Origin of the sequence: Pseudomonas sp. GM17 (assembly GCF_000282175.2) — a bacterium.
Lineage (GTDB): Bacteria > Pseudomonadota > Gammaproteobacteria > Pseudomonadales > Pseudomonadaceae > Aquipseudomonas > Aquipseudomonas chlororaphis.
In genome coordinates this window covers 2,919,261-3,029,658 of sequence record NZ_CP124732.1, presented here as the reverse complement: position 1 = coordinate 3,029,658, position 110,398 = coordinate 2,919,261, and the positions used below count along the sequence as shown (strand labels likewise).

Annotated in this window: 121 protein-coding genes, 1 tRNA gene and 2 pseudogenes (1 of these 124 running past the window's edge); 49 read left to right on the top strand and 75 right to left on the bottom strand. The window is 60.0% G+C overall.

Going from position 1 to position 110,398, the window contains the following annotated elements:
- Window positions 1-85: 85 nt before the first annotated feature.
- Window positions 86-436 (bottom strand): hypothetical protein, encoded by a 351-nt coding sequence (locus PMI20_RS13855; RefSeq protein WP_007921736.1) that lies wholly within the window; start codon window positions 434-436, stop codon window positions 86-88.
- Window positions 437-612: 176 nt separating this feature from the next.
- Between PMI20_RS13855 and PMI20_RS13850 the strand changes: the two genes are divergently transcribed.
- The 5 genes from PMI20_RS13850 (at window position 613) to ada (ending at window position 3,766) form a co-directional block, all read left to right on the top strand.
- Window positions 613-915, top strand: a complete 303-nt coding sequence (locus PMI20_RS13850; protein ID WP_007921735.1) for a DUF1883 domain-containing protein — start codon at window positions 613-615, stop codon at window positions 913-915.
- A gap of 34 nt (window positions 916-949) precedes the next feature.
- Complete coding sequence (locus tag PMI20_RS13845) at window positions 950-1,120, top strand: hypothetical protein (RefSeq protein WP_007921734.1); 171 nt, start codon at window positions 950-952, stop codon at window positions 1,118-1,120.
- Between the two features lie 110 nt (window positions 1,121-1,230).
- The gene (locus PMI20_RS13840; RefSeq protein ID WP_007921733.1) at window positions 1,231-1,947 is read left to right on the top strand and encodes a 2OG-Fe(II) oxygenase; all 717 of its coding nucleotides are present in this window, start codon (window positions 1,231-1,233) and stop codon (window positions 1,945-1,947) included.
- A complete protein-coding gene (gene alkB, locus PMI20_RS13835) occupies window positions 1,937-2,605 on the top strand; it encodes a DNA oxidative demethylase AlkB (protein ID WP_007921732.1) in 669 nt (222 codons plus the stop codon). The genes PMI20_RS13840 and alkB overlap by 11 nt, the downstream gene beginning before the upstream one ends.
- Window positions 2,606-2,692: 87 nt before the next feature.
- Window positions 2,693-3,766 carry a bifunctional DNA-binding transcriptional regulator/O6-methylguanine-DNA methyltransferase Ada gene (gene ada, locus PMI20_RS13830; RefSeq protein WP_007921730.1) on the top strand — a complete coding sequence of 358 codons (1,074 nt, stop codon included), beginning with the start codon at window positions 2,693-2,695 and terminating at the stop codon, window positions 3,764-3,766.
- Here ada and PMI20_RS13825 read toward each other — a convergent pair.
- Both PMI20_RS13825 and acuI read right to left on the bottom strand, forming a co-directional pair.
- Window positions 3,730-4,218 (bottom strand): GyrI-like domain-containing protein, encoded by a 489-nt coding sequence (locus PMI20_RS13825; protein ID WP_007921729.1) that lies wholly within the window; start codon window positions 4,216-4,218, stop codon window positions 3,730-3,732. The two genes, ada and PMI20_RS13825, sit on opposite strands and share 37 nt — an antisense overlap.
- A gap of 49 nt (window positions 4,219-4,267) precedes the next feature.
- Complete coding sequence (acuI, locus tag PMI20_RS13820) at window positions 4,268-5,251, bottom strand: acrylyl-CoA reductase (NADPH) (protein ID WP_007921728.1); 984 nt, start codon at window positions 5,249-5,251, stop codon at window positions 4,268-4,270.
- A gap of 271 nt (window positions 5,252-5,522) precedes the next feature.
- Between acuI and PMI20_RS13815 the strand changes: the two genes are divergently transcribed.
- The 7 genes from PMI20_RS13815 to PMI20_RS13785 all read left to right on the top strand — a co-directional run bounded on the left by PMI20_RS13815 (window position 5,523) and on the right by PMI20_RS13785 (window position 12,545).
- Window positions 5,523-6,587, top strand: a complete 1,065-nt coding sequence (locus PMI20_RS13815) for an NAD(P)H-dependent flavin oxidoreductase (RefSeq protein WP_007921727.1) — start codon at window positions 5,523-5,525, stop codon at window positions 6,585-6,587.
- 194 nt (window positions 6,588-6,781) lie between these two features.
- On the top strand, window positions 6,782-7,549 hold the full coding sequence (gene modA, locus PMI20_RS13810) for a molybdate ABC transporter substrate-binding protein (protein ID WP_007921726.1): 768 nt from the start codon (window positions 6,782-6,784) through the stop codon (window positions 7,547-7,549).
- Window positions 7,550-8,230 (top strand): molybdate ABC transporter permease subunit, encoded by a 681-nt coding sequence (gene modB, locus PMI20_RS13805; RefSeq protein WP_007921725.1) that lies wholly within the window; start codon window positions 7,550-7,552, stop codon window positions 8,228-8,230.
- 3 nt (window positions 8,231-8,233) lie between these two features.
- Window positions 8,234-9,322, top strand: coding sequence for a molybdenum ABC transporter ATP-binding protein (gene modC, locus PMI20_RS13800; protein WP_007921715.1), 1,089 nt, complete (start codon window positions 8,234-8,236; stop codon window positions 9,320-9,322).
- A gap of 87 nt (window positions 9,323-9,409) precedes the next feature.
- Window positions 9,410-10,438, top strand: coding sequence for a DNA topoisomerase IB (locus PMI20_RS13795; RefSeq protein ID WP_007921713.1), 1,029 nt, complete (start codon window positions 9,410-9,412; stop codon window positions 10,436-10,438).
- A 186-nt stretch (window positions 10,439-10,624) separates the two neighbouring features.
- Window positions 10,625-12,265 carry an ABC-F family ATP-binding cassette domain-containing protein gene (locus tag PMI20_RS13790; RefSeq protein WP_007921711.1) on the top strand — a complete coding sequence of 547 codons (1,641 nt, stop codon included), beginning with the start codon at window positions 10,625-10,627 and terminating at the stop codon, window positions 12,263-12,265.
- 70 nt (window positions 12,266-12,335) lie between these two features.
- Entirely contained in the window at window positions 12,336-12,545 is a 210-nt protein-coding gene (locus tag PMI20_RS13785; RefSeq protein ID WP_007921709.1) for a hypothetical protein, read from the top strand.
- 243 nt (window positions 12,546-12,788) lie between these two features.
- Here PMI20_RS13785 and PMI20_RS13780 read toward each other — a convergent pair whose 3' ends face one another.
- Window positions 12,789-13,109, bottom strand: coding sequence for a YbjQ family protein (locus PMI20_RS13780; protein ID WP_007921708.1), 321 nt, complete (start codon window positions 13,107-13,109; stop codon window positions 12,789-12,791).
- 210 nt (window positions 13,110-13,319) lie between these two features.
- Between PMI20_RS13780 and PMI20_RS13775 the strand changes: the two genes are divergently transcribed.
- Entirely contained in the window at window positions 13,320-13,646 is a 327-nt protein-coding gene (locus PMI20_RS13775; protein ID WP_007921706.1) for an isochorismate lyase, read from the top strand.
- A 63-nt stretch (window positions 13,647-13,709) separates the two neighbouring features.
- Here PMI20_RS13775 and PMI20_RS13770 read toward each other — a convergent pair whose 3' ends face one another.
- Together PMI20_RS13770 and PMI20_RS13765 are read right to left on the bottom strand one after the other, a co-directional pair.
- Window positions 13,710-13,910, bottom strand: a complete 201-nt coding sequence (locus tag PMI20_RS13770; RefSeq protein ID WP_007921704.1) for a hypothetical protein — start codon at window positions 13,908-13,910, stop codon at window positions 13,710-13,712.
- A 114-nt stretch (window positions 13,911-14,024) separates the two neighbouring features.
- Entirely contained in the window at window positions 14,025-14,228 is a 204-nt protein-coding gene (locus PMI20_RS13765; RefSeq protein WP_007921703.1) for a DUF6021 family protein, read from the bottom strand.
- 405 nt (window positions 14,229-14,633) lie between these two features.
- Between PMI20_RS13765 and osmE the strand changes: the two genes are divergently transcribed.
- A complete protein-coding gene (gene osmE / locus PMI20_RS13760; protein WP_007921702.1) occupies window positions 14,634-14,993 on the top strand; it encodes an osmotically-inducible lipoprotein OsmE in 360 nt (119 codons plus the stop codon).
- A gap of 479 nt (window positions 14,994-15,472) precedes the next feature.
- Here osmE and PMI20_RS13755 read toward each other — a convergent pair whose 3' ends face one another.
- Window positions 15,473-15,985: a fimbrial protein gene (locus tag PMI20_RS13755; RefSeq protein WP_007921701.1), complete on the bottom strand. Its 513-nt coding sequence runs from the start codon at window positions 15,983-15,985 to the stop codon at window positions 15,473-15,475.
- A gap of 415 nt (window positions 15,986-16,400) precedes the next feature.
- Complete coding sequence (locus PMI20_RS13750; RefSeq protein WP_007921700.1) at window positions 16,401-16,844, bottom strand: anti-virulence regulator CigR family protein; 444 nt, start codon at window positions 16,842-16,844, stop codon at window positions 16,401-16,403.
- 115 nt (window positions 16,845-16,959) lie between these two features.
- On the opposite strand from PMI20_RS13750, the gene PMI20_RS13745 reads away from it, so the two are divergent.
- A complete protein-coding gene (locus PMI20_RS13745; protein ID WP_007921699.1) occupies window positions 16,960-17,421 on the top strand; it encodes a hypothetical protein in 462 nt (153 codons plus the stop codon).
- A gap of 487 nt (window positions 17,422-17,908) precedes the next feature.
- Here PMI20_RS13745 and PMI20_RS13740 read toward each other — a convergent pair whose 3' ends face one another.
- On the bottom strand, window positions 17,909-18,316 hold the full coding sequence (locus tag PMI20_RS13740) for a hypothetical protein (RefSeq protein ID WP_007921697.1): 408 nt from the start codon (window positions 18,314-18,316) through the stop codon (window positions 17,909-17,911).
- Window positions 18,317-18,654: 338 nt separating this feature from the next.
- Here PMI20_RS13740 and PMI20_RS13735 point away from each other — a divergent pair, with 338 nt between their 5' ends.
- Both PMI20_RS13735 and PMI20_RS13730 read left to right on the top strand, forming a co-directional pair.
- The gene (locus PMI20_RS13735) at window positions 18,655-18,984 is read left to right on the top strand and encodes a hypothetical protein (RefSeq protein WP_007921696.1); all 330 of its coding nucleotides are present in this window, start codon (window positions 18,655-18,657) and stop codon (window positions 18,982-18,984) included.
- Between the two features lie 170 nt (window positions 18,985-19,154).
- Complete coding sequence (locus tag PMI20_RS13730) at window positions 19,155-19,583, top strand: N-acetyltransferase (protein ID WP_037033824.1); 429 nt, start codon at window positions 19,155-19,157, stop codon at window positions 19,581-19,583.
- Between the two features lie 104 nt (window positions 19,584-19,687).
- Here PMI20_RS13730 and PMI20_RS13725 read toward each other — a convergent pair whose 3' ends face one another.
- Window positions 19,688-20,074, bottom strand: coding sequence for a YfeK family protein (locus tag PMI20_RS13725; protein ID WP_007921694.1), 387 nt, complete (start codon window positions 20,072-20,074; stop codon window positions 19,688-19,690).
- Window positions 20,075-20,143: 69 nt separating this feature from the next.
- A complete protein-coding gene (locus PMI20_RS13720) occupies window positions 20,144-20,341 on the bottom strand; it encodes a hypothetical protein (RefSeq protein WP_177323776.1) in 198 nt (65 codons plus the stop codon).
- A 324-nt stretch (window positions 20,342-20,665) separates the two neighbouring features.
- Between PMI20_RS13720 and PMI20_RS13715 the strand changes: the two genes are divergently transcribed.
- Window positions 20,666-21,058 carry a hypothetical protein gene (locus tag PMI20_RS13715; RefSeq protein ID WP_037033833.1) on the top strand — a complete coding sequence of 131 codons (393 nt, stop codon included), beginning with the start codon at window positions 20,666-20,668 and terminating at the stop codon, window positions 21,056-21,058.
- A gap of 51 nt (window positions 21,059-21,109) precedes the next feature.
- Here the strand turns inward: PMI20_RS13715 and PMI20_RS13710 are convergent.
- From PMI20_RS13710 to PMI20_RS13695, 4 genes and pseudogenes are all read right to left on the bottom strand, one after another.
- Window positions 21,110-21,271: pseudogene (locus PMI20_RS13710) on the bottom strand (DUF1993 family protein); the annotation flags it as partial.
- Window positions 21,272-21,450: 179 nt separating this feature from the next.
- Window positions 21,451-21,600, bottom strand: coding sequence for a hypothetical protein (locus PMI20_RS13705; protein WP_007921689.1), 150 nt, complete (start codon window positions 21,598-21,600; stop codon window positions 21,451-21,453).
- Between the two features lie 189 nt (window positions 21,601-21,789).
- Entirely contained in the window at window positions 21,790-22,026 is a 237-nt protein-coding gene (locus PMI20_RS13700) for a YceK/YidQ family lipoprotein (RefSeq protein WP_007921679.1), read from the bottom strand.
- 215 nt (window positions 22,027-22,241) lie between these two features.
- Window positions 22,242-22,328 (bottom strand) — tRNA-Leu (locus PMI20_RS13695).
- Between the two features lie 1,124 nt (window positions 22,329-23,452).
- Between PMI20_RS13695 and PMI20_RS13690 the strand changes: the two genes are divergently transcribed.
- From PMI20_RS13690 to PMI20_RS13660, 7 genes are all read left to right on the top strand, one after another.
- Window positions 23,453-24,175, top strand: a complete 723-nt coding sequence (locus PMI20_RS13690; protein ID WP_007921676.1) for a fimbrial biogenesis chaperone — start codon at window positions 23,453-23,455, stop codon at window positions 24,173-24,175.
- Window positions 24,176-24,378: 203 nt separating this feature from the next.
- On the top strand, window positions 24,379-25,311 hold the full coding sequence (locus PMI20_RS13685) for a fimbrial protein (protein WP_007921674.1): 933 nt from the start codon (window positions 24,379-24,381) through the stop codon (window positions 25,309-25,311).
- A gap of 1,482 nt (window positions 25,312-26,793) precedes the next feature.
- Entirely contained in the window at window positions 26,794-27,525 is a 732-nt protein-coding gene (locus PMI20_RS13680) for a type II toxin-antitoxin system MqsA family antitoxin (protein WP_007921672.1), read from the top strand.
- Entirely contained in the window at window positions 27,522-28,031 is a 510-nt protein-coding gene (locus PMI20_RS13675; RefSeq protein WP_157173132.1) for a hypothetical protein, read from the top strand. Before PMI20_RS13680 ends, PMI20_RS13675 begins: the two co-directional genes overlap by 4 nt.
- A gap of 420 nt (window positions 28,032-28,451) precedes the next feature.
- On the top strand, window positions 28,452-30,167 hold the full coding sequence (locus PMI20_RS13670; RefSeq protein ID WP_007921667.1) for a hypothetical protein: 1,716 nt from the start codon (window positions 28,452-28,454) through the stop codon (window positions 30,165-30,167).
- A gap of 539 nt (window positions 30,168-30,706) precedes the next feature.
- Window positions 30,707-31,765 carry a DUF262 domain-containing protein gene (locus PMI20_RS13665; protein WP_007921666.1) on the top strand — a complete coding sequence of 353 codons (1,059 nt, stop codon included), beginning with the start codon at window positions 30,707-30,709 and terminating at the stop codon, window positions 31,763-31,765.
- Entirely contained in the window at window positions 31,765-32,688 is a 924-nt protein-coding gene (locus tag PMI20_RS13660; RefSeq protein WP_007921665.1) for a HEPN domain-containing protein, read from the top strand. Before PMI20_RS13665 ends, PMI20_RS13660 begins: the two co-directional genes overlap by 1 nt.
- A 79-nt stretch (window positions 32,689-32,767) precedes the next feature.
- Here the strand turns inward: PMI20_RS13660 and PMI20_RS13655 are convergent.
- From PMI20_RS13655 to PMI20_RS13515, 29 genes and pseudogenes are all read right to left on the bottom strand, one after another.
- A pseudogene (locus PMI20_RS13655) lies at window positions 32,768-32,935 on the bottom strand (DUF4113 domain-containing protein); the annotation flags it as partial.
- Between the two features lie 35 nt (window positions 32,936-32,970).
- On the bottom strand, window positions 32,971-33,513 hold the full coding sequence (locus PMI20_RS13650) for a lysis system spanin subunit (protein WP_037033818.1): 543 nt from the start codon (window positions 33,511-33,513) through the stop codon (window positions 32,971-32,973).
- Window positions 33,513-34,064 carry a glycoside hydrolase family 19 protein gene (locus PMI20_RS13645; RefSeq protein WP_284173047.1) on the bottom strand — a complete coding sequence of 184 codons (552 nt, stop codon included), beginning with the start codon at window positions 34,062-34,064 and terminating at the stop codon, window positions 33,513-33,515. Before PMI20_RS13645 ends, PMI20_RS13650 begins: the two co-directional genes overlap by 1 nt.
- 23 nt (window positions 34,065-34,087) lie before the next feature.
- On the bottom strand, window positions 34,088-35,140 hold the full coding sequence (locus PMI20_RS13640) for a phage late control D family protein (RefSeq protein ID WP_284173045.1): 1,053 nt from the start codon (window positions 35,138-35,140) through the stop codon (window positions 34,088-34,090).
- A gap of 56 nt (window positions 35,141-35,196) precedes the next feature.
- Window positions 35,197-35,403 carry a tail protein X gene (locus tag PMI20_RS13635; protein ID WP_007923313.1) on the bottom strand — a complete coding sequence of 69 codons (207 nt, stop codon included), beginning with the start codon at window positions 35,401-35,403 and terminating at the stop codon, window positions 35,197-35,199.
- A complete protein-coding gene (locus PMI20_RS13630; protein ID WP_007928031.1) occupies window positions 35,378-36,223 on the bottom strand; it encodes a phage tail protein in 846 nt (281 codons plus the stop codon). The genes PMI20_RS13635 and PMI20_RS13630 overlap by 26 nt, the downstream gene beginning before the upstream one ends.
- A gap of 9 nt (window positions 36,224-36,232) precedes the next feature.
- Window positions 36,233-38,836, bottom strand: coding sequence for a phage tail tape measure protein (locus PMI20_RS13625; RefSeq protein ID WP_007928030.1), 2,604 nt, complete (start codon window positions 38,834-38,836; stop codon window positions 36,233-36,235).
- A gap of 131 nt (window positions 38,837-38,967) precedes the next feature.
- Window positions 38,968-39,264 (bottom strand): phage tail assembly protein, encoded by a 297-nt coding sequence (locus PMI20_RS13620; RefSeq protein ID WP_007928028.1) that lies wholly within the window; start codon window positions 39,262-39,264, stop codon window positions 38,968-38,970.
- 25 nt (window positions 39,265-39,289) lie between these two features.
- Window positions 39,290-39,799 carry a phage major tail tube protein gene (locus tag PMI20_RS13615; protein WP_007928026.1) on the bottom strand — a complete coding sequence of 170 codons (510 nt, stop codon included), beginning with the start codon at window positions 39,797-39,799 and terminating at the stop codon, window positions 39,290-39,292.
- 12 nt (window positions 39,800-39,811) lie between these two features.
- Window positions 39,812-40,981, bottom strand: a complete 1,170-nt coding sequence (locus tag PMI20_RS13610; RefSeq protein WP_007928024.1) for a phage tail sheath subtilisin-like domain-containing protein — start codon at window positions 40,979-40,981, stop codon at window positions 39,812-39,814.
- Window positions 40,982-41,079: 98 nt separating this feature from the next.
- The gene (locus PMI20_RS13605) at window positions 41,080-41,499 is read right to left on the bottom strand and encodes a phage tail assembly chaperone (RefSeq protein WP_284173040.1); all 420 of its coding nucleotides are present in this window, start codon (window positions 41,497-41,499) and stop codon (window positions 41,080-41,082) included.
- A 14-nt stretch (window positions 41,500-41,513) separates the two neighbouring features.
- On the bottom strand, window positions 41,514-43,085 hold the full coding sequence (locus tag PMI20_RS13600; RefSeq protein ID WP_284173038.1) for a phage tail protein: 1,572 nt from the start codon (window positions 43,083-43,085) through the stop codon (window positions 41,514-41,516).
- Window positions 43,082-43,687, bottom strand: coding sequence for a phage tail protein I (locus tag PMI20_RS13595; RefSeq protein ID WP_007927020.1), 606 nt, complete (start codon window positions 43,685-43,687; stop codon window positions 43,082-43,084). The genes PMI20_RS13600 and PMI20_RS13595 overlap by 4 nt, the downstream gene beginning before the upstream one ends.
- Window position 43,688: 1 nt before the next feature.
- Entirely contained in the window at window positions 43,689-44,570 is an 882-nt protein-coding gene (locus PMI20_RS13590) for a baseplate assembly protein (protein ID WP_007927019.1), read from the bottom strand.
- Window positions 44,567-44,893: a GPW/gp25 family protein gene (locus tag PMI20_RS13585; RefSeq protein ID WP_007927018.1), complete on the bottom strand. Its 327-nt coding sequence runs from the start codon at window positions 44,891-44,893 to the stop codon at window positions 44,567-44,569. Before PMI20_RS13585 ends, PMI20_RS13590 begins: the two co-directional genes overlap by 4 nt.
- A 2-nt stretch (window positions 44,894-44,895) precedes the next feature.
- Window positions 44,896-45,111, bottom strand: a complete 216-nt coding sequence (locus PMI20_RS13580; RefSeq protein WP_007927017.1) for a hypothetical protein — start codon at window positions 45,109-45,111, stop codon at window positions 44,896-44,898.
- Window positions 45,112-45,154: 43 nt separating this feature from the next.
- Window positions 45,155-45,736, bottom strand: a complete 582-nt coding sequence (locus PMI20_RS13575) for a phage baseplate assembly protein V (protein WP_007927016.1) — start codon at window positions 45,734-45,736, stop codon at window positions 45,155-45,157.
- A complete protein-coding gene (locus tag PMI20_RS13570) occupies window positions 45,733-46,266 on the bottom strand; it encodes a hypothetical protein (RefSeq protein WP_007927013.1) in 534 nt (177 codons plus the stop codon). The genes PMI20_RS13575 and PMI20_RS13570 overlap by 4 nt, the downstream gene beginning before the upstream one ends.
- Entirely contained in the window at window positions 46,259-46,921 is a 663-nt protein-coding gene (locus PMI20_RS13565) for a hypothetical protein (RefSeq protein WP_007927011.1), read from the bottom strand. The genes PMI20_RS13570 and PMI20_RS13565 overlap by 8 nt, the downstream gene beginning before the upstream one ends.
- Window positions 46,918-47,247 (bottom strand): head-tail joining protein, encoded by a 330-nt coding sequence (locus PMI20_RS13560; protein WP_007927010.1) that lies wholly within the window; start codon window positions 47,245-47,247, stop codon window positions 46,918-46,920. Before PMI20_RS13560 ends, PMI20_RS13565 begins: the two co-directional genes overlap by 4 nt.
- Window positions 47,240-47,419, bottom strand: a complete 180-nt coding sequence (locus tag PMI20_RS13555; RefSeq protein ID WP_007927009.1) for a hypothetical protein — start codon at window positions 47,417-47,419, stop codon at window positions 47,240-47,242. Before PMI20_RS13555 ends, PMI20_RS13560 begins: the two co-directional genes overlap by 8 nt.
- A gap of 1 nt (window position 47,420) precedes the next feature.
- On the bottom strand, window positions 47,421-48,452 hold the full coding sequence (locus PMI20_RS13550; RefSeq protein ID WP_007927008.1) for a major capsid protein: 1,032 nt from the start codon (window positions 48,450-48,452) through the stop codon (window positions 47,421-47,423).
- A gap of 11 nt (window positions 48,453-48,463) precedes the next feature.
- Window positions 48,464-48,811: a head decoration protein gene (locus PMI20_RS13545; RefSeq protein ID WP_007927007.1), complete on the bottom strand. Its 348-nt coding sequence runs from the start codon at window positions 48,809-48,811 to the stop codon at window positions 48,464-48,466.
- An 11-nt stretch (window positions 48,812-48,822) separates the two neighbouring features.
- Window positions 48,823-50,043 (bottom strand): S49 family peptidase, encoded by a 1,221-nt coding sequence (locus PMI20_RS13540; protein WP_007927006.1) that lies wholly within the window; start codon window positions 50,041-50,043, stop codon window positions 48,823-48,825.
- A gap of 2 nt (window positions 50,044-50,045) precedes the next feature.
- A complete protein-coding gene (locus PMI20_RS13535; RefSeq protein ID WP_007927004.1) occupies window positions 50,046-51,653 on the bottom strand; it encodes a phage portal protein in 1,608 nt (535 codons plus the stop codon).
- Window positions 51,654-51,655: 2 nt separating this feature from the next.
- Window positions 51,656-51,871, bottom strand: coding sequence for a hypothetical protein (locus PMI20_RS13530; RefSeq protein WP_007927002.1), 216 nt, complete (start codon window positions 51,869-51,871; stop codon window positions 51,656-51,658).
- Window positions 51,872-51,883: 12 nt separating this feature from the next.
- Window positions 51,884-53,809: a phage terminase large subunit family protein gene (locus tag PMI20_RS13525; RefSeq protein WP_007927000.1), complete on the bottom strand. Its 1,926-nt coding sequence runs from the start codon at window positions 53,807-53,809 to the stop codon at window positions 51,884-51,886.
- A gap of 4 nt (window positions 53,810-53,813) precedes the next feature.
- Window positions 53,814-54,335 carry a DUF1441 family protein gene (locus PMI20_RS13520; protein ID WP_007926998.1) on the bottom strand — a complete coding sequence of 174 codons (522 nt, stop codon included), beginning with the start codon at window positions 54,333-54,335 and terminating at the stop codon, window positions 53,814-53,816.
- Between the two features lie 137 nt (window positions 54,336-54,472).
- Complete coding sequence (locus PMI20_RS13515; RefSeq protein WP_007926996.1) at window positions 54,473-54,820, bottom strand: phage holin family protein; 348 nt, start codon at window positions 54,818-54,820, stop codon at window positions 54,473-54,475.
- A 92-nt stretch (window positions 54,821-54,912) separates the two neighbouring features.
- On the opposite strand from PMI20_RS13515, the gene PMI20_RS13510 reads away from it, so the two are divergent.
- Window positions 54,913-55,290 carry a hypothetical protein gene (locus PMI20_RS13510; RefSeq protein ID WP_007926993.1) on the top strand — a complete coding sequence of 126 codons (378 nt, stop codon included), beginning with the start codon at window positions 54,913-54,915 and terminating at the stop codon, window positions 55,288-55,290.
- 519 nt (window positions 55,291-55,809) lie between these two features.
- On the opposite strand, the gene PMI20_RS13505 is transcribed toward PMI20_RS13510, so the two are convergent.
- Genes PMI20_RS13505 through PMI20_RS13490 form a run of 4 tightly spaced genes read right to left on the bottom strand, consistent with a single transcriptional unit; the run spans window position 55,810 to window position 59,109 of the window.
- The gene (locus tag PMI20_RS13505; protein ID WP_007926991.1) at window positions 55,810-56,172 is read right to left on the bottom strand and encodes a PA0613 family protein; all 363 of its coding nucleotides are present in this window, start codon (window positions 56,170-56,172) and stop codon (window positions 55,810-55,812) included.
- Window positions 56,165-58,381 carry a VapE domain-containing protein gene (locus tag PMI20_RS13500; protein ID WP_007926990.1) on the bottom strand — a complete coding sequence of 739 codons (2,217 nt, stop codon included), beginning with the start codon at window positions 58,379-58,381 and terminating at the stop codon, window positions 56,165-56,167. The genes PMI20_RS13505 and PMI20_RS13500 overlap by 8 nt, the downstream gene beginning before the upstream one ends.
- Window positions 58,371-58,598, bottom strand: coding sequence for a TraR/DksA family transcriptional regulator (locus PMI20_RS13495; protein ID WP_037034904.1), 228 nt, complete (start codon window positions 58,596-58,598; stop codon window positions 58,371-58,373). The genes PMI20_RS13500 and PMI20_RS13495 overlap by 11 nt, the downstream gene beginning before the upstream one ends.
- The gene (locus PMI20_RS13490) at window positions 58,591-59,109 is read right to left on the bottom strand and encodes a phage regulatory CII family protein (RefSeq protein ID WP_007926988.1); all 519 of its coding nucleotides are present in this window, start codon (window positions 59,107-59,109) and stop codon (window positions 58,591-58,593) included. Before PMI20_RS13490 ends, PMI20_RS13495 begins: the two co-directional genes overlap by 8 nt.
- A 669-nt stretch (window positions 59,110-59,778) precedes the next feature.
- Between PMI20_RS13490 and PMI20_RS13480 the strand changes: the two genes are divergently transcribed.
- A complete protein-coding gene (locus tag PMI20_RS13480) occupies window positions 59,779-60,495 on the top strand; it encodes a LexA family protein (RefSeq protein WP_007926987.1) in 717 nt (238 codons plus the stop codon).
- 2 nt (window positions 60,496-60,497) lie between these two features.
- On the opposite strand, the gene PMI20_RS13475 is transcribed toward PMI20_RS13480, so the two are convergent.
- On the bottom strand, window positions 60,498-61,199 hold the full coding sequence (locus PMI20_RS13475; RefSeq protein WP_007926986.1) for a hypothetical protein: 702 nt from the start codon (window positions 61,197-61,199) through the stop codon (window positions 60,498-60,500).
- A 382-nt stretch (window positions 61,200-61,581) separates the two neighbouring features.
- Between PMI20_RS13475 and PMI20_RS13470 the strand changes: the two genes are divergently transcribed.
- From PMI20_RS13470 to PMI20_RS13445, 6 genes are all read left to right on the top strand, one after another.
- Window positions 61,582-62,172, top strand: coding sequence for a hypothetical protein (locus tag PMI20_RS13470; protein WP_007926984.1), 591 nt, complete (start codon window positions 61,582-61,584; stop codon window positions 62,170-62,172).
- Window positions 62,173-62,181: 9 nt separating this feature from the next.
- Complete coding sequence (locus tag PMI20_RS13465) at window positions 62,182-62,466, top strand: phage antirepressor KilAC domain-containing protein (RefSeq protein ID WP_007926983.1); 285 nt, start codon at window positions 62,182-62,184, stop codon at window positions 62,464-62,466.
- A gap of 158 nt (window positions 62,467-62,624) precedes the next feature.
- A complete protein-coding gene (locus tag PMI20_RS13460) occupies window positions 62,625-62,942 on the top strand; it encodes a pyocin activator PrtN family protein (protein ID WP_007926982.1) in 318 nt (105 codons plus the stop codon).
- 53 nt (window positions 62,943-62,995) lie between these two features.
- Window positions 62,996-63,403 carry a hypothetical protein gene (locus PMI20_RS13455; RefSeq protein WP_007926980.1) on the top strand — a complete coding sequence of 136 codons (408 nt, stop codon included), beginning with the start codon at window positions 62,996-62,998 and terminating at the stop codon, window positions 63,401-63,403.
- Window positions 63,400-63,828, top strand: coding sequence for a hypothetical protein (locus PMI20_RS13450; RefSeq protein ID WP_238543433.1), 429 nt, complete (start codon window positions 63,400-63,402; stop codon window positions 63,826-63,828). Before PMI20_RS13455 ends, PMI20_RS13450 begins: the two co-directional genes overlap by 4 nt.
- On the top strand, window positions 63,828-64,097 hold the full coding sequence (locus PMI20_RS13445; protein ID WP_007926978.1) for a pyocin activator PrtN family protein: 270 nt from the start codon (window positions 63,828-63,830) through the stop codon (window positions 64,095-64,097). The genes PMI20_RS13450 and PMI20_RS13445 overlap by 1 nt, the downstream gene beginning before the upstream one ends.
- Before the next feature lie 36 nt (window positions 64,098-64,133).
- Here PMI20_RS13445 and PMI20_RS13440 read toward each other — a convergent pair whose 3' ends face one another.
- Window positions 64,134-65,483 carry a hypothetical protein gene (locus PMI20_RS13440; RefSeq protein ID WP_037034900.1) on the bottom strand — a complete coding sequence of 450 codons (1,350 nt, stop codon included), beginning with the start codon at window positions 65,481-65,483 and terminating at the stop codon, window positions 64,134-64,136.
- Between the two features lie 2 nt (window positions 65,484-65,485).
- A complete protein-coding gene (locus PMI20_RS13435; RefSeq protein ID WP_007926975.1) occupies window positions 65,486-66,589 on the bottom strand; it encodes a site-specific integrase in 1,104 nt (367 codons plus the stop codon).
- Between the two features lie 102 nt (window positions 66,590-66,691).
- On the opposite strand from PMI20_RS13435, the gene dusA reads away from it, so the two are divergent.
- Both dusA and tal read left to right on the top strand, forming a co-directional pair.
- Entirely contained in the window at window positions 66,692-67,711 is a 1,020-nt protein-coding gene (gene dusA, locus PMI20_RS13430; protein WP_007926973.1) for a tRNA dihydrouridine(20/20a) synthase DusA, read from the top strand.
- A 189-nt stretch (window positions 67,712-67,900) separates the two neighbouring features.
- Window positions 67,901-68,827: a transaldolase gene (gene tal / locus PMI20_RS13425; RefSeq protein WP_007926971.1), complete on the top strand. Its 927-nt coding sequence runs from the start codon at window positions 67,901-67,903 to the stop codon at window positions 68,825-68,827.
- Between the two features lie 74 nt (window positions 68,828-68,901).
- Here the strand turns inward: tal and rssC are convergent, their stop codons facing one another.
- Together rssC and rssB are read right to left on the bottom strand one after the other, a co-directional pair.
- Window positions 68,902-69,384 carry an anti-sigma factor antagonist RssC gene (gene rssC, locus PMI20_RS13420; RefSeq protein WP_007926970.1) on the bottom strand — a complete coding sequence of 161 codons (483 nt, stop codon included), beginning with the start codon at window positions 69,382-69,384 and terminating at the stop codon, window positions 68,902-68,904.
- On the bottom strand, window positions 69,384-70,565 hold the full coding sequence (gene rssB / locus PMI20_RS13415) for a two-component system response regulator RssB (RefSeq protein ID WP_007926968.1): 1,182 nt from the start codon (window positions 70,563-70,565) through the stop codon (window positions 69,384-69,386). Before rssB ends, rssC begins: the two co-directional genes overlap by 1 nt.
- 277 nt (window positions 70,566-70,842) lie before the next feature.
- Between rssB and PMI20_RS13410 the strand changes: the two genes are divergently transcribed.
- Entirely contained in the window at window positions 70,843-71,142 is a 300-nt protein-coding gene (locus PMI20_RS13410; RefSeq protein ID WP_007926967.1) for a PilZ domain-containing protein, read from the top strand.
- Window positions 71,143-71,199: 57 nt separating this feature from the next.
- Here the strand turns inward: PMI20_RS13410 and PMI20_RS13405 are convergent, their stop codons facing one another.
- Window positions 71,200-71,883: an MlaA family lipoprotein gene (locus tag PMI20_RS13405; protein WP_007926966.1), complete on the bottom strand. Its 684-nt coding sequence runs from the start codon at window positions 71,881-71,883 to the stop codon at window positions 71,200-71,202.
- Window positions 71,884-72,084: 201 nt separating this feature from the next.
- Between PMI20_RS13405 and pcrP the strand changes: the two genes are divergently transcribed.
- Both pcrP and PMI20_RS13395 read left to right on the top strand, forming a co-directional pair.
- The gene (pcrP, locus tag PMI20_RS13400; protein WP_007926965.1) at window positions 72,085-72,702 is read left to right on the top strand and encodes an HAD superfamily inactivated hydrolase PcrP; all 618 of its coding nucleotides are present in this window, start codon (window positions 72,085-72,087) and stop codon (window positions 72,700-72,702) included.
- A 113-nt stretch (window positions 72,703-72,815) separates the two neighbouring features.
- Complete coding sequence (locus PMI20_RS13395) at window positions 72,816-73,079, top strand: DUF4404 family protein (protein ID WP_007926964.1); 264 nt, start codon at window positions 72,816-72,818, stop codon at window positions 73,077-73,079.
- Window positions 73,080-73,124: 45 nt separating this feature from the next.
- On the opposite strand, the gene queF is transcribed toward PMI20_RS13395, so the two are convergent.
- Window positions 73,125-73,955: an NADPH-dependent 7-cyano-7-deazaguanine reductase QueF gene (gene queF / locus PMI20_RS13390; protein ID WP_007926963.1), complete on the bottom strand. Its 831-nt coding sequence runs from the start codon at window positions 73,953-73,955 to the stop codon at window positions 73,125-73,127.
- A gap of 68 nt (window positions 73,956-74,023) precedes the next feature.
- Window positions 74,024-74,578, bottom strand: a complete 555-nt coding sequence (gene copI / locus PMI20_RS13385) for a copper-resistant cuproprotein CopI (protein ID WP_007926962.1) — start codon at window positions 74,576-74,578, stop codon at window positions 74,024-74,026.
- Between the two features lie 155 nt (window positions 74,579-74,733).
- Here copI and PMI20_RS13380 point away from each other — a divergent pair, with 155 nt between their 5' ends.
- Both PMI20_RS13380 and PMI20_RS13375 read left to right on the top strand, forming a co-directional pair.
- The gene (locus tag PMI20_RS13380; protein WP_007926961.1) at window positions 74,734-75,414 is read left to right on the top strand and encodes a heavy metal response regulator transcription factor; all 681 of its coding nucleotides are present in this window, start codon (window positions 74,734-74,736) and stop codon (window positions 75,412-75,414) included.
- Entirely contained in the window at window positions 75,414-76,775 is a 1,362-nt protein-coding gene (locus PMI20_RS13375) for a heavy metal sensor histidine kinase (RefSeq protein WP_007926959.1), read from the top strand. The genes PMI20_RS13380 and PMI20_RS13375 overlap by 1 nt, the downstream gene beginning before the upstream one ends.
- Before the next feature lie 57 nt (window positions 76,776-76,832).
- On the opposite strand, the gene PMI20_RS13370 is transcribed toward PMI20_RS13375, so the two are convergent.
- From PMI20_RS13370 to PMI20_RS13360, 3 genes are all read right to left on the bottom strand, one after another.
- Window positions 76,833-78,077: a lipoprotein-releasing ABC transporter permease subunit gene (locus PMI20_RS13370; protein ID WP_007926957.1), complete on the bottom strand. Its 1,245-nt coding sequence runs from the start codon at window positions 78,075-78,077 to the stop codon at window positions 76,833-76,835.
- A 64-nt stretch (window positions 78,078-78,141) separates the two neighbouring features.
- The gene (gene lolD / locus PMI20_RS13365; protein WP_177323796.1) at window positions 78,142-78,825 is read right to left on the bottom strand and encodes a lipoprotein-releasing ABC transporter ATP-binding protein LolD; all 684 of its coding nucleotides are present in this window, start codon (window positions 78,823-78,825) and stop codon (window positions 78,142-78,144) included.
- 7 nt (window positions 78,826-78,832) lie between these two features.
- Window positions 78,833-80,083, bottom strand: a complete 1,251-nt coding sequence (locus PMI20_RS13360) for a lipoprotein-releasing ABC transporter permease subunit (RefSeq protein ID WP_007926943.1) — start codon at window positions 80,081-80,083, stop codon at window positions 78,833-78,835.
- A 94-nt stretch (window positions 80,084-80,177) separates the two neighbouring features.
- Here PMI20_RS13360 and PMI20_RS13355 point away from each other — a divergent pair, with 94 nt between their 5' ends.
- Together PMI20_RS13355 and PMI20_RS13350 are read left to right on the top strand one after the other, a co-directional pair.
- The gene (locus tag PMI20_RS13355) at window positions 80,178-80,765 is read left to right on the top strand and encodes a PilZ domain-containing protein (protein ID WP_007926941.1); all 588 of its coding nucleotides are present in this window, start codon (window positions 80,178-80,180) and stop codon (window positions 80,763-80,765) included.
- A gap of 61 nt (window positions 80,766-80,826) precedes the next feature.
- Window positions 80,827-81,549 (top strand): glycerophosphodiester phosphodiesterase, encoded by a 723-nt coding sequence (locus tag PMI20_RS13350; RefSeq protein ID WP_007926940.1) that lies wholly within the window; start codon window positions 80,827-80,829, stop codon window positions 81,547-81,549.
- A gap of 42 nt (window positions 81,550-81,591) precedes the next feature.
- Here PMI20_RS13350 and sthA read toward each other — a convergent pair whose 3' ends face one another.
- On the bottom strand, window positions 81,592-82,986 hold the full coding sequence (gene sthA, locus PMI20_RS13345) for a Si-specific NAD(P)(+) transhydrogenase (protein WP_007926939.1): 1,395 nt from the start codon (window positions 82,984-82,986) through the stop codon (window positions 81,592-81,594).
- A 201-nt stretch (window positions 82,987-83,187) separates the two neighbouring features.
- Window positions 83,188-84,165 (bottom strand): FAD:protein FMN transferase, encoded by a 978-nt coding sequence (locus PMI20_RS13340; RefSeq protein ID WP_007926938.1) that lies wholly within the window; start codon window positions 84,163-84,165, stop codon window positions 83,188-83,190.
- A 373-nt stretch (window positions 84,166-84,538) separates the two neighbouring features.
- Between PMI20_RS13340 and PMI20_RS13335 the strand changes: the two genes are divergently transcribed.
- Entirely contained in the window at window positions 84,539-85,837 is a 1,299-nt protein-coding gene (locus PMI20_RS13335) for an MFS transporter (RefSeq protein WP_092418195.1), read from the top strand.
- Between the two features lie 185 nt (window positions 85,838-86,022).
- Here PMI20_RS13335 and PMI20_RS13330 read toward each other — a convergent pair whose 3' ends face one another.
- Window positions 86,023-87,486, bottom strand: a complete 1,464-nt coding sequence (locus PMI20_RS13330) for a glyceraldehyde-3-phosphate dehydrogenase (protein ID WP_007921292.1) — start codon at window positions 87,484-87,486, stop codon at window positions 86,023-86,025.
- A 350-nt stretch (window positions 87,487-87,836) separates the two neighbouring features.
- Here PMI20_RS13330 and mfd point away from each other — a divergent pair, with 350 nt between their 5' ends.
- The 3 genes from mfd to PMI20_RS13315 are packed head-to-tail and all read left to right on the top strand — an operon-like array spanning window position 87,837 to window position 94,565.
- The gene (mfd, locus tag PMI20_RS13325; protein ID WP_007921294.1) at window positions 87,837-91,286 is read left to right on the top strand and encodes a transcription-repair coupling factor; all 3,450 of its coding nucleotides are present in this window, start codon (window positions 87,837-87,839) and stop codon (window positions 91,284-91,286) included.
- Window positions 91,287-91,296: 10 nt separating this feature from the next.
- Window positions 91,297-91,860 carry a CsiV family protein gene (locus tag PMI20_RS13320; protein ID WP_007921296.1) on the top strand — a complete coding sequence of 188 codons (564 nt, stop codon included), beginning with the start codon at window positions 91,297-91,299 and terminating at the stop codon, window positions 91,858-91,860.
- A gap of 11 nt (window positions 91,861-91,871) precedes the next feature.
- On the top strand, window positions 91,872-94,565 hold the full coding sequence (locus PMI20_RS13315; protein WP_007921297.1) for a DEAD/DEAH box helicase: 2,694 nt from the start codon (window positions 91,872-91,874) through the stop codon (window positions 94,563-94,565).
- Between the two features lie 105 nt (window positions 94,566-94,670).
- Here the strand turns inward: PMI20_RS13315 and PMI20_RS13310 are convergent, their stop codons facing one another.
- From PMI20_RS13310 to PMI20_RS13300, 3 genes are all read right to left on the bottom strand, one after another.
- Window positions 94,671-95,414, bottom strand: coding sequence for an S-methyl-5'-thioinosine phosphorylase (locus PMI20_RS13310; RefSeq protein WP_007921298.1), 744 nt, complete (start codon window positions 95,412-95,414; stop codon window positions 94,671-94,673).
- 11 nt (window positions 95,415-95,425) lie between these two features.
- Complete coding sequence (gene nagZ, locus PMI20_RS13305) at window positions 95,426-96,424, bottom strand: beta-N-acetylhexosaminidase (protein ID WP_177323773.1); 999 nt, start codon at window positions 96,422-96,424, stop codon at window positions 95,426-95,428.
- Between the two features lie 204 nt (window positions 96,425-96,628).
- A complete protein-coding gene (locus tag PMI20_RS13300) occupies window positions 96,629-97,336 on the bottom strand; it encodes a TetR/AcrR family transcriptional regulator (protein WP_007921300.1) in 708 nt (235 codons plus the stop codon).
- 252 nt (window positions 97,337-97,588) lie between these two features.
- Here PMI20_RS13300 and lexA point away from each other — a divergent pair, with 252 nt between their 5' ends.
- Window positions 97,589-98,197, top strand: coding sequence for a transcriptional repressor LexA (gene lexA, locus PMI20_RS13295; RefSeq protein WP_007921301.1), 609 nt, complete (start codon window positions 97,589-97,591; stop codon window positions 98,195-98,197).
- A 10-nt stretch (window positions 98,198-98,207) separates the two neighbouring features.
- Window positions 98,208-98,681, top strand: a complete 474-nt coding sequence (gene sulA, locus PMI20_RS13290) for an SOS-induced cell division inhibitor SulA (RefSeq protein ID WP_007921302.1) — start codon at window positions 98,208-98,210, stop codon at window positions 98,679-98,681.
- Window positions 98,682-98,785: 104 nt separating this feature from the next.
- On the opposite strand, the gene PMI20_RS13285 is transcribed toward sulA, so the two are convergent.
- From PMI20_RS13285 to PMI20_RS13245, 9 genes are all read right to left on the bottom strand, one after another.
- Window positions 98,786-99,019, bottom strand: coding sequence for a hypothetical protein (locus tag PMI20_RS13285; protein ID WP_009042980.1), 234 nt, complete (start codon window positions 99,017-99,019; stop codon window positions 98,786-98,788).
- Between the two features lie 110 nt (window positions 99,020-99,129).
- Complete coding sequence (locus tag PMI20_RS13280) at window positions 99,130-99,684, bottom strand: LemA family protein (protein WP_007921304.1); 555 nt, start codon at window positions 99,682-99,684, stop codon at window positions 99,130-99,132.
- The gene (locus PMI20_RS13275) at window positions 99,685-100,719 is read right to left on the bottom strand and encodes a hypothetical protein (protein ID WP_007921305.1); all 1,035 of its coding nucleotides are present in this window, start codon (window positions 100,717-100,719) and stop codon (window positions 99,685-99,687) included. It abuts the gene before it with no gap.
- 51 nt (window positions 100,720-100,770) lie between these two features.
- On the bottom strand, window positions 100,771-101,295 hold the full coding sequence (locus PMI20_RS13270; protein WP_007921306.1) for a DUF6586 family protein: 525 nt from the start codon (window positions 101,293-101,295) through the stop codon (window positions 100,771-100,773).
- A gap of 142 nt (window positions 101,296-101,437) precedes the next feature.
- Complete coding sequence (gene topA, locus PMI20_RS13265; protein WP_007921310.1) at window positions 101,438-104,050, bottom strand: type I DNA topoisomerase; 2,613 nt, start codon at window positions 104,048-104,050, stop codon at window positions 101,438-101,440.
- Between the two features lie 114 nt (window positions 104,051-104,164).
- Window positions 104,165-104,401, bottom strand: coding sequence for a DUF1653 domain-containing protein (locus tag PMI20_RS13260; protein ID WP_007921312.1), 237 nt, complete (start codon window positions 104,399-104,401; stop codon window positions 104,165-104,167).
- A gap of 89 nt (window positions 104,402-104,490) precedes the next feature.
- Window positions 104,491-105,666, bottom strand: a complete 1,176-nt coding sequence (gene fadA / locus PMI20_RS13255) for an acetyl-CoA C-acyltransferase FadA (protein WP_007921313.1) — start codon at window positions 105,664-105,666, stop codon at window positions 104,491-104,493.
- 29 nt (window positions 105,667-105,695) lie between these two features.
- Window positions 105,696-107,843, bottom strand: coding sequence for a fatty acid oxidation complex subunit alpha FadB (gene fadB / locus PMI20_RS13250; RefSeq protein ID WP_007921314.1), 2,148 nt, complete (start codon window positions 107,841-107,843; stop codon window positions 105,696-105,698).
- Window positions 107,844-108,410: 567 nt separating this feature from the next.
- Complete coding sequence (locus PMI20_RS13245) at window positions 108,411-108,848, bottom strand: hypothetical protein (RefSeq protein WP_007921316.1); 438 nt, start codon at window positions 108,846-108,848, stop codon at window positions 108,411-108,413.
- 104 nt (window positions 108,849-108,952) lie between these two features.
- Between PMI20_RS13245 and PMI20_RS13240 the strand changes: the two genes are divergently transcribed.
- Window positions 108,953-109,390: a universal stress protein gene (locus tag PMI20_RS13240; RefSeq protein ID WP_007921319.1), complete on the top strand. Its 438-nt coding sequence runs from the start codon at window positions 108,953-108,955 to the stop codon at window positions 109,388-109,390.
- Between the two features lie 84 nt (window positions 109,391-109,474).
- On the opposite strand, the gene PMI20_RS13235 is transcribed toward PMI20_RS13240, so the two are convergent.
- Window positions 109,475-110,398, bottom strand: partial view of an ATP-binding cassette domain-containing protein gene (locus tag PMI20_RS13235; protein ID WP_007921321.1) — the final stretch only. Its footprint extends 996 nt past the window's final position; only the last 924 of its 1,920 coding nucleotides appear in the window; its start codon lies beyond the right edge, outside the window — the gene reads right to left on this strand; the stop codon is at window positions 109,475-109,477.

Sequence of the window (110,398 nt, the reverse complement as noted above, 5' to 3'; positions counted from 1 at the left end):
GCCTGCCTTGCCACCGGGCACAAAAAAACCCGCCCTCGCCACGGAAATCCGGGCCAGGGCGGGCTGTTGAAAAATCGCTTGGCTATTAGCCGGAAATGCAGTCCTCCGCCGCCTTGCGGATATCGCCCGGACGCATGGGCACATTGGACATGCTTTCATGCAGCTTGATGCTGCTACCGCCGGAACGCTCCTCGATATCGAATACCGCGCTCGGGCCCGACGAGACTTTCTGCGGAACGATAATGCGCATGCCGTCCTTATGCGGTTCGACCTGCAACTGGCCACGGCTGTCAGCCAGTTTGTCGCTGACGCACTTGGCGTACTCCTGCGGCTTTTTCCCTGAAATCACGTTCAGGGTGGGCAATGTCTGGTTAATATCCGAGACCGTCGCACAGCCACTGATCGCCAAGGCCAGAATCAACACACCCCACTTCATACATTTCCTCCAATAAAGACCGTCCGACCGCAGAAATGGCATTTTTCTCCGGATCAGTCAGATTTATCCTAAATAATCGGCAAATAACTGTTTTAAATTGTCAAAGCCGCCTGCCGCGGCCTGATAAACTGCGCCATCGTTTTGATTTTGTAGCAAAAGCCCTTCTGGAGGCGCCCATGAAATTTATCCACCAGCGCGAGCACCTCAACGAAGACGATATCGTCGTCATCGAATGCTCCCAGGTCTGCAACATCCGCCTGATGAACGACGCCAACTTCCGAAGCTTCAAGAACGGCGGACGTCACACCTATCATGGCGGTGCGTTCGACAAGTTCCCGGCCAAGATCACCGCGCCGAGCACCGGCTTCTGGAATATCACCATCGACACCGTCAACCGCCGGCCCATCAGCGTTACCCGCAAGCCGAACCTGACCCACTCGATCAAGATCATCCGCCGGTCCAGCTCGAAACTGCGCTGAACCCCGCCCCAGCCCGCGACCAACAGGTATCACCGTGGCCCAAACGACCAAGTACGTCATCAAATACAAACTCAACGGCGAGCGCCGTTTCGAGTTCGCCCAGCTGGAAAGCGGCACTCAGGAAGAAGCCAAGGCCGCGCTGGAAGCCCTGCATGGCCAGACCGACGACGTCATCAGCGATGTCAGCGTGAGCAAGGCGCTGTAAGTCCCTGCTCCTAGAACCTGTGACGAATTCGAGCGCAAGCAGCGGAGTGTGAGCGGCCCGCGCACTTCCCAGAATGGCGGGCCTCAGCCTCTACTCCGGGAACCGCCAGCATGTCCGCCCCCTCCCTCGAACAACGTCTCGCCTGCCTCGACTGGGCCTCGATCGAGCAGCAGCTCGACCAGGACGGCAGCGCGGTGATCGGCAACCTGCTCAGCGCCGAGCAATGTCATGAGCTCGGCAGTCTGTATCCCCACAGCGAGTTGTTTCGTTCGCGGGTGGTCATGGCCAGGCACGGTTTCGGCCGCGGCGAATACCAGTATTTCGCCTACCCCTTGCCGCAACGGGTCGCCGAATTGCGCGGCCAGTTCTATCCGCGCCTGGCGCCGCTGGCCAATCGCTGGAACCAGCTGATGAATATCCCCGTGCAATATCCGCCCCGGCATGAAGATTTTCTCCAGCGCTGCCACGCCGCCGGTCAGCAGCGGCCGACGCCCTTGTTGCTGCAATATGGCCCACAGGATTACAACTGCCTGCACCAGGACTTGTATGGCGACAACGTATTCCCCTTGCAGGTCGCGATCCTCCTGTCCCGTCCCGGGATCGATTTCACTGGCGGTGAATTCGTCATCACCGAACAGCGCCCGCGCATGCAGTCACGGCCGCAGGTCATCGGTCTGAAGCAGGGTGATGCGCTGATCTTCGCCGTGCATCATCGTCCGGTAGCCGGCGTGCGCGGCCATTACCGGGTGACGTTGCGCCATGGCGTCAGCCGCCTGCACAGCGGTCGCCGCCATACGCTAGGAGTGATCTTCCACGATGCCCAGTAATTTCACCGGCGAGCTGTTCGGCGAACCCGAGCTGCAACAGGCCCCGCGCACCGAACAGGTCGGCCCGCAGTCCTTTGTGCTTCACGGCTTCGCCCTGCCCTGGGTCGAGCGCCTGCTGCCGGCCCTGCGTGGCGTGCTGCGCGCCGCGCCGTTCCGGCAGATGGTCACGCCGGGCGGTTTCACCATGTCGGTGGGCCTGAGCAGTTGTGGCCAGCTGGGCTGGACCACTGACCGCAGTGGCTACCGTTACACCGCCATCGATCCGCAGAGCGGCCAGCCCTGGCCGGCGATGCCCGAGGTGTTGCGCGAACTGGCCCGGGCCGCCGCGACCCAGGCCGGTTTTGCCGGGTTCGAACCGGACGCCTGCCTGATCAATCACTATGTGCCCGGCGCCCGCATGTCCCTGCACCAGGACAAGGACGAACGCGATTACGATGCACCGATCGTCTCCGTCTCCCTGGGCTTACCGGCGGTGTTTCAGCTGGGTGGCGAGCGCCGCAGCGAGCGCCCGTTGCGGGTGCCGCTGCTGCATGGCGATGTGGTGGTCTGGGGCGGTGTCGACCGCCTGCGTTATCACGGCGTGCTGCCACTCAAGGAAGGCACGCACCCGCTGCTGGGCCCACGACGCATCAACCTGACTTTTCGCCGGGCCGGTTGATCCCGCGAGAATTCAAGCGCAAGACTCGGAGTGCCAGGCGCCCTGCCCTTGGTTAATCTGAGCGACATCCGCCACCGAGTAGAGCCCATGACCATGGTCCAGCCCAAGCCCACCACCGCCAGCGATCCACGCTGGCTCGCCGTCCTGGCCCGTGATGCGAGCGCCGATGGCCAGTTCGTCTATGGGGTGAAAACCACCGGGGTCTACTGCCGCCCCAGCAGCCTGTCGCGCCTGCCACGGCCGGAGAATGTCGAATTCTTCGACACCGCGGAGCAAGCCGAAGCCGCCGGTTACCGGCCGAGCAAACGCAGCGCCAGCGACCAGACCCAGGTGGCCGCGCACCATGCCAGCCTGGTGGCCGCCGCGTGCCGGCAGATCGAGTCGGCCGAAACGCTGCCCAGCCTGAAACAGCTGGCCGAGCAAGCCGGCATGAGCAGCTTCCACTTTCACCGGGTGTTCAAGGCCGCCACCGGGCTGACCCCGAAAGGCTACGCCAGCGCCCACCGTTCGCGGCGGGTGCGGCGCCAACTGGAGCACGGCCACTCGGTGACCGACGCGCTGTACGACGCCGGCTTCAATTCCAACAGCCGCTTCTACGAAACCGCCGACCAGTTGCTCGGCATGAAACCCAGCGACTACCGCGCCGGCGGCCTGAACGCCGATATCCGCTTCGCCGTCGGCCAGTGCTCCCTGGGCGCGATCCTGGTCGCCCAGAGCAACCGCGGGGTCTGCGCGATCCTGCTGGGCGACGACCCCAATGCCCTGGTGCAAGACCTGCAGGACAAATTCCCGCGGGCCAACCTGATCGGCGCCGACCAGGGTTTCGAGCAACTGGTGGCCAAGGTGGTGGGGTTTATCGAAGCACCGGCGCTTGGCCTGGACCTGCCGCTGGACCTGCAAGGCACGGCGTTCCAGGAGCGGGTGTGGCTGGCTCTCAAGGAGATTCCGCCGGGCAGCACCGCCAGCTACGCCGAGATCGCCCAGCGCATCGGCGCGCCGAAGTCCTTTCGCGCCGTGGCCCAGGCCTGTGGGGCCAACAGCCTGGCGGTGGCGATCCCTTGCCACCGGGTGGTGCGCAGCGACGGTAACTTGTCCGGCTACCGCTGGGGCGTGGAGCGCAAGCGTCAGTTGCTCGAACGCGAGAACTCGTCCGAGGCCTGAATGCCGATGTACACCGACACCGATTCCGGCCCGGTGTACACCTCGAAGTCCGTGGCGAAGCGCCGGCGGACCTGCGGGTTGTCCTCGAAGTAAGCCCAGACCAGGCCCCAGGTCTGGATCACCACGTCCGGCATCGGCCCCTTGGCGGAGAACGCCAGGTACTCGCCGCCCTGCACCTGCACCAACGGATAGTCGGCATTGCCTTCGCCCACCGCTACGCCGGCGGTGACATCGAAGTGCCCCGAGGCATCGGACTCGTAGTTGGAGTACAGGCCATAGATGAACGAATCCGACTGCCGGTGACCGATGCTGTCGAACAAGCCTTCGACAAAAAACCGTTCCCACATCGGCCCGATCCGCGCGCTGTCCGCTTGTTGCTCGTCGGCATTGCAGGTGCGTACCTGCAAGCCCGAGACACAGAAAGGCTGAACCTCTCGCAGTTTGACATCCATGCTGGATACTCCTTTGTGGCGTTTATCTGGGTGACCGGCGCGCACGGTATCAGCGATTCACATCCACCACCACGCGCCCGCGCAGCTCGCCGGCCAACAGGCGCGACGCGGCGGCGATGGCTTCACTGAGGCCGATCTCATGGCTGATCAACGGCAGCAGGGCCGGGTCCAGATCGCGGGTCAGGCGCTGCCAGGCCTCGATCCGCCGGGCCTTGGGCTGGGTCACGCTGTTGATCCCGGCCAGGGTCACGCCCCGCAGGATGAAGGGCGCCACCGACGCCGGGAAGTCCATGCCCTGGGCCAGCCCGCAGGCGGCCACGGTGCCGTTGGCCTTGGTGCTGGCGCAGGCATTGGCCAGGGTATGGCTGCCCACCGAGTCGATCACCGCCGCCCAACGCTCCTTGGCCAACGGCTTGCCCGGCGCGGACAGGCTGGCGCGGTCGATGACCTCGCTGGCGCCCAGGCGCCTGAGGTAGTCCTGCTCGGCAATGCGCCCCGTGGACGCCACCACCCGATAACCCAGCCGGGCCAGCAAGGCTATGGCAAAGCTGCCGAGCCCGCCATTGGCCCCGGTGACCAGCACCTCGCCCTGGTCCGGGGTCAGGCCGTGGCGCTCCAGCGCCAGGATACTGAGCATCGCCGTGTACCCGGCGGTGCCGATGGCCATGGCCTCGGCCGCGCTGAACGCCTGGGGCAAGGGAATCAGCCAGTCGCCGTCCAGCCGTGCCTTCTGCGCCAGGCCGCCCCAATGTCCTTCGCCCACGCCCCAACCGTTGAGCAACACCGAGTCGCCGGGCTGATAGTCCGGGTGGCTGCTGGACTCGACAATGCCTGCCAGATCGATCCCCGGCACCATGGGAAACTTGCGCACCACCGGGCTGCTGCCGGTGATGGCCAGGCCGTCCTTGAAGTTCAGGGTGCTGTAGGCCACCCGCACCGTCACGTTGCCCTCGGGCAGCTGCTCTTCGCCAATATCACGCAGCGCCGCGCGATAACCGACGTCGTCTTTCTCGATCAAGATACCCTTGAACATCACTGCCTCCCACCAGGCCCATGGCCGGGCCGTGAACTTGAGTTTCAGGTTACAAAGTCGCCACCTTCCCAGCCCGGGCGCAAAAAATCCACGCTCTTTTCGTCGTAGGACGCTCGCGCCCTGTCCTGTCTGTAGGAGCGAGGCTTGCCCGCGATAGCGTTATCACTGGCAACCCGGGTAGCGGCCAAAGTCGACTGGCCTTGATCGCCTGTCACCTGATACAAACCCCGGGTGCCGTCCTTCTTTTTTTGACGTCGGAGAATCATTCAACATGAGCCAATGGCCTGACACCCGTATTCTCGACCTGCTGGGCATCGAGCTGCCGATCATCCAGGCGCCGATGGCCGGCGCGACCACTACCGCCATGGTGATCGCCGCCGCCCAGGCGGGAGGCCTGGGTTCCCTGCCCTGCGCCATGCTGACGGCCGAGCAGATCCGCCAGGATGTCCAGAGCATCCGCCAGGCGACCCGCGCGCCGCTGAACCTGAATTTCTTCTGCCACCAGAACCCGACACCCGACCCGGAACGGGAAACCCGCTGGAAAAATACCCTGGAACCCTACTACCGCGAGCTCGGCGTCGATTTCGATGCGCCGACCCCGGTCAGCAGCCGCGCGCCCTTCGACACCGTCAGTTGCGAACTGGTGGAAGAACTGCGCCCGGAAATCGTCAGCTTCCACTTCGGCCTGCCGGAGCCGGCCCTGCTCGCGCGGGTCAAGGCCACCGGGGCGAAGATCCTGTCGTCGGCCAGCACTGTCGATGAAGCCGTCTGGCTGGAACAGCACGGCTGCGATGCGATCATCGCCATGGGCTACGAGGCCGGCGGCCATCGGGCGATCTTCCTCAGCGAAGACCTCAACAGCCAGGTCGGCACCATGGCCCTGGTGCCGCAGATCGTCGATGCGGTGCGGGTGCCGGTGATCGCCGCCGGCGGGATCGGCGACGCCCGCGGCATAGTCGCGGCCTTTGCCCTCGGTGCCTCGGCGGTGCAACTGGGCACCGCCTACCTGTTCACCCCGGAAGCCAAGGTCAGTGCCGCCCACCACAAGGCCCTGCGTACCGCCAAGGAGAGCGAAACCGCCCTGACCAACCTGTTCACCGGGCGCCCGGCGCGGGGCATTCTCAACCGGGTGATGCGCGACATCGGCCCGATCAGCCCCCTGGCGCCGGCCTTCCCCCTCGCCGGTGGCGCGCTGATGCCGCTGCGCGCCAAGGACGACGCCGACTTCGCCAGCCTCTGGTCCGGCCAGGCATTGCGCCTCGGGGTCGAACTACCGACCGCGGAACTGACCCGCACCCTGGCCGCCCAGGCCCTGGCCAAGCTGACCGGCCGCTAAACCCGGCACGCCGCGACTGCGGTCGCGGCGTTTTGCGCAAAACCTCCATTTGCCCTCAAGGCCGCGCGACCTTTGCAGTTCCGTTCGCTGGCGATTCGCTATATATTTCCGTATACAGCGTTTCACCCACCCCCGGTGCCGTCCATTTCCAATACCGCCAACCGCTCAACGTCCCTTCGCCAATGGAGCTGTTCATGAACCGTCGTCTCTCAGGTTTTGCCCCGACCTGCCTTGCCGCCTTGCTCGCCGCCTGCGCTTTGGGCCCGGCCCAGGCCGCTGAAGTGCAGGTGGCGGTCGCCGCCAACTTCACCGCGCCAATCCAGGCCATCGCCGCCGACTTCGAGAAAGACACCGGGCACAAGCTGGTGGCCGCCTATGGCGCTACCGGGCAGTTCTATACCCAGATCAAGAACGGTGCGCCGTTCGAAGTGTTCCTCGCCGCCGACGACAGCACCCCGGAAAAACTCGACAGCGAAGGCGCCACCGTCAAAGGCTCGCGCTTCACCTACGCCATCGGCACCCTGGCGCTGTGGTCGGCCAAGGCTGGCTACGTCGACAGCCAGGGCCAGGTGCTCAAGGCCAACCAGTACCAGCACCTGTCCATCGCCAACCCGAAAGCCGCGCCTTACGGCCTGGCCGCCACCCAGGTATTGGCCAGGCTGGGCCTGAGCGAGCAGGTCAAGGGCAAGCTCGTCGAAGGCCAGAACATCACCCAGGCCTATCAGTTCGTCTCCACCGGCAACGCCGAACTGGGCTTTGTCGCCTTGTCGCAGATCTACAAAGACGGCAAAGTCAGCAGCGGCTCGGCCTGGATAGTCCCGGCCGAGATGCACGACCCGATCAAACAAGACGCGGTGATCCTCGACAAAGGCAAGGACAACCCGGCGGCCAAGGCCCTGGTTGACTACCTCAAGGGACCGAAAGCCGCTGCCATCATCCAGTCCTACGGTTACCAACGCTAAATGCCGCTATCGAGTGCCGACTTTTCCGCCATCTGGCTGACCCTGCAACTGGCGTCGCTGACAACCCTGATCCTGCTGATCGTCGGTACGCCGATTGCGTTATGGCTGTCGCGCACGCGCTCGTGGCTGCGGGGGCCGATCGGCGCCATCGTCGCCCTGCCCCTGGTCCTGCCGCCGACGGTGATCGGCTTTTACCTGCTGCTCGCCCTCGGCCCCAACGGCTCCATCGGCCAGCTCACCCAGGCCCTCGGCCTGGGCACCCTGACCTTCAGTTTCAGCGGCCTGGTGATCGGCTCGGTGATCTATTCCATGCCCTTTGTCGTGCAGCCGCTGCAGAACGCCTTTACCGCGATCGGCAGCCGTCCGCTGGAAGTGGCGGCGACCTTGCGCGCCAATCCCTGGGACACCTTCTTCAGCGTGATCCTGCCGCTGGCCAGGCCCGGCTTCATCACCGCGGCCATTCTCGGGTTCGCCCACACCGTCGGCGAGTTCGGCGTGGTGCTGATGATCGGCGGCAATATTCCCGAGAAGACCCGGGTGGTCTCGGTGCAGATCTACGACCACGTCGAAGCCCTGGAATACGCCCAGGCCCACTGGCTGGCCGGTGCCATGCTGGTGTTCTCGTTCCTGGTGTTGCTGGCGCTGTACGCCAGCCGCAAACCCCGCGCTGGCTGGAGTTGAGTCGTGAGTGCATCGATCCATGTGCGCCTCAAGCGCACCTATAAAGATTTCAGCCTCGACCTCGACCTGCAGCTGCCAGGCCGTGGCGTCACCGCGCTGTACGGGCACTCCGGCTCCGGCAAGACCACCTGCCTGCGTTGCATCGCCGGCCTGGAACAGGCCGAACAGGGCCTGGTGCGGATCAACGACGAAGTCTGGCAGGACAGCCAGCGCCAACTGTTCGTGGCGCCGCACAAGCGCTCCCTGGGTTATGTGTTCCAGGAAGCCAGCCTGTTCGCCCACCTGTCAGTGCAGGCCAACCTGGAGTTCGGCCTCAAACGCATCCCACGCGCGCAGCGTCGTGTGGACATGGCCCAGGCCAGCGAGTTGCTGGGCATCGGCCACCTGCTGCGGCGCCACCCGCACAACCTGTCCGGCGGCGAACGCCAGCGTGTCGGCATTGCCCGCGCGCTGCTCACCAGCCCGCGGCTGCTGCTGATGGACGAACCCTTGGCGGCCCTCGACAGCAAACGCAAAGGCGAGATCCTGCCGTACCTCGAACGCCTGCATGACGAGCTGGAAATCCCGGTGCTGTACGTCAGTCACTCGCAGGATGAAGTGGCGCGCCTGGCCGACCATATCGTCCTGCTGGAGAACGGCCGCGCCCTGGCCAGCGGGCCGATCGGCGAAACCCTGGCCCGTCTCGACCTACCCCTGGCCCTGGGCGACGACGCCGGGGTAGTGATCGAAGGCCAGGTCAGCCACTACGACGCCGGTTACCAGTTGCTCGCCCTGCAACTGCCCGGCAGCCAGCTGCGGGTGCGGGTCGCCCATGCGCCGATGGCCATCGGCAAGCACTTGCGCTTCAAGGTCCAGGCGCGGGACGTCAGCCTCAGCCTGCAAGCGGGCGAGCACAGCAGCATCCTCAACCGCCTGCCGGTGACGGTCAGCGGCGAAATCCCCGCCGACAACACCGCGCATGTCCTGGTGCGCCTGGATGTCGCCGGCAACCCGCTGCTGGCACGGATCACCCGCTATTCCCGCGACCAGCTGGAGCTGCACCCGGGCCAGCAACTCTGGGCCCAGATCAAGGCGGTGGCCGTGCTCGCCTGAGTCCCCGGCAAATGGGTTGGCACCCCTGTGCCGCGCCGCGGTCAATCGCCAGACAGGCCTGATCGATTGATTGCCAAGGATTCCGCCATGCCCGACAGCCCACTGCACCAAGACCTGCCAACGGACCTGCATTACGTCGACGACACGCAGCCGGGGATCAGCCGCAAGAAAGTGCGCGGCACGTTCGTCTATTTCGACCCGCAAGGCCAGCGTATCCGGGCGCCCGACGAGATCCAGCGGATCAACGCCCTGGCCGTGCCGCCGGCCTATACCCAGGTGTGGATCTGCGCCGACCCGCGCGGTCACCTGCAAGCCACCGGCCGCGACGCTCGCGGGCGCAAGCAGTACCGTTACCACCCGCGCTGGCGGGAAGTGCGCGACGCCGACAAGTACTCGCGCCTGCTGGAATTCGGCAGCGCCCTGCCGCGCCTGCGCCAGCGACTGGAAGCCCTGCTGGCCACGCCCGGCTTCAGCCGCGACAAGGTCATGGCCACGGTCATCAGCCTGCTCGACGCCACGCTGATTCGTGTCGGCAACAGCCAGTACGCCCGCGACAACCGCTCCTACGGCCTGACCACCCTGCGCAACCGGCACGTGGCAATCAAAGGCAGCTCGATCCTCTTCCAGTTCCGCGGCAAGAGCGGCATCGAACACCAGATCAGCGTCAAGGACCCGCGCCTGGCGCGGATCCTCAAGCGCTGCCTGGAGCTGCCCGGACAGAACCTGTTCCAGTACCTCGACGAGAACGGCGAGCGCCACAGCGTCAGCTCCTCCAACGTCAACGCCTACCTGCAGGAGCTGACCGGTGCCGATTTCACGGCCAAGGACTACCGCACCTGGGCCGGCAGCACCCTGGCCCTGGCGGTGCTGCGCGAGCTGCGCTGGGAACCCGAAGCCGATGCGAAAAAGCACATCGTCGAGATGGTCAAGGACGTCGCCCGGCAACTGGGCAATACCCCCGCCGTGTGCCGCAAGTGCTACATCCATCCAGCGCTGCTCGAGGGCTTCGTGCAGGGGCATCTGGCCGCCCTGCCGAGGCCGCGCAAACGCAAAGGGCTGCGGGCCGAGGAAGTCGGCCTGAGGATGTTTCTCGAGCGCCTGACGCAGCAGGCCTGAGGCTTTTCGCAATAGCCGCCCGGGTACCGCCGGGTTGTCATCCGGGACGCTGGCGCGTTAGGCTAGCCGCCCTTCCCCGTCACCGGACGATTGCCGACGTGAACAACTAAGCCTTCCAGAAATGTATTCGCGACAAGCCGCCTTGCAGCGCTTGTTGGCCTTTTTCGACATTTTCCGGAGGTGCTGATGACTCACGTCACACGGCTGCCTGCGCTGGTTTCCCTGAACCAGCTGACCTTCCAGTTCGCCCATGGCGAAACCCTGTTCGATTCGCTCGACCTGACATTCGATGCCTTGCCCACCGGCATAGTCGGGCGCAATGGCACCGGCAAGAGCGTGCTCGCGCGCCTGATCGCCGGCGAACTTTCACCGTCCTCGGGCAGCGTCACGCGCTTCGCCCGCGTGGCCTATGTGGCCCAGGAGCATCTGGCGCAGGAGGGCCAGAGCGTCGCCCAGGTCGCCGGTATCGCTGAGGCCCTGGCCGCCCTCGGGCGCCTCGCCGCGGGCCAGGCCTCGATGGCCGACCTGGCGCAGGCAGATGAGCGCTGGGACCTTGGCGAACGCCTGCGCCGCCTGCTGGACGAGGCCGGTCTCGGCACGGTGGGCCCCGACGATCCGGCCGCCAGTCTCAGCGGTGGGCAACGCGCGCGTATCGCGGTGATCGGCGCCCTGCTCAGCGATGCCCAACTGCTGATACTCGACGAACCGAGCAACCACCTCGACGAGCCCGGTCGCCAGTGGCTGCTGACGCAGCTTCAACAGTGGCGCGGCGGACTGCTGCTGATCAGCCATGACCGCCAGTTGTTGGCGCAGATGCAGCGCATCGTCGAACTCACGCCCCAGGGCGCGCGAATCTACGGCGGCAACTACGCGGCGTTCCGCGCCCAACGCGAAGCCGAGCACGGCGCAGCGCGGGCTGCCCTGGAACACGCCCGAACCGAACGCAGTCGCGAACAAAAGCGCCTGCAGCGCGAGCACGACACTATCCAGCGCCACGCCGCCGGCGCCCGACGTTATGCCGACACTGCCAACATAGCCAGCTTTGAACGGATGAAGATAAAGGGCGCCGCCCGGGACATCATGGGCCATGTACGCAACCGCCAGCAGGGCCACAAGGACAGTCTCGATCAGCAGGTCCGCGACGCCTACGCGCGGCTGGTACCGCGGACGCCAACCCTGGTGACGCTGCCCGGCACCGCGGTGCCCCAGGGACAACAGGTGTTCTGCCTGACCCGAGCACAACTGCCCTGGCTGCCGCCCGAGGCCGCTGCCAGCTACCTCGACCTGACCGTCACCGGGCCCGTGCGCATCGCAGTCAGCGGGCCCAACGGCTGCGGAAAGTCCACGCTGCTGAAGATGCTCGCCGGCGAGATCCAGCCCTTGAGCGGCCAATGCGAAGTGCGGGTGGCCAGCGCCTGCCTTGACCAGCGCCTGTCGCTGCTCGATCCCGAGCGTTCGATCCTCGACCACCTGGGAGCCCTCGACCGGCCACTGCAGGAAGGCCTGCTGCGCAGCCGCCTGGCCTTGCTGCAACTCGACGCCCAGCGCGTGACCCAGCCCTGTGGCCGGCTCAGCGGCGGCGAACGGCTCAAAGCCGCGCTGGCGATTGCCCTGTGGCGCGACACACCGGCCAAGCTGCTGCTTCTGGACGAGCCGACCAACCACCTGGACCTGGAATCGGTGGAAGCCTTCGAAAGCGCCCTGCGCGATTTCCCCGGCGCGATGCTGGTGGTGTCCCACGACCGCGAGTTCCTCGCCGCCATGGCGCCCAGCCACCGGCTGCAATGGACGCCAGCCGGCTGGAGACTGGACGAGGAAAACCAATGAACAGGCTTTTGCACGAATTTCAAAGTTGCTTCTATAGTTGCTCTGAGCAGCTATCAACCAGGGAAGCGCCATGGAAGACATTTTTGTCGTAAAGCGCTGCAACAAGATCATCATCCAGGGTCGACGCGCCGGGGAAGCCGCCCACGGCGCGCCGATCGCCGCCCACTGGTACCGCATCGCCGACACCCGCACCGATGGTTTCATCGGCGATGGCTACGACCTGCAAGAGGACGCCGTGCGCGAGTGCCGCCGGCTCAATGCCGCCAGCCGCCGCGCCTGAAACCATGGACAACCGGGAGCTGCGGCCACTCGCCGGCAATGATGAAATTTCTTTCACTGTGAACCCGCCAAGGCTTCGCTAAAGTGGCTCACGCTTATTGAAGACTCCCGACTGGCCCACCGCTCCCCCGGTGGGTCTTTTTTATGGGCGATCGCCAAGGGCCGGGCAGCGGCTTGGCGGAGCATGCCAGGCATAAAAAAGCCCCGCACACGGGCGGGGCTGCGCGATGCGGGTAGCCGTCGCTTACTTGAGCCTGACAGCGGTGCCGGTGACAAACACCACCACCATGCCGCCACGGCCGCTGGGCATGCTGATCTCATAGTCCAGGCCGAGCACCGCATCCGCGCGCAGATCGCGGGCGCGCTCCTTGATCTCGTCGGTCGCCTGCACCCGGGCTTCTTTCAGCGCCCGCTCCAGGGTCTGGGAACGCCCACCGAAAAAATCGCGCATCCCGGCGAAGACATCCCGCACGACGTTGATCCCCTGCACGGACTCGGCGCTTACGATATCCAGGTACTCGGCGATCTCTCGCCCCGCGATCGCGTGGGTGGTAGTGATAATCACGGCATTCTCCTTTGACCGGCGCGACCCTGCCCTGAACCCGGGCGGGGTCGCAAAAAAACGCGATGGTAACAGACCCTCCGCGGGTGGCCATGGAGAGCATGCCGGACGCGGTTGCCGCAGCGGCCTGCAAGGCGATGCCAAGGGCGAGCCTGTCCGTGATTAAATCCGCCAGCGGATAACCGCCGATCCTTTCCCACCTGGAGTATTCACATGGATGTCATTCAGTCGCGAGCCCCCGAACAATGCGCAGGCATGGAGGATATCCGCCGCGAGATCGATCGCCTCGACCAGGCTGTCATCAAGCTGCTGGGCGAACGTTTCCGGTACGTCTTGGCCGCGTCGAAATTCAAGACCTCGGAAACTGCCGTACGCGCCCCCGAGCGCTTTCGCGCCATGCTCCTGCAACGCCGGGAATGGGCCCAGGCCGAGGGTCTGAGCGCCGACGCCATCGAAAAGCTCTACAGCGACCTGGTGCAACACTTCATCGCAGAGGAGCTCAAGGGCTGGAAATCCGCCCAGGCCCAGTCGCCGGCCTGAGGGCAAAAGAAAACCCGACAGCCAGGGAACAAGCCAGGCTGCCGGGCAGGGTCGTGGATGGGGTTATCGGGTATTGGCCCCTCGCGCAGCCTTCTTGGCCTTCGCCTTGTAGGCCGGCAAGGCTGCCGCGTAGGCCAGGGCCTCCTCCCGGGTGCCAAAGGAGCCAAGACGGTCGCCCTTGGTGCAGACCCGCCAGGGGCCGCTGTTGACGCTGACCACGTCATAGCCGTTCATGTGCATCTTGTTCAGCATTGGAACGCTCATAATCGCCTCCCTTTCGGTAGAGATCGGCCGAGGTTGTCGCGAACACCTTACACCCGGTCCGCGCGGGTGGGGGTTCCATCCATCGCCACCGGGCGGGAACGCGCTGCCGGTCTTTCACTTGGGCTTCAGGTTTCCCAGAGGGTCATACGCCCGGGACTTGGGTTCTTTCTCCGGCCTGTTGTCCCTGGGCGCTTTCGCCGGACCTATGGGGTCCACCTGCGGATCGGCCAGATCCGGAGAGTCAGGGTCGAAGCCCAGTTCGTCCTTGCCGGAAGCGTGCTCGGATGAACGCGGGCCCGTTGGCCTGTTCGTACTCATGGATACCTCCCGACCACGATGGAATGTCTTTCAATGAGAGGGCCATTCTCATGCAGGGTGCAAAACAGCTGACGAATGGTAATCGATCAAACAGCGTTTTCTGCCGTGCTTATGGCGTTTTGACAGGTCTGCCAGAGCCGAATCATGAACTGCGTTATCAGCCCATACCCAGGCCTGCGTTTCGTCGCCCTGTCGTTGCTAGGGCCATAGCGCAAGCGCACACTGGCTGCAGCTGACGGATCAGCTCCCCCTCTGCAAAAAGCCCGCCCATGCGGGCTTTTTGTCTATCTGCCCTCCCCGCGTCCCGTCTTTCGCGAATACGACCCGCAGCCCTCGTCGCTCGGCTTTACTTCAACTGATGCACCCAGGTGTCTCTTCATGACACCTACCATCGGGAGCCCTGCCATGAACAAAACACTTATCGTCATGACCGCTCTGCTGTCAGCCGTCGCCGGCTGCACCAGCGACGCTCATGTCTACCGCAATCAGCCGCTGGTGGCGAAGGTCGAGACCGGCATGACCCAGGAACAAGTCCGGCAGATCGGCGGCGAACCTGTGTCCGTCACCCCTCGTACCGTGGAACTCGGCACCTGCTTCGACTATGTGTTGACCCAGGCCGGTCATAAACAGCCGTTCAATGTCAGCTTCGACGGCAACGGCAAAGTCGATCACAAAAGCTTCCTCACCTGCGCCGAATGGAGCCACGCCCAGCAGAAAGCCAGGGCTCCAGGCAGCGACACGGGAGACATGGGTGGCGGCTATTAAGCAGCGCTGGCCAGAATTGGCGGCGATTGCAGGTGGGCATGGCCAGATGAAATTTCTTTCACTGTGAGCCGAGCGCCAGGCGGGTAGATTCCACCCTGCTCATTCAACTATTGGCCCGCTCCCCGCGGGCTTTTTTTTGCCTTGCAGGAGGCCCTTGAGGAAGGAGCCAAAGTGGCATCGAGTGGCGGGAAGGCCCGCCGAAGGCAAATTCCAGGCAAAAAAAAGCCCAAGTAGCTGATGGACACTTGGGGCTAAAAATGCATAAACCGTGGTAGGTGAACGCGGGGCTATCTTAACGTCCCGAAGAACATGTAACAATATATTTTGAGGTTATTTTTACCCTAAATATTTTCTAAGCCCTTAAATAACCACATGTTTTTTCTGGCAATGGCCGATTCGTCACCTTGTTGGCGCCAGCAAAAAAGCGCCACCGCCCTTCTTTTCGCATGACTACGCCTGCGTGAACCGCTTGCCCGCCATCAGGCATACAGGATCACGCACTCCGAAAACGAGGAAAACTCACCGGCTTCCACTGGCCCGTTGGCGCTGACCAACCTTGCCGCGAAGGACAGCCTGAAACCCGGTGCCACCGGGTATTCGGCACGCCCTTCATGGCCCAGAAGCACGACTTTTCCCTCGCTGTCCAGCAGTTGAACGCCCACATTGCGTGCGGAGCCGGCCTCTTCATAGTCATTCATCAAGATCACACCATCACTGGTGATGCCATCAAAGTAGACCTGGACCTTGCTCGCCCCCTTGAGCCTGTCTTCGTTCAGCTCGACGCTGAAAAACTGCGGAAGGCTGCCACCCGCCTGAAGCACATCAAGGCTCGATGTACCCAGTTCGACCACCCGCTCCATGCCGCTGGAGCGCCGACGTGAAGCGCCGGGAACACCACTCGCCCCCAGGCCATTATCAGGATCGATCGTCCATGTGGGAGCGGTAACCCTGGCGCGAAAATCAAAGAACTTACCAACATTTTGAGTGGGCATTATTTATTCCTTTAATTGAATGCAAACATGCGATCGGTTCAGTCCGGAGCAGCCACCCAGGCCACTCTTCCTGCCTGTCGCCATGCACTTTTTCAATGGACGAAACGCAGCCGGCTCGATAGTCGGTACCCGTCAAAAAAGCGCACACGGCGAACGCTGAAACCTTAGAACGGAGCCAAATCGGCGTCCCTAGGACACTTCCGAAACGCTCCACTCAATTATCAGATCGCGCTGGAATGTTGCTGAAGAGGAGGCTCGGCAAAATCTCCGCCAAGGCGGTTATCCGTACTTGAGCCAACGAAAACAGGGGGCACTGGAATCGAACCAGCATCAGGATGTTGGGGGAGTGCCGGACGCCGCATGTCAGGCAAAAAGCCCGGTCTTGCACCGGGCTTGCTGGTGGACCGGCCCGGAATCAGTCCAGGGCGTCGTGCAGGACTTCGTAGATGATGCCTGTCGCGATGGCGACCAGGATCAAATCAGTGCCGGCCTGTTGCCACTCATAGCCGTCATAGTGCGGTAGGCGGCCTAGCATCCGGCCATCGAGTTTTTTCGCGATGCCCGGCGGCAGTGGCTTGCCTCGGGCCAGGTTTTTCTGGATGCCCGGCGGCAGGGCCGGCCCGGGTGACCAGTAGTCACGACTGTCGCCAATGATCACGCGAACACCGCCGACATCGACTTGAGGGCCGTCATACCTCCCGCCCTGCTTGTAGTCCTGGGATTTGTTGCCTTTATTGCCATGTCCGCCCTGATTGCCATGGGGGTTGCCCTTGCCGTTCCCTGGGTCCGCATACAAGGCAGTCGAGCCGAATAAAAACGCGGCGCTTGCTAAAACAGCTACAACCGAACGAGTCGTCATCTCTGCAGTCCTCTGCATGAATCCAGCCGTGGTGCCATTCGTCATGACACCCGAACTATAGACAGCCGATTGCGTCTTAGTTCATGCAAACCTCTCCCTATCTATGGAAGCAATCATGCTTTTAAAGAAAAAAAATCTCGTGACTGCCGTGACCTGTGTACTGATGCTGGCAGCGGCTCCTCTGCTCCCCATGACGTCCGCTTATGCCAAGGACGGTGGTGGCCATGGTGGGGGAAATGGTGGTGGCAACGGCGGGGGGCATGGCGGTGGTAACAGTGGTGGTCATGGTGGCCAGGCAGGTGGTCACTCGGGAGGGGTCAGCAGCAAGGGTCATAACGGCGGCCTGAAAAGCGACCCAGCCGGCAAATCGGTTCGCAATCTTGGAGAAAATGGCAACCATTACGGCAGCATTCGTAATGACAGCAACGGCCATGGCTCGACCACTTCCGGCGTGGCTCATTCCAAAGATACCCGCGGACTGTCAAAAGCCACTGCGATCTCGGACACCACGCCCGGGGACCACAACTCGAAAGGCCTGGGCAACGCCAGCGTCTCCTCGAGCAAGAATGATCGATAGACCCAGCCTCATGCTCTCCAGCTGAATCGGTTTCAATACCCTCGGTTGGTCAGCATCGCCCCGCATGAAAAGCCCGGCCCAGCGCCGGGCTTTTTCGTACCTGTCTCTGCCCGGCGGCGCCCTCTTCTGCCCTCATGGCTCGGGCACAGATGAAACTATCTTTAAGTAACCTTCATGAAGCGAAGCGTCTGAGTGCCTACCCTTGCGGGACCGACAAAGTGAACTACAGGAGTAACCCACGATGTTTTCCCATGAAGGTCTCGGTCTGATGTCCATCTTCATTGTCCTGCTGCTGTGCGTGCTGGCAATGTTCATTCATCCTGTGCACGCACTCTGGAACTGGGTTCAAAGGCGTAGACGCAGGTTGTCGGTAGAAAACGCGGGGCGTGAAGGCAAGCCCTATTCTTCGCGCTGAACAGGCACCCATCCAATGAGGCCCGGCCATGTCCGGGCTTCTGCTTTCTTGCTTCTACAGAACCGCTCTGACTCAGAGTCGCGCCCTTGGTTGGCGCCGGTCGATCGCAACCGCGATCGCCGCCAGCAGGATCGCCAGGGTGTAGGCAAAGAGCCCCAGGTTGATGCCCAGGATCAACTTCTCCGAGCCATCGGTGAGCACCATCGACCCACCGTAAGACTGCCGAAGCCCGTAAGCCAGCAAGAAGCCACCCGTGACGAACACCGTCAGCAGGCTGGACAGGCGAAGGTTGCTCTTCAACCACACCAGCCACAGGCTGAATGCACCGATCGTCGTATTGGTGAACAGCTGCCAGACCTCATGCAACCGTGCATGCGGCTCCCAGGCCGGGTTGAAAACATGAGTCTCATTGATCTCCAGCACCGGCACCACAACGGCGTAGAAGATAATCCCGATCGTCACAAACAGCTTTGCTATCACTGGGAACCTCCTTGTGAGCGCGGCAAAACGCCAGTGCTTCAGCGGCCTATAAGGACACGCAAACGAATAAAGATCACGTTCGATATGCGCCAAAAGTCAGGGGAAAATGACGGCCCGGGCACAGCCAATGGGTACCGCTCGTCCAGACCGTGGTGCCCTGTCCCGTTCCTCATCTACACCTTTAACCATGGACTTCCGGTCGTATTCATCCGACCTCTTCAGCGCCGCTCTTGGATATGGAGGATTGGGCAGCCGACATACGATTCGATGGCACACGAAGCGCCATGCGAAACCGCAGTACCTCAAGCTTCGGGCTTCATTTCTCAAGGAACGGAAAAATGATCACGAACTGCACGAACTGGCATGCCTGGCTGGACACCATGCCACCCAAACCGGACGAACTTCATGTCGTCGGAGACGTTGAAGTCGCCAACCCAGGGATCAAGGCCTTTCTGATGGTACGAGTCCCGCAGGGTATCAACCCGGCAATACTCCTGCTGGATCTGCACCTGTACCAAAGGCCAGGGCAATGGATTCAGACAATCACCTGCACGCAAGTCAGGTTCACCCGGGTGCTGCCGCCCAACGCCACGCTCTACACCGCAGTAGAAATCTTCCACAACGGCGAACGAATCGCGTACATCGACGAAATCCCACACATCTCCTGACTGATCCGTACTGCATCAGTGGAGCCTTGATATCCGACTGCGACCGCCTGATCCTCAATCAGTCGGTCGCCTCCCCCGCCGCACTCCTGCATCTTTTAATATGTCGGCTCTTGAACTGGCCAGCGCCTGCTTCTAGCCTGCAGCCCGTTATCAGGAAAAGCGCAAGAGAAATGATCAGAAAATTTGAACAGCAAGATATGGATGCCGTGCTGGACATCTGGCTGCAGGCCTCGCTGAAAGCCCACAATTTTATCGACGCCTCATTCTGGCAGTCGCAAGTCGACAACATGCGCAACCTGTACCTCCCGGCGTCAGAGACCTATGTCATCGAGCGACAATCCAAAGTGCGGGGTTTCTATTCGCTGCACGACGACCAGTTGGCCGCCCTCTTTGTTGCACCTGCATTCCAGGCCAAGGGGATTGGCAAGCAACTGCTCGCCCATGCCAGGGCACAGCGTCCCGTATTGAGCCTGGCGGTGTACAAGGACAATACGGCCAGCTGCGGCTTTTACCTGGCACAAGGCTTTGTCGTGACCCACGAGCAGACGGATGAACAAACGGGGCAGCAGGAATACCTTATGAGCAGCACCCCGCTCTGATCCATGTAGCCCGTCACGGTATATCCAGCCCTGGCTTTTTATTGCCCTCCAAAAAACCAAAAAGCCCAGCGTACGAGCTGGGCTTTGCCTGGCCAAAAACTGAATCAATGAGGCTGACGCTGCCTCTGCAACTCTGCCTTTAACCAGCTGCTTGCCGGCTGCGAGCCCGTAGCGCAGTGCACCTCATAAGCCTTGCCACTCATGCTGCTTTTAGTGGCCGCGAGATCGATAAAGTCCTCCGCGCTGCTCACCATGTTCTTGCCTTCGAGGTAATTCAGTTTTTTCTCCAGGTGCTGCCGTGCCTGGGGGGCTGGATACTCGGTGCCATTACGCACGAACTGGCACTGGCTGTGCTCGACAAAGTCCAGCAAGCCCTTTATCTCCTGGGCTGCCTGAGGCGTCGTTTGCGCCTGCGCGTTACTCGCCATTGCCAAGCCCCCCAAACCAGCCGCCATCAGCCATCGAGCCCACTCACCGGTAAAAATTCGCATCCTTCGTCCTTGTCTTGAAACTGAGCAATATTGTCGGATCTGGCCGAGTATCACCCGGCATCAGGTCGGTCAAACTTCGATAGGGAAAGTCGGCTGAACTTCCTGCTTCATATCCGCGTTTTCTGTCGCGGCCTCAAGTTTGGCCAGGAAGTCTGGATTCAATTTGGCTTCAAGCAGATTGACCTGCTCTACCGCCCTCTTTTGCTCAACCATCTTGGCAAGTTCTGCATAAGAAAGTCTGGGTGCCGCGTTTTGAATAGTTATCACTGAAGCGCTTCCTTGGTTCATCCGGCCAGCCCACCAGAGGCTTGGTGGCAAGTGTATCCCCTGTTCCGCGCCCGTCCCAACTCATCCGGCCAGCACTTGAGCATATCGGCACTCGATATCTTCTTTTTATCGATACCTGGCGCATCCGGATCTGGAAAGCCACGCCGCTCAAGCTGCCACGCATGACTGTCCATGCCCAGATCTGCCAGTGTTTTCGCCCTGCCATAGACCAATGGTGCCGCCAGTCGTCGTCGCAGCGTTGACGCTCTATTCCTTAAGGCGCGCAATGGCCCCCTAAAAATGATCGCCTTGGGGCCTTTCCAGATGGCAAAGATCATAGTGCTGGCCGGTGACTTCCCCCAGGGTGATGCGGAGTATCTGCGCGGAACCATCACGCTCAAGACCCCCAATAAACCTCTAGTAGGGAAAAGCTTTCTTGTCTCCGAATTCAAGGAACTCATCGTCGAAAATACCGATTCGAACAAGAACATAAAGAGTGCCATAGGCCTTGGAGTGGTGGGTGCCATGTTTCTTGGGCCGGTAGGAGCCGTCGCCGGCTATCTTCTGGCGGGCCACAATACCGAAGTGACATTTCTGGCCACCTTGAAGGATGGCCAGACACTGCTTGCCGCAACCGATAACGAGACCTACCAAGACATCTCAGCGCGCTTCAACAGAAAAAACCCTCCTGACAAACGCGATAAAACCGAGCCTTGACGCCCGGTTCAGCACTTTTCTTTTAGTCCGCCTGGGAAATCAGGCAGTCGCTTACTGCCGCAAGTAGGCGAACATGTGCTGCACATAGTCGGCTTTACCGAGCGGCACGCCGTTATGTCGCAGGATGTTGTAGGCCGTGACGAGGTGAAAGTAGAACTGTGGTGTCACCCAGTTCACCACGTACTCATTACCAGTCATGCAGACTGCTGCGTTTTGCCAGCTAGCAGAGGCGTCCCCTGCGCAACCGGCAAATATTGACCAATGGCCGGATGGAGGATTGAGAACCGCGCGATGAATGGGCAGGAATGGAAAAACAACAAGGCTGACCGGATTGAGCGGCCATTCACAGTCAGCCTTGTCGTTGGGACAGCTTCAACCCGGGAAACGGCGGATTACCATTGGCCCGAGAAGATGCAGGTCAGTGCTTCGATACCGCTGAACTTCCACAGCGAGTCGTTACAGTCTCTGGCGAATGCGTGGGCGTTCGAGGCGGTGAGGGCCAAAACCACTGCGGAGGCGTAGACGATTTTCTTGAATGACATGGTGAATCTCCTTTTTCGTATCGGCACTTTCTTGTGAGAGCCACCCCGACGAGGATGGTCGTCCGCACTATATGCCCGGCCTCGGCAGCAGACGATTAGGGCTGGTGTGCTAATGGCGAATACGCATCACCCAAGACCATCGACAAATCGCGCAGGGCTGCCGCTTTGCAGACGAAATCCCAAAACAGATTAGTCATTGCAGCTGTACTGATACTCGAATGGAAAAAACACCGTATCGACCACCAAAGAAAACGGTGCATCGATCAGTAAAAAGGGAATCAGCTTTCCATGGGAGGTGCCTACCAACCACCAGTCCAGGCGCACGCCCTTGTAGGGGCAAGGGTGGTCGTAGTCCATGCGCATCGCCACCGCGGCGCAGCCGCTCAGGCAATTGACCAACACCAACAGAATCACTTTCCGAAACACCTAATGTCCTTATTACATCCATCTGCAGAGCTGCGTAGACGTCTCTGCAATACGCCAGTGACTTTTGCCCAATGGCAATGACAGAGAAATACATCCGCCAGCAGAAAGGCAAGAAAGCCTCTCCAACCGCGTAAATCGCAGACCGGATTTGAATTTGCGGGCCGGAAACGAACAAGGGTTTGCATCAGCTTTCGCCAGCAAACCCTTGAAATAGATGGTGCCCGAAGCCGGAATCGAACCGGCACGCCCTTACGAGCGGGGGATTTTAAGTCCCATGCGTCTACCAGTTTCGCCATTCGGGCGGTAGCGCGGTGTTGCAGTCTGAAAGGCTTGAGCCGTTTCAGCGCCTTGCGGCAAGGGGGTGAAATATATACATCCCCTCCCTTTGAAGCAAGTTCGTTGGCGTCAAATTCAAGACTGAATATCGAGCCTGCCCATAAACAAAAAGCTCCGTAAATCATAGATCTACAGAGCTGTTTCTATCGGTGGAGGCTACGGCCGGAATCGAACCGGCGCAGAAGGAAGCTGCATGCCACTGATAAAACCAGAGATGCCAGCAGGCTATCACACCAAAAAAATCATAACCATATGATTTTAAAAGAATTATCAATTAAGAGACAGGCAAAGGCAGATTTTGCCCAACCGGCGCAGGGATCCTGGGATGGCTGAACTCATGGGCCAGCGGAGCCGAAGACACAGGCCATAGGCCAAACCGCGAAGGAGCGATCAGCGAAGCCTAAGGGCAGAGAAAGAGCTGCATCACTCTTCCGGATTTTTTCAGCGAGGGAAAAGGCACCGCAACATCACCCGGCACAATGCCGGATCTGAATTGGCGCCCACCCTGACCAGCTGTTGGCCGTTCAGCAATCCATCGTAAACACACCTGGCCGGGCAAGCGCGACCACTCTATCCAGAGCGGCCGCGCATGTCTCGAAGACAATTCTGAAGAAACCTGAACGGCGTGAGGAAACCTGGACGTAGCCGGCAGAAGCACGCGTGCGAGCACCTCGGTTGAGCGGTGATCGGACAGGCTAGCGTATCGACGCAAGCGTTCGAGGCGGGGCTGGCTTGCTGCTTATCCAACTCGGCGAACAGGGCACAGAACTCCCTTACCCGCCAAGCCAATATCTTGAACGGGCTGCGATAGCGAGCCGGTGGATGGGACGCCATCAATATAGCGAGTAGGTCGCGCTATACCTGCCAAAAGTCGCGGAATACTCCCGATTGTGCACTTCTATCCCAGGACCCCAGGGGTCACCAGCGTTTTAAGAATCGACTGATACCTGGGAAAGTCCAGTGCCACTAGTATCCCCCAGGCATTTATAAAGGCATGCGACGAAAGCCCCACAATCAGTCGTACTGACTTATGAACACGCCATAAGGAAGAAGCGCACCGATGTCTCTTTCAGCACTTTCGAGAAATTCCATGAAAAAGTTCCTTGCCATGAGTGTGGCGTTTGCCGGACTTCTGTCGTTGTTTGCCCTGCCCTCCCATGCCGGTATCTCATTGAATGGAACTCGAGTGGTATTGGCCGGACCGAAGAAAGAAACTTCCATGCTGGTGCTGAACGATGAATCGACACCCATCATGATCCAATCCTGGATCGAGCCCTTCAGCACAAGCTCCGATCAGGACGTCCCCTTTGCCCTCACCCCTCCCCTGAAACGCCTGAGCGGGAACGCCCGACAGCAGTTGCGTGTCCTGTATCAAGGCATGGGGCTACCCGCGGACAGGGAGTCGGTGTTCTGGTTGAGCGTGCAGGAAATCCCCCAGAAGTCGAAGGATGAAAACACCCTGCAGATTGCCGTGCGCCAGCGCATCAAGTTGTTTTACCGGCCCGCCGACTTGCCAGGCGACGTTGACCAGGCCCCCTCCAGGCTGCAATGGCGCAGGGTGTCCAAGGAGGGCAAACCGGGCCTGGAAATCAGGAATGACTCAGCGTTTCACATCTCTTTCGGCACGGTGAACGTCATGAGCGGTTCGAACAGTTATTCGGTTCCCGCGACAATGGTGCCCCCCTATTCAAGCCAATCATTCGCGATCGAGGGGGCATCTTCCCTGGCGCCAGGCGGAGCAACAAAGATCGAGTTCGAAAGCATCAACGACGATGGCGTAGCGGTACAGCACTCAGGCGACCTATCCAGTTGAGCCAGGTTAAAGGTCAGAACTCTTTGTTTGTCGCTGAACCCAGCGTCTTGTTATCGGCTGAATATCACTTCTTAGTGAAATACACACTTCGCCAACAATCTTCGCCCAAACAAAGAAAATCATTTCCGAACGCATGGAACCAGGGTGTGCAAGAGCAATTCACCCACGAACCCTATTCAAGGCCGATCAGAGAGAAACAGGCAATGAAGACCACAGCAGAAAGAATTTTCAGCGCAATATTTATCGTGCCGCAACTGTGCGTAATAGCATTCACAGCCCTCGCCGTGTCACCGGCCGCGAAGGCAGCAGATGTAACAGCATTCGGGCTGGATCTCTCGATCCCGAAAAACACGGCCAGCGGCACCATACTGGCTCGACATTACATCACTCCGCAGCAGACATGCGGCCAATCGAAGTGCACAGTCACAAAAGTTAACGCCTACCCAAGTGGCGGCGCAACAGGCTCAACCTCACCAATAATGACCACAAACGTCTCAGGCATATCGACTCGTTTGTTGATCAATGGAACAGCCTACGGAAGTTCATATCCAGAGGTCGCGTTCACCCAGCCAATCGAAGTACAGTTGCTCAGCGATGGTCGCCAAAATCTAGGCGGCTCCCTGGCAGGCGCCCATGCTTCACCGTACTACTATTCCCTCAACACTCAAGAAGCTGGCACCAGACTTGCTATCTATCTGAGAGGCACTATCACCCCGATCGACGGCACCTGCTCGGTGCCGAACCAAACGGTAAAGCTACCCAAGACCTTGCTGAACCGCCTGGACCGCATCGGCTCGACAGCCGGCACCCAGAGCTTCCAGATACAGATCAACAACTGCCCCAAGGGCTATAACCGGATTGGCTATACCCTTGACCCGGTTGGCGGCGTGATTGCGAACTCGCCTGGGGTATTGCCGCTTACTGGCGGTTCAAGCGCGAGCGGCATAAAGATCCGGGTTGAAAACGCCCAGGGCGCTCCGGCAACCCTGGGGACCTCGGTAGCGGTCGATGGATACAACAAAACGGCAGGTGGCTCGTTTGCCATTCCGATGCAGGCGTCCTACATCAGGACTGATGTGACGGCTACACCCGGAACGGTAAACGGGGCAATGACCGTGTTTCTGGATTATCGGTAACCCTTCCCGCTCGTTATCCTGTTTGCCTCCTTCGAACCAACGGCAGGAGGCTTCGCCAGTCGAGCCCATCGCCTCCACACAGCGGACGATGCCCCCCCCCGAAAGAGCCGGCCGGAACAAAATGGCGCCCAGCCCACCCATCTCGCAGCCAAAGTCCTGCGCACGAACGAAGGCTCCCATGAAGGCTGGTTCGCCGATCAGAGACACCCGATCCAGCGGCTCCGTCGCGTCTACCGCCTGGTCCCAACGATGGAACGCCTACTTTCCTCCAGCCAATAAAAAAGCCCGTAGATCATTGATCTACGGGCTTTTCAGTTTGGAGGCCGAGGTCGGAATCGAACCGGCGTAGGCGGATTTTCAATCCAGATAAAATATCAATATTTTCAATAACTTAATCAAGAATCCGTTCCGCAAGTACCGTTTTCTAGAAAGGCTGGAGCCCATGCCCTACAAGGGCCCTAATCTTGATTGCGGAACTGGTTTGTAAACTCTTCTAGAGGTTCAGCCCCCAATCAGAGTCGCTGCTCTGCAAGTTTCTAGCTCAACCCCGGCCCGGGAGGCGGCCAGCTCAATCGATCCGATGATGGATTGGACTTATCTACTTCCATAGATGCCGATCTACTTACACTGCGCCTCTTCTACTACGTCAGATGTAGCAATTTCGTAGCAAGCGTGCATTTGTAAATTCTAATGGCACCTTGTGCCTTTATAGCAAAACTGGACCGCGCCCACGTTGACTGACCAGATACCACCGCGGTGGCACCTAGCCCTACTTTTGCCCTAGGTTTCGCGCAGTGGGCCTGAATCGCTTGCTTCCCTCTTGGGCTGAACAGTACAACAAACAATTGTTGGAAACGGCTACGGATACCCTCGATAATCGGTACCAGACCTTGGGCCGTCGTGATTCGGGTCGACCCGCAGGGTAGGTACATCGATCTTGTGCTGCCCATGTAAACCTTTCAAATCAGGGACGAACGAATGAGAATCAATCCCACCAGCAAGAATTTATTGACTACCCTGTGCCGCAACGAGATAGACTTACCATAATGGTAAAGACAATAATCGTAAGCCAGTACAGTGGTAGTGGAGCGCCAGGGCCCGGCGCTCCTAGGTCTATTGCATCTGGCCCTCTTTACCCTGCAAGCACGGTGCTCAATCTGCTTTTGACGGCTGAGATACGGACGGTGACCAAAAAATGCTCCGAAGACGTACAGAACCTGTTTCCACACGACGACGACGGCCTTAAGAACCTTCTCGTCAGCGCTGTTAGCACAGGACGCTATATAGCCTCTGAATGGTGCTCATTAGGCAATGGGAACTCATGGGCTGCATGCGACTCTTACAATGTCAACAGGAGCGAATGGAATGAGTACGCGAATAAGGATCTTCAATATTGCTACTACATAAAATTCTGCATTGGCAAATTAGGCTCAGTCATTATGATGATTTCTTGCCACACTTCTACATTATAAGGAGGGTTAAATGAGCTATCAAAAAGAGGCTTGCCCGATTTGTGGTGAAGGGAGCCTAAGCAACGCAGACTATGTTCGTAAAGTTGAGCACAACGGAACGAGCGGTTTAATCACCACCTACATGTCTGTATGCGACACATGTGGATGCGAACAGTCTTCTCCCACTCAAATTAGAGACAATCGACGCGAGTTTACTGCTTTTCAAAAAAGAGTAGATAACCGCCTGAGTGGAGAAGAGATAAAACGAATAAGATCAAAATTAAAGCTTAAACAAAACGAAGCTTCAAAAATATTTGGCGGAGGAGCCAATTCCTTTGCTAAATACGAGGCTGATGACGTCACCCAATCAGAAGCCATGGACAAGTTGATTAGAATTTGCAGCGAAGTTCCTCAAGCTTATGCTTGGCTAGTTCGCAATAGCAAACCTGTCTCTATAAGAAACTCGCTGCAACTACCTAAATTTGAGATAGGTTTCGCCAAACCGTTACCCCACCCCGAAAATAATTATCCTGTTTTCGTGGAGGACGCTTTCACATCTGCCTGGCGTATGAGTTCCGAAATAATAGAAGTAAGAGAAACCATAGGGTCCAACGTCACCATTGTGCCGGTATTGAACGCCACCAAACCTTTTAAAACTTCAGAATCTTTCAAAGATTTCTATCACGTATCACAAAGCAGTAGTCGCAAGGCATATATGGATGCAGACTACGAAAAATATGCATTCCAAGGAAGCCCCCTATGAAGCCTTCCAAAAAAACATTAAAGGACTCACTTCTATTTAGCGATGCTTACCTTTCAGGGAGCTCTAGCTCCTTGCATAAGGATTTTGATCCAAAATATATCTTAAATTTAGACGATTTATATGTTCAAGCTTTCGTAATCATTGATCGTCATGAAATCGTTGGATTACAAAATAAAGACAACGATCTTGAAACAAAGTTATTTAGATCTCACTTCGAGTTTGGCGCACGGTGGCTAAGCGATGTTGAAGAGGATGAAAATGCAGTTTCTCTTGCCGATTCAGCCAATGAAGAAGACAAGCGTATTGTTCGGGCCACTATTGAAGCCAACTTTATTGTTGAATATGTAATGCTTCAAGATTTTGATGAGAAAACTCTCATAAAGTATGCACATGATGAAATCTCCATAGAAATCTGGCCTTTTTGGCGAGAGTTTTTAACATCTCAAGTTTCACGAATGCACTTGACCGGCGTAAAAATGCCAGTAAGAAAAAAAGTATCTACTTAGATTTGAACTTAAAAACACTTGAAGCCGATTATAGATATCTATCTAATCGGCTTTTTTATTGCGTCCTCACACCCAGCACTAAAGCCACCAGTCTAAAAATAATCTCCCCCCTTTGCACAAACGTTCAAAACACACCTTCGATGATGGATTGGACGTAGTAATCCACCGCAGCCCGGCCCGCCTAGCCCGTCCTACTCCCCCCCTCAACTTATAGCAACTTTTAAGCAAGCTGGAACGCATGCCTGACATGGACACTATTTCTTCTTTTTTGTAGCTTTGGGGAACCACTTATTGCTAAAACGAACACGCTAAATCACACCTCGACAAGGTATTGAGTCAGGAGACTTGGCATCTTGCCATCCTAAGCTATGCTACAAACCGAAAGGGTTAATTAGGTAAAACTTTGTCTGGAGGCTAGGGATGGCGAAAAAAATTGAGAGGCACCTGTTATCTATCTTCACCCTCACGGGATTAGTTCTCGGCCTCTCTGGATGCGAGACTAGAAGCTTCACTAATCTTTATCCGTCCACGTATGAACCCCCTCTATCCAGAGAACAACTTTATATACCCCGATCGTATTCCCGTGATATTTTTCTATCACTCCCCGCTCAATATAAACTAGCAGCATATTCCAAAAAACTTCTTTGCATAAAAGACAGGGAAGGTCAGATCAAGAGCTTTGGGATTGGTGAATCCGAAATAATCCGATATATCCACGGCAACAGATTCATACAAAGAACACAAAGGCTAGAGAGCAGTGGTTATTTCGTCGCACTGAAACTTCCCGCTCACCCTGAGACAAAATGCTATGTCAGAAAAAACGCTCAACTTTTCGATTCTGCATGGTTTACTTCATGGGAAAGATACCTAGCCACCTGGCAATCTAGAGAACTTGAGATTGCGAAACTTAACAATACCAGTGACAGCCTGATTAATGATCTCGGTGATAGTACGGCAACAGCCGCTCTGCTGGATCAAGAAAACTCTCGTATCGATGAGGAAATCAAAAGACAAAATGCGCAAATAGCTCTTCTAATTAAAGAGCAAGAAAGCCTTAAAGCTCGACTCGGGGAAAGCAAGAGTTACTCTCTCATAAGCGCGCCGATAAGCTTCAGCTTGTACTCTGCCTTTGTCAGTTCGGGTACCGAGTTCAATCCGAAACTCCCGTACGACAAAAAAAATGATCCGTGGCTTCCAGAGGCTGAAAAGCACTTAGTAGATATTTCATCAAAGAGTTGGGGTGGCCAGTTACCGAGAGGCAGCTTTCTCGATCCGGAATTGGCCGCGAAGCTCGATCAAATGGCTGCGGCTTGGAAAAACCCTCAATTGGCTGGACCCAACCTCGCCGGCAAAATTCAAAGTCTCAAAGATGCTGGTATGTCTAACATAGTTGCAACCTCAGCAGTCAGAACCCCATGGGGTCAAGCAACAGTAGCTAGCGGGACGAACCCAAAGGGAAGTTATGTAGGATCGTCCCATCTGACTGGCCAAGGTTTAGATATCGTAGTTCCGTTCACCTATACTTCTAGCAACCATGCAAAACTAAGGGAGGTAGCCAACAGCTTTGGCCTTGCTTTGCCGGTTAAGAACGATGCTGTTCATATCACGATGGCAAAACCGACTTCATCTCAAAACTCCCGTGCCATAGCTATTTTTAGTAGCTACTACAAAGTTGCAAAAAACCTAAAAGAGAAGCAACAGACCTTAATAGATGGCAAAAAAGAGGACATCTCAAAATTAACTGAAAAAGCAGAAAAAATTAACAAAGACATCAAGGAAAAGCGGGATTCATTGCGCAATAAGTCCAGTCTATTCGAGCGAAACAGTGCGCAAACTCAAAGCCTTCTAGCGGAGAATCAGCTACTTACCGAGGCAGTTGCGGATAAAGAAGAAAAAGAACGGCAAGAGCAAAACAGTGAACGTGGCCACGATGACGACCATGGCTATAGCGAGGATGACAGATGGGGCCCGGACCAAGATGAATACCCGGACGACGATAGGTCTTCCGGTCAGGACCAAAACCAAGACCAGAATCAAGATCAAGATCCCGGCCAATCCCCCCAAGATGATGATCGAGGATACGACGATGATAGTGATCGCGGAGGTGATGGACTAGACCTGGGACCAATGGGTTAAATTGCGAGGACGGTATCAGGCCCTAAATACAGGCACCTCGACTGCAGTGGTTGAGGTGTTTCCCATTTGAGCTGTGTCCAGTGAGTACCGCTCAACGCACTCTAATTGACAGACAAGATCTGAACCTTACACGTGGATAGGGATTCGAACCCCTTCATCTGTAACATTAGGCCGCTATAGGCCATAAAACATTGGCTAAACGATGGTCCACTATGGCCTGTTGCAGCCTATACCGGCCCCAGTTATGCCCTAAATTTTCCCTAATACTGGATGCACTGGCTACACCCTCAACGCCCGCACATTCGCTTAGCATGCCTGAAGGGAGATCAGTCCCTGGACACCGTCGTCGGTGATTCCGACGATGGATTGAGCAGGTCTTTCTCATGCCTTATATCTGAAGGGTTCCACGACAACCAGAGCCTCGCGAGTACCATTTTTTACCATCTCAACCCAAGCCCACATGACCAACGCATCGCGATGCTTCTTGCGAGAAATCTCATTTTGTAATAGCGTGCTGCCACCATCGGACGGGTTTTATTATGGCTAGTGAACAGAAAATACTTAAACGATTTAACGAATCTCAAAGCGCATTAGTACTGCAACAATCCGACTTATCGCTCCAGTCAATATCCGACATGGTTGATGATGGGGCAATTGATGTAAGTCCAAAATATCAACGCCGCGAACGCTGGAATCACGAAAAGAACTCTAGCCTAATAGAATCCTTTCTACTTAATATCCCCGTACCACCAATCTACTTGGCAGAAGACGAGTATGGTGTTTACTCAGTTATCGACGGAAAGCAACGAGTAACCGCGATAAACAAGTTCTTGCGAGGCGAATTCAAACTTGAAAATCTGGATAAGTTTATCGAGCTTGAAGGATGTGCATTCACCGACCTACCCGACCAACTAGCCAACGCCCTTAAAATAAGACCATACCTGCGAGTTGTAACACTATTAAGGCAGTCAGACCCTGACTTAAAACATGAAGTATTCCTCCGCCTCAACAAGGCTGGAGTAGTACTAAACTCTCAAGAAATTCGCAATGTTGCCTATCGCGGCGAATTAAACAATATGCTTTTCGACATGTCCGAAAAGTCATACCTCCGCGGCCAGCTAAATGCCACGCCTAATTCCACGGTATTTAGAGAGATGACAGACGTCCAATACGTACTGAGATTCTTCACCGTACGTGAGTATTGGCAAAACTTTCCAGGCAATATGGACGTCGCCATGGACAGCTACATGCAGAAAAATCATAAATACTCAAAAAAACAAGTCACCAACCTTCAACGCACTTTTGAGCAAGCGCTGGAATTTTGTGAAACTGTCTGGGCCGGAGACGGATTCAAAAAACCTGGTGGCAACAAAAGAGTTCTGCAAGGTTTTTATGATGTGCAGATGGTATGTTCTAGTCTTCTGTCCACTCAAGAAAGAGATAGTTGCCTTAAGCAGCCAAACCTAGTGAAAGACGCCCTCGTTTCTCTGCTGCAGAACGACCCTGAGTTCGTAGAGTCAGTGAGCCAATTCACATCTAACCCGAGAAGCGTTGATTATCGCATCAAAACGTTCACAGATATTCTCAGGGCAATTTAATGACAGCCAAGGATGAACTGCTCAGTAGACTGGAGTACTTGAGCGCGGCGAAGGATCTCCCAGAAATCATTGATAAAGGTATCGCACGCGACACTCACAACGGAGTAGCCAACCTCTTGAGGAAAGGCTTAGCAATTGTAGTTTTCAATATTCTTGAAGACTACATAAAAAAAAGAACTACTGAAGCGCTCAAACGGATTTCTTCATCCGGTATCGGCTTTGATAAGCTCCCTCCAAAGCTTCAAGACGCGTCAATTCTTGACGCACTAACCTCATTGGCTTTCAAAGCAAAACTAGACAAAAAAGACAACAACAATAACTGGCGTGGCCTAATCCAATCAGAAGCTTTAAAAATCCACTCTACTGGAAATAATGTTTTTGAGCTTTCAGAATTCTCTCTTGCTTCGTCCAGCTCAAACATTAGCCCTGACGATATCACGAACATATTAAATGCCTTCGGAATAACTGGCGGCTGGAACACTCTAAAAAAAATCTCTGATAGTATCGGAGGTGGCCTACCCGACCTAAGCCAATCTTATAAAAATGCTGCAAGCAGGCGACACAGTTGTGCCCACGAAGCAAACTTCAACTACAACTACAGCTGGCTAAGCTCGATCAAAGGCGAGCTGCTGGCCATCGCCGCTTCACTTGACATAGCTCTTGAAGCCAGATGCAGACAAGTCGAAAACAGCCCACACACGATCATGAGCGACCATGCTCTTGATCAGGCTCTAAACTACAGATTTTTGCACAACACAAATAGTCAGTATAAAGAGCTACTCAAATTCAATGGTGCTTCAAGAAAGAACTGGACTGACTTGTCCACTGCTCTTTTACAGATAAGACCGAGACTGGGAGGAAACAATGAATTCCTTGTAGTTCTCGACGAAAAGAAAAGTATATTGGACTGGCACGTAAGTTAAAAAATTACTAAACATCATCAGTGTTGATGTGTTTCCGAAAAGACACGCTCGCGCCATCAGGTTCAGTAGCTTCGTCTACTCAGCGAACACAGGCCTTCCACAGCTGGTCAATCCAAGTCGTGTAAGACCGGCTCATCATTTCCCCGCGCATCCCCCAATCGGGGGTACGTGGGACGCTGGCGGCCCTGACCGTCCCTCTGTCATACCGCCCGCTGGTTTCATCCAACGCCGACATCAAGCGGTCACATGGATGTTGGCGCATCCACCTGGCTCGCCTCTTTACTACTTTGTGACTTCCCGGACGTAGGCCTGGCAGGCCTTCAACGCGATCAGTCCTCGATCACCTTCGTCGGTGATGGCGATAATTCTTCGAGCATGCGCTGGGTCAAGTTGGGCGCGTACGGCTCCATCCACCACGCCTCCGGTGCCGGCGGGCGCTCGCCCCCCACTGTCACCACCCTGGGTGGCAATGGTTCCGGCGTCGAGTAGGACTGACAACCGCAGATCAGCAGTAGCCAACCGGTCGCGCAGGCGAGCCTGAGCTTGTTGAGCATCATTCATTTCCTTCCAGTGAGTTTGGTCCTGCACCTGCAGGCGGTTCTCCAGCGTACGCCGGGCCTTCTGCTGCTCCTCAAGCTGACCGAGCGCCGCCACCGCGGCGCCCTCCCGCTCTCGACTGTGCGCCAGATCTTTTGCCGCAAGCTGTTGCTCATACCCTGCCGCTTGCTTTTCCAGCTCATCGGCCTGCCACAACCACGCGAGGCGCGCACCAATCGCAGCGCCGAACACCAGGGCCAGCACGCCCCACCTCCAGCCCAGGGACATCACATCAGCACCTGCTCAGCACGCCTGTAGATCGCCAGACGATCATCCAGCCCGTTGAGTCCGCCGTTGATCCGTCGGGTAATGGCCTCGAACGCCGACGGCCCCTTGTCGGCCAGCGAGTTGAGGCCGGCCAAGTGCCAGAACCAGCCGGCCGAGTCAGCAGCATGCTCCGGGCGCTCGAGGAGCTCCGGATGGTTGAGCAGATCAAGGCCTAGCGCTTCGCCGCAACGCTGGTAGTTGGCACGACCAGTCACTTGGATCAGGCCACGGCCGCGGTACTTTTGGCCGTCGCCGTCGGCTTCGGGCGTGTTGCCCAGCCGCGCGGCGAGCTTGCCGGTGTCGTACTTGGCCAGGTACTGATCGCCGCCCAGCTCACGGACATAGCGCAGCTGGCCAGACTCATGGCCGACATGGGCCAGGAACGCACGCTTGCGCAGCGGGGTGACGATGCCCCACTTCACCATCGACGCGTTCAGTACAGGAAGAAAAACGCCGGCTTGGGTGCCGGCGTTGGGGAGGATCTGCTGCAGCTGCTTGAGGGTGACAGTCATCTTGAATCTCCAATAATGGCCACTCAGGCCGGTTTCACATCAACCACCTTCAGTGGCGTGTCGGATTTCTTTTTCTTGCCCTTGGCCTTTGCCTTGCCCTTCTTGCCGCCGTTGCACTCCAGCGCTGTTGACCAGCCAGAGGCGTCGACCGTCTGCTCGACGCTGTCGACCAGGTACTGGCCATCCAGCCCCACCTTGAAACCCTGAGCGTTGATCAAGCGCTCGGCGAACAGATCGGTGCGCCCGGGCATCTGCAAGCGCACGCTGGCAGTGGTGCGGTTGAACGCAGCGAGCTTCGCCTTGGCCGCCTGTTCGGCTGCGGACTTGTTCGGGTAGATGTGTCGATCGGTGTGCACACCCGGCAGCCCCGAGGGGGCGTCGTCATTACCCAGCTCGACTACCACCAACTTCCCGGTCTTTTTGTCCTGGTGCTGGGTCTTCACGGCCTTCTGTGCGCTGCGGTCCCCGAGACGGAACTGCCACCGGCTCACGTCCGCAGGCGTGATAGTGACCACGCCAAAGGCCTTGCCGCTGGCCCCCTGGCTGGCTTCACGGGGCAGGACCAGCAGCTTGCCGTCCGCGACTTTTGCGGTGCAGTCGTATTGCCTGGCCAGGCGGGTGATGAAGTTGAAGTCCGACTCGTTACGCTGGTCGACGCGGTCGACCTTGGTCTGCACGGGGCAGGCCGGTGCCCAGCCATTGCGAGCCGCAATGTCGCGGACGATCTGCGACAGCGGCACGCCCTCCCAGTTACCGCTGCGCGTGGTCTTGCCGCTGCCACGCATGTCGCTGGCCTTGCCCCGGATGACCATCGTGCGTGGCGGCGCGGAGACTTCGATTTCATCGACGGTGTACCGCCCGAGGCGGGCCAGCGCCTGCCCCGCATAGCCCAGGTAGACCTCGATCCGCGCCCCTCGGGCGGGTAAGGCAACCGCTGCATCACGGTCATCGATCCGCAGCTCGAACTCGTCGGAGTCCATCCCAGGCTTGTCGGTCGTTCTCAGCAGCAACAACCGGTCATTGATCAGCGCCGTGATGTCCGCGCCATCAGCGACGATGCGAAAGGTAGGTTGCATATGCACTCCAGAATGAAAGAGCCCCGCACTGGGCGGGGCTCGTTAAGGGCTGGGGGTTACCCCCACAGCTCGATGGTTTCGATCGATGGTGCAGCAAGGTCGGGCAGCACGATCACCACCCCGGTGCGGTAGGGCTGCGGTTCATCAGCCAAGCCCGGGTTCTCCTGCAGCACCAACTCGACCGTGCCATTAAGGTGCCCGTAGTGCTGGTAGCACAGGGTGTCGAGCAGATCCCCCTCAGACGTTCTGCATGTCGTTGCCATACTTCACGAACTCCAGTGAGAAACCCTGCTTGCGTGGGATGCCGCCAGCCAACAGCGCGCCCTGTTCTTCATCGATGCTCAGCAGACACCAGGTGCCGAGCACGTCGCCATAACCCGTAACCAGGCTGACGGGCTGCAGCCGGCGGACGATGGCGCGAAGGGTGTCCAACTGCTTGATTCCCCCTTTAAAGCCGGGATAGATCACACCCTTCAACGTGATCTTGTCCTCGCCCTGCCCCACCGCCTGCTGTGCGATATCCCGCGTCAGGCGCTCCTGGCCAGCCCAGCGCGCTGCCGTCTGCCGCCGCAGCTCGTCGAACGCGGCGGTGTCCAGGTTGAAGTAATACGGCTGCTGTTTGGCATCAAGCGGCTGCAGGATCAGCAGATGCGGGAAGGGTTTGATCGCCTCGGCCGCCGGCGTCGCCAGCGAGGCAAGCGCGCTGGTTGGTAGGATGTTGGCCAACGACGGGCTAACCTGGCCGGCTATCCGATTGATTGCCGCCGATGCCTTCCCGGCCTGCTCTTTCAGCGAGCCGAGTCGGTCTTGTACCGCCGCGGCGCCACTGACCACCTGGCTGTAGGTGGAAGCCACCCGCCCCACGGTGGATTGGGCTGCGCTGATTGCCCGCATTGTGCGCTGCAGTTTCTGGCCAAGGGCCGGGCCAATGATCGGCAAGCCCTCCAGCTCGGCAGCAGCCCCCGTCATGTCGCTGACAGCACCGGTCAACGGCCCGAGCATGCCGTCAAGGCTGGTACGGCCAGCCTCCCCCGCGGCAATCAACGAAGACAGCGTCGACTGCATAGACTCCATGTAGGCCATGGCACCTCCTTAAACATGGGGTTCGTCGAACAGTTGCCCAGCAGCCTGCCGAGCAAGGTTTTCCCGCGACCAGGTATCCCAGCTATTGCGGATGAACCCTTCGAGCGAGCGGAACAACTGTTGCGGATCCTTGGCATCGCCTTGAACGGTGATCGGCATATTCGGCATGTAGGAGAACTGCTGGTCGACCTTGGGCGGATCGGACTTGGGCTTGGCCTGCTCGAGCGCCTGGGCGACCACCGGAGCTGTCGGTTCCGGCGCTGCGGCTGCAATCGAGCGAGCCACGTCCCCAGGTGCCGCGCCCCCTTTCTCCTTGTCCACCTTGGCCAACTGCTCGTCCTCGCCGAACAGCTTCTTACCGAGCCAACCACCTATGCCCTCCCCGCCCATACCGCCGAAGGCTGCACCAATGGCACCCCCGATGGCGGTACCAATGATCGGCACGACCGAGCCAATCGCCGCCCCTACAGCACCACCCGCCAGGGCACCGGCCAAACCGCCCGCCGCGGTGCCATAGCCTTCGGCTTTCTCGTCCTGGGTTTTCGCGTTGAGGGCCGTGTCGACCAGGGTCATGCCGGCATCGAGCACTTTCCCGCCCGGCAGTTTGCCAACGAACTTGGAAGCCTTGCCGACGGTACCCAGCACCCGCCCCATCCGCCCGACCTGAGTCGCATCCGCAACCGCGCTCGCGGCCACCAATCCGGTCGAAGCACCTCCACGCACCACCCGCCCGACTGAACTTGCACCAGGGGACCTGCGCGTCACCGAACCACCACGCCCCCTTCGCTGCCTGCGGCGGCGCCGGCCACCTGGTTCTGCAGAACCTACCGAAGAACCCAACCCGCCGAGATCCCTGGCATTGACGACGAAGACTCGCTGCGGCTCATTGCCAAGCACGCCACCAGCATCGTTTGCAGCAGCTCCACCAAACACTTTGCCAAGCACGCCAAGGCCGGCATCCACCGCCTTGTTGCCGGTCTGAGGAACGCCGCCACCGCCAGCAGCACCGCGTCCCAAACGATGGCCACGCGCAACATTCCAAACGCCGCGCCCGATCTTCGCTGTGCTGTACAGAGTGAGCAGCGCACCGATACCAGCAGTGATGCCGGCAATACCCATCACTACGCCCGGCGCCTTGTCCGACAGCTCCGTCAGTTTGCGTGCCACAAAGTTGATGCCCTGCCCGACTTTGTCCGTCACCGGCCGGATGGCGTCGCCGACACTGCGCATGCTGTCATCGACCGACTGCAGCGTCTCCTTCCAGATCTGCGACGACGTCTCGCGCCGCTCGGCCAGGTTCTTATCCAGAATCCCGGTGGCATTGGTCGAGTCGTTCTTCAGTTGGGTGTACAAGCCCCTGTTCTGCGCATAGGCCGTGAGCGCCGCCTTGACCTGCATGTCCGCGAACAAGTCCCCGGTACGCAGGGACTTCTCCAACGCATCCAGGGCAGCCCTGGCCTTCTCCGGGTCAGCTTCCTTGCTGATACCGGCCTGGGCATCCTTGATCTTTTTCGCCTTGGCCGGGTCCGTGGCCTCGACATACTTCAGGGCCAGGGCCATCGACGATTCGATCGTCGACATGCCCTTCTGGATGCCGGTGTTCAGCGAGGCTTGGTAGTCGATGCCAGCTTTCTTGTAGGCATCGACTACCTCACCAGAGCCAATCTTCTCGATCCAGTTCTTGAAGTTGTTCGCCGCTTCATCCGAGCTGCCGGCAGTTTTCATCTGCACTTGCAGCATCGCCCCCAGAGACGTCACTGCCTCTAGCCCCGTGCTGCCGCTCTTCTCCATGCCGGCCAACAGCTGCGGGAACCAGCGGGCCATGTCACTGGCCTCAAAACTGCCCGCCTGGCCTTGGTACGCGATGGCCTCGAGCGCCTGCTGCATGACCTTGGGGTCGGTGATCTTGGCGTTCTGCTGCAGCGCCATGATCATCGATGCCGTATCGACGCCACTGGCACCCTGCCCGACCGCGAACTTGGCGGCGGTAGGGGCATAGGCCAGCGCCTTGTCCAGTTCCATACCGGCACCGACGAGCTGGTTGACCAGGTCGGCAACGTCGTTGCGCGACATGCCCGTGTCCTTGGCCGTATCGATGACCGTCCTGGTCAGCTGGGCCTCCTCGGGTTTGTTGGCCACGTCGGCCTTGATCGCAATGTCACGGATCACGGCCTGGTAATCCGCGCTGATCTTCGTCGGGACTGCGGCCATGCCTACGCCGACAACCGCGGCGCCGATGTTCGACTTCAGCGAAGACTTGCCCGCATCGATCTGCTGCCGTCCCTTCTGCTGCAGATCTGCTGCCTTCGCTTCGCGCCCAAGGCGCTGGTACTCCCGAGCAAGGCGCCCGACCTCGACGCCCTGTTTCTTCAGGACATCGAGATTGCCTTCCAAGCGACGCAGCAGACCGGATGCTGCTGACGACCCACTGTCATGGGCCTTCTTCCATTCGTCCCTGAGCTTGATCGTTTCGCCGATGGTGTTCTTCAACACCTTGGCCCGACTGCCCTTGTTCTCGAGCTTCTTGATATGTCCCTGGGCAGTGCCGAATGCCGCACCGAGCGATGCTGCAACGGCGCCGCCGATTTCCAGCGCTATCGCCAGCTTTGCCATGCGCTACCCTCCTGCAGGCTCAATCCGTGAGCCACCAGACGATGTCCATCCAGGACATCACCGAGATCTCCGCTGCCGAAAAACCCAGCTCTGCAGCCAGCCGTTTGGCCAGCTGCTTCTGGGTCTGCGGGTCAAAGCTCGTCGTCTTGCACCAGGCGAAAATAGCCGGCCTGTAGACGGGTGTAGTCCTTCAGTGCCAGCCCTTCGAGATCCTTCACGCTGACTTCAGCCAGCGAGGCGAACAGATTCAGCTCACGCTGCTCATCATCGCCGTCGGCGGTGACCTGGGCGGCGCGAATATCTCGAACAGTCGGTGCCCGCAGGGTCAGCGTGTCGACCGTGACGCCGTTGCACTCAGTTGGCTTGCTCAGTTTGACGGTGACGCGGTCGACGTCGACCTGCAGGAATGCGGGGATTTTCTTGGTCATGGAAGTGTTGTCCTTGTCTGTGAAGTTACAGGCCCAGGGCCCGGCGTTGCTCGGCGAGCTGGTCGACACCGTTGATGACCCGTTTCATGCCCAGAGCATCGATCTCGTAGACCACGCGTCCGTCGACCTCGAGCTTGTAGTAGGTCACTGCGACGTTGTGCTTGATCTCGGCTTTGTCACCTGGCTTCCAGTCGCCCATGTCGACCTCTTTCAACGCACCGCGCAGGGTGACGATGACCGCGGTGACCTTGCCCTTGAGGCCCTTGTAGGCCCCGCGGAAAGTGCCGTTGAAGGCGGTGCCGTCAGCCAGGCCGAAGAACTTCAGCGACTCACGGCGTACACCGAGGGTGGTGAAGCCGGCCTCCTGCTTTTCCATGCCCTGGTCCTGCTCCACCGGCAGGTCCATGCCACCGCCTCGATGCTCTTCCATCTTCAGGGTGAGCTTGGGCAAAGTCAGGCTGGGTACGTCACCCTGAAAGCTGACGCCATCGACGAACAGGTTCAGGTTGGCCAAGGTTTCGGGAATCATTGCCATCGGGTTCGCTCCTTATGCGGCGTTGTTGTCGAGGACTTCTCGCAGCCACTGCTTAGTGACCTCGACGCGGAAGTTGGGGTTTTCGGCAGGCGGGACGTCGGTGAAACGGATGTTCCAGTACACCTTGCCTTGCTCCAGCTGGCTCTCGGTGTTCAACTCTGGGTCGGCGTACACCTCAAAGTTGATGATCGCGCCCTGAGCTTTCAGGTCGCGCATGAACGCCCGCAACCCCTCGGTCACATCGTTGACGTAGGTGGCCGTGATCGATCGGTCGACAGCCCATTTGTGGCCGTACAGGATCGCGTCCATCACGATATCCATGGTCCGCACGCGGGTGACGAAGGCCCATTTCGGATCGCTCGATAGCGTGCGGTTGCCCCACAGGCGGAAACCGTCATCACGGATAATCGTGGCGATATTCGCGTTGTTGAGCAGGTTGGCCCGGCAGGTCTCGTCACCGTCCAAAAATTCAATAGGCCGCGTCGTGCCTGTGATGCCGACAAACTCCTTGTTCGAAGGCGAAGCCCAGAAGCCGTATTCGCTGTCGGTCCAGGCAAACAAGCCAGCCGTCCAGGCAGAGCCCGGTGCATCTACCGTGGCAGCCACTGTCGTGGCCCAATGCTGCACGCCTGGATCAACCATGTACGCCCGCTTGGCGCCGAAGTTCTCGGCGTAGGCCATCACCGCCTCATCGGTGGTGTTCGGACCATCGAGGATGGCGAGCCCTCGCAGCTTATCGGCCAGCGCGACCAGCGCGGTACCGACAGCCAGGGTCGCGCTGTGCTTGGGAGTCACCAACAGCCGCGGCTGAGCGTTGAACCGACTCTTGCCGTCCAGCAGCGCTTGCAGGCCGGTGCGCTTACCGTTGGTTTGTACGCCACCGATGATGGCCGAGGTCTGTTCCGCAGGATCATCCAACTTGGCCACACCGCAGGCCACGATCACCGCCTTGGCTCGGATATAGATAGCTTGGCAGGCTTTGGTCATCGCCGAGTCAGGCCCGAAGGCTGCCACTGCTTCACGCTCATTGGTGATCAACACCAGGTCATTGGGCTGCGCACTGTAGGCCGGAGCCGGCACGAAGGTGTCAACCAGGCCAATGATCGATGACGACGGCAGCGCGATGGTGCGCGCTCCGGTGTCGACGTTCGTTACGGTAACGCCGTGAAAGAAGCCACTCATTAGAGTCTCCAGATACGAAAAAGCCCCGCATGAGCGAGGCTTTGGTGGGTGATGATTTCAAAGGGCGGAAATGAAAACGCCCCGTCAGTGCGGGGCGTTTATTCGAGTTCGGCAGCCAGCCAAGGCGGAGCAACTGGCCGATGCTCGGCCAGCGGAAATTCGCCATTGTCGGGCCAGTTTCGGAGGCTACGACGGTAGGCCTGAAGCTCGCTGTACTGGGCGGGAGTCAACGTGGTTTCCGAGCCATCCTCCAGCTCGTCGCGATGACGCGAAACAACTCCATCCGTCTCTGTAAGCTGATCGTCACGCCACTCGCGCTCTGCACGAGCGTAAGACTCAGGGGAGCGTGGCGGTGGATCAATCAGCACCGGATGGCCCTCCGCATTTGCAACAAGAAGCTTATTAGCTTGGCCATCCAACAAAGACTTATATTCATCATCTGATATTTCCACCGCATCAGGAGGAGTACCATCAGCAGAATGATAAAACCCGCCGGTCATTGCAGAATAAAAAACCATATCACCTCACCCCCTTAGTATCCGACCGCCATATATCTGATTGATTGCACATTACTGTCTGAAGTTTCAGCCGTAAATCGTGTATTTGAATGATTTCGAGTGATTACGGACAAGCTCGCTTTATGACCATAGTGGGTCCCTACAACGGATACACACACATTCGGGAATGCAATAGGGAACGTTATGTAAGTATCAACGCCAGCACTTGAACCGTCGTTGCCGTCATTAGCCATTGCCAATCCACTACCGAATTGCTGGATCAGACCACCCGGCAGCCTTTGCCAAGTGTTGCCCCCAAGAAGGCCACTCATTTGGTTGATACGAAACGTATATGAGCCGCTAAGAATCCACGCAACACCGCTCCATGTTGCAAAAACATCTTCCCCACCTTGTAGGCTGAAAGACGAAACCAAGCCGCCGGCCTGGGCATCAATTTTTGCTACGCCATCATCCGAAGATATTGTCGTAAGAACACTAGGACCGGCATAAGATCGAATAAACCGAACTGTAGCGCCGGGAGGCAGAGACGCGGTGGGTGGCAGCTTTGCTGTTTGAGTGGCATTGCCATTGAATGAAATCATCGAGCCAACATCTAATGCAGTTAGCACCAGTTGCGCCGCGCCATTGTAGTGGCGTGTTCGTGGACCAAATTGCAGGCCCATGCCACTTGCATACTCCGTTGTAGCTAACAACGGGCTACTGTCGAACTGCGCCGGCGTATTGGCTGTCGGACTGACCAGAGCCGGCGCGTTAATCGGCGCAAAACCCTGTGTGACATTCTGAAAACTCAGGGCGGTGGTGCCCAGGACAATTGCCCCGTCTGTGACCAACTGCCAGCGTGTGTCTGCCAGGGTGGCGCCCTGCTCAACGGCCACCAGCATCGCCGAAGTGACCTCTGCATTCGAGTCTGCATCTGCTGTGCGCGCCCATGCCCCGGCCGCGGCGACGTACAAGCCGTTGTCCTTCGCTGCGGCTTGGTTTTTCACAAGCACTCGATCACCTGCTACCAGCGCGATCCCATCGACAGTTTGCAGACCCGCCAGTGCGATGTTGGCCGTGGTCGCGGCGCGTACAGATTGCTTGCTGTCGAGCTTGTTGATTTCTTCCAGCACCTTGGCATCGACGTAGGCCCGGCTCGCCAATACGACACTGGGGTCGATTTTCAGCTCAATGTTTGCCGTGTTGCTGACAATCAGGTTCATCCTGATGACTTGGGTTTTGTTCGACCCTTGGCTCAGCAACGGCTTGTAGGTAGGCGGGCATTTTCCGACAGCGACGAGATCGCCGGCAGCGTCATAGAGGCCAGTCTCGCGAATCCACCAGGGACCGGCATCATCCGGGATGATCTGTTCGGCAATGATGACGTTCGCGTTGTTCGGATCGATCATCACTTGGTTCAACGGCGCTCGGCGGCGCTCGTTGATCAGTTGGGTTTGCTGCTCGGTGGGAGTGGGGTCCGCGCCGTTGGCATCGCCAACCCCCATCTGGGCAAAGGTCCAGGGAATGCCAAGCGCGGTCGCGTTGGCCTGCTTGGCTTTACCTACGGCGGTGAGGATGCAATAGAACTGGGTGTTTTGGTCTGTCATGAGTAGATGTCCATGGTTTCGATGTGTTGTTCGCGGCCGCCCTGATAGATGTAACCGCTAATCTCGATGTCGTTCTGCATGGGCGGGTAGATGTCGATTACCTCACCTTCGCTCAGGCAAACGCCGATATGGACTTCACCAGCGACCTCCAGGCTGATAGCCAACCCGGTCAGATGCCGAGTAAGGGGCTTGGCATCATCGATAAGCCGGGTCAATTCCTCGTACATCTCTTCGGTAATACCGGTTTCCAGTATTCCGACCTTGAGCGCGAAAGTGCCGGGCATACCTTCGGGCACGGTCTGCCACCATTCGACCACTTCGATCAGGTAGCCCAGCGGTTCAACGACACGACGCAGCGCGCCAATGGTTCCTTTGTGTGCATGGATGTAGAACGACGACGCGATGGCAGAACGCTTCACCGCCTCGGACCAGCTGTCATCCCAGCGATCCACCGACCACGCCCAGGCCAGCTGATATAGCAAGTGCGCCGGGCAGGTGGCAGGGTTGTACAGCGTCCGAAGCGGGATCTCGGTTACTTCTTCCGTGGCGACTTCAACGCCCCGCTCCAGCAGGGTGCTGTTCAACGGCAGCAGGCTTTTCATGTCAGCTACCCCGCGTCACGCTGACACTCTCACACCAGGCCGCCTGGGCCTTGGTGGGACGGATATCAGACCACCCCACCAGTTCCACCCGGCTGACCCCTGCAATGTGCAACTGCGCATCCACCCCTGACCGCGCTACCTCCAAGCCCAAGCGGCGCCTGGGGTTCACCCAGGCCTCGATGCGCTGCCTGCATTCGGCGAGGATGGCTTCGTTCTCTGGCCCTGTGCCCGACAGGTAAACGAGAGCCTCGACCCGATAAGTCAGGATCTGTGCAGATTGAACGGTGAGCCGATCGGCAACAGGTCGCACATCGTCGTCACTTAGATGTAAGCGCACAGTCTCCAACAACTCAGGCGGAGCCAACCCTGTGCCCTCCAAGTCCAGCACTGTCACGACCACTTCGGCGGGGGCCGGGCTTTCTGCCGTGGCATCCGCAACGCGTCCCGAAGCATTGCGCGCATGCAGGATGTAGCTGTTTCGCGGGCCGGCGGTGGTCAGGCCCTCATACACCAGTTGCACGCGCTCACGCAGAGCATCGTCGGCCTCAAGCACCCGCTCCACCGGGGGTACCGCGTTCAAGTCCTCAGCCTGCACCACCAGCCGCTGCAGGCTCACGTTCCCGGCCAACTGGTCGAGATCGGCCTTCGTTGCATAGGCCAGTAGCAGAGACTTCGCAGAATCATTGACCCGCGCACGGTTCTGCATCCGGCGGAACGCGCCCAGTTCGAGGAGCTTGGTGATCGGGTCACTCTCGAGCACCGCATCCCACTTGTCGCCCATGTACTCGCGAAAGCGCTGCAGCTCCTCGCCGTAAATCTCCTCGAAATCCAGGCTCTCCAACACCTGCGGCGCTGGGAGCTGCGATAGTTCCACTGCGCTCATACACTCACCTCCATCACTGCGCTGTCACCCTGGTACTCGCCGGTCAGTTGCAAGCTGATCTGTCCATCGACAACGGCCACAACGCGCACACGCTCCAGCCGTAGCCGTGGCTCCCACCGGCCCAGAGCACGGGCGACCTCGGCCTGAACCGCACTCTTCCAGCCCTCATTCACCGGCAAGTCCACGTAGCGGCGTAACTGGCATCCATACTCCGGACGCATCCGCCGGCTGCCGACGGTGGTACCGAGAATGTCCTCGATGGACTGCCGCAGGTGCGCCAGACCGGAGACCGGCTGCCCCGTCCGACGATCCATGCCGATCACGGTCAGGCCTCCTTGAAGTCGGGCCTGTTGCGCATGTAGGCCAAGCCAGGGGCATCATCCCCCGCGAGGGTGACTTGGCCCCTGACAACCTCGAGCACCAGCCAATCGGGCAGGACCAGCGTGCGGCGGCTGTACTCCTGGTCGATGAAGGTGACTGCCTTGCTGGGTTGCGGTAAGGACTCGACGACCTCACCGGTTTCTTTCTGTGTCTTGGCCATGGAACCTCCAGGCATAAAAAAGCCCGCGCTGGGCGGGCTCTGGTCAGTGTTTGTGATTTGCCGTGTTGCCGGCGGTGTCGATGATCCGGCCACCTCCGTTAATGTCACCCGTCACCGTGAGCGGACCGTTGATCGTCACTTGGCCGGTCAACGTAATCGTCTCGGCCTGCGCGCTGATGCTGCTGGACTTCGCCGTTATGGCCTCGTCCGTCAGAACCGCCTGCGAGGCGCCCACCTGAACGGTCACGGTGCCGCTGGGTAACTGAATGGTGTAGCTCTTGGCCTGCCAGTCGTAGATCAGCGAGCCGCCATCGTCGAAGCGCCAGGTCTCGACGTGGTCGCGGTTGTCCGGCTGGGCACCGGCGTTGCCGTACAGACCCGGCACAAAGGTGCCCTGGGCGGGCTCGCCGCTCGGGCTGATCAGGGCCCCCTGCTCATTCAGGCTTGGTGCCCGCCAGTGACGTGCCTTACCCGCCGCCTGGCTGTGCCAACGCACCCAGGCGCTGGTCCAGCCGCTGCCGTCCGAGACCCGGACCATGGCGGCGGCGAGGTCGACCGCGACCACCCGACAAGGGATCACCAGGCTGGCCAACATGCGGTCGTGCATTGCCGATACATAGCTCACTCCATGGCCTCCGTTGGCAGGTAATTGCCCTCACTGCCTGGGCCGGTGTCGGGAACAAAACCCCAAACAATCGAACCTGGCGGCTGATTGGGCCAGGGCCACTCTTCCGTACCGAGGTAGATGACCTGGGTCCACTCGACCACCCATGCGGCCAGCCCGTCCAGCTCTGGCCTGCTCCAGTCGGGTTCAGCCCGCACCAGCTGAGCTGGCTCAACCTCGATGCCCCAGGTTTGCATACGCAGCAGCACCGCCAGCTGAGCAGCGATAAACGCCGCGACGTGTAGATGATCGTCATGCTCGGCACCGACGATAGCCCGTGCCTCGAAACGCGCCTCGATCGCTACCTCGCCCGTGCCTGGGTCATAGTCAGCGGGCTCGAACCCGGACAGCTCCAGAACAATCCCAGGGACGGCGATGGCTTGAAGCATCCCTGGCATCGTGCCCACGTAGTGCAGGCCAGGAATGGCCTGAGCTATGGCCTCCTCCATCGCGGCGTACACCCTCGCCAGAGGGATCGGATCATCAGCCATTACCAGTTCTCCGTAAGAGTTTGTGCATTTCGAAGTTCAGCTCCTGCTCCATCACCACCAGCAACCGCTGGTGAGCCTTGTTCGTCCATGACTCGAAGTGAGGCCTCACCGCCTCGAGTGAGATCTTCGCCTTGGCCAAGGGAAAGCGACTGTCGTTCTCGGCGATCCAGCCCGAGCTGGCCCCACCCGCTTTCGAAACCTCGCTCTCGGGATAGTCGCTCGCTCTGAAGTGCTTGCTAGCCGTGCGGATCCAGATGTCTGGATTGCCGCCGTACACCTGCCGATAGAACGCGCCCTGGTATCGACGCCCCGCCACCGAGACACCTGCGCGGGTCTGCCTGGCCCGGCCAGCACGGCTGGCCTCGATCGGATTGAGGCCAAACCACAGCTTGCCCTGCCCGTTGCTGCCCACCGTGTAGGCCCGCAGGCGCTGCCGCACCGCCGCGATGGCAATGCGCTCCTGCTGGCCTACCGAACGCGCGACATGGGTCCGCAGCCAGCGCAAGGTCTTGTTGATGGCCCGCCGCTGGGCTGCGTTGATCGCCTTGGGCACCAGCCCGGCAAACTGCTCGAACCCCTTCACCTGTCGAGGGTTCGCCTGCAGTGTGATCAGGCCGGTGTCGGAGGACTGCTTGTGATAGCTGCCGACATTCATCGAACCTCCCGTAAAGCGAAATTGATCCAACCCGTACCGTCCGGGTCACGCTTGGCGATGACGTACCGTCCACCGCCATCCGCAGGGGCAAGATCGCAGACCAGGTGCAGGCCTTCCTTGATGCCCGCGGCGTCACCCACACGCACAGAGAAGACAGGTTGACGGAGGCCGGTGTTGATCGTGCCGACCTTTGGCTGTTGCCACGGCACAGACATGAACCCCTTCACCGGCTCGTCGAAACCTTCGATTTCGACCTCATCACCCAGCTCTTCCAGTAGCGCAGCATCCATGCCCGCCACCTGATCGCGGAAGCCCACGTCAGTCACCGCCTTCCTGGCCATCTTTCGGCAGCTGGCCGCGGCGAGCGATCTTGCCTTCGGCCACCAGCAGCTCGGCGACTTCCTTGCTGGGCGGGTCGTAGACCTCACCCTGGCGGATCACCTTGGCGCCGTCCTGAAGACAACCGTCTACCACCACGTATTCCGTTTTCACTGCCATGTCACACCACCTTTGCGTAGAGGAAAGCATTCGGTTCCAGCATGCCGGCCAGAGGAGCCGATTGGAGCTTCAACCAACGCACGCTCGGCTCCTGGGTGACCCAGCTCTTGGGGAAGCGCGCCGCTTCGACCAGGCCGCTCTCGATGGCTTCCAGATCCTGAATGGCCGCGTAAAGCATGGCGTTGCGGGTCGAGGTGGACCCCAGAATCAAGCCGCCAGCTGGAATCACCGGCTGTTCGGTATCGGCTGCGTCCAGGTACCACTCGTCGTAGACGTACAGATCGATGCCCGGATCGTTGAGGTAACCGAGGTAGGTCACCCCGTCCGGCAGCTCCTCGGGCTTGATCATCCCCATGTCCACGCGCCGGCTGTTCAGTTGTGCCAGCACCGTCTTGTTGCTCTGGAAGGCGTCCTGCGCCTCGGCGCTCAACACCGCCACGTTTGCCGATCGACCGGAGTCCTTGGCGATCAGACGGCGCCACTGGCGCATATTGGCGATCGGGTCAGAGCCCTCGGCGTTCCAACGACCGGTGGCAAGCGTGACCTTGTGGGTGTCTTCCATGAGGAAGTCGATGGTGTCATCCACACCGTCGCCGACTACCCGGATACGCCCGGTCGTCAGCGCTTGGGCGCACATCCACTCCTCGCGGCGAGTGATCTCGTCATCGAGGTCCACCAAGTCACGGCCGAGCAGCTCACCGGCTCGCTCAAGCGGAGAGCGTGTCGAGAATGGGGTCTCGCCCGCCCCGCGCTTCAGGATCAACTCTGCACGGGTTTCGCGCTTCGGCTGAATGTACGGCGGCTTGTAGGTCGACGAGTTGATGCCGGTACGCTGCGATACGCTGCCTGGCAGGGTCGGGTGTACGAACGGCGCCATCTTGCGCTGGCCCTTCACGATGTCGATGGAGACCGTTTCGGTGCCGAAGGTCTCGGGAGCGCCGCCGTTGAAGAAAGTGTTCATGAGGAAGCGCCGCGGCGTCACCATCTGCTCGACGGCTTCCAGCATGGTCAGGGTGTCGAAAATGTCAGTCATGGGTGCTCCGATCAACGAATGAAAAGGCAGAGAGGACGCAGAGCGGCCTTCGCAGTGGCCAGGGTCAGGCCCTCGCCAAAGGTGAGTTGGCTGCCCAGCACCTGGCCGGTCAGACGGATCGGCGCGCTCTTGGCGCCGTCGGTGGTGTCGACGTCCTGGTCGAGGATCACCGCGGGCGTCTGCGAGCCGTCCTCGGCAGCGGCCTTGCACAGCAGGTACTCACCGGTGGTGACCTGGCCCAGCACCGCACCGCGGGCCAGCTTCTGGCCAGCGGCAATAACGCCGGTGTCCATCACGATGGGGAAGTCGCCCGCCGAGAGCTGGCTCGGCAGGTAGGTCTTGCGTTCGGGGTTGCTCATGAAACTCTCCTTCAGCGGCGCGACGCGCCGGCCACAATGGCGCTGACAGCGGCTTTGCGGTCAGCTTGCTTGCTGTCAGTGGATGGGGAAGTGCTGGTGACGCCTTGGGCATCGCCCTTGATGGCAGCCAGCGAGATACCGCGGTCCTGGGCCGCCTTGAACAGCACCAGGGCGGTGGCTTCTACAGAGCTGCCATCGTCGATGGCCGCCCCGACTTCCTTCTCGAAGCCTTTGACGGCCAGGGCGTTGATGCCCTTGATGCGCTCACGCTCGGCGGTGGCGGCCTCGGTGCGGATCGCCGTGGTATCAGGCTGATCGGCCTGGGCGATCTCAATGGTGTTGGGGTCGGTGCCTGCTGCAATCGCCGTGCGCAGTTCTGCCGTGGTAGTGACGGTGGTCATGGTGTGTATCCTTGGGGAGTTGAGGGCCGGCTTGGCCAGTTCAGTAATCAGGGATTCGAGCGAGCCCACGCGATGGGCCAGGCCGTGCTTGACGGCATCAGCACCGACGCGGATCCCGCCGTGATCGCCCATCTCGGGCACCTTCTCGGCAGTCACGCCGAGGTTGCGGGCAACCTTGCCCACGAAGACTTCGCCCAGGGCGTCGATGGTCTCGCCCAGCTTCGCCCGGCCTTCCTCGGTGTTGAGGTCCGGGCGCTTGTTGGGGGCATTGCGGCTGACGATCTGATAACGGGTCCGCCCGCTCACCTTCTCGTTCTCGACTACCGCCTCAACAACGACGCCGATGCTGCCGGCCAGGCTGGCCTCGTCGATGACAATTTCGCTGGCAGCCGAGGCGATCCAGTAGGCCGCGCTGGCCCCGATACCGCCGATGTACGCGACAATGCGCTTGCGCGCGCGGCCGGCGTAAATCATCTCAGCCAGCTCGTTGATGCCCGACGCCACGCCACCAGGGCTGTCGATGTTGAGTACGATCGACCGGACCTTGGGGTCATCCAACGCTCGCTGAATGTCCGTGGCCAGGATCTGCGTGCTGGTTGCACCGCTGATCTCGGTGAACAGGTTCGCGTAGCGGAAGATCGGTCCAACGACCGGTACCACTGCCACGCCGTTGCGCATGGTCACCTTGCGGGTGTCCTCCAACTGCTCGCCACGCTTGGTCGCCAGTGCCACCGGATCGCCCATGCGGTCAGAGATGGTCAGCAGGTTATCCAGCGCGTCGGGCAGCATCAGCCAGGGCTGCGAGGCCGCCAGCTCGAGTGCTCGAGGCATGTCTATTCCTCTTCAGGTTTGGGGTCAGGCGGGGTTTCGAGCCCACTCTTGGGCAGGGCCTGCATGTTGTGCTCGCGGCGGTAGGCGACCTCGCGGGTACGCTGGCGTATCACTTGCTGCCACGGCTCGCCGGTCATGGCCGCTGTTTCGAGGGTTTCGTTGCTCACGCCGATCTCGATACGCTTGCCGGCAGCGTTGGCCTCTTTCAGCTCATCGATGGCCCCGCGCGCTGGCCCGATCCAGATGGCTTGGCAATACGCCTTGCGCTTGGCCGGAGCGTTGTATCCAGGCAGGTCGATCAACCCCCTGGCCACAGCCTCATCGATGACCAGTTCGCGGCTCGGCTGGCAGAAATCGCAGGCCAGCCACCAGCGGCGCAAGCTGTAGAAGCGCCAGGCCTGGAGCATCGCGGCACGGGCGGCGCTGTAGCTGCTGCTGTAGTGCAACAGCAGCTCCTCCAACGGCAGTTCCAGTGCCGCGCCGATCTCTTTCACCACCGCGGTGAAGAACGGGTCGAACTGGGCGTTTGGGCGGCCGGGGTTGGCCACCATCGGCTCCTCGCCCACGCCGAGGTCCACGATCGCGCCCTCACCCAGGGCGAGCGTGCCGTCAGAGCTGTCATCACCTCCAGGCTGTTCTTCATTCAGAGCCGACATCGGCAGATTGCCGGGGTTGAAGTCGTTACTCTTCTTGATGAACACGGTGAACATCGCCGAGATCACGGCCGCCATCAGCTCGGCGCTGCTGTAGCGCTCCAGCTTCTGCAGGGGCTCCAGCACCGGGGACAGGTACGGTACTCCGCGCTTCTGCCCAGGCCGCTCCTTGTCGGCCATGACGTGCAGCACGCGACGCCGCCCAGTCTCAGCACCGAACACGGTCAGCCGCTCCCAATGCAGCGCCTTACCCGCCAAATGCTCGCCGGGGTAGCCGGAACACACGTGGTACGCCACAGGCGAACCCAGCCCGTCGAACTCGACACCTTCCACCAGATCCACGCGATCCATGCTGCCGTTCGGGTTGCCGACACGGTCGGACTCGATCAGCTGCAGCCGTGTGCTGAAGATGCAACCGGGACGCTCCTGGTCCGGGCTGGCCACGAACACGTCTCCCGCCACCATCGATGACACCAGCACCAGGGCTTGCAGCTGGTAATGGTTGAGCGTCGCTTCGGCGTCGCACTCCCTCGGGTCATCGGCATACAGCGACCACAACCGGTCCAGTTGAGCGTTGAGCTGTTCGGCCTCCTCTTCGGTCAGGCCCAGCGCTTCATGGTCGACCTGGGCGCGGCAGACCAGCCCCGTGCCCACGACGTTGGTGCGTAGCCGCGTGATGGCCGCGCGGGCCACCAGGTGGTTACGCATGGCATCGCGGGAGCGTGCCACCAGCATCCGGCGCTCGCTCTGATTGAAGTCGCGCCGCGGACTGCCGAGGCCAGGCAGCCAGCTGGCTACGCTGCGCAATACCCGCGACGCGCCGCGCCAACGGGTTTCAACCCCACCGCCGCCGCCCTGGGCGACGATCTGTTGCCCATCGACCGATGCCCTGGCCACGCGGATCGCTTCGGTCATCAGCTGCTCGGCAGCCGACTCCCGTTTACTGAACGGCCACATGGTCAGATCCCCACGTAGGAAATGCGGTTGCGGCCCCGGCCCTGAAGCGTTGCCTGCTCTGTGGCAACCTCTTCGGCGTACTGTTTCTCCAGCAAGCGCAAGCTGTTGAGCTCGGCCAGCTGAACCTCGCGATCCTGCCGACGCAGCCGCTGGCCGTTCTTCAGGACGCGCGAGATCGCCGCCCGGACTTCGGCAAGGCGTTGTTGTGCATCTGTCATGGTGAACCTCGGTTAGCTGACGCGGCTCCGTGTGCCCCGGCCGCGCGAAACCACGCGACGAGGAATCGGTGCCACCGCCTGCTCAGTAGTGAAGAGGGTGGGCTGCAGCAGTTGCTGCTCCAGCTGGTCCCATTCGTTGTCGCGCAGCAGGTGGGTCTTCAGGCTGCGGGCCGCGTGTAAGGCGTACACCTCGCAGTCCAGCGCCTCGTTGCGCCGGCCGGCCTTCTTCTGCCAGACCATCTTGCTGGGGTTGCGCGGGTGCGGCGCCAGGACTTCGTTGGTCACCTGCTCGTAGTAGTCTGCGCGGATCTCGCTGTACCAGTGCATACGCCCGGGCCCGCTGCCCTTGAGGCGCATCCGGCCATCGATCAGCGTCTTGGCCTTGTGGGTACCGACGATGAATACACGCAGGCCATACCTGGCGGCCTTGGTGTTGTCCTGGGTGGTGTCCGCCGACTGGGCCGGCTTGGTGAAGATCTCCCGGTCCCGGCTGTCGATGGACGCGCCCTTGATCGCCATGATGTTGAAGCGCTGGCGATCCCGAACGTAGGTGTACACCGCGTCGCTGGTGTTGCCGTCGGAGCTGTCGATGCTGACCGCCGACACGGCCAGTTGCGCACCACTCTCAGTGGGGATCGGCGTGGCGATGATCCTGTCGAGCTCCGTCCACACCCCGTCATTCGGGTCGATCGGGTTGCCGGGCAGCTCGCCCCAGTACAACCGCCAGGACTCCTCTCCTCGCCCCCAACCCACGATGACCAGAGCGAGGCGATCGCCCTGGACGTCGACGCCGACCGTGACCAGCAGCGTGCCCTTCGGGGCAGTCAACTCGGCGTAGGGTTCGGCACGCTTCTCCAGTTCGTCCGTTTTCGGCGCGTTGTTCTTGTACTCGTAGCTCTCGCCCATCGAGCTGTTGGTGAAGGCGATCATCGGGCCGATGTTGCCCAGCGACGCTGCGTGTTCGGCCTGCAGCTTCTTCTCCATCAGCACTTCGAAACGCGAGCCATGGAACGTGGCATACAGCTCGTTGAGGATGTAGCCGGCGATGCCACGGAACTCGGCAGTTGCCTCCCAGCGCCCACGCTTGAGGTTGGCGTTCTTCTGGTGGTCATCCCAGATCTCGCCGCAGTGAGGGCATGCGTAGTACGCCGTTTCCGGGCGGCGCTTGCCGTACACCTCGTGGAAGTAGTGCTCGTCCTCGTCGCAGTGCAGGTGGTCGAAGCTCAGCGCATGCGCCTGGCCGCAGCCGTGGCACGGGACCAGGCCCACACGCTTATCCGACAGTTCCAACTCGGCATCGATCGCGGACAGCCCCTTGATAGTCGGGGTGCCGCCGATGATGATCTTCGAGCGGCGGAACGTCTTGAGGCGCTCCTTGGCCAGCTTGATGCTGTCCCCCTGCCCCCGCAGGTTCAGGTTGCAGTCGTCGGGCTCTTCGATGGCGACCCGTGGTACCGGCGTCGACTTCACACTGGCCGGGCTGTTGGAGCCGACCATCTTGAGGAAGCCGCCGGGAAACCGCTTGAAGTCTTGGCGCTGCTGCAGCTTGCGGCTGCGCAGGTCAACTTTCTTGCGCAGCCGCGGCGTGGCCTCGATCATCGGCTCGAGCTTCTCGCCGACATACTGCTTGGCTGCTTCGGCCTTGGGGAACAACACCAGGATTGGCGAAGGATCGAGGTCGATCCACTTGCCCAGGGCATTGCCCAGCACGCCCGACGTCCAGGCCACCTGCGCCGACTTACGGCCCACAATCTCACTGACGGTCGGATCGTCCAGCGCCTCCAGCGGGCCGCCGGGCCAAGTCAGGTGCGGCGTCACGTCGAACCTGTATTTGCCGGGACGTGCCGTTTCTTCCGGCGCGAGCCAGCGGAACTTGTCCGCCCACTCGATGATGCTCATGCGCGGTGGCGGCGCCCACTTGCGGCAGACCCGGCCCATCGCTTTACTCGCCGTCTTCCTCAGAGCCCTCCTCGTCGTCCGGCTCGTCAGGATCCCCAGCGAGATCGTCATCCTCGTCATACGCGGACAACCTCCTCAGTATTGATTCGATGGGACCGCGGATCAGTTGGTCGTCGACCTGCACGCCGTACTGGGCGGACAGGGTTGCCGCCAGCTCATCAGGGAAGGTATTCAGCAGTTCGATCTTGGCCGCGGTGATCACCGCTTCGAAGCGCTCGACCATCTCGGCTTCGATCACGACTTCACCCAAGTCCTTGGCCAACGCCAGTTCCTCGCGATCTCCGCGCAGCCTGTCGAGTCGGTCGCGGGTGGATTCTTTCTTGCCGTTCAATGCGGCCTGGCGCATCAGCCATTCGATCACCGCCTGGGTGTCGTACTGGTTTTCGTTGCCACGCCCCACGCCGAACTCGATTACTGGCATGCCTTCCTTCTGCCACCGGCTCAACGTGCGTTCGTCTCGACCGACGATCTCGCCGAGCTCGACCTTGCTGACTGTCATCCCCATTGCTAAGTCCTTGAAAAGACGGACATCCCTGCCGAAATCTCAGCTGCAGGGAACCCGCGAGTCTGCGCACCCGTGTAGGGGGCGGCCTGGGGGGAGGACCCAAAAAAACCGGCCCCCACCCCCACCCCCTGGCCGGGTCACTGCCCCGCCTCGCCATTGGCCGGCGGCACTTGCCCGAGCCCCAGCCGTTTTGCGGCCCAGCGTTCGTACAGGCCGATGGCAACATCGGCGCCGGCCATGGCGGTCAGGCACCCCAAGGCGCCTGCTGTCCAGATCGACATACCCGCTGCAATCATCAGCATCATCGCCGACACGCCGCAGACAATGCAGGCACCGGATCGAAGAGCAAGCCGACGCAGCAATACCCAGCCTCGCGCCCCGTCCTTGTCTGCCCGCCACATCTCGCCAGATATACCCCCGACCAGGGCCAAGACGATTACTAACCAGATCGGCATTTCCGCCAGCGCTTGTTGCTCGTTTGTCATAAGATTTTCCTGATTGATCGTCGGTGTACTTCGGTTGGGCGCTACCAACTCAACGCTGGCTTCATTGCTCACGTGTTCTTATGGAGATGTTCATGACTGTTTTTGAATCAGTAAGTCTCGCGGTTGGTATTGCTGGTGCGCTGGCAGCGTTGGTAGCTCTTCCTACATTCGTCCTAATGTGGATACAGGCCACTGACGAGCAGAAAGAACACTTTCGACAGTTCTGGGCCAAGCTGGGCCAAAAGGCTTATAGAGGCTGGGTTTACCTATCCTGCGTGATACTTGTTTCGACAGGGGTTTGGAAAATCATTGAGTTTTCCACCAGCACTCAGCCCTTAACCCGGATCGATATCGTTCTGTACTCGATGAACCTGATCAGCCTGATCGTCTTCTCGGTAATCTCACTAATTACGATCGTCGCTTTCCAAGTGATGGACCAGAAGAAACGCGTCGTAGCTGAAACCCGTTAGCGTTAAACGCAAAAACCCGGCACAAGGGCCGGGTTTTGGTGAGTGTGGTGTCTGCCGCTCCCTGCGGTCGCACCTATCGAAGATGGCTACTTTTTACAGGTCGATTCTCATGGCAGCAACCCCGCTTTAATGCCACCCGGTGAATAAGTGGGCAACACCGGGTGAACGTCTAGTGAATGTCGGCGAATATCTACCGACGGCATTCTGTTGCTTCGGCGGCGTCTCATATGTCCCATACCTCAACCTGAGTATGGGACTCCTGAGAGCGCCTAAATTCGGGGCTCTGCCCCATTGTCCCATCTATTTCTACTTTTTCTCGTGTAAAGAAGAAAATCTAAAAACACGCATGCGCGCGATAGCGCGTACAGGTCTGCGCTCCGCTCATGCGGGCGGGCGGTGTTTTTGGTGGGACAATGGGACACGCCAACAAATACAAGGCCTGCGCTTGTCCCATCATGTCAAAACACAATGGGACAAGGCGGGCCAATGGGACAGCGACAGCCGAGGTCATGCCTGGAGTCACGCAGCCTTCCCCATCAGCATGCCGTCGATCAGTACATGAGCTTCATGCAAGCGGCGGTAGTAGGTCGGCGCACTGCATCCACAATGCAACATCTTCTGCGACAAGAAGCTGTCGTGGTTGCAGTAGTGCTCCCGGACAAGAACCGACAGCTGCGCAGGCAGATGTTTGTTCACGATCAGCTCGATATCCGCCGACTCGTCCAGCAACACCCGGCTGCCGCGAGTCCCCCGTATCAGCTCGCCCTTGCACTCCATCAGCATCGCGATCATGTTGCCGCCGCCCAGCTCCGAGCCACCTTCGTGCGGGCTATGCAGATCCTCAGCCCACAGCTTGAGCATGTCGTCGATTCGCTTAATCAAAGCAAGGCTCCTCGAACGCTTCCCGCTGCAACGCTGACGCACCGCCCCACCCGGCCGGCTTCTTGTAAGCCCAGGGCCGCTGACCGCTTTTCACCAACGCCGGCAAACGCACACGCCGCCAACCCAGCCGGTGCATGATCGCGCCGACCCGTATCTGCTCCGGCTTGCCCCAATGCCCGTAGTCGAGCTTCAGTGCACTGGCCAGCACCTCGCTGCCGGTGGTGGTTTCGCCGATCTGCGACTCTTCAAGCCAGGTCAGGATTGGACCTTCCCACTCATCCACCACGAAGCGTTCGTCCTGTACTTCGCCGAACATCGCCGCCTCGTCCAACGTTACCCACCAAAGGTCGCCCGCCTCATAGCAGAACATGGCCTCGGCCCACAGCTGATCGCGGATCTGCCGCAGAAGCTCGAGCTCGACCTTGGTGCATGCCACCGGCCAATAGCGGCGGTTGCCCGTGGCGTCCTTCAGGTACTCGTCCTGGTTGGTCGTACCCACGAAAACACACTGGCGTGGCACGTCCATAGTCCTGCGGCCGTAGCTCTCGCGGTAGGTATCAGTGGATGCCGAGAAGAACTGCTTGGCCTTGGTCGACTCGGCCTTGTTGAAGCTGTCCAGCTCGCCCAGTTCGACGATCCACTTGCCCCGGATCGCTTGAAAGCCGTCCTTGTCGCCCAGGGCGAACGGCGTGTCCATGAACCACTCGCCGCCGAGGATGCTCATAGCCGTTGACTTACCAGCGCCCTGAGCCCCTTCGAGAATCATCACCGAATCGGCCTTGCAGCCGGGCTTCATCACCCTGGCAACAGCCGAGAGCATCCAGCGTTTGCCGACCTTGGACGTGTAGTCGCTGGGCTTCACGCCCATGACGTCAGTCAACCAGCTTTCCAGCCGCGGCACTCGGTCCCACTCCAGCTTTTGCAGGTACTGGCGCACCGGGTGAAAGGCATGGTCATGGGCAACCACACTCACCGCCTCGATCACGTGAGACGCCTTGACCCGCAAGTTGTATTGCTGCGCGAGCCACTTCATGACACGCATATCGTCGATGTCGGCCCAATCGCCCGTGCCGCCGCCATAAGGGGCCGCACGCAGCTTGACGATCTTCGAACTGAAGGCGCTGTAACTGATCACCCCGGCCCAGCGCTCGTCATTGGCCAGAATCAGCTCGACGTTCTGCATATGCGCAATCAAGGCACCACTTTCACTACGAGCCAGCAGATCCTTCCAGCCGCCAGCTGCAGGCGGCTTGACCACCGCCAACACCTGGCGACGTACCGCCTCCAGGCCTTCGGCAACATGCAGGTCATTAAAGTCGGTCCACTTCTCTTGTCGCTCGCCGGAAAAGATCGGCGCAACCACCTGGCCACCGACAATCAGCGCGGCATTGTTGGCCTTCTCCTCGCCAGGGTTCCATGGATCACCATTCGGCTTCGTGGTCTTCCAGTCATCGTCTCGGCAGATAATCAGCGGGCAGCCTGCAAAGCGCTCGCGCATGGCCTTGCAGACCACCAATAGGTTGCCCGCATCGAACGCGACGGCGACCGTCAGCGAAGTCGCCATATGCAGACTGGCGCCGGTAGCGTATCCCTCACAGACCAGCACAGGCTCCCCAGGATCCGGATGCGGGCCGATCAAGTGAAACGCCCCCTCCTTCGACATCCCGTAGGGCCAATAGGACTTGTCTCGACCGGTGTCTTCCTGCTTCGATGGAAAGACCACCTGCAGGCCGACAATCTCGTCCCGTACGTTGCACATCGGCACCAGGAAAGACCCAGACCGCGGCGCATAGCGAACGCCGAAGCCGACGATCTGTTTGCGATCCAGATAGTCGCTGCGACCCTTTTCCGGCATGCGGTTGAACATACCTGCCGCCCGTTTCGCCGCCCGACGTGCGGCATTAGCCGCGATCTCGGCGGCGCGGCGCTTGGCCTCTTCCTGCCGAGCGCGCATAACCTCGCGCTCCTCCGGTGACATCCGCCCGGCCTTGACCTTGATTTTCTGCGTCTCGCCCGAGCGCCAGTCACCGAAGCTGCCGAAAATCAGCGTCTCGCCTTTCTCAGTCCGATGCTCATGGACGACGTACCAACCGTTTTTTTCCTTGCCCTTGTCCTGCGAGGTTTTGCAGCGTGTCAGCTTGCCGAAAACCAGCGGCTGCGCGGGCTCAAGGCCGTAGTCTGCGAACTGCCCCAATACCTCATCGAGCATGGCGGGCCTCCCACGCTTCGTCGACCGCCTGACAGCCCACACACCGGGTGCAGCCCCGCAGAGCCAAACGGCGCGCTTCAGGAATCGGCTCGTCGCACTCCTCACAGAACAGGAACGAATGCGCCGCCAATGCAGGTTTGGCGGCGCTACGTGCAGCAAGCGCCTGGTCGATACGCTCCTGCACTAGATCGTTAGCGAAGTCGGCTATATCACCCACGGTCAGCACCTCGCGTCGTCTGGTTGACGTACGTGGCGCGGTTGAACAATCCCAGCAGCCCTTGAATCCCACGGAACACCTGCAGGCGGATCGCGGCCAGTTCTTGGTCGCTTACAACCCCATCGCCAATGCTCTTGGCCCATGTTTCAGCTAGGTCAGCCACCTGCCGAAAATACTCCGCGATACCGGTGGTCAGGGTTTCGGGCATATCGGTGGTATAGGCCTCGGCAAGCTCCTGCCAGATCGTGTCGCCGACCAACGCATGAACCGCATCCAAAATTCGGCGGTCCTTGGTCAGTTCGAGGATCTCGCCGAATTCCTGAATGTTTACGGTGTGGCTTGGGTGGGTTGGAGACAGCTTGTGCTGCAGAGTGGTGGAGTTTCTGCCGGTGGTGGCGGCGATGGCTGCGGCGCCGCCGGGATAGTCCCGTGCAGCATGGTAAAGCGCTAGATCGAGCGGCAGGACTTCCCGCTGCGCCCGGTCAACACAACTCAGAGCAATTCGGCTCATGGCATTAATCCTAATAAGTTGCCAGTGCCGCGCGGCATGCAGTGGTGATACATTTGCCGCGTGGCTTGAAAGGGCCCAAAAGCCGGCTAGATCTGCAAGACCGACACCGGCACCGTGCCGGGGCAAGCAATCCGTTGCTCACCCCTGGCGCAACAGCTGCCCTATCTGTGGTGGAGAAAGGCAGCAACCCAAGGCTTCCGAGCCTTGGAAAGCGCGGTAAAGAGAGGCGGTTTGCATGTGGTGTGCCCGCCGACCTTTATCGCGCCCCGACAGCGCTGTGGTGGTGCGTGCCGGGAGGAACTGGGCGACCCTTGGGTCGCCTTTTTTCTTGACTAACTGAGTTGCGGCCGTTTGCATTTTTCTAGAAGCCAAGTGGCTTCGAGCGCAATACCGTTACGTTTTGCCGCTTCTGCAAGCTGTTGGGCATATTGCGTTTCACCCGTGTACTCCGTACGAGGTAAACGTGCCGCCTGTCGCCACTTGTTCAGTGCCTGGTACGAACGCCCGCATATTTTTGCGGCAGCACCCAGCCCCCCGACCGATTCAAAGGCGAAAGCTAGTGCGTTCTCATGGTGAGTTGTGTCCATTGTTTCTCGACCCTAAATTAAACCGCCGGTTGATACTACAGTTCAACTGACAGTGAAGCAAGTTCTATGTGATGCTCAACCAATGATTGATAAAAGCACACCACGCGAAAAATTCTCCCAACGTCTCCATGAGGCGCTGGACAACGTCGGCCTCCGGAAACATGGGAGGGGAGCAGACATACTCGCCAAATTGCGATCATTCGGGATTGAAAAGACACCTCAGGCGGTCAGCAAATGGCTGAACGGTGGTGCTGTTCCAGAAATAGGGACTATGAGCGCAATGGCCGAGTGGCTGGGGGTGCGTCGAGAGTGGCTTGAGTATGGAATCCTTCCAATGACGGAAGGCGGAAGAGGCGCGGAAAACAGTGGTAGCAACATACATAACTATCTTCCAAACTTTGGGAAGGTGCCACTGATCTCATGGGTCCAAGCAGGCGCCTGGTGCGAGGCTGTAGAAAACTCGGCTGCTCTGGAAGCAGAACTGTGGCTGTCTTGCCCTGTAAACATTAGTAAATCGGGATACGCACTTAGAGTAATTGGCGACTCAATGACAAACCCGGGGCCTGGAAGAAGCTACCCTACTGGCTGTGTTATATTTGTTGATCCCGAGCAATCTATAAAAAATGGCGACAGAGTCATTGCCCAGCTCCCGATTACCAATGAAGCGACATTCAAAGTTCTCGTATCGGATGCGGGCCGTCAGTACTTAAAGCCTATCAACCCGCAGTACCCGATCATTGAGATCACCGAAGAAGTTCATTTATGCGGCAAAGTAGTCGGCTCCTTCATTCCTGAATAGAATCAAGCGAAAGGCTTGAAAGCAAACGCACCTGCCAGCCCCACAACAAACGCCACGACGACGCCCCATCTCACTTTTTCGGCGAAGTCATGTCGTTTCAACCCGTGCCCTATTTCAAAAACAGCAATCGGAAAATACTTGCGCCTTAGACGCGTCATACCCCATCCGACCACACCTAAAGCGACCAGCATACCGAGTGCTATAGCCGTCGAATAGAATGCTTGGATAGGAGCAACTTCAGCCTTCGGTTTTCCATATCCCAGGAAAGAAAAAAACATTCCCCAAAACATAAAGAAGCCCATAAGCAAAAGTCCGAAATCAATCCTCGCGCATAGGTCGTACCATGGTTTCATGCCATCAACTATATCCATTAGTTTGATTCGCATTTCAGCAACTTTGTCCACATGCCCATTCAGAGAGCATGTAACACTTGTGCTATGTACGCATCCTAGTGTGATCGTTGAGAACGCGCTAATTTCAGACGAGTAGCCACTTAACCTCAAAGCCTTAATTTCTGCACGCTGTACGTTGTCATACTCCAAAACCTCAGTTATTGACTTTGTTTTACGCGAAATACCATCTGCACACTCTAGCGTTGCTTCAACTTCGAGGCCTGCACCTTCTAAAAGATCCCATATTTTTTTAACGTCATGCTTAGTTAAGACGAACGCTTTTTTACTGTCGAATCGAGATTCCGCTTTCATTCCATCATCACTCCGCGTCTCCTGCGCGATTATTCATTTGAGCTTTTGTTATTTATACGTGATGCCGGTGCCACTTTGCCAGCAGATGGCAGATTGACGGCAATCCCGTTGTCGCTATCAAAGTCAGAAATCAACCAACATGCAATTGACAATATTCTACCACTGGTTGATATTCACCTCACTCTTCCACCACAGAGCGAGGCAATACCATGCACACCACAGCAACCTTGCACGTCCACCCGGCCGCTGCTGATCCATCCCGTACCTTTGAAATCCGCCGTCTGGCCCGGGAGGCCGGGTGTGAGTTCGTCGCCAGCAAACCTAAGCAGAAGCCCCATGACACCCCCGTCCCCTTCGGCCCGAACGGCGGAGGGCATGCGGCATGAGGAAGTACAAACTCGACAATCGAACCCTGACTCTCCTCCAGGCCCAGGTCAACTTGACCGAAACCTTTACTCATACACTCCGGTCCACCCCGCGGCGTGATGTGCTGTCGTTCCGCCTAAAGGTTGAACGCAGCAAATCCGACACGCTCTTCACCGTCGAGCTGGGAAGTGAACGCCACACGCTCACCCTGCCCAACGAAAAGAAGATGCACCTCAAGCTGGCCGACTTCATCGAAGAGATCGTTAACGGCCCCTTCGACCCTAGCAACTCGGCCGATCTGCTGACACTTCCTCATGCAGGCCGCCGCTTCGGCACCTTTGAAACCGAACAACGGCAGCAAGTGTTCGAGCTAGTGCGTACTGGCGGCACCATCAGCCTGGATATGGGGTTCGACCTCCCCATTCAGGTTGCCCTTCATCGCAACATCACGCGCAAAGCCGTGACGACCATCATGAGCATTGGTGTGAAGAAGCCCCGCACCAAGTGCTTCACCGTGTGCGGTAGCGACACCGAGATGTACGAAAAGATCGTCGAGTCCATCAACCACCTGGCTGCAGTCGCAACTCCTGCAGCACACGCGGCATAGGGGGCAACTATGGAACGCGACCTCGCAAAGACCGCCAAGTACTTCGGCATCACCCGCCCAACGCTGATCAAGCTCATGCGCGAGAAAGGTCTGATCAACAACAAAAAGCTGCCGACCTACCCCACCCGCGACCGCGAGTACTTGAGCATCAAGAACGGCCAATGGTGGCACCCGGATTTCGGGATGCAGTACAGCCAGTCCACCCGAGTGAAGCAAGCCGGCCTACCCTGGCTCACCGAACAGCTGGGCCTCGAGCTGCCAGCCATCCCGGCTGACAACCGTGACGTGGCCTAGGGAGTACGCCCGCCAGATCTTAGCTCTGCGTACCAAAGAGGAGCGCAATGCCGCGCTCCTCGAAGTACCAGATCATCTGCGGGAGTTGACCAAACGCCACTGCCTGAACGCCTGGAACCACCCAGCACGCCACAAACGCAAGGAGGCCCAACAGAGCCATGAGCAATAACAGCCAAGCACCGCTGCGGCTGCACCCCGCACCGGATTCATCCACCGTCGAACTGCTCTATCGAACCTTCGGTGACGTATTGATACCCCTTGAAAGGCTGCGCGAGCAATATTTCCGCAACCTCAACAAGGAGTCATTTGCGGCAGAAATCACCAGCGGCCGGATCGAGCTCCCCGTCACCACCCTGGACAACAGCCGCAAGGCACCGAAATACGCGCACATCCGACATGTCGCAGCGCTGATCGATATCCGCGCCTACAAGGCGGATGAAGACATGCCCCGCCCACAAGCCGAAGCAAACGAGTAATCCCCAATGCACGGCCGCCACCACCGGCCCGCACACCATAAGGAGTAAGACCAATGACTACCCAACAGGTCATCGCCCTCGCCACCATCTGCGCGTTCGTTATCGGGCTGTTCGCCTATGCCTACTGGTTTGGCCGCCAAGAGGGCCGCATCCGAGGTCGCGTTGCCAGCGACCTCGAGCACAAGGCGACCATCCAGCGACTGGAAGCCTCCCTGCAGTTCCTGCGTAACGACCATAGGCACCTGGCCGCGCACGCTAAGCGGCTGAAGGATGCGAGCGCACTGCAGGAGCAGCACCGCCGCACTCTGTTGCAGATCGCTGAAAGCCTGCGCATTGCCGCCGAGACCTGGAGCGCCTTCAAGACGGGCAAGAAGCTCGAGCGCGACGCACACCGCCTGCGTAACGAAGCCCTCGCCCTCGCCGACCTCTTGAAGCCCACCGAACAGGAGGCCGCAGCATGAATCAGGCCCACCGCCCCGGCTTGCTCTTCGATTCTGCGCCATGCGCCGGACACGCCTGCGCCATCGGACAGGGATCGACGCAGCTCTCGACCTCGGAGGAAAGCGGGCACGCGCGCGCTCAGGATTGCGACGCCGCCCGCCCCGCTTTGCTCCGCGAAGAGTTATGCATCGACGCGCAGAAAACAAAGAGTCTCTGCTGCGCAGCAGCAGGCATTATTGACCCTATCAGCGCCACTACTGAGGCACGTATACCCCACGAAAAGCTGCGCGAGGCAGCCGCACCCAATGCAACGCTGATCGCTCAGAATCGCCCGCCCGCGCAGCCTGTCGTGGGGTATAAGCCTCTTCTGTGCAGTCAAGAAACTCCGGAGCTGCCAACCGTCAAAGCAGTCCCCTTAAATACGATTCAACGAGAGGTGCCATAATGAATACGCTGTTTTTACTTATGGCCCAGTACGATGGCAAAGCTGTAATTCCTCTAAGCCGCGTTTGCGAAGACTACATGCACTTAACCGTGGAGAAGTTCAAACTTAAGTGTCTATCAGGAGAAATCGACATACCAATTGTACGGCTCGGTGCCAACAGCCAAAAGGCAGCGCTGGGAATTCATCTAAAAGATCTTGCCTACTACATAGATAAGCAGCGTGAAAAAGCTGCTCTAGAACAGGACAAACTTATGGGTAGAGCTGCGTAATCACACGGGCCGGCGGGTAACCATCCCGGCCCGACTTTAAAAAACCTCATAAAATTCATTATGCACGATAGTCAAAATCCGTGAGTATCCGCCCTTTCTCCCTCCAACTGAATAGAGTTCTTTAAAGACTTTTATTCTTCGCCCCATGATTACAGAATCAACATCACCCTTCCTTAAAAGCCCCAACATTTCCTCCGAAACATCGGAAAATACGATTCTCAAGAGACTTTCAGAAGCCTCTAAAAACGAGCTTTCAGCTATATCGATGTCTATTGGATCATTGACATTTAATTTGAACTTCAATGTACGAACCACACCTTCATCGCCCTCAAGATAATAGGCTAGGTTCGAAGACCATAAAGACTCGCCAACCTCAACCATTTTTGAGCTGGCAAACCATTCTTCAACGCCATTCAGTGGTTTGTACTGACCTACGACAAAACCAAAACCATGCAAATACCTGCGCGCTTCATTCACAGGCCAACCATCCTGACTTGAGACTGGCAACGGATTTAACTCCCGTTTATGACGAAACTTAAGAGAAATGATCGAAGCTTTTATCTCCGCGTGCGTCGCGAGTGGGCATCGTTGCAGCTCATTAGCCCATGTTCGCACGAGGCTAGTATTCGTTCTGAAACGAAGAATCATTTGCCATTTGGCATACCGCGCTATTTGTTCACCGGAAAGCCTTAGGCGAGCAAAGACCGTTTGATATGCGACGTAGACGCTGTAAACATACACAAAGGGAAGAAATAGCAGAGTAAGAACAACTGGACCTATAAAGTCCTTGAAGTTCTTGGAAGTTGCGAAAGACCAAAAGTCATTAAAAATCTTGTAACCCGAATACCCCAACAACACCAACCCCGCAATCACAAGCACACCATACAAAAACTTGCGCGCAGGCTCATTCTTCTTGTCCAACACTGACACTGCATTCAGTATACTCACCAAAGCCAACAAAGGCACCAACAAAATTTCTACCCAAAAATCAAACGTATACAAACCAGAAATAAAAACAACGATTGCCGTAACCTTGATAGAGTCACCTGACACCCTGCCAAAAAAAGATTTGTCGTCACTAATCTTAGTTAACTCAGACATCGATACAAAACTAAACACTACACCCCATACCAAAACTGTTTTAAGGTTTTCATACCCCCACAACTCTGCCTTATAAAGAACAAATACGCACAACGATATCCAAAAGGCCGAAAGAATTAGAAATACAATTATTTGGCGCTGTATTATTGCTTTTGCAAGAGACAGATACGAACGACGTACCTCCTTGTATTTGTAACCACAGAACAAAAAGAAACCTACGACCCAAATCAGCGTGGCTATTTCCCTGCTATTTAACTCCACCCTCCACCCCACTATCTGTTTCAAATTTACTTTCGTAAGTCCACCTCGAGATGTTGAAACCAACACCAGGATTCGTATTTATCACCATGACCTCGCAGATGAGTGTAGCGCCTCAACGAATTCCAATCCCTGTGCCCCGAAACACTCGATACCCTCGGAATGTCCCAGTCCATTTCGAAGAGCCGGCTTACCCCTTCATGTCGCAGATCATGGAAGTGCAGATCCTCAATCCCTACCATCGGACACGCCCGCGTGAATGACGCCGAAACCGACTTGGCGTTATAGGGGAAGATCTCTCGTTCGACCTTGGGCATGCTGTGCAGGATCGCCCAGGCCTCATCAGGTAGATGACACCACACGTCATTACCAATCTTCTGCCCAGGGTTCTTCATATCTCGCACCAGGACGGCCTGCCGAGACTCATCGAGATCGTCCCAGCGGATCCGCGTAATCTCTTCCTGCCGGCGCGTCGAAAAGATCGCGAAGGCAATCATCTTCGGCATGTCGATCTGAGCTTGGCGGCGTGCTTGCATCTCGAAGAAATGCACCATGAGCTTGTCCAGCTCCTCCAGCGTCGGCCGGCGGTTGCGCTCCTTGCTCTTGCTGACCATGCCGAGCTTGCGCAGCACCTTACGGGCGTCAGGCATAGCCAGCGGATCCACCTCATAGCCCCACGCCGGCCGCGCGACGGACAGCACCGCGCCCAGGTGCGACAGATCGTTACCAACCGTCTGCGCCTGCACGCCACCGCCTTCCTGGCTCATCCGCCACTGAGCGAACTCCACCAGTTTCTGACTGGAGATCGCCGAGTCGTCTAGATCACCCAGCCAGGTGTCTTTGATCGCATTCAGCGTGGCTCTCTTGGTTTTACCCAGGGGCCGGATCTTCTCGTACTCGTCCAGGTACTGCTCAATCATCTTCCTGACCGTCACGCCCTTGCGGTTGGCGCGCTCAATGGCGCCGGGCTCCGCCAGCTCCGTCTCCCGGCGCTTGATCCAGGCCTGGGCGACCTGCTTGCGGTCGAAGGTTTGGCTTTCCTGATAAACTGTGCGCCCGTCTCGATTGATCCGTATCTGCGCCGTGTAGGCCGTCGAATTGTCCTTGCGCTTGCGTGATGTGATCGTGCCCATTTCCAGTTGCTACATTGCTGAATACGCTTGCTACATTGTAGCAACCGACTTCGGAAAACAAGGAAAAATGGGTAAAAACCGCTGTATAAAAGATCAGTATCAATGAATTTTGAAAAACCTGAAGCGCCCGTAAACACTAGCCCTACCCGTTCCGAGCTGTCTCGCCGCTTCAGTGTAGCGCCGATGATGGACTGGACTGATAGGCACTGCCGCTTCTTCCTGCGCCTGCTGTCCAAGCACGCCCTGCTCTACACCGAGATGGTCACCACCGGTGCGTTGCTCAATGGCGATCATGAGCGTTTTCTGCGTCACGACGAGTCCGAGCATCCCCTGGCGTTGCAGTTGGGTGGCAGTACGCCGGCGGATCTGGCGGCTTGCGCGCGGATGGCTCAGGAGCATGGTTACGATGAGGTGAACCTCAACGTCGGCTGTCCGAGCGATCGGGTGCAGAACAATATGATCGGCGCGTGCCTGATGGGGCATCCGGGCCTGGTGGCCGATTGCGTGAAGGCGATGCGCGATGTGGTGAGCATTCCGGTGACGGTCAAGCACCGGATCGGCATCAATGGCCGCGACAGTTATGAAGAACTGTGCGATTTCGTCGGCCAGGTGCGCGAAGCTGGGTGCACCAGCTTTACCGTGCATGCGCGGATCGCGATTCTTGAGGGGCTGTCGCCGAAGGAAAACCGCGATATTCCTCCCCTGCGTTATGACGTGGCAGCACGCTTGAAAGCGGATTTCCCCGAGCTGGAAATCATCCTCAACGGCGGCATCAAGACCCTGGAGGCCTGCCATGAGCATCTACAGACTTTCGACGGGGTGATGCTGGGCCGCGAGGCCTATCACAACCCCTACTTGCTGGCCGAGGTGGATCAGCAGCTGTTCGGCAGCACCGCACCGGTGATTTCCCGGGCCGAAGCGTTGGCGCAGTTGCGGCCTTATATCGCCAGGCACCTGGCCACGGGCGGCGCCATGCACCACATCACTCGCCATGTATTGGGGCTGGGCACCGGTTTTCCGGGGGCGCGCAAGTTCCGCCAGTTGCTCTCGGTGGACATTCACAAGGCCAAGGATCCGCTGGCGCTGCTGGATCAGGCCGGGCAGTTGCTCGAAGGTCGCTAACGATCACTCGGGTTGAACCTGATGGGTGTTTTGGCATCGTAGTAAACGGATAGCGCCCCAGCATTCAAACACCTGTTTTTCAGGTTGTTGCCCTTGGGGCTCGTTTAGGCATCCGGTTACGCATTCGCGCCCTTGAGCGGCTGTCAGCGCTCGGGTAATGTCAACAGACCCACAGGACAGAGCACTCTCATGACTTCCAAGCTGGAACAACTCAAGCAGTTCACCACCGTGGTTGCCGACACCGGCGACTTCGACGCTATCGCCCGGGTCAAACCGGTAGACGCCACCACCAATCCTTCCCTGTTGCTCAAGGCCGCGGCCATTCCGGGTTACGCCGAGCTGCTGAACGCCTGCGTCAGTGACGTCAAGGGCGATGTCGGCCTGGCCAGCGACCGTTTTGGCGTCGCCGTGGGCAAAGAAATCCTGAAAGTGATCCCCGGCCGCATTTCCACCGAAGTGGATGCCCGCCTGTCGTTCGACACCGATGCCATGCTCAAGCGCGCCCATCGCCTGATCGAGCTGTACGACAAGGCCGGCATCGGCCGCGAGCGCGTACTGATCAAGATCGCCTCCACCTGGGAAGGCATCCGCGCCGCCGAGCAGCTGGAACGCGAAGGCATCCAGACCAACCTCACCCTGCTGTTTTCCTTCGCCCAGGCGATCGCCTGCGCCGAGGCCGGGGTGTTCCTGATCTCGCCGTTCGTGGGGCGCATCTACGACTGGTACAAGAAGGCCAGCGGCAACGACTACACCGGCGCCGACGATCCGGGCGTGCAGTCGGTGACCCGCATCTACAACTACTACAAGGCCAATGACTACAAGACCGTGGTTATGGGTGCCAGCTTCCGCAACCTGAACCAGATCGAGCAACTGGCCGGCTGCGACCGTCTGACCATCAGCCCGGACCTGATCGAGAAACTGGCCGCCGACACCGGCAAGCTGGAGCGCAAACTGGCGCCCGGCCACGCTGGCGAAGCTCGCCAGAGCCTGAACGAAGCGCAGTTCCGCTGGGCCTCCAACGAAGACGCCATGGCCACCGAAAAACTGGCCGAAGGTATCCGTCAGTTCGCCCGCGACCAGGAAAAACTCGAGGCACTGCTGGCCGCCAAGCTCTGATCGAGCGAGCGTCAACGCAAAAAGGGCGGCCCCTCACGGGCTCGCCCTTTTTTATGTGCTGCCGCTTTATGGGATCAGTTGCGTTCCAGGGCATTCACCAGATCGTGGAAAGCCTCGCGGTTGGAGTCGTTCAAGCCCATGAGGATCTTGTGCGCCTCCAGCACCTTGAGCCGCACCACCTCTTCCGACTGGTCCTGGGACGGCAGGTCGGTCAGGCATTCCGGGCATGGGATCGGACGGTCAACGATGTTGAACACCTGATCGAAGCCCATGGACTGCAGCAGTCGAGTGATGTCTTCGTGGGTGGTGACGACGGTCGGCAACAGGCCGACCTTCTGCCGCGACAGGATCGACAGTTTGGCCAGCAGGCCCAGGGTGGTGCTGTCGATGCTGCGGGTTTCGGTCAGGTCGATCACGATCGCCGAGAAGTTCAGCGCCGTGAAGATTCGCTCAATAGTCGCATCCAGCGCCGAACACAGGGTCAGGCGCACTTCACCGATAAACTTCAGGACAAAGGTGCCGTCCTGCTCGGCGAACTGGATTCTACCGGTACTCATTAAAGATTCCTGCTCAACACCAACAGGGCGATATCATCCGGCATCTCCCCTAGCGTGGCCAATCCAAAAACCTGCCGCAGACCATCCAGGCTGCCGCCTGCCGTTCTCACCCGTTCAGGTAAGGCGGCCTCTTTCTCTTTGAGTGTGGGTTCCGGCAAAAGGTCCAGAATGCCATCAGACATCAGCGTCAAGCTGAAGCTCGGAGGCAGTTCCAGAATGTGGTCTTCATAGGTGGCTTCATTGAACAAGCCTACCGGCAGACCCCGCCCTTCCAGGTAACGCACACTGTCTGGCGTGTACAACACAGGCAATGGCAGGTGTCCGCCAATGCTATAGGTCAACAAGCCCGTCTCCTCGTCGATGACGCCACCGACCATTGTCACGTGTTTGCCCAGCTTACAGCTGATCAGGCCACGGTTGATATGGCCCAGGACTTCCGACGGCTTGAATTCCGGCAAAGTGCCGTTGCGCTTGGACTCGAACAGCAAGCGCGTGGTCATGAACTTGAGCAGCACCGTGACAAAGGCCGAAGAAGCGCCATGCCCGGAAACATCCGCCAGGTAAAAGGCTACGCGGCGCTCGTCGACACGAAAGTAGTCGACGAAATCGCCGGACAGGTACAACGACGGAATGATCTGGTGCGCGAACTTGAACTCATCAATGGTCCATGGGCTCACCGGCAGCATGTTCATCTGCACCTGGCGCCCGGCGTTCTGATCTTCCTGCAGCAGGCTCAGGCTGGCTTCGAGCTCGCGGTTGGCGGCTTCCAGCTTCTCCCGGTAGCGCTGGTTTTCCAGCAACAGGCGCGCGCGATCCAGGGCCCGGCGCACCGAGTGCTCCAGCACCGCGAGGTCTTCCAGCGGCTTGATCAGGTAGTCCGCCGCGCCCAGGCGCAAGGCCTCGACGGCATCGTTCATCACACCGGCACCGGAAACCACGATGACCGGGGTTTGCGGTTCGATGTCGGTTACCTGACGGATAAGTTCGAGGCCGCCCATCTGCGGCATGCGCAGATCGCAGATCACCAAGTCGGGCTTTTCCTGCTCGAACACCTGAAGTCCCTGCTGACCGTTACTGGCCTGCAGGACGCTGAAGCCACTGTCTTCCAAATAGGCCGCGAGGCTCGCGCGCACTACTTCGTCGTCATCGATTATCAGCAGCGTGGCACTGGTTTTTGGCATGTGGGCAAACGGCGCCAGAATTAGGTTGGCGTAGGTGGCTGGGCACGAGGCCTGGACACACACTACTGGATTCGCTTTCTAGCCACTCTGGAAATGGAGTCAGGGCCCGTAGCCCTGCACGCTCGACCATCAGAGGTGCCCTTCTAAGGCGCAGACGGTACTCCCATCCGCGGGGCGTTTCAAGCTCATGCCGATGGTCGCCGGACGTCTTTACACCTCAAATCACCGGGAGTTATAAGAACAGGCAAATCCGCAACTTAAACGCAGGTTGGAGCCTATGAGCCCAAACGATCGTGACTACAGTGAAAAGCGCGATTACATCCGCATGCGGGTGGATGCAGAGGTCACGCTAATCCACCAGGGCCAGGTGATTGCGGCCGTCTGCATCGACCTTTCCAGCAGTGGCATGCAGGTTCAGGCTCCGCGCTCATTCAAGGTCGGCGACCTGCTCAGCGTGCGTATCGATTCCGAGCACGCCGCCCTCAGGGGACTGGAAGCGGACACCGAAGTGGTCTGGGTCACCGAGCTGGAAGGCAACGGCCAGAAACTTGGCCTTACAATCCTGAAGATGAGCTGATTCTAAGATCAACAAAAAAGGCGGCCCCAAGGGCCGCCTTTTTCATGGACAGGTCGCTTAAAAATCGTCTTCGACCTTGCCGTCCTTGACCTTGAATTCGCGGTTCTGCAGGTACGCATTGCGAATGAAGGTGTACTTGTCGCCACTGATCAGCTTCTCGCTCGACAGCAGGCTCGCGCGGGTGTCGACGACCTCCAGGGCAAACACGCTGTTACGCACCGGCACGTCGTTCACATAACGGTAACCGTCGGTGAAGCTGTCCACATACTTGGCCGGCGCATCGCGCAGGGTGCTCGGACCGAAGAACGGCAGCATCACGTAAGGACCACTGCCGACGCCCCAGTAACCCAGGGTCTGGCCGAAGTCTTCATCGTTACGTTGCAAGCCCATCTTGGTGCCCACATCGAAGAAACCCGCCACACCGATGGTGGTGTTCATCAACAGCCGCGCGGTGTCGACGGCAGCGGCATGGGGCTTGGCTTGCAGGATATCGTTGGCCAGGTTGCCGACATCACCGATATTACGGAAGAAGTTGTGAATGCCGTCTTCGAGAAATTGCGGCGTTACTGCCTGATAACCTTGCGCCAGAGGTTTCAGCGCATAGGTGTCGATGGTGTCGTTGAACGTGAAGATCGGGCGGTTGATGCTTTCCCACGGATCGTCTTCCGCAGCGTGGGCCAAAACCGGTACCAGCAGCATGCCGGCACACATAAGCTGAGCGAGACGATTGCTCCAGCGCATAGCAGAAACTCCTTGGATTGTACTGTCGCGGGCGCTATGCCCTGGCGGTAAGCGCGCTAGTATAAGTCGGATATATCCATTTATGCAGCACTGGTGCAGTGCTTCGCCCTCTCCCCCTCGTTTGCATGGCCTGTTCACAGGGATGTCACCCAACGGTCATCTGTCGTCGATACTCTTGCAAGGTATTTCAGGGACGTCACGATGCCTCACGCCGAAGCCTTGCCTGTATCCGCCCCCACCTTGACCGCCGTGCTCTTTGGCCTCAGCGGCTGCCTGGTGGATTTCGGCGCGCGGATGCGCCTGCACAGCGCCGACCACCCTCTGGAACAGGCCCACGCCACTCACGGCGCCCTGGACATTCTGCACAGCCTGCAACACCAGGGCGTGCCCTGCGCCTGGCTCGACGAGTTACCCGCCCCCCTCAGCCAGCACCTGGCAAGTTCACTACCCGACTGGGTCACCCCCTCCCCTAACACCGGCTCCCGCTGGCCGGCTCCCGATGCCTGCTGGCAGGCGCTGATGACCCTGAATGTCAGCCGGCTGGACGGCTGCGTGCTGGTCAGCGGCGAACCGCGCCTGCTGCAATCGGGCCTCAACGCCGGCCTGTGGACCATCGGTCTGGCATCCTGCGGTTCGCTCTGCGGCATGAGCCCGACACAATGGCAGGCACTGAACCAGCAGGAGCGCGAACTCAAGCGCGGCAAGGCCACCCTGCATCTATTCAGCCTCGGCGTGCACTCGGTGATCGACCATCTGGGCGAGCTGCCAACCTGCCTGGCCGATATCGGCCAGCGTCGCCAGAAAGGTGAAAAACCCTGACTTGATCAAGATCATGCACATTGCCCGCGAGTGGATTACGCTAAGGCTCAGACATGGACCTTTAGCGAATCGGCGCGGTCCATGGCTGTGCCTATCAATGAAGGGAGAACGCCATGCCTGCCCGCGAACTGCAAGAACAGCTCAATACCCTGCGCGAGCAATTGGAGCAGAACCCACCGCTTTCGGAAGCAGAACGCGCCAATCTGCAGGAATTGATGCAACAGATCGAGCTCGAGCTCAAACTGGAAAACGCCACCCAGGACACCAGCCTGGCCGACGGGGTCAACCTCGCCGTCGAACGCTTCGAGCTTGAACACCCCGCCATTGCCGGCACCTTGCGCAACATCGTGCAAACTCTCGGCAACATGGGGATTTAACCCCTTACAGACAAAAAAGCCCCGCTACCAGAGCGGGGCTTTTCATTACTGGCGAACCAGTCGGAAGTTGGCGAAACTCGCGGTTTCGGTGCTGCGGTACGGGTTGATGTCCAGGCCACCACGACGCACATAACGCGCATACACCGTCAGCTTCTCCGGCTGCAGCAAACGCTGCAGGTCGAGGAAGATCCGCTCCACGCATTGCTCATGGAAGTCCGAGTGCTGGCGGAAGCTCACCAGGTAGGCCAGCAGGCTGGCGTGGTCCAGCGCCGGGCCACGGTACTCCACCACCACGCTGCCCCAGTCCGGCTGGCTGGTGACCGGGCAATTGGATTTGAGCAGATGGCTGTGCACGCTCTCCTCGACGATCCGCGACCTGTCGCACTGCAGCAGCTCCGGACGCGGGTGTTCATAGCTGCTGACGCTGATATCCAGCTCGTCGATGCAGGCACCCGGCAAGGCCACCACACCTTCCGCCTCCACTTCGCCCAGGCTGCGGATGCGCACGCCCACCGGCTTGCCGGCCGCCGCAGAGAGGTCGGCACGCAAGGTTTCCTCCAGGCTCTGGCGATCCGCGAAAGGGGTCTGGTTCAGTGAGTTGAGGTACAGCTTGAACGACTTCGACTCGATGATGTTCGGTGAGTCCGCCGGAATGCTGAACTCGGCGATGGCCACCACCGGCTTGCCGGAGGGCAACAGCCAGGACAGCTCGAAACAGTTCCAGAAGTCCACGCCTTTATAAGGCAGGGTGTCGGCGCTCAGGCCCAGCTCGGCCCATTTTGCCGCCCGCGGGATTGGGAACAGCAAGGATGGCGTGTAGGTGGAGACGTATTCACTGGACTTGCCCAGCGGCGAATGTTCGGCTGCGGGATGCATGGCGGAAACCTGACTGAAGAATCAGGCGATTCTATCAGTCTTTGCCTCCGCCTTTGAGCCCCAGGCGCTTACTGGCTGACCGTCAGCTTGCCGACCATGCCTGCCTGATAGTGCCCCGGGATATTGCAGGCGAACTCCAGGCTGCCGGCCTTGCTGAAGGTCCAGGTCAGCTCAGCGGTCTTGCCCGGCTCCACCAGCACGCTGTTCGGGTCGTCGTGCTTCATGCCGGGCATCGCGCCATGGCCCATGGCGGCGTGATCCATGGCCCCAGCGGGCATGTTCTTCATCGCGGTGGGCGTGAGCATGCCGCTCTGCTGCATCTTCAGCATTTCCTGCTGGTGCTCGGCATGCATGGTCGCGGTACCGATATTGAGCTCATGCAGCAACTGGCCCTTGTTGATCAAGACAAAACGCACGGTTTCGCCAGCCTTGATGTCCAGGCTCTTGGGGGTGTAGGACATGTCGTTCATGTCCACTTCCACCGTACGCGTGGCCTTGGCCGCCGAGGCCGCCTGACCGAAATCGTAGGTCTGCGCCGGCGATGCCCAGGCCGGCGCACCCAATGCCAGCAAACAGGCGGCCAGCGTCAACGAACGAGGTAAAACACCCTTGGGTAAAAACATAATCGCACTCCAACAAGATGAGGTTCAGCTTGTGTGAAACTCTAAGGCCGCAGCGCTGCCAGCCAGCTGACTGCTAGATTACAACTTTGTCAGCTTGTGCCCTGCGGCCGTCACCCAGGGTATAAAGCCCGCGTTCCATTTGCCATGAGCCGCCCATGAAACTGCTGATCGTCGAAGACCAACCGAAAACCGGCCACTACCTGCGCCAGGGCCTGAGCGAGGCAGGCTTCAACGCCGAGCTGGTGGCCGATGGCACCACGGGTCAACACCTGGCGTTGACCGGCGACTATTCCCTGTTGATTCTCGACGTGATGCTGCCGGGCCGCGATGGCTGGCAGATCCTGCAAGCCGTGCGCGGCGCCGGGCTGGAGATCCCGGTGCTGTTCCTGACCGCGCGCGATGCGGTGGAAGACCGGGTCCACGGCCTGGAGTTGGGCGCCGACGATTACCTGGTCAAGCCTTTCGCCTTCTCCGAACTGCTGGCCCGGGTCCGCAGCCTGCTGCGCCGCGGCAGCTCCACGCCCCAGGAAACCACCCTGCAACTGGCGGACCTGCGCCTGGACCTGATTCGCCGACGGGTCGAACGCAACGGCCAGCGCATCGACCTCACCGCCAAGGAATTCTCGTTGCTGGAAATGCTCCTGCGGCGCCAGGGTGAAGTGCTGCCCAAGACGCTGATCGCCTCCCAGGTCTGGGACATGAACTTCGACAGCGACACCAACGTCATCGAGGTGGCGATCCGCCGCTTGCGCCTGAAGATCGATGACGATTACCCGAACAAACTGATCCACACCGTGCGTGGCATGGGCTACGTGCTCGAAGAGCGCCAGGCCTGATGCGCCGCTTGTCCCTGAGCGGCCGCCTGGCCTTGTTGTTCGCCGGCTGCACCGCGGTGGTTTCGTTGCTCGCCGGGGTGCTGTTCAGCCGCGCCAGCGAGGCGCACTTCATCGAACTCGACCAGCAACTGCTGGAAGGCAAGCTGATCGCCATGCGCAGTGCGCTGCAGGGCGCCGACACCCCGCAACGCTTTGCCGAACGCAAGGTGCAGCTGCAGGATGAACTCAGCCATCAACCGGACCTGACGCTGCGGGTCACAGGGGCGGATAGCGCCGTCTGGTTCGACAGCGCCAAGGCACTGCCGGCCACTTCGGCCCAGCCGAGCGGACTGCACAGCCTGCAACATGACGGCACCGCCTACCGTGTCTACAGTGCGGCCCTGGAGCCTGGCCAGGCCGGCTCGCCAGAGCTGACCCTGATGCTCGACATCACCCACCACCAGCACTTTCTGCAGCGTATGCAGCACCTGATCTGGCTGACCGTCGGCCTCTCGGCCCTGGCCACCGCGCTGCTCGGGGCCTGGGCCGCGCGCAGCGGCTTGCGTCCGCTGCGGCGGATGAGCGAGGTCGCCGCGGGCGTGTCCGCCAGCTCGCTGACCCAGCGCCTGCCGGAGCAGCAGATGCCCGGCGAACTGGCCGAACTGGCCCAGGCCTTCAATGCCATGCTCGGGCGCCTGGACGACTCCTTCCAGCGCCTCTCCGCGTTCTCGGCGGACATCGCCCATGAGCTGCGCACCCCGCTGTCGAACCTGCTGACCCACACCCAGGTCACCCTCACCCGCCCACGGGCGCTGGAAGACTATCGCGAAGCCCTGCACAGCAACCTCGAAGAGCTGCAATGGATGGCCCAGCTGGTCAACGACATGCTCTACCTGGCCAAGGCCGACCACGGCCTGCTGACGCCGAAACACGAAGCCCTGGAGCTGGGTGAGGAAACCGACATGCTGCTGGAGTTCTATACGCCGCTGGCCGAAGACGCCGGTATCGCCCTGGGGCGCGAAGGCAGCGCGAAGATCCAGGGCGACCGCAGCATGTTGCGCCGCGCCCTTTCCAACCTGCTGGACAACGCCCTACGCTTCACCCCGACCGGCGGCGAAGTGCGGGTGCGGCTTGGCGAGACCGCCAAGGGTTCATACCTGCGGGTGGAAAACACCGGCGAAGGCATTGCGCCTGAACGCTTGCCACGGCTGTTCGACCGCTTCTACCGCGCCGACCCGGCGCGCCATGAAGGCAGCAGTGAACATGCAGGCTTGGGGCTGGCCATCACCCAATCGATCATCCGTGCCCATGGCGGGCAGATTCGTTGCGAATCGGCGCAGGGCCGGACGAGCTTTGTGATTGAGTTGCCGAGGCAGGAATAGCGCAGGGTTGGCGAGCAAGCTCCCCCCATAGGAGCGAGCTTGCTCGCGATAGCGAGATTACGAATAACGCAATGCAGTCGCCGGCTCGACCTTCGCCGCGCGCCAGGCTGGATACAGGGTCGCCAGGAAGCTCAGGACAAAACCCGCGGTGCAGATCAGGGCCACGTCGCCGCCCTGCAGCTCGGAAGGCAGGTTGCTGACGAAGTACACGTCGGAACTGAAGATGTGCTGGCCGCTGACCCGCTCCAGCCAACCCACCAGCGCACTGACGTTCAACGCCGCGATTACCCCCAGCACGCCGCCGATCAAGGTGCCGACGATACCGATCACCGTACCCTGGACCATGAAGATCGCCATGATCTGCCGTGGCGTGGCGCCGATAGTGCGCAGGATCGCGATGTCCGCACCCTTGTCGTTCACCACCATGATCAGCGTGGCGATGATGTTGAACGCGGCCACGGCCACGATCATCAGCAGCAACAGGCCGATCATGGTCTTTTCCATCTTCATCGCGCTGAACAGGCTGCCCTGGGTGTGGGTCCAGTCATCGGCCTTGAAGCCAGCGCCCAGGCTGACAGCGATGTCGCTGGAAACCTTGGGCGCGGCGTACAGGTCCTTGACCGCCAGGCGCACGCTCTGCACCTGGTTTGGCTGCCAATGCTGCATCTCGGCGGCATCGGCCACATGGATCAGGCCCATGGAACCGTCGAGCTCGGCCCCGACCTTGAACACGCCGACTACGTTCAAGCGCTGCATGCGCGGGGTGATGCCGCCCGGCGCGGAGCTGATTTCCGGCACGATCAGGGTCAGCTTGTCGCCGACATTCAGGCGAAAGCGCCGCGCCGTGATCTCACCGATCACCACCCCGAACTCGCCCGGCTTCAAGGCATCCAGACGGCCCTGCACGATGTGCTGGGCAACGATGGAGACCTTGCCTTCCTGGGCCGGGTCGATGCCGCTGATCTGGATCGGCTGCATCGAGCCCTTGTAGGAGAGCATGCCTTCCATCTCGGTGAACGGCACCGCGGCCGTCACCTCGGGATTTTTCATCGCTGCGGCGGCCACCGGCTGCCAGTCGTCGATCGGTTTGACGCCGACGATGGTGGCGTGGGGCACCATGCCGAGGATGCGCGAGCTCATTTCGCGCTGGAAACCGTTCATCACCGACAACACCACGATCATCGCCAGCACGCCCAGGGCGAGGCCGATCATCGAGGTCATGGAGATGAAGGAAACAAAGCGATTGCGGCGCTTGGCGCGGGTATAGCGCGTGCCGATAAAGATCGATAACGGTCTGAACATTCGCTGGGGCACCGTATGGAAATTAAAGACCCAGCGCCTGTTTCAGGCGCCGGGTTGCGACCAATCAGATGGGCGTCAGGAAACCTTCCTGCAGGTGCAGGACGCGGTCCATCTGGCGAGCCAGGTTCATGTCGTGGGTCACCACCAGGAACGCGGTACGCATCGAGGTGCTGAGTTCCAGCATCAAGTCCTGGATGCCTTGCGCGGTGTGGGAGTCGAGGTTGCCGGTCGGCTCGTCGAGCATCACCAGCCCTGGCTTGTTGACCAGGGCACGGGCGATAGCCACACGCTGGCGCTCACCACCGGACAGTTCGGCCGGCTTGTGCTCCAGGCGATGGGCCAGCCCTACCCGCTCCAGCAAGGCGGTGGCCCGCTGACGAGCTTCCGGGATCGTGGTCTTGCCGATCAGCAGCGGCATGCAGACGTTTTCCAGGGCGGTGAATTCCGGCAGCAGGTGGTGGAACTGGTAGACAAAGCCGAGGGCGCGGTTGCGCAGCAGGCCGCGGCCCTTCTCGCTCAGCGCCGAAAGCTCCTCGCCGTCGAGCCAGACGCTGCCCTTGGTCGGCGTGTCGAGGCCACCCAGCAGGTTGAGCAAGGTACTTTTGCCCGAACCTGAGGTACCGACGATCGCCACCCGCTCGCCCGGGTGCAACTCCAGTTGCAGGCCGGACAACACCACCACCGATTCCGGACCTTCCTCGTAGGACTTGCCCAGGTCGCGGCAGCTCAGAATTGCTTTTTCACTCATGCCCAACTCACTCATAACGTAGCGCCTCCGCCGGCTGGGTGCGCGCGGCACGCCAGGCTGGATACAGGGTGGCGAGGAAACTCAGGACCAGTGCCGCGCCGCAGACCATCAACACATCCTCGGCCATCAGTTGCGATGGCAGGTAGTCGATGAAGTACACGTCGGCATTGAGGAATTTGTGCCCGATCAGGCCTTCGAGGGCGGAGATCGCCGCGCTCACGTTCAACGCCGCGAACATCCCGACCACGGCGCCGATCAAGGTACCGATCACGCCGATCACCGTGCCCTGGACCATGAAGGTCGCCATGATGCTGGCCGGCGTCGCCCCCAGGGTACGGAGGATCGCGATATCGCCCTTCTTGTCGTTCACCACCATCACCAGGGTGGAGATGATGTTGAAGGCGGCCACGGCGACGATCAGCAGTAACAACAGGCCGATCATGGCTTTTTCCATGCGGATGGCCTGGTACAGGTTGCCGTGGGTACGGGTCCAGTCACGGGCGTAGTACTGGTTCTCGCCCAGTTGCTCGGCAATTTCCCAGGCGGTACGTGGCGCCTGGAACAGGTCGTCGAACTTCAGGCGCAGGCCCTGCACCTGGTCCGGTTTCCAGCGGTGCAGGCGGCCCAGGTCGTCGAGGTTGGTCAGGCCCAGATAGCCGTCCAGCTCGCCGGCGCCGACATGGAAGATGCCGACCACGGTAAAACGCTTCATGCGCGGGAACATCCCGGCCGGGGTCACCGTGACCTCGGGCGCGACGAAGGTCAGCTTGTCGCCCAGGCCAACCCCCAGCTTGGTCGCGGCCTTGTCACCGATCACGATGCCGAAGCTGCCGGGGGCCAGGTCGTCCAGCTTGCCCTGCTTCATGAAGTTATCGATGATCGAAACCTGGCGTTCCTTGGCCGGATCGATGGCGTTGAGCAGGACTTTCTGCACCTGGCCGTTATTGGTCAGCAACCCCTGCATCTGGGTGAACGGCGCAACCGCCAGCACCTTGGGGTTCTGCTTGACCTTGTCGGCCAGGCCTTGCCAGTCGCTGATCGGCTCACCGGATTCGATGGTCGCGTGGGGCACCATGCCCAGCACGCGGGTGCGCATCTCATGGTCGAAGCCGTTCATCACCGACAGCACGACGATCATCACGACCACGCCAAGGGCGAGTCCGATCATCGAGGTCAGGGAAATGAATGACACGAAATGATTGCGGCGCTTTGCACGGGTATAACGCGTGCCAATAAATACGAAGAGAGGTCTGAACATGTCGGGGCTTGTTCGGAGGAAAAGAAGACGTCCTTGTGGCGGGTCCTGGTAAGCAGCTTTACACTCAGACCACCGCCGCTACCATGGGTTCGCCATGTCGACATTAGATGAAGAAGATCGCCGCGAATACTACCGTATCGAGGACACGATCGCACTGGAAATTAGCCCCTTGTCCGCCCACGAAGCGGCGAGCAAGGAAGTGTTGCAGGATGCGTCGCCGCTGTTCAACCTGCTCAGCGAGCTGCATCTGAGCGAATTCGAATCGCAGCACCTGCTGCGCCAGGTCAGCGAGCGCGACCGGACCCTGGCCAACTACCTCAAGTCCATGAACAAGCGCATCGACCTGCTTAGCCAGGTGGTGGCGCAGACCGTGCTCGGCAAGTTCGGCGAACCGCAGCGGGTGATTCTCTCCGAAGGCGGCATCGAGTTCGAACATCACCTGTCCTACCCGGCCGGCACCCACCTGGCGGTCAAGCTGCTGCTGATGCCCCAGGCCTTGGGCCTGTTGTTGCGGGCCAAGGTCACCCATTGCGAAACCCGCAGTTTCGGCACGTTCGAAATCGGTACCGAGTTCGAATCATTGACCGACGCCCAACGCCAGTTGCTGGCGCGCTATATCCTGCAGAAGCAAGCCCAGGAACGTCGCCAGGCCCGAGAACAGAACGACCCGGCAGCCGATTGACCTGCGGCCCCACCGCGCAGCACTGACCATCTAATGGAAAAATTTCCGTGAAGGAGCAATCGTGACCCTGATTTATGGCCACCGCGGCGCTAAAGGCGAAGCACCGGAAAACACCCTGACCAGCTTCCAGCAGTGCCTCAAGCATGGCGTGCGCCGCTGCGAACTGGACCTGCACCTGTCCATGGACGGCGAGCTGATGGTGATCCACGACCCGACCCTCAAGCGCACCACCGACCGCCGCGGCAAGGTGGTCGAACACAGCGCCGAAGAACTGGTGTCCTATGACGCTCGCAAGGGCGGCCCGGGCTGGGTCACGCCCTGCCCGATCCCGCGCCTGGAAGAACTGTTCGAAAAATGCGACTTCGAGCACTGGCAGCTGGAGGTCAAGAGCGCCTCGCGCACCCGTGCCGCCACCACGGTGCTGGCGATTCGCGAGATGGCACAGCGTTTCGGCCTGCTGGACAAGGTCACCGTCACCTCCAGCTCACGGGAAGTGCTCAAGGCGGCTGTCGAGCTGACCCCGGATCTGTCCCGCGGGCTGGTCGCCGAATACGCCTGGCTCGACCCGTTGAAGGTCGCGCAAAGCTACGGCTGCGAGATTCTGGCGTTGAACTGGACACTCTGCACCCCGGAGCGGCTGCAACGGGCGCAGCGTCAGGGCTTGCATGTGTCGGTATGGACAGTCAACGAGCCTGCGCTGATGCGCAGGCTCGCCGACTTCGGCGTAGACAGCCTGATTACAGACTTTCCCGGTTTGGCCAGCGCCACGCTCGAGAGTTACTGAAATCGGTCTCCCCGGCCGGCTCAGGCCACCGGCCGGAGTCGCTCAAAAAAGCCGGTTGAGGCCGTCGTAAGCGGCTACCCGATAGGCTTCGGCCATGGTCGGGTAGTTGAACGTAGTGTTGACGAAGTACTTCAGGGTATTGAGTTCGCCCGGCTGGTTCATGATCGCCTGGCCGATGTGCACGATCTCCGAAGCCTGGTAACCGAAGCAGTGCACGCCCAGGACTTCCAGGGTTTCGCGGTGGAACAGGATCTTCAGCATGCCTTGCGGCTCACCGGCGATCTGCGCGCGGGCCATGCTCTTGAAGAAGGCCTTGCCCACTTCGTACGGCACCTTGGCCTGGGTCAGTTCCTGCTCGTTCTTGCCGATCGAACTGATCTCCGGAATGGTGTAGATCCCGGTCGGCACGTCGTTGACGAAGCGCCAGCTGCCGTTGTCGACGATGCTGCCGGCGGCCGAACGCCCCTGGTCGTGGGCGGCACTGGCCAGGCTCGGCCAGCCGATCACGTCGCCGGCGCCGTAGATGTTCGGCACGCAGGTGCGGTAGTTCTCGTCCACCTCGATCTGGCCACGGCTGTTGACCTTGACCCCGATGTTTTCCATGCCCAGCCGATCGGTATTGCCAGTCCGGCCATTGCACCAGAGCAAGGCGTCGGCCTTGATCTTCTTGCCCGACTTGAGGTGCAGGATCACGCCATTGTCGAGGCCTTCGACGCGGTCGTATTCCTCGTTGTGGCGCACGGTGATGTTGTTGTTGCTGAAGTGGTAGCTCAGCGCCTGGGAGATCTCGGAGTCCAGGAAGCTCAGCAACTGGCCGCGGTTGTCCACCAGTTCGACCAGTACCCCCAGGCCACTGAAGATCGAGGCGTATTCACAACCGATCACGCCAGCGCCGTAAACGATGAGTTTGCGCGGGGTGTGGCCGAGGCTGAGGATGGTGTCGCTATCATAGATTCGCGGGTGGTGGAAATCGATATCGGCCGGGCGATATGGACGCGAGCCGGTGGCGATGATGATGTGCTTGGCCACCAGCTTCTCGACCACGCCGTTGGCGCAGACCACTTCGATGGTCTGCTCGTCGGCGAAGCTGCCGGTGCCGAAGAACACGTCGACCCGGTTACGCGCGTAGTAGCCGGTGCGCGAGGCGACCTGCTTGGAAATGACCTTCTCGGCGCTTTTCAATACGTCGGGGAACGAGAACCAGCGTGGCTCGCCAATGGCCCGGAACATCGGGTTGGTGTTGAACTGCATGATCTGCCGGACCGAGTGACGCAAGGCCTTGGACGGGATGGTGCCCAGGTGGGTGCAGTTACCGCCGACCTGGCGACGGCTATCGACCATCGCTACCTTGCGCCCAGCTTTCGCGGCGTTCATTGCCGCACCTTCTCCAGCGGGGCCTGAACCCAACACCACTACGTCGTAGTTGTAGACAGCCATGCGTACTCCTCAGAACAGGCCGCGGCACCCGATGTGGCACCTGCGGCTAAATCATGCCGCGGCCAGCGGCATGAAGGATCAATTTGGCTCGGTTACGAACCCGGGCACAGTCTATAGAAGCGTCAACGCCGCGCACATTAACCCTTGGTCGCGTCGCCGGCTACTTTTGCCTGCGACATCGCGCCGCGGCACCGCGCAAGATTACTGCTTTTGTCCGGCAAACAGGCGATCAAACGCGCGGTTGCTGCGTGTGACGAAGCCTGTATCGGCGCGAATCACAAAAAATGCGGCGATATCGTGTTTTTCCGCGTAATCCCAACCGCGCTCGGGACCGAGGATCAGCAGCAGGGTCGACAGACCATCGGCCATCACGGCCGCGGGATGAATCACCGTGACCGCAGCCAGCCCATGCTCGACAGGCCTGCCGGTGCGGGCGTCGAAGGTGTGGGAATAACGCTGTCCGTCGCGCTGGAAATAATTGCGGTAGTCGCCGGAAGTCGAAACCCCATAACCATCGACGGCGATGACCCGCTCGGCCAGCTGTCGATCGTCCCGCGGCTCCTCCAGGGCAATGCGCCATGCCGAACCGTCGGGTTTCCTGCCGACGGCCTTGAGTTCGCCGGTGGCTTCGACCAGGTAACTGTCGATGCCCATTTCCGCGAGCCTGGCGGCAATCCGGTCCACCGCATGACCGGCGGCGATGCTGTTGAAATCCACCTCGACCGCGGCGTCCTTGCACAGCTGGTCGCCCTCGATACGCAGATGGGTATAGCCGACTCGCTGCCGCACCTGCGCCAGCGCCGTATCGCTCGGCACCGCCTCTCCGCGCCCCTGCGGACCGAAGCCCCAGAGGTTGAGCAACGGCTCGACCGTCAGATCGAAGGAGCCCTGGCTGTCCCGCGACAGCTGCTGGCCAATCTCGATCAAGCGCAGGACCGCCGCCGGCATCGCCTGGCAGCTATTGGCCGGCAGATCGTTGAAGCGTTCGATGTCCGAGTCGCTGCGATAGGTCGACATCTGCCGGTCGATCTGCGCAAGTATCCGCTCGACCTGGGCCTGCACCTCACTCGGCGCGGCCAGGCCTGCCCGCCTCACGTACTTGATCGAGTAGGTGCTGCCCATGGTCGGGCCGCCGAAGCTTTCCAGCGAGTCGCCCCGACCACATCCGGCCAGGGCCATTGCCAGAACGACAGGAAGCCACCCTCGCACCCAAGATTCACCCAGCAAGACTTCGCCTCCCGACAATCGATTTCCCTCTCGGTTTCGTCCGACCAGGGCGGGCCATTATGCGGCAGCCAGCGCGGATTTGATGCAGGCCGAACCCGGCTCATCGCGAGCTCGCTCCTGCGGGTTTATTCCGCGAACTGGCTGGCAATAAATCCCAAGCCGTCCATCTACTTAGCAAGCAAGCTAAGAGTTTTTGTTGCCTCGGCAGACTCATACACATATTGTTACAAACTGTCTGGCCTGCGGCTTAGCCACCCCAGACCGTGCAGCCAGGACGGATAACGACCAGGGATCGCTAACAAAATAGCCAAAGTGAGTGAATAAAATGTCCACGACCACGGGCAAAGGCAAGGCGATCTTTCGCGTTGTCAGCGGCAACTTTCTGGAGATGTTCGACTTCATGGTCTACGGCTTTTACGCCACGGCCATTGCCAAGACCTTCTTCCCTGCCGACAGTGCTTTCGCGTCATTGATGCTGTCGCTGGCGACCTTCGGCGCTGGCTTCCTGATGCGCCCGCTGGGTGCGATCTTTCTTGGCGCTTATATCGACCGTCATGGCCGGCGCCGGGGCCTGATCATCACCTTGCTGCTCATGGCCGCGGGCACGGTGCTGATCGCCTGCGTCCCGGGTTATGCCACCCTCGGCGTCGCCGCGCCGTTGCTGGTGCTGCTCGGCCGCTTGCTGCAGGGCTTCTCTGCCGGTGTGGAACTGGGTGGCGTCTCGGTTTACCTGGCGGAAATCTCCACCCCGGGCCGCAAGGGCTTCTTCGTCAGCTGGCAATCGGCGAGTCAACAGGCCGCCGTGGTCTTCGCCGGCCTGCTGGGCGTTGGCCTGAACCACTGGCTGAGCCCGGAACAAATGGGCGACTGGGGCTGGCGCATGCCGTTCCTGGTGGGCTGCATGATAGTGCCGGCGATCTTCATGATCCGTCGTTCGCTGGAAGAAACCCCGGAGTTCCAGGCACGCAAGCACCGCCCTACCCTGCGGGAAATCATCCGCTCCATCGGCCAGAACTTCGGCATCGTCCTGGCCGGCATGGCACTGGTGGTGATGACCACTGTGTCCTTCTACCTGATCACCGCCTACACCCCGACCTTCGGCAAGGCCGAATTGCAGCTGTCAGACCTGGACGCTCTGCTGGTCACCGTGTGCATCGGCCTGTCGAACTTCTTCTGGCTGCCGGTGATGGGCGCCGTATCGGACAAGGTCGGGCGCAAGCCGCTGCTGCTGGCGGCGACCGTCCTGGCGATCCTCACGGCTTACCCGGCCCTGTCCTGGCTGGTGGCCAACCCGAGTTTCAGCCACCTGCTGATCGTCGAGCTGTGGCTGTCCTTCCTCTATGGCTCGTACAACGGCGCCATGGTGGTGGCTCTCACCGAAATCATGCCGGTTGAAGTGCGCACCACCGGCTTCTCCCTGGCCTACAGCCTGGCCACCGCCACCTTTGGCGGCTTCACGCCGGCGGCCTGCACCTACCTGATCCATGCGCTGGACAACAAGGCGGCGCCGGGGATCTGGCTCAGCGGCGCGGCGGTGCTGGGCCTGATCGCGACCCTGGTGCTGTTCCGCGGCAACAAGCATGAACTGCGCACTGCGCAGGCAGCAGTAGTGGGTGGCGCCTGATCGACCGTCTTCGCGGGCAAGCCGCGCTCCTGCAGGTTATGCGTCAGTTCTGAAATCGCATACGCCCCGTAGGAGCGAGGCTTGCCCGCGAAAAGGCCCGCCCAATCAACTCATCCCTCCAGCCATCAAACGCCACAAACAAAAACGCCCCGACAAGTCGGGGCGTTTTCATGTGCGGCTAAGGCTTAGCGCGGGAACGCAGGCGGGTTCACACCGGCCATGTCTTCCATCACGCGAACCACCTGGCAGCTGTAACCGAATTCGTTGTCGTACCAGACGTACAGAACAACGCGGTTATCCTGGGTGATGGTCGCTTCAGCGTCCACCACACCGGCGTGGCGCGAGCCCACGAAGTCGGTGGAAACCACTTCCTGGGAATTGACGAAGTCGATCTGCTTGTGCAGGTCGGAGTGCAGCGCCATGTAGCGCAGGTACTCGTTCATCTCTTCACGGGTAGCGGCTTTCTCAAGGTTCAGGTTGAGAATGGCCATCGACACGTTTGGCGTCGGAACGCGGATCGCGTTGCCGGTCAGCTTGCCGGCCAGCTCAGGCAGGGCCTTGGCGGCAGCGGTGGCAGCACCGGTCTCGGTGATGACCATGTTCAGCGCGGCGCTACGGCCACGACGATCGCCCTTGTGGAAGTTGTCGATCAGGTTCTGGTCGTTGGTGTACGAGTGAACGGTTTCGACGTGACCGTTGACGATGCCGAACTTGTCGTTCACGGCCTTGAGCACCGGCACGATGGCGTTGGTGGTGCAGGAAGCGGCGGAAACGATCTTGTCGTCAGCGGTGATTTCGGCGTGGTTGATACCGTGAACGATGTTCTTCAGCTTGCCTTTGCCAGGCGCGGTCAGAACGACACGGTCGATACCCGGGCAGGCCAGGTGCTGACCCAGGCCGTCGGCGTCACGCCATACACCGGTGTTGTCCACCAGCAGCGCGTCTTTGATGCCGTACTGGGTGTAGTCCACCTCGGTCGGATTCTTCGCGTAGATAACCTGGATCAGGTTGCCGTTGGCGGTGATGGTGTTGTTGGCTTCGTCGATGGTGATGGTGCCGTTGAACGAACCGTGCACCGAATCGCGACGCAGCAGGCTGGCGCGTTTGGTCAGGTCGTTTTCGGCGCCTTTGCGCACCACGATGGCGCGCAGGCGCAGGCCGTCGCCACCACCGGTTTTCTCGATCAGGATGCGCGCCAGCAGACGGCCGATACGACCGAAGCCGTACAGGACCACGTCGGTGCCTTTGCGGGGCGAAGCGTTTTGCTGACCAACCACGTCAGCCAGCTCTTCGCGAACGAATTGCTCGGCGGTGCGGCCATTGCCTTCGTTACGGAATTTGAACGCCAACTTGCCCAGGTCCACCGAAGCCGCGCCGAGCTTGAGCTCGCTCATGGCCTTGAGCAGTGGGAATGTTTCGTGGACGGAGAGTTCGCTATCGTCGGAAGAGCGATGGCGAGCAAAGCGGTGAGCTTTGAGAATCGCGATGACAGACTGGTTGATCAGGCTGCGGCCATAGATCGAGCTCACCACATTGTTATTGCGGTAGAGCTGACCGATAAGCGGAATCATCGCTTCTGCGAGCGCTTCACGGTCGATCCATTCACCAAGACACTGGTCGGGCTTCTGAGTCACGGGAACCTTCCACATGTAGGGGCTGAAAAAAGGGGCTACATTATGCAGCCGAGTCCCCTGCGTAGCAATGCGCGCCTGTCGCGCGGAACGTAACAAAAATCCATCCGGAAAAAACACACCCCGCTCCAGCCCAGTAAATACGCGGGTTCCAGAAAGGCCTCATTTTGCGCGGTATCCCAGCGTTGTCTGTAACCCTCCGTAACACCGCCCCGATTCGGCACTACATTTCCCGCCAAGAAACGCGTTTTTTTGTCATAACCACTACATTTTCCGCAACCGCGTAATAGACACATCAGCAACTGACAGCCGGTACGCCGGACCGCTACAATTACCGACTTTGTCGCAACGCTGGAGCTCAACCTTCCGTGCCCGTTCTGCGTCTACCGCAACTCCCTGCCGCCGCCGGCAAACAGCACTGGGGCAATCTGCCCGGTGCCGCCCTCAGCCTCGCCATTGCCGAGGCTGCCAGCGCCGCCAAGCGCTTCACCCTGCTGCTGACCGCCGACAGCCAAAGTGCCGAACGGCTGGAGCAGGAGCTGAGTTTCTTCGCCCCGGATTTGCCCGTGCTGCATTTCCCGGACTGGGAAACCCTGCCCTACGACCTGTTCTCGCCGCACCAGGACATCATCTCCCAGCGAATCGCCAGCCTGTACCGGCTGCCGGAGCTGGAGCATGGCGTGCTGGTGGTGCCGATCACCACGGCCCTGCATCGCCTGGCGCCAACCAAGTTCCTGCTGGGCAGCAGCCTGGTGCTGGACATCGGTCAGAAGCTGGATGTCGAACAGATGCGCACTCGCCTGGAAGCCAGCGGCTATCGCTGTGTCGACACGGTCTACGAGCACGGCGAGTTCGCGGTGCGCGGCGCCCTGATCGACCTGTTCCCGATGGGCAGCAAACTGCCTTATCGCATCGACCTGTTCGACGATGAAATCGAGACCCTGCGCACCTTCGATCCGGAAAACCAGCGCTCCATCGACAAGGTCGATTCGGTGCGCCTGCTGCCGGCGAAAGAATTCCCGCTGCAAAAAGAAGCCGTCACCCGCTTCAAGGCCCGTTTCCGCGAACGCTTCGACGTCGATTTCCGCCGCTGCCCGATCTTCCAGGACCTGAGCAGCGGGATCACTCCGGCCGGTATCGAGTATTACCTGCCGCTGTTCTTCGAAGACACTTCGACCCTGTTCGACTACCTGCCCCAGGACACCCAGGTGTTTTCCCTGCCGGGCATCGAGCAGGCGGCCGAAAACTTCTGGAACGACGTGCGCAACCGTTACGAAGAACGCCGCGTCGATCCGTCCCGTCCTTTATTGCCACCCGCCGAGTTGTTCCTGCCGGTGGAAGACTGCTTCGCCCGTCTGAAAAGCTGGCCGCGGGTGGTCGCCAGCCAGCAGGACATCGAGGCCGGTGGCGGCCGCGAGCGCTTCCCGGCGCAGCCCCTGCCCAACCTCGCCATCGAAGCCAAGGCCAATCAGCCGTTGGCGGCCCTGGCGAATTTCCTCGATGAGTTCTCCGGACGCGTGCTGTTCACCGCCGAATCCGCCGGGCGCCGCGAGGTACTGCTGGAGTTACTGGAGCGCCTGAAGCTGCGGCCGAAGACCGTCGACAGCTGGCCGGACTTCGTCGCGGGCAAGGATCGCCTGGCGATCACCATCGCACCGCTGGACGAAGGCTTGCTGCTGGACGATCCGGCCCTGGCGCTGGTGGCCGAAAGCCCGCTGTTCGGCCAGCGCGTGATGCAGCGCCGGCGCCGGGAGAAACGCGCCGACGCCAACAACGATGCGGTGATCAAGAACCTCACCGAGCTGCGCGAAGGCGCGCCGGTGGTACATATCGATCACGGCGTAGGCCGCTATCTGGGCCTGGCCACCCTGGAAATCGACAACCAGGCCGCGGAATTCCTCACCCTCGAATACGCCGAGGGCGCCAAGCTCTATGTGCCGGTGGCCAACCTGCACCTGATCGCCCGCTACACCGGTAGCGACGACGCCCTGGCGCCACTGCACCGCCTGGGTTCGGAAACCTGGCAGAAAGCCAAGCGCAAGGCCGCCGAGCAGGTGCGCGATGTCGCCGCCGAACTGCTGGACATCTACGCTCGCCGCGCGGCCCGCGAAGGTTATGCCTTCGCCGATCCGAAAGCCGACTACGCCACCTTCAGCGCCGGCTTCCCGTTCGAAGAAACCCCCGACCAGCAAACCACCATCGAAGCGGTGCGCGAGGACATGCTCGCGGCCAAGCCGATGGACCGCCTGGTCTGCGGCGACGTCGGCTTCGGCAAGACCGAAGTGGCGATGCGCGCCGCTTTCATCGCCGTGCACGGCGGCAAGCAAGTGGCGATCCTGGTGCCCACCACCCTGCTCGCCCAGCAGCACTACAACAGCTTCCGCGACCGCTTCGCCGACTGGCCGGTGACCGTGGAAGTGATGAGCCGCTTCAAGTCCGCCAAGGAAGTGAATGCCGCGGTGGCCGACCTGGCCGAAGGCAAGATCGACATCGTCATCGGCACCCACAAGCTGTTGCAGGACGATGTGAAGATCAAGAACCTCGGTCTGGTGATCATCGACGAAGAACACCGCTTCGGCGTGCGCCAGAAAGAACAGCTCAAGGCCCTGCGCAGCGAGGTCGACATCCTGACCCTGACCGCGACGCCGATTCCGCGCACGCTGAACATGGCGGTGTCGGGCATGCGCGACCTGTCGATCATCGCCACGCCACCGGCCCGACGCCTGTCGGTGCGCACCTTCGTCATGGAGCAGAACAAGAGCACGGTCAAAGAGGCCCTGCTGCGCGAGCTGCTGCGTGGCGGCCAGGTCTACTACCTGCACAACGATGTGAAGACCATCGAGAAATGCGCCGCCGACCTCGCCGAACTGGTGCCGGAAGCGCGCATCGGCATCGGCCACGGGCAGATGCGCGAACGCGAACTCGAACAGGTGATGAGCGACTTCTACCACAAGCGCTTCAACGTGCTGATCGCCTCGACCATCATCGAGACCGGCATCGACGTGCCGAGCGCCAACACCATCATCATCGAGCGCGCCGACAAGTTCGGCCTGGCCCAGCTGCACCAGTTGCGCGGCCGGGTCGGTCGCAGTCACCACCAGGCCTATGCCTACCTGCTGACGCCACCGCGCCAGCAGATCACCCCGGACGCGGAAAAGCGCCTGGAGGCGATCGCCAACACCCAGGACCTCGGCGCCGGCTTCGTGCTCGCCACCAACGACCTGGAAATCCGCGGCGCCGGCGAACTGCTGGGGGATGGTCAAAGCGGGCAGATCCAGGCGGTGGGCTTCACCCTTTATATGGAGATGCTCGAGCGCGCGGTGAAAGCCATCCGCAAGGGCGAGCAGCCGAACCTCGACCAGCCCCTGGGTGGCGGTCCGGAAATCAACCTGCGTCTGCCGGCGCTGATTCCCGAAGACTACCTGCCGGATGTGCATGCGCGGCTGATCCTCTACAAGCGCATCGCCTCGGCCACCGACGAGGACGGCCTGAAGGACCTGCAAGTGGAGATGATCGACCGCTTCGGCCTGCTGCCAGAACCGACCAAGAACCTGGTACGCCTGACCCTGCTGAAACTGCAGGCCGAGCAACTGGGGATCAAGAAGGTCGACGGCGGCCCGCAGGGCGGTCGTCTCGAGTTCGCCGCCGATACCCCGGTGGACCCGCTGGCGCTGATCAAACTCATCCAGGGCCAACCCAATCGCTACAAATTTGAAGGCGCCACGCTGTTCAAATTCATGGTGCCGATGGAACGTCCGGAAGAACGCTTCAACACATTGGAGGCGCTGTTCGAGCGCCTCACCCCGAAAACTGCTTGAAGGACGCCCCATGCGCCTGTTTCGCTCACTGACCTTGCTTCTGACCCTGGTCGCTCCCTCGGCGTTTGCCGACATGTATCAGGTCGAAATGATTCTGGTGCGGCAGAACGCGGTTCCCGCCATCGTCAGCCGCGCCGCCCCCGAAGACTGGGCCACCGGCGCCCAGCGCCTGGGCGCCGACAGCCAGCGTACCCCGGCGCTGGGCGGCGTGGTCGAGAAACTCACCGCCAGCGGCGACTACAGCGTGCTGATGCACAAGGCCTGGCAACAGGCGCTGGGCGAAAACCCGGTGAAAGTCGCGGTCAGCGAGGGCCAGGAACAGTTCGGCCAGTTCCCGATCGAGGGCACCCTGACCCTCAAGCTCGGGCGCTTCACCGATGTGGATGCGCAGTTCTGGGTCAACCGGATCGACAGCAATGGCCTGGTGACCGCCAGCGAACGTCTGAAACAGGAAAGCCACACCAAGAACGGCCAGCTCAACTACCTCGACAACGGCCACCTGGCCCTGCTGATCAAGATCACCTCGCTGTCGGCCCCCACGCCGCGCGAGGCGCCGCCTGAAATCGTGGACTGACAGAAGTCCCTATGCCCCCGACCCTGACCAAACCCCTGGCACCTTCCTGGGTCAGCCGATTCAAGGAACAAGCCCTGGAGCGTGGCCGCCGCTACGCTCTGGAGAACCGCGTCAGGATCGTCCAGGCCGGCGACAGCGTCATCACCGCCAGTTGCGAGGGTTCGGGGGGCAACGTCTATCGACAGACCATCAGCCTGCGCGAGTCGGCCAAGAACACCTTACTGATGGTCGAAGCCTCCTGCACCTGCCCGGTGCGCAGTAATTGCAAACACATTGCCGCGGTGCTGCTGAAAATCGAGGAGACCCTGGCCTACCCGGCGGCAGCGAAAGACGCCGAGCTGCTGGAAAAACTCCAGGCCGTCCTGGAAAACCGCAGCCCCGCCCCGCTGCCGCAACAGATCGTCGACAACGTGCAACCGGTGCCCCGGTTGTGGCTGGCCAGTATCGAGTTCAGCGCCTTCGAACCGCGCAACGGCAAGATGCAGCGCTACATCCAGCACCGTGCCGCGCTGTCGTTCAGCTACCTGGAGGAATACGTCAGCGGGCAGAAAAACGCCGACGTGGTGATTCGCCAGGAACACCAGACCCTGCGCATCAGACGCCAGCCGGAAGTCGAACAACGCTATCGCGAACAACTGCGGGCGCTGGGTTTCAAGATCGCCACCCGGCAAAGCAAGGCCCTGCCGGAAAGCGCCGGCGAGCTGTATGAAATGGTCAACGACAGCGCCTGGCTGACCTTCACCCTCAACGAACTGCCCAAGCTGCGCACCCAGGGCTGGGAGCTGCAGATCGACGACGACTTCGGCTTCGACCTGACCGCCGTGGACGACTGGTACGCCACGGTGGACGAAGCGCCGGGGCGCGACTGGTTCGACCTGGAACTGGGCATCATCGTCAACGGCGAGCGCCTGAGCCTGTTGCCGATCCTGCTCAACCTGATGCGCTCCCACACCGAGATCCTCAACCCGGAACGCCTGGCCAGACGCCGCGACGACGAACTGATCCTGGTGAACATTCCCGGGCGCCCCAACTCGCCCAACGGCCCCCTGCAAGTGGCGCTGCCCTATGGCCGGCTGAAGCCGGTGCTGGCCACCCTGGGCGAGTTCTATCTGCAGGAACCCGGCGAAACCACACTGCGCCTGAGCAGTGCCGACGCGACCCGCCTCAATCCGCTGGAAGACCTGCCCCTGCTCTGGGAAGGCGGCGAACACATCCGCTCCTTCGCCCAGCGGCTACGCGACATCAAGGACTACTCGGCCCCCGCGCCGGCGGGCCTGAACGCCACGCTGCGCCCCTATCAGCTCGAAGGCCTGAGCTGGATGCAGTCCCTGCGCCAGCTGGAAGTCGGTGGCATCCTGGCCGACGACATGGGCCTGGGCAAAACCCTGCAGACCCTGGCCCATGCGCTCAGCGAAAAGAACGCCGGGCGTCTGGACCGGCCGTGCATGGTGGTGATGCCCACCAGTCTGATCCCCAACTGGCTCGACGAGGCGGCGCACTTCACGCCGCAACTCAAGGTCCTGGCCCTGTATGGCGCCGGCCGCCATAAGCACTTCGCCCAGCTGGCCGACTACGACCTGATCCTGACCACCTACGCGCTACTGCCCAAGGATGTCGAGCAACTCGCCGCCCTGCCCCTGCATGTCCTGGTGCTGGATGAGGCGCAATACATCAAGAACCCGTCGAGCAAGGCGGCCCAGGCCGCGCGCGCGCTCAATGCCCGGCAGCGCCTGTGCCTGAGCGGCACGCCGCTGGAGAATCACCTGGGCGAGCTGTGGTCGCTGTTCCATTTCCTGTTGCCCGGCTGGCTGGGGGACGTGAAGAGCTTCAATCGCGATTACCGCGTGCCGATCGAAAGGCACGCCAGCGAAGTACGCCTGCAGCACCTCAATGGGCGGATCAAGCCCTTCCTGCTGCGCCGCACCAAGGAACAGGTGGCCACCGAACTGCCGCCCAAGACCGAGATCATCCATTGGGTGGAGCTCAATGAAGCCCAGCGCGATGTGTACGAAACCATGCGCCTGGCCATGGACAAGAAAGTCCGCGACGAGATCACCCGCAAGGGCGTGGCCCGCAGCCAGATCATCATTCTTGAAGCGTTGCTGAAACTGCGCCAGGTGTGCTGCGACCTGCGCCTGGTCAACGAAGACGCGGTGCCGGCGCGAGGCAGCTCCTCCGGCAAGCTCGACAGCCTGATGGAGATGCTCGAGGAACTGTTCGACGAGGGTCGGCGCATCCTGCTGTTCTCGCAATTCACCTCGATGCTGAGCCTGATCGAAGCCGAACTGAAGCGCCGCAATGTCGCCTACGCCCTGCTGACCGGACAGACTCGCGATCGCCGCACGCCGGTCAGGGACTTCCAGGGCGGCAAGCTGCAGATCTTCCTGATCAGCCTGAAAGCCGGCGGCGTCGGCCTCAACCTGACCGAAGCCGACACCGTGATCCACTACGACCCCTGGTGGAACCCGGCCACGGAAAACCAGGCCACCGACCGCGCCTATCGGATTGGCCAGGAGAAGCCGGTGTTCGTCTACAAGCTGATTGCCCGCGGCACCGTGGAAGAGAAAATCCAGCACCTGCAGCAAGAGAAGTCCGACCTGGCCGCGGGCGTGCTGGATGGGCGCAAGGCCGGGGACTGGAAGCTGCAGAGCGAAGACATTGAAGCCCTCTTCGCCCCGCTGCCCGACAAGAAAGGCGGACGCTGATCTGGAGCGGCTGGTGCAGCCTGCGATCGGCTGTGCAGCAGACGTAAATACCGCGGATTCAGGTTTTGCGAGCGCTACGCACTCGGTCGCAGCCTTCGGTAGCGGCTACAGGTTTGCCGCGAGGACCCGCGCCAGCGTCGCCTGCACCTTGCCCATGCCGTCCTGCAACGCCTGCTCGATCTCGGCCATGGTAATCACCGTCGCGGACTTGCCCGCCGCGGGGTTCACCACCAGCGCCAGGCAGGCGTAATCCAGCTCCAGCTCACGGGCCAGCGCCGCTTCCGGCATGCCGGTCATGCCGACGATGTCGCAGCCGTCACGCTCCAGGCGGGCGATCTCCGCCACGGTTTCCAGGCGCGGGCCCTGGGTGCAGGCGTACACACCCTGGCTGCTGAACTCGCAGCCTTCGGCGGTCAGTGCGGCGATCAACTCTTGGCGCAGCGACTCGCTGTAGGGATAGCTGAAGTCGATGTGGGTGACCTGCTCCAGGTCGTCGGCAAAATAGGTATGCTCGCGACCGCTGGTGTAGTCGATCAGCTGATGCGGCACACAGAAATGCCCGGAGCCCATCGCCGGATGAATGCCACCTACCGCGTTGACCGCCAGAATCGCCTCGGCGCCAGCCTGCTTCAGCGCCCAGAGATTGGCCCGGTAGTTCACCTGATGCGGCGGGAAGCGATGGGGATGACCGTGACGCGCCAGAAACAGCACCTCGCGACCGGCGTATTCACCCTTCTGGATATCCGCCGACGGAGCGCCATAGGGCGTATCCAGGGGCAAGGATTGGTGAATGCTCAAGCCTTCGAGCCGGGTCAGGCCGGTACCGCCGATAATCGCGTAGACCGTCATCGCAAAAGCCCTTAATCGATCAATTGGGCATCTTTGAGTGCGCCGAGCGCCGTCAGCCAACGCGGATCCTGACGATAGTCGGTGCAGGCAAACGCCTGGCCACGCATCCGCGCAATACGCGCCGACGGCGTCACTTTCAGACGCTGGGCCGCGCTCAGTGCCAGCTCGGCCGCAGCCCGGTCGTTACACACCAGGCCCATGTCGCAACCGGCCGACAGCGCCGCTTCGATCCGGCTCGCGGCATCGCCCACCACATGAGCACCGGCCATCGACAGGTCGTCACTGAAGATGACACCGTCGAACTGCAATTCACCACGCAGGATCTCCTGCAACCAACGGCGGGAGAACCCGGCTGGCTGGGCATCGACCTGAGGGTAGATGACGTGGGCCGGCATCACCGCCGCCAGCTGCTTGCTCAGGCGCGCGAAAGGCACCAGGTCCTTGGCGCGAATCTCGTCGAGGCTGCGCTCGTCATCGGGGATCGCCACGTGGGAGTCCGCCTCGGCCCAGCCGTGCCCGGGAAAATGCTTGCCCGTGGCCGCCATGCCGGCGCTGTTCATGCCACGGATAAAGGCGCCTGCCAGCAAGGCGGCGCGCTCGGGGTCGCCCTCGAAGGAACGGGTGCCCACCACGGCGCTGCGCTGATGATCGAGGTCCAGCACCGGCGCGAAGCTAAGGTCCAGGCCGACGGCCAGCACTTCGGTGGCCATGATCCAGCCGCACTGCTCGGCCAGGTACTCGGCATTCGGGTTGTCGGCAATGGCGCGCATGGCCGGCAGCCGCACGAAGCCCTGGCGCAGGCGTTGCACGCGACCGCCCTCCTGGTCCACCGCAAGCAGCAGGTCCGGGCGAATCGCCCGGATGGACGCGCTCAGCTCACGCACCTGCCGCGGATGCTCGATATTGCGGGCAAAGATGATCAGCCCACCCACTTCGGGCTGGCGCAGGAGTTGGCGATCTTCAGCCGTCAGCCAGGTACCGGCGACATCCACCATCAAGGAGCCTTGCAGGCCTGTGGTCATAGCAATTCCTTAGTAACGAAGTACGCGCACGGCACCGCAAAGGGTGCTGGCGTGGCGCGGACGCACGAGTCCATTGCTGGCGGCAAGGCCCGGCAAGCGACGATCGGCGAAAGGTGTGAAGAGAGGTAGGAAACGAGAGTTGGCATGGGCGGCTAGCTTAGCGGATGTAAGCTGCCGCGCCCACCCGGACGGTCAGGCCTTGGCGACCGCCGGAGTCGATTTGCTGCGCGGCTTGAGCTGCGCCGTGGCCATGGCATCGTCGGTGACGCCGGTTTCGGCGCGCATGCCAGCCGCAAGGAATGGCACCATCAGGCGCATCACCTGCTCGATCGAGGTATTGACCCCGAAGTCGGTCTCGGCAATCGCACGCAAGGCCTTGATCCCCGACATGCTGAACGCCGCCGCCCCCAGCATGAAGTGCACACGCCAGAACAGTTCGATCGGTGGAATACGTGGAGCGGCTTCGTTGACCAGCAGCATGTAGCGGCGGAACACCTTGCCGTACATGTCTTCCAGATAACGTCGCAGGTGCCCCTGGCTCTGGCTGAAGGCCAGGCCCAGAAGGCGCATGAAAATGGACAGGTCGTTGCCGCTGCGAGGCTGGACCACCAGGGCCTGCTCGACGAGGATTTCCAGCAGCTCTTCGAGGCTTGGCTTGCTGTCCGGCTTGGCCGAACGCCGCTCCAGCTCACGGTCGAGGCTGACGCAGAACGGCCCGAGGAAGCGCGAGAACACCGCCTGGATCAGGGCCTTCTTGGAACCGAAATGATAATTCACCGCCGCCAGGTTGACCCCGGCCTTGCTGGTGATCAGCCGCAATGAGGTTTCGGCAAAACCTTTTTCCGCGAACAACTGCTCGGCAGCATCGAGAATGCGTTCAACGGTTTCCGACTGGGCCATGGCTACTCCGCCTGACAAACACTTGTTTGAAACATACGTTTCAGCCCCAGCCTTGTCAAGCCTGCCTGTCCGTTTTGCGGCCGGTCAGTCAGCTATTTAATCATACCCGCCGCTTCCTGTAGCCAGCCACGCGACACCAGGCATGCGCAGCGGCGACCCGACCGTCCAGCGGCGATTGGAAAAAGGAGGATTGCCAAGCGGCATTCACTGTATATAATTCCAGTCACTGTATAAAAAGACAGAGCGATCGACATGCTAAAACTGACGCCACGCCAAGCTGAGATTCTGGCTTTTATCAAACGTTGCCTCGAAGACAACGGCTACCCACCGACCCGCGCGGAAATCGCCCAGGAACTGGGTTTCAAGTCGCCCAACGCCGCTGAAGAACACCTCAAGGCGCTGGCCCGCAAAGGCGCGATCGAAATGACTCCAGGCGCCTCCCGCGGCATTCGCATCCCGGGGTTCGAAGCCAAGCCCGACGACTCCAGCCTGCCCATCATCGGCCGGGTCGCCGCAGGTGCTCCAATTCTCGCCGAGCAGCACATCGAAGAGTCCTGCAACATCAATCCGGCCTTCTTCCATCCACGTGCCGACTACCTGCTGCGGGTTCACGGCATGAGCATGAAGGACATCGGCATTTTCGATGGCGACCTGCTGGCCGTGCACACCACTCGCGAGGCCCGCAATGGCCAGGTCGTCGTCGCCCGCATTGGCGATGAAGTCACCGTGAAACGCTTCAAGCGCGAAGGCAGCAAAGTCTGGCTGATTGCCGAAAACCCTGAGTTCGCCCCTATCGAGGTCAACCTGAAAGATCAGGACCTGGTGATCGAAGGCTTGAGTGTCGGCGTCATTCGCCGCTAAAGGAGGCTGTATGCAGTTCCCTCACACACCACAGCATGCACAACTGCCACTGTTCGAAGCGTTCATGGCCCAACCCCTGGCGCCTATCCTCAAAGAGGTCGTCGAATCGCCCTGGAGCAACGAACCGGAAGCCTTCAGTGAACTGTCGTTACGCGGTGCCGCCGGGAACTGCCTGAGCCTGCTGGCGCCCATCCTCAGGGAACTGAGCCAGGACCAGGATGCGCGCTGGCTGACATTGATTGCCCCGCCGGCCAGCCTGACCCAGGCCTGGTTGCGGGATGCCGGCCTGAACCGCGAACGGATTCTGCTGCTGCACCCGCGCGGCGCCCAAAGCGCGCAACAACTGGCTTGCGAGGCGCTGCGCCTGGGACGCAGCCACACCGTTGTCAGCTGGCTCAACCCGTTGAACAGCAGTGCCCGTCAACAGCTCATCAGCGCAGCCCGCACGGGCGACGCACAAAGCCTGAATATTCGTCTGGGCTGACCGCTAGAAGCGTCGATGGACACACTTGAATGACACAAGGCTTCTCCAGGATTGAGAAGCCGAAAGGAGGCGACGAACGACAGCAAAAAAACCGACAAACGGACTCAGTGAAGAATCCGTGGCCCCTCTTCTTTCTCCAATTCGCCTTCAACCAGGCGACCCGCCATCTGCACACCCACGCTCAACATGGCCTTGGCCACCTCGACATGCTGGCCTTGCAAGAAGGCTTTGGCATCCTCTGAAAAGTCCAGAGTGACCAGAGAACCCTCGTCCTCGGCCCTGCGCAGCTCGATACGACCGTCTGGCAATTCGACAATTTCTAGAAAGGACGTTGGCATAAAGGTCTGTTCTCCACGAAAGGCCGGGATTATATCAGTCATCACCCCGACCTCGCGCGGGCCCAAACGGTTTTCTTTATTGGCCTGGCATTACAAACAGGCATTTGCCATCAGAAATTCGGCTTGTAATCAAAACTCGCGGCGGCTTCCTTATCGGAAAACGGCGTAATAGCCTGCTTCTTGTTGATGACCGCGTTGACCATCGAACTGGGGAACATCTGGATGCAGTTATTGAACTCCTCGACGGTCCGGTTGAAGACCGTAACGGCGGCTGCAATGTTCGCCTGCTGTTCGACGATTTCCTTCATCAACCCACTGACGATTCCCGCCGCCTTGAGTTCCGGATAGGCCTCAAAGGCCATGTTCAGCCCCCCCACCAGTTCCCGAGTGGCCATCTGCGTCGACTTCAGCGCCTCACCACTGGCCGCCTCAGGCAACCTTCCGAGGGCCGAACGCAGGCCCACCACTTTCTCCAGCACGTTGCTTTCATAGATCTTGAAGCTGGAAGCCTGTTCCTCCAGGGCATCCAGCACCTTGATCTTCTGCCGCTCATACACGAGCACATCGGCCCATGCGCGCTGAGCGCGGTTCCCTGCGCCGACAATCTTGTTGTAGTAGTACCAGAGGAGCCAGGCCACCAGTATCGCTGTAAGAAGGATGATCATTTACTGCTCCATGTCCTGCGTTCTTTTCTTCGGTAGATTGAAATTGTCGTCATGCAACTCGGCAAACTGGTGCAACAGTTCCAGCACCGGCCTCAGGCGCGGCATCGTCGCCCCCTGCATCAAGCCGGCATGAAAGGCGACCGGCTCCGCAAGGCTTACCGCCGAGGTAGCGATGCCGACCACATCATCATTGTTGAAGCTCACGCATAGGCGGCTCTGGGAGGAAAACTCGAAACTGACGTCTTTCAACTCCTTGGCGATCTGCAGCAGCTTGAGCACGGTGATCGGCGTGGCGAAAGTCGCGCAGGCCATCTCCGTCGCGCCAGTCAGGGTGAAGGCAGAATTGAATTCCCGGGTCGTGGTCTTGTAGAGATGCTCGCGATCCATGGCTCGATGCTTGTCACCACGAACGGCAACCTCGGCTGCCCAGGGAAAGTCGAACACCAGGCTATAGCGGTCATACCCAACATAGCGGGTTCTGGTTTCCCTTCGAGAACCGCCCTTGCCGTCGGAAACCGATACTTCGTAGGTTTCCATATCGACGTAATGCAGATGGTGGAAAGCGTAAGGCAGATCGTGCACCGCACCGCTGTAAACGCCCAGCAGCGTGTTCTTGAGCTCACGGGAATAGTTACCCCGACGATAGTGCGCAAACTCATTCATCATCACGGCCAGGGTGAAAATCCCCGAAGCCGACGCATCATCTACGCCAGCGCTGAGCAGAGCCGCTTTGCGAATGATCTTCTGCGATAGCGCCTTCACCACATCCGGATGAATGAAGTGGTTGGCGCCGCGCCGGCGCATCAGGTAGATCCCGGGAATCAGCAACGGCCAGACCAGTATTCCGGCAATGCACAGGCACCAGGCCAGTTTTTTTGAATTGGGATCTGAACGACTAAGGACAATAGGTTCGGGAAAATCGCGAATCTGCTCCACCGCCTTGAGCAGATCCCGGGACGAAGCGGCCGCGGCCGCCAGACGATCGACACGATCGAACAGCGCAGGCAGCGCATTCGTCTCTGTAGCTGAAGCCATTACTCATCCTTGAATGATTGGTCGTACTCGAAGATATCCGCTAGCGGCGGCTCAACACTCATTCAGGCCGTCACGGAAGCGAATCGCCAAAGCCTTGAGGTTCTGACGCCATTGCTCCAGCTCTTCCCGGCTCAGCTGCGGTGCCTGCTCTTCTTCATCGAGGTTCACTGCGACGATCAACGGCTGGGTGACATCGCCCTTGGGTTTATGCGGCACCCGCGGTGGCTGGAACATCGCCGAATGGGCGGCCAGCAGCTTCGCCAGCCAGGTCTCCGGGTTATGGGCCAGTTCCACCAGCTCGGCCAGCTCGGGGATGGCGATGCTTTCCAGCACCTCACGGGTCAGCAGTAGCTCCGCACGGGGCGCATTGGCCTGCGGGAGGCGATAGAAGCCAGCAATTTCATGGCACAAGCCAAGCAGCGCGCCATACAAGTGAAACAACACCGACTCTCGTCCCGCCTGCACCAGCGCCTGAGCATTCATTGCCCCGCCCGCCTCGGCTCGCGCCAAGGCTTCCAGCGACAGGCCGGCGAAATAAATTTTCTGGTTGGTGCGGGTATAGAGTTCGTGGGCCATGACGGCAATCTCCACAACGAATAGATACAGCAGGCTGGCCTTACAGTGTCATGGAACACTCCAGCCCACCGCAAGCCCAAAAGAAAGGCCGCGTACCCTTGAGAGGTTTACGCGGCCTTTTCAGAAGCGTCCGATGCGGACCTTAACGCTTGTCTTCGACCTTCCAGCTACCGCCGTCGTAGAACGCGCGCCAACCAGTCGGCTTGCCGTCGACTTCGGTCTGCACGTACTGCTCCTTGGTCTTGCGGCTATAGCGGATCACCGCCGGGCGACCGTCCGGGTCCTTCTTCGGCGCTTCGCAGAGGAAGTGATACTTCGGATCGATCTCGTCCTTGTGCGGAATCAGCTCGAGCACCAGCGGTGCGCGAGTCTCACGGTTTTTCGGGAACTGGCTGGCCGCCAGGAACAGGCCCGATGCCCCGTCGCGCAGGATGTAGGTGTCGTTGACCTTCTCGCATTTCAGCTCAGGCATCTTCACCGGATCCATCTTCGGCGGCGCCGCGTCACCGCTCTTGAGCAGCTTGCGGGTGTTCTTGCAGGTCGGGTTGGTGCAACCGAAGAACTTGCCGAAACGGCCGGTCTTGAGCTGCATCTCGCTGCCGCACTTGTCGCATTCCAGGCTCGGACCTTCGTAGCCCTTGATGCGATAGCTGCCCTCTTCGATCTCATAGCCCGCGCAATCCGGGTTGTTACCGCAGATGTGCAACTTGCGTTTCTCGTCCAGCAGATAGGCGTCCATCGCCGTGCTGCAGATCGGGCAACGGTGCTTGCCGCGCAGTACCAGCGACTCGGATTCACCCTCGTCGTCCGCGGCGATCTCGTCGCCCGGCACTAGGTTGACGGTAGCCTTGCAGCGTTCTTTCGGCGGCAGGCTGTAACCCGAACAACCGAGGAATACACCGGTGGACGCGGTACGAATCTGCATCGGACGGCCACAGGTGAGGCACGGGATATCGGTCATCACCGGCTGGTTGGCGCGCATGCCGCTGTCGCTGCCTTCGGCCACTTCGAGCTTCTTCTTGAAGTCACCGTAGAACTCGTCGAGGACGTTTTTCCAGTCGCGCTCGCCCTGGGCCACGTCATCGAGGTGCTCTTCCATACCGGCGGTGAAGCCGTAGTCCATCAGGTTGGAGAAGCTCTCGGACAGACGCTCGGTGACGATGTCGCCCATCTTTTCCGAATAGAAACGACGATTGTGCAACGCCACGTAGCCGCGATCCTGGATGGTGGAAATGATCGCCGCGTAGGTCGAAGGACGACCGATGCCACGTTTTTCCATTTCCTTGACCAGGCTGGCTTCGGAGTAACGCGCCGGCGGCTTGGTGAAGTGCTGGCTCGGGTCGAGCTTGATCAGTTTCAGCACATCGCCCTGCGCCATATCCGGCAGGACATCGTCGTCGCCCGGCTTGCTCATCTGCGGCATGACCCGGGTGTAACCGTCGAACTTGAGGATGCGGCCCTTGGCACGCAGCTCAAAGCCGCCAGCGGCGACGCTGACGGTGGTCGACAGGTATTGTGCCGGCAGCATCTGGCAGGCCACGAACTGGCGCCAGATCAGCTCGTAGAGGCGCTCGGCGTCACGCTCCATGCCCGACAGCTTGCTTGGATGGGTGTTCACGTCGGACGGACGAATCGCTTCGTGCGCCTCCTGGGCCCCTTCCTTGCTGCTGTAGAAGTTCGGCGAGGACGGCAGGTATTTGTTGCCGAACTCTTCTTCGATATAGGTCCGCGCCATCGTCAGGGCATCAGCCGAGAGGTTGGTCGAGTCGGTACGCATATAGGTGATGTAGCCGGCTTCATACAGACGCTGGGCCATCATCATGGTTTTCTTCACCCCGAAGCCCAGGCGGTTGCTCGCGGCCTGCTGCAGGGTGGAGGTAATGAAGGGGGCCGACGGCTTGCTGCTGGTCGGTTTGTCTTCGCGCTTGGCGATGGTGTAGGTCGACGCCTTGAGCTTCTCCAGTGCCGCCATGGCCTGGGCTTCGTTCAGCGGCTTGAAGGCCTCGCCGTTTTCCCGGGCCACTTCGAAGCGCACATTGGCGCCCTTGGCGGTGCCGAGGTCGGCATGAACTTCCCAGTACTCTTCAGGGATGAAGGCACGAATTTCGCGCTCACGCTCCACCACCAGCTTCACCGCCACCGATTGCACACGGCCGGCAGACAGGCCACGGGCGATTTTCGCCCACAGCAGCGGCGAGACCATGTAACCCACCACGCGGTCGAGGAAACGACGCGCCTGCTGAGCGTTGACCCGATCGATATCCAACTCGCCCGGCTGGGAGAAGGCTTCCTGGATCGCCTTCTTGGTGATTTCGTTGAACACCACGCGCTTGTAGCGGCTGTCATCCCCACCAATGGCTTCCCGCAGGTGCCAGGCAATGGCCTCCCCTTCGCGGTCCAAGTCCGTTGCGAGATAGATGGTGTCAGCATCCTTGGCGAGCCGGCGCAGCTCTTCGATGACTTTTTCCTTGCCTGGAAGGATCTCGTACTTGGCTTTCCAGCCGTGGTCCGGATCGACTCCCATGCGCGAGACCAGCTGCTTGCGCGCCTTCTCCTTGGCCGACAGCGCCGGTGCTTCACCAGCAGCAGCCTTGCCACGCTTGGCAGCAGGCTCTTTGGCGGCGCTCGCCGAACCACTGGTGGGCAGGTCTCGGATATGGCCGATACTCGACTTCACCACGTATTGGTTACCCAAGTACTTGTTGATGGTCTTGGCCTTAGCCGGGGATTCCACAATGACCAGCGATTTGCCCATGGATCGGAAAATTCCTGAATTCGAGAAGTGAGAGGCGGTTGGCGCCTGACGCGGCACCGCTATATATAGTGGCAACAAGGTGAGGTCAAGCGCAGGGTTCTGCGCGACCTCAGCTTAAGGCTGCGAAAAAAGACTGGGTTCGGCCTGCACCAAAGCAAAGCGTGGCACCTGCTCGCCGTCAACCTCGACCGACTCCAGGAACATGCTCAAGGGGCGCACCCAAAAGCCGTAATCGCCATACAGGGCTTGATAGAACACTACTTCCTCTTCCGTCTCGGAATGCCGCGCCACGCTGAAAACGCGGTACTGCGGTCCCTTGTAATGCTGATAGAGCCCGGGTTGTAATTGCATGTTCTGGCCCTCGTGCAAAATAAAAAATAATAAATCTTCAGAAAAACAAAAACCGGGGCACTGGGCCCCGGCTTCCATCAACGCAACGCTTAAACGCGTTCGAAGACAGTGGCAATGCCCTGGCCAAGGCCAATGCACATGGTGGACACGCCAAAGGTGCCGCCATTCTGCTTCATGACATTGAGCAAGGTGCCGGAGATACGCGCACCGGAACAGCCGAATGGGTGACCCAGGGCGATCGCGCCGCCGTGCAGGTTAACCTTCTCGTTCATCTTGTCGAGCACTTTCAAATCTTTCAGCACCGGCAGAGCCTGCGCCGCGAAAGCTTCGTTGAGCTCGAAGAAGTCGATATCGGCGATTCCCAGGCCCGCGCGCTTCAGTGCTTTCTGCGTGGCCGGTACTGGACCATAGCCCATGATCGCCGGATCCACACCCGCCACCGCCATCGAACGGATCACCGCCAGCGGCTGGATGCCCAGGTCCTGGGCACGCTGCGCCGACATCACGATCATGCACGAAGCACCGTCGGTGATCTGCGACGAAGTACCGGCCGTCACAGTGCCGCCCTTCGGATTGAAGGCCGGCTTGAGGGCCGCCAGGCTTTCCAGGGTGGTCTCGGGACGAATGGTCTCGTCGTAGTCGAACAGTTTCAGGAAACCGTTCTCGTCGTAACCCTGCATCGGGATGATTTCGTCCTTGAACTTGCCTTCCACCGTCGCCTTGTGGGCGAGTTGGTGGGAGCGCAGGCCGAAGGCATCCTGTTGCTCACGGGTAATGCCGTGCATCTTGCCGAGCATCTCGGCAGTCAGGCCCATCATGCCCGAGGCTTTCGCCGCGTACAGGGACATGTGCGGGTTCGGGTCGACGCCGTGCATCATGCTCACGTGGCCCATATGCTCGACGCCACCCACCACGAAGACGTCACCGTTGCCGGTCATGATCGCCTGGGCGGCGGTGTGCAGCGCGCTCATCGACGAGCCACACAGACGGCTGACGGTCTGGCCGGCCGAGGTGTGCGGGATCTGGGTCATCAGCGACGCCATGCGCGCGATGTTCCAGCCTTGCTCCAGGGTCTGGTTCACACAGCCCCAGATCACGTCTTCGACTTCCGCCGGATCGACCTTGGCGTTGCGTTCCAGCAATTTGCTGATCAGGTGCGCCGACATGTCTTCGGCGCGGGTATTGCGGTGCATGCCGCCCTTGGAGCGGCCCATCGGAGTACGACCGAAGTCGACAATCACGACGTCTCTAGGATTCAAGCTCATATATTCACTCTCGCTCTAGTAGGGGGCGCTTAACCGAAGAAGCTCTGGCCGTTCTTGGCCATCTCGCGCAGCTTCGCGGTCGGGTGGTACAGCGCGCCCAGATCGGCGTACTGGTCGGCCAGGGCAACGAACTGGGCAACACCGATCGAGTCGATGTAGCGCAGCGCACCGCCACGGAATGGAGGGAAACCAATACCGTACACCAGGCCCATGTCGGCTTCGGCCGCGGTTTCGACGATGCCGTCTTCCAGGCAACGAACGGTTTCCAGGCACAGCGGGATCATCATCCAGTTGACGATATCCTCGTCAGTGACTTCACGCTGCTCGTACACGATAGGCTTGAGCACTTCCAGCACCGACGGGTCGGCCACTTTCTTCTGCTTGCCTTTCTTGTCGGCCTCGTAGGCGTAGAAACCCTTGCCATTCTTCTGGCCCAGGCGCTTGGCTTCGTAAAGCACATCGATAGCCGAACGACGATCGTCTTTCATGCGATCCGGAAAACCTTCGGCCATCACGTCACGACCGTGGTGGCCAGTGTCGATACCGACCACGTCCATCAGGTAGGCCGGGCCCATCGGCCAGCCGAACTTTTCCATGACCTTGTCGATGCGCACGAAGTCCACGCCGGCGCTGACCAGCTTGGCGAAACCGCCGAAGTACGGGAACAGCACGCGGTTGACCAGGAAGCCCGGGCAGTCGTTGACCACGATCGGGTTCTTGCCCATTTTCTTGGCGTAGGCAACGGTGGTGGCCACGGCCAGCTCGCTGGACTTCTCGCCACGGATGACTTCGACCAGCGGCATCATGTGCACCGGGTTGAAGAAGTGCATGCCGACGAAATTCTCCGGACGCTTGAGGGCCTTGGCCAGCAAGCTGATGGAAATGGTCGAGGTGTTCGAAGCGAGGATGGTGCCCTCCTTGACCTGGTCTTCGACTTCGGCCAGAACCGCTTGCTTGACCTTAGGGTTCTCGACGACCGCCTCGACCACCAGGTCGACGTGGCCGAAGTCACCGTAGGACAGCGTTGGGCGAATGCCGTTCAGCACTTCGGCCATCTTCGCCGCGGTCATGCGACCTTTATCGACACGGCCGACCAGCAGCTTGGCGGCTTCCGCCAGGCCTTGCTCGATACCGTGTTCGTTGATGTCTTTCATCAGGATCGGCGTGCCTTTGGACGCCGACTGGTAGGCGATTCCGCCCCCCATGATGCCGGCACCGAGTACGGCGGCCTGCTTCACATCGTGGGCGATTTCGTCGTAGGCCTTGGCCTTTTTCTTCAGTTCCTGGTCATTCAGGAACAGGCCGATCAGGCTCTGCGCAGCAGAGGTCTTGGCCAGTTTGACGAAGCCTGTTGCCTCGACTTCCAGCGCCTTGTCACGACCGAAGTTGGCGGCTTTCTGGATGGTCTTGATGGCTTCGACCGGCGCCGGGTAGTTCGGGCCAGCCTGGCCGGCGACAAAACCCTTGGCGGTTTCGAAGGACATCATCTGTTCGATGGCGTTGAGCTTGAGCTTTTCCAGCTTCGGCTGACGCTTGGCCTTGTAGTCGAACTCGCCGGAGATGGCGCGCTTGACGGTGGCCAAGGCCGCTTCATGCAGTTTTTCCGGAGCGACGACAGCGTCGACCGCACCGACTTTCAGTGCGTCTTCAGCACGGTTTTCCTTGCCGGCGGCAATCCATTCGATGGCGTTGTCGGCACCGATGATGCGTGGCAGGCGAACGGTACCGCCGAAGCCCGGGTAGATGCCCAGCTTGACTTCCGGCAGGCCGATCTTGGCGCTGGAGGACATGACGCGATAGTCAGCTGCCAGGCACATTTCCAGACCGCCGCCCAGCGCGATGCCATTGATCGCGGCAACGGTCGGAACGTTGAGGTCTTCGAAATCGCTGAAAATCTTGTTGGCTTCGAGGTTGCCTGCGACAAGCTCTGCATCCGGCAGCTTGAAGTTGTCGACAAATTCGGTGATGTCGGCGCCGACGATGAAGACGTCCTTGCCACTGCTGACGATCACACCCTTGACCGACGCATCTGCCTTGATGGCGTCCACGGCCGAACGCAATTCGTTCAGGGTAAGACGGTTGAACTTGTTGACGGACTCACCCTTGAGGTCGAAATTCAATTCGACGATGCCACTTTCAAGAGCCTTAACCGTGATGGCTTTACCTTCGTAAATCATCAACTGATCTCCACGATATGGAAGCTGAACAGTACACGTCGGACGCTAACTTCTGACTCGGCAGCGACGTTTCCATCGATGCTACGCCAATCCGCCAGGCACACCCGCCAACGCGATAGTCGGGATTCTGGAAGAGCCGTCTGGTAATACAAACGCTCAATTCATACGCCCGTTTGATTTGGGTACGCCACATTCAGGCAAAATCCGACAATTGTCAATCGCCCAAAAGGTTGTTTGAAACGCGACTTCTTAGTCATTCCAGACGGGCACGCACCATCAACAAGCCTGCTCATCTCAGGACATTCATAGAATCAATCTTTAGAAAAGTCGCCCTAATACGTCGCCCCATAACCGATTCGCGGCTACGCTGGCACAATCCTGGAGCAAAAATATGGATGCCTGGCCGAAAACCAGGCGTAAGATCAGCGACAACTCTCATCCCCCGCCGCTCAGAACCAGGGGATCAGAAAGGATTTACCGGCCTGCCTGGCCAACCCAGCCCGACCTTGTCGGGCTTTTTATTGCCTGCCTTTCAATAACCTGTGCCATTGCGGCGCAGGTCATGCTTCACGCCAGCGCCTTGAGCACTGCGGCAATGTCTTGCAAAACACTGGCTTCGCCACGTTCGCCCCAATACAAGACGATCATCTGCCGGTCGGCCTCGACCTTGAACACGTTGGCCGGCAGCGTGCGAAAGCGCTCGAGCAAGGCAGGATCCACACAGACTTCCCGCCATTGGTTGACCCACACGCCCGGCGCACTTTGCCAGTAGGCCCAGCAGGCCGGTTGTGTGCCGCGCCGCGGCCGATGGTATTGCGCACAGGGGCTTGGAGGCTGCGGATCCATCCAGTGCGGCCACTCCTGAGGCGCCAGTTGCATGCCCAGGCCCATGCGGCGCGCCTCCATGCGCAGAGCGATCTGCCCGCTCTGGCGGCGCGACGGGCGCAGCCATGCCAGCGGGCTCAACACCACCGCGAGGATTGACACCACTATCCAGACCGTCATATCTGTACTCCCGATTCTTGATGAGCCGATTGATCCAGGTCGGAACCAATCCGCTTGAAACCAGCCATACTTGAAGCTATTGCAATCCTCAGGAGGAGCACCTCATGCCCTACCACCATATTCTGGTCGCCGTAGATCTAACCGAAGAGTGCGATCCTGTTATCCACCGGGCTCGCGAGCTGTCGGTCAGCAACAGCGCCAAATTGTCCCTGGTGCATATCGTCGAGCCGATGGCCATGGCGTTCGGCGGCGACGTACCGATGGACCTGTCCCAATTGCAACAGCAGCAGTTCGACCAGGCCAAGGAACGCCTCGATCGCCTCATCACCAAATATCCTGAGCTGTCCAAGGAATACAGCCACCTGACCTATGGCCAGCCACGCCAGGAAATCCATCATCTGGCCAAGGAACAGGAATGCGACCTGATCGTGGTCGGCAGCCATGGCCGGCACGGCCTGGCGCTGCTGCTGGGCTCGACCGCCAACGACGTGCTGCACGGCGCCCCTTGCGACGTGCTGGCCGTGCACCTGGTCAAACGCTGAGCCCGCCGGCGGAATTCTCCGCCCGCACCGGCCCTGCAAAAAGCCCGACATGAATGTCGGGCTTTTTTATTGCCGCCAGGTCACTCAGGCATCCAGCTCGGCCCAACGCTCGACCATCACATCCAGTTCAGCATTGAGCTGTTCCAGCTGGGCGATGACCGCCGTGGTCTCGGCCGCAGGACGCTGATAGAAGCCAGCGTCGGCCATTTCCGCTTCCACGGTGGCAATCTGCTGCTCCATGGCTTCGATCTGGCCAGGCAACGCCTCGAGCTCGCGCTGCAACTTGTAGCTGAGCTTCTTCTTGGCCGCAGGTGCTTCCTGTGCCGCGGCAGGTGCCGCCGCCACAGGCGCAACCACTGCCGAGTTCAGCTCGGCCTTGCCCGACTTGTTCTCGGTCACGCCCAGCAGCCGTGGCGAACCGCCTTGGCGCAACCAATCCTGATAACCGCCGACGTATTCGCGAACCTTGCCTTCACCTTCGAACACCAGGGTGCTGGTGACCACGTTATCGAGGAATGCCCGGTCGTGGCTGACCATCAGCACGGTGCCCTGGAAGGTCAGCAGCACTTCTTCCAGCAGCTCGAGGGTTTCCACGTCCAGGTCGTTGGTCGGTTCGTCGAGCACCAGCAGGTTGGCCGGTTTGCTGAACAGCTTGGCCAGCAACAAGCGAGCACGCTCGCCACCGGACAGCGCCTTGACCGGCGTGCGGGCACGCTGCGGGCTGAACAGGAAATCCCCCAGGTAGCTGAGCACGTGGCGGCTCTGGCCATCGATATCGATAAAGTCGCGACCTTCGGCGACGTTGTCGATCACGGTCTTTTCCAGGTCCAGCTGGTGACGCAGTTGGTCGAAGTAGGCCACGTCGATACGCGTCCCTTCCTCGACCTTGCCGCTGCTCGGCACCAGGCCGCCCAGCATCAGTTTGAGCAGCGTGGTCTTGCCGGTACCGTTGGCGCCGAGCAGGCCGATACGGTCGCCGCGCTGCAGGACCATGGAGAAATTCTTGAC

Bases quoted from the DNA above. Each gene is read 5' to 3' on its own strand.
- pcrP (WP_007926965.1), top strand. From the start codon at position 72,085: ATGCCTCACGCCGAAGCCTTGCCTGTATCCGCCCCCACCTTGACCGCC.
- topA (WP_007921310.1), bottom strand. From the start codon at position 104,050: ATGGGCAAATCGCTGGTCATTGTGGAATCCCCGGCTAAGGCCAAGACC.
- PMI20_RS13660 (WP_007921665.1), top strand. From the start codon at position 31,765: ATGACAGCCAAGGATGAACTGCTCAGTAGACTGGAGTACTTGAGCGCG.
- PMI20_RS13840 (WP_007921733.1), top strand. From the start codon at position 1,231: ATGTCCGCCCCCTCCCTCGAACAACGTCTCGCCTGCCTCGACTGGGCC.
- rssB (WP_007926968.1), bottom strand. From the start codon at position 70,565: ATGCCAAAAACCAGTGCCACGCTGCTGATAATCGATGACGACGAAGTA.
- PMI20_RS13550 (WP_007927008.1), bottom strand. From the start codon at position 48,452: ATGACTGACATTTTCGACACCCTGACCATGCTGGAAGCCGTCGAGCAG.
- PMI20_RS13640 (WP_284173045.1), bottom strand. From the start codon at position 35,140: ATGCAACCTACCTTTCGCATCGTCGCTGATGGCGCGGACATCACGGCG.
- PMI20_RS13555 (WP_007927009.1), bottom strand. From the start codon at position 47,419: ATGGCAGTGAAAACGGAATACGTGGTGGTAGACGGTTGTCTTCAGGAC.
- PMI20_RS13635 (WP_007923313.1), bottom strand. From the start codon at position 35,403: ATGGCAACGACATGCAGAACGTCTGAGGGGGATCTGCTCGACACCCTG.
- PMI20_RS13770 (WP_007921704.1), bottom strand. From the start codon at position 13,910: ATGAGCGTTCCAATGCTGAACAAGATGCACATGAACGGCTATGACGTG.
- PMI20_RS13275 (WP_007921305.1), bottom strand. From the start codon at position 100,719: ATGGCTTCAGCTACAGAGACGAATGCGCTGCCTGCGCTGTTCGATCGT.
- PMI20_RS13750 (WP_007921700.1), bottom strand. From the start codon at position 16,844: ATGACGACTCGTTCGGTTGTAGCTGTTTTAGCAAGCGCCGCGTTTTTA.
- PMI20_RS13245 (WP_007921316.1), bottom strand. From the start codon at position 108,848: ATGACGGTCTGGATAGTGGTGTCAATCCTCGCGGTGGTGTTGAGCCCG.
- PMI20_RS13580 (WP_007927017.1), bottom strand. From the start codon at position 45,111: ATGGCCAAGACACAGAAAGAAACCGGTGAGGTCGTCGAGTCCTTACCG.
- PMI20_RS13570 (WP_007927013.1), bottom strand. From the start codon at position 46,266: ATGGCTGATGATCCGATCCCTCTGGCGAGGGTGTACGCCGCGATGGAG.
- PMI20_RS13705 (WP_007921689.1), bottom strand. From the start codon at position 21,600: ATGTCATTCAAGAAAATCGTCTACGCCTCCGCAGTGGTTTTGGCCCTC.
- PMI20_RS13375 (WP_007926959.1), top strand. From the start codon at position 75,414: ATGCGCCGCTTGTCCCTGAGCGGCCGCCTGGCCTTGTTGTTCGCCGGC.
- PMI20_RS13680 (WP_007921672.1), top strand. From the start codon at position 26,794: ATGAGCTATCAAAAAGAGGCTTGCCCGATTTGTGGTGAAGGGAGCCTA.
- PMI20_RS13565 (WP_007927011.1), bottom strand. From the start codon at position 46,921: ATGAATGTCGGCAGCTATCACAAGCAGTCCTCCGACACCGGCCTGATC.
- PMI20_RS13455 (WP_007926980.1), top strand. From the start codon at position 62,996: ATGACTACCCAACAGGTCATCGCCCTCGCCACCATCTGCGCGTTCGTT.
- PMI20_RS13380 (WP_007926961.1), top strand. From the start codon at position 74,734: ATGAAACTGCTGATCGTCGAAGACCAACCGAAAACCGGCCACTACCTG.
- PMI20_RS13315 (WP_007921297.1), top strand. From the start codon at position 91,872: ATGCCCCCGACCCTGACCAAACCCCTGGCACCTTCCTGGGTCAGCCGA.
- PMI20_RS13855 (WP_007921736.1), bottom strand. From the start codon at position 436: ATGAAGTGGGGTGTGTTGATTCTGGCCTTGGCGATCAGTGGCTGTGCG.
- copI (WP_007926962.1), bottom strand. From the start codon at position 74,578: ATGTTTTTACCCAAGGGTGTTTTACCTCGTTCGTTGACGCTGGCCGCC.
- PMI20_RS13395 (WP_007926964.1), top strand. From the start codon at position 72,816: ATGCCTGCCCGCGAACTGCAAGAACAGCTCAATACCCTGCGCGAGCAA.
- PMI20_RS13665 (WP_007921666.1), top strand. From the start codon at position 30,707: ATGGCTAGTGAACAGAAAATACTTAAACGATTTAACGAATCTCAAAGC.
- PMI20_RS13790 (WP_007921711.1), top strand. From the start codon at position 10,625: ATGACTCACGTCACACGGCTGCCTGCGCTGGTTTCCCTGAACCAGCTG.
- PMI20_RS13545 (WP_007927007.1), bottom strand. From the start codon at position 48,811: ATGAGCAACCCCGAACGCAAGACCTACCTGCCGAGCCAGCTCTCGGCG.
- PMI20_RS13650 (WP_037033818.1), bottom strand. From the start codon at position 33,513: ATGTCCCTGGGCTGGAGGTGGGGCGTGCTGGCCCTGGTGTTCGGCGCT.
- PMI20_RS13535 (WP_007927004.1), bottom strand. From the start codon at position 51,653: ATGTGGCCGTTCAGTAAACGGGAGTCGGCTGCCGAGCAGCTGATGACC.
- PMI20_RS13730 (WP_037033824.1), top strand. From the start codon at position 19,155: ATGATCAGAAAATTTGAACAGCAAGATATGGATGCCGTGCTGGACATC.
- PMI20_RS13775 (WP_007921706.1), top strand. From the start codon at position 13,320: ATGGATGTCATTCAGTCGCGAGCCCCCGAACAATGCGCAGGCATGGAG.
- PMI20_RS13515 (WP_007926996.1), bottom strand. From the start codon at position 54,820: ATGACAAACGAGCAACAAGCGCTGGCGGAAATGCCGATCTGGTTAGTA.
- modB (WP_007921725.1), top strand. From the start codon at position 7,550: ATGCCGCTATCGAGTGCCGACTTTTCCGCCATCTGGCTGACCCTGCAA.
- PMI20_RS13450 (WP_238543433.1), top strand. From the start codon at position 63,400: ATGAATCAGGCCCACCGCCCCGGCTTGCTCTTCGATTCTGCGCCATGC.
- PMI20_RS13615 (WP_007928026.1), bottom strand. From the start codon at position 39,799: ATGGCAATGATTCCCGAAACCTTGGCCAACCTGAACCTGTTCGTCGAT.
- PMI20_RS13335 (WP_092418195.1), top strand. From the start codon at position 84,539: ATGTCCACGACCACGGGCAAAGGCAAGGCGATCTTTCGCGTTGTCAGC.
- PMI20_RS13410 (WP_007926967.1), top strand. From the start codon at position 70,843: ATGAGCCCAAACGATCGTGACTACAGTGAAAAGCGCGATTACATCCGC.
- alkB (WP_007921732.1), top strand. From the start codon at position 1,937: ATGCCCAGTAATTTCACCGGCGAGCTGTTCGGCGAACCCGAGCTGCAA.
- PMI20_RS13470 (WP_007926984.1), top strand. From the start codon at position 61,582: ATGAGGAAGTACAAACTCGACAATCGAACCCTGACTCTCCTCCAGGCC.
- dusA (WP_007926973.1), top strand. From the start codon at position 66,692: ATGAATTTTGAAAAACCTGAAGCGCCCGTAAACACTAGCCCTACCCGT.
- PMI20_RS13620 (WP_007928028.1), bottom strand. From the start codon at position 39,264: ATGACCAAGAAAATCCCCGCATTCCTGCAGGTCGACGTCGACCGCGTC.
- queF (WP_007926963.1), bottom strand. From the start codon at position 73,955: ATGCATCCCGCAGCCGAACATTCGCCGCTGGGCAAGTCCAGTGAATAC.
- osmE (WP_007921702.1), top strand. From the start codon at position 14,634: ATGAACAAAACACTTATCGTCATGACCGCTCTGCTGTCAGCCGTCGCC.
- PMI20_RS13670 (WP_007921667.1), top strand. From the start codon at position 28,452: ATGGCGAAAAAAATTGAGAGGCACCTGTTATCTATCTTCACCCTCACG.
- PMI20_RS13630 (WP_007928031.1), bottom strand. From the start codon at position 36,223: ATGGCCTACATGGAGTCTATGCAGTCGACGCTGTCTTCGTTGATTGCC.
- PMI20_RS13735 (WP_007921696.1), top strand. From the start codon at position 18,655: ATGATCACGAACTGCACGAACTGGCATGCCTGGCTGGACACCATGCCA.
- sthA (WP_007926939.1), bottom strand. From the start codon at position 82,986: ATGGCTGTCTACAACTACGACGTAGTGGTGTTGGGTTCAGGCCCCGCT.
- tal (WP_007926971.1), top strand. From the start codon at position 67,901: ATGACTTCCAAGCTGGAACAACTCAAGCAGTTCACCACCGTGGTTGCC.
- PMI20_RS13625 (WP_007928030.1), bottom strand. From the start codon at position 38,836: ATGGCAAAGCTGGCGATAGCGCTGGAAATCGGCGGCGCCGTTGCAGCA.
- PMI20_RS13320 (WP_007921296.1), top strand. From the start codon at position 91,297: ATGCGCCTGTTTCGCTCACTGACCTTGCTTCTGACCCTGGTCGCTCCC.
- lolD (WP_177323796.1), bottom strand. From the start codon at position 78,825: ATGAGTGAAAAAGCAATTCTGAGCTGCCGCGACCTGGGCAAGTCCTAC.
- acuI (WP_007921728.1), bottom strand. From the start codon at position 5,251: ATGTTCAAGGGTATCTTGATCGAGAAAGACGACGTCGGTTATCGCGCG.
- PMI20_RS13370 (WP_007926957.1), bottom strand. From the start codon at position 78,077: ATGTTCAGACCGTTATCGATCTTTATCGGCACGCGCTATACCCGCGCC.
- PMI20_RS13310 (WP_007921298.1), bottom strand. From the start codon at position 95,414: ATGACGGTCTACGCGATTATCGGCGGTACCGGCCTGACCCGGCTCGAA.
- PMI20_RS13240 (WP_007921319.1), top strand. From the start codon at position 108,953: ATGCCCTACCACCATATTCTGGTCGCCGTAGATCTAACCGAAGAGTGC.
- PMI20_RS13605 (WP_284173040.1), bottom strand. From the start codon at position 41,499: ATGGTTTTTTATTCTGCAATGACCGGCGGGTTTTATCATTCTGCTGAT.
- PMI20_RS13785 (WP_007921709.1), top strand. From the start codon at position 12,336: ATGGAAGACATTTTTGTCGTAAAGCGCTGCAACAAGATCATCATCCAG.
- ada (WP_007921730.1), top strand. From the start codon at position 2,693: ATGACCATGGTCCAGCCCAAGCCCACCACCGCCAGCGATCCACGCTGG.
- PMI20_RS13500 (WP_007926990.1), bottom strand. From the start codon at position 58,381: ATGCTCGATGAGGTATTGGGGCAGTTCGCAGACTACGGCCTTGAGCCC.
- PMI20_RS13330 (WP_007921292.1), bottom strand. From the start codon at position 87,486: ATGTGGAAGGTTCCCGTGACTCAGAAGCCCGACCAGTGTCTTGGTGAA.
- PMI20_RS13285 (WP_009042980.1), bottom strand. From the start codon at position 99,019: ATGCCAACGTCCTTTCTAGAAATTGTCGAATTGCCAGACGGTCGTATC.
- PMI20_RS13460 (WP_007926982.1), top strand. From the start codon at position 62,625: ATGAGCAATAACAGCCAAGCACCGCTGCGGCTGCACCCCGCACCGGAT.
- PMI20_RS13825 (WP_007921729.1), bottom strand. From the start codon at position 4,218: ATGGATGTCAAACTGCGAGAGGTTCAGCCTTTCTGTGTCTCGGGCTTG.
- PMI20_RS13590 (WP_007927019.1), bottom strand. From the start codon at position 44,570: ATGAGCGCAGTGGAACTATCGCAGCTCCCAGCGCCGCAGGTGTTGGAG.
- PMI20_RS13745 (WP_007921699.1), top strand. From the start codon at position 16,960: ATGCTTTTAAAGAAAAAAAATCTCGTGACTGCCGTGACCTGTGTACTG.
- PMI20_RS13480 (WP_007926987.1), top strand. From the start codon at position 59,779: ATGATTGATAAAAGCACACCACGCGAAAAATTCTCCCAACGTCTCCAT.
- PMI20_RS13280 (WP_007921304.1), bottom strand. From the start codon at position 99,684: ATGATCATCCTTCTTACAGCGATACTGGTGGCCTGGCTCCTCTGGTAC.
- PMI20_RS13465 (WP_007926983.1), top strand. From the start codon at position 62,182: ATGGAACGCGACCTCGCAAAGACCGCCAAGTACTTCGGCATCACCCGC.
- PMI20_RS13475 (WP_007926986.1), bottom strand. From the start codon at position 61,199: ATGAAAGCGGAATCTCGATTCGACAGTAAAAAAGCGTTCGTCTTAACT.
- PMI20_RS13530 (WP_007927002.1), bottom strand. From the start codon at position 51,871: ATGACAGATGCACAACAACGCCTTGCCGAAGTCCGGGCGGCGATCTCG.
- PMI20_RS13490 (WP_007926988.1), bottom strand. From the start codon at position 59,109: ATGAGCCGAATTGCTCTGAGTTGTGTTGACCGGGCGCAGCGGGAAGTC.
- PMI20_RS13725 (WP_007921694.1), bottom strand. From the start codon at position 20,074: ATGCGAATTTTTACCGGTGAGTGGGCTCGATGGCTGATGGCGGCTGGT.
- PMI20_RS13405 (WP_007926966.1), bottom strand. From the start codon at position 71,883: ATGCGCTGGAGCAATCGTCTCGCTCAGCTTATGTGTGCCGGCATGCTG.
- PMI20_RS13510 (WP_007926993.1), top strand. From the start codon at position 54,913: ATGACTGTTTTTGAATCAGTAAGTCTCGCGGTTGGTATTGCTGGTGCG.
- PMI20_RS13600 (WP_284173038.1), bottom strand. From the start codon at position 43,085: ATGACAGACCAAAACACCCAGTTCTATTGCATCCTCACCGCCGTAGGT.
- PMI20_RS13540 (WP_007927006.1), bottom strand. From the start codon at position 50,043: ATGCCTCGAGCACTCGAGCTGGCGGCCTCGCAGCCCTGGCTGATGCTG.
- PMI20_RS13690 (WP_007921676.1), top strand. From the start codon at position 23,453: ATGAAAAAGTTCCTTGCCATGAGTGTGGCGTTTGCCGGACTTCTGTCG.
- PMI20_RS13795 (WP_007921713.1), top strand. From the start codon at position 9,410: ATGCCCGACAGCCCACTGCACCAAGACCTGCCAACGGACCTGCATTAC.
- PMI20_RS13270 (WP_007921306.1), bottom strand. From the start codon at position 101,295: ATGGCCCACGAACTCTATACCCGCACCAACCAGAAAATTTATTTCGCC.
- PMI20_RS13645 (WP_284173047.1), bottom strand. From the start codon at position 34,064: ATGACTGTCACCCTCAAGCAGCTGCAGCAGATCCTCCCCAACGCCGGC.
- rssC (WP_007926970.1), bottom strand. From the start codon at position 69,384: ATGAGTACCGGTAGAATCCAGTTCGCCGAGCAGGACGGCACCTTTGTC.
- PMI20_RS13715 (WP_037033833.1), top strand. From the start codon at position 20,666: ATGGCAAAGATCATAGTGCTGGCCGGTGACTTCCCCCAGGGTGATGCG.
- PMI20_RS13815 (WP_007921727.1), top strand. From the start codon at position 5,523: ATGAGCCAATGGCCTGACACCCGTATTCTCGACCTGCTGGGCATCGAG.
- PMI20_RS13610 (WP_007928024.1), bottom strand. From the start codon at position 40,981: ATGAGTGGCTTCTTTCACGGCGTTACCGTAACGAACGTCGACACCGGA.
- PMI20_RS13355 (WP_007926941.1), top strand. From the start codon at position 80,178: ATGTCGACATTAGATGAAGAAGATCGCCGCGAATACTACCGTATCGAG.
- PMI20_RS13675 (WP_157173132.1), top strand. From the start codon at position 27,522: ATGAAGCCTTCCAAAAAAACATTAAAGGACTCACTTCTATTTAGCGAT.
- PMI20_RS13520 (WP_007926998.1), bottom strand. From the start codon at position 54,335: ATGGGGATGACAGTCAGCAAGGTCGAGCTCGGCGAGATCGTCGGTCGA.
- PMI20_RS13685 (WP_007921674.1), top strand. From the start codon at position 24,379: ATGAAGACCACAGCAGAAAGAATTTTCAGCGCAATATTTATCGTGCCG.
- PMI20_RS13755 (WP_007921701.1), bottom strand. From the start codon at position 15,985: ATGCCCACTCAAAATGTTGGTAAGTTCTTTGATTTTCGCGCCAGGGTT.
- PMI20_RS13260 (WP_007921312.1), bottom strand. From the start codon at position 104,401: ATGCAATTACAACCCGGGCTCTATCAGCATTACAAGGGACCGCAGTAC.
- PMI20_RS13765 (WP_007921703.1), bottom strand. From the start codon at position 14,228: ATGAGTACGAACAGGCCAACGGGCCCGCGTTCATCCGAGCACGCTTCC.
- lexA (WP_007921301.1), top strand. From the start codon at position 97,589: ATGCTAAAACTGACGCCACGCCAAGCTGAGATTCTGGCTTTTATCAAA.
- PMI20_RS13525 (WP_007927000.1), bottom strand. From the start codon at position 53,809: ATGGGCCGGGTCTGCCGCAAGTGGGCGCCGCCACCGCGCATGAGCATC.
- fadB (WP_007921314.1), bottom strand. From the start codon at position 107,843: ATGATTTACGAAGGTAAAGCCATCACGGTTAAGGCTCTTGAAAGTGGC.
- PMI20_RS13300 (WP_007921300.1), bottom strand. From the start codon at position 97,336: ATGGCCCAGTCGGAAACCGTTGAACGCATTCTCGATGCTGCCGAGCAG.
- PMI20_RS13360 (WP_007926943.1), bottom strand. From the start codon at position 80,083: ATGTTCAGACCTCTCTTCGTATTTATTGGCACGCGTTATACCCGTGCA.
- PMI20_RS13435 (WP_007926975.1), bottom strand. From the start codon at position 66,589: ATGGGCACGATCACATCACGCAAGCGCAAGGACAATTCGACGGCCTAC.
- sulA (WP_007921302.1), top strand. From the start codon at position 98,208: ATGCAGTTCCCTCACACACCACAGCATGCACAACTGCCACTGTTCGAA.
- modA (WP_007921726.1), top strand. From the start codon at position 6,782: ATGAACCGTCGTCTCTCAGGTTTTGCCCCGACCTGCCTTGCCGCCTTG.
- PMI20_RS13340 (WP_007926938.1), bottom strand. From the start codon at position 84,165: ATGGCCCTGGCCGGATGTGGTCGGGGCGACTCGCTGGAAAGCTTCGGC.
- PMI20_RS13445 (WP_007926978.1), top strand. From the start codon at position 63,828: ATGAATACGCTGTTTTTACTTATGGCCCAGTACGATGGCAAAGCTGTA.
- PMI20_RS13850 (WP_007921735.1), top strand. From the start codon at position 613: ATGAAATTTATCCACCAGCGCGAGCACCTCAACGAAGACGATATCGTC.
- PMI20_RS13595 (WP_007927020.1), bottom strand. From the start codon at position 43,687: ATGAAAAGCCTGCTGCCGTTGAACAGCACCCTGCTGGAGCGGGGCGTT.
- fadA (WP_007921313.1), bottom strand. From the start codon at position 105,666: ATGAGCTTGAATCCTAGAGACGTCGTGATTGTCGACTTCGGTCGTACT.